Origin of the sequence: Chitinophaga flava (assembly GCF_003308995.1) — a bacterium.
Lineage (GTDB): Bacteria > Bacteroidota > Bacteroidia > Chitinophagales > Chitinophagaceae > Chitinophaga > Chitinophaga flava.
Genome location: NZ_QFFJ01000001.1, coordinates 3863990 through 3979332, shown reverse-complemented (window position 1 = coordinate 3979332; position 115343 = coordinate 3863990). Strand labels below are relative to the sequence as shown.

Genomic DNA, 115343 nt, shown 5'->3' with positions numbered 1-115343 from the left:
GTGTCGCTACCCAGGCTAACCTGACAGAGGCCTGCCTGTACAGCTACTGCTGAGCCTCCTGAAGAACCACCCGGAACCCGGGTATTATCCAGTGCGTTCAGCGTGGGACCATAAGCTGAGTTCTCATTGGTAGATCCCATTGCAAACTCGTCGCAGTTAAGATTACCAATGATAATCGCATCCGCTGCCAGCAGTCTTTCCACAGCTGTGGCGGAAAAAAGCGATGTAAACCCCTCCAGTATTCTGGAAGCGGCACTCACATTATGGCCTTTATAACAGATTACATCTTTAATACCTATCACTACTCCGGCTAAAACGCCAACCGGCTGACCGTTTTTAATACGTTCATCCAGTTCCTGCGCTTTCACCAGCGCCTCCTCCTCATATACTTCCAGGAAGGCATTCAGGTGTTTTAACTGTGCTATACGGTTGAGGTAAAAACGTACTCTCTCTGTACAGCTTGTACTGCCGGCGTATAATGCTTTATGAAATGAAGCTATACTGCTGTATTCAGTCAATGCTAAACCAGTTAAAATTATAGTTCAGGATAATTCCCTCTACAGGGATACCGCCAGGTTAGGCGTTGTGCTGCGTATCAGTTGGCTTTGTTGTATCAGTAGTGGACGGTTGCACAGGTTTCTCTCTCATACCTTCCTCTATTTCCTGGCGCACATTGTTTTTGGCGTCATTGAACTCACGGATGCCTTTACCCAGTCCCCGCATTAATTCGGGTATTTTTTTACCGCCAAACAGCAGTAAAACGACGATGGCTATCAGCAGCAGTTCAGACATACCAATATCCTGGAGAATCAAAAATGATGATTTTACAAAAACAGCAGTCATCTTCTCAAAAGTTGTTTTTTAAGTTTTCTACGATGTTAACAAAGGTAACTCATAAAATCCGCTTTTTCACCCGTCGGGTTTGTTAAAGGCGGAGATTTAATTCCATTTTAAGACCGGTTGAGGCTGGCAGGAACGAAAAAAGGCGGAACCATCACGGTCCCGCCTGTAACTAATTTCCCTGTATTTTATACTAAACCCTTTTTTCTTTGATACGGGCTTTCTTACCAGCGCGCTCACGCAGGTAGAAAAGTTTCGCTCTTCTTACTTTACCTACTTTGTTCAGCACAATGCCGTCGATATGAGGAGAGTAAAGCGGAAACAGCCTTTCCACACCAATGCCGTCAGAAATTTTTCTAACAGTGAAAGACGCAGTAAACCCTGTACCCTGGATTTTCACTACATCACCTTTAAAGGACTGAATCCTTTCTTTATTACCTTCCACGATTTTATAATTGACAGTGACGTTGTCGCCTGCTTTAAACTTAGGGTACTGTTTTTTAGCTGTCAGTTGTTCGTGAACAAACGAAATTGCGTTCATCTTTCAAATATTTATGGGAGTGCAAAAGTAAAACAAGAAATGGCATTTACCAAATTAAGTCAGGAAAATATCTAGAAAATATTGTGCATTTTTTAAGATATCTATGTGGATAACCTGGTATAACCATTAATTACATCTCTAAACTATTAAATTACAACAAGTCCGGCCGGCGCGTCTGGGTTCTTTCTACCGATTGCTGATGCCGCCATTCTTCAATTTTTTTATGATTGCCGCTCAATAAAATGTCCGGCACCTTCCATCCCCGGAAATCTACAGGCCTGGTATATACCGGAGGCGCCAGCAGGTTGTCCTGAAAGGAATCGGTCAGTGCGCTGGTTTCATCGTTGAGTACACCTGGCAACAGCCGTCCTATGGCATCTACCAGCACTGCTGCCCCCAGCTCACCGCCAGAAAGCACGTAATCACCGATAGAAATCTCTTTGGTAATGAAGTGGTCCCGGATACGCTGGTCTATCCCTTTGTAGTGGCCGCACAGCATCAGCAGGTTACCCTTCATCGATAATTTGTTGGCCATCTGCTGGTTCAGCGTTTCGCCATCAGGAGTCAGGTAAATGATTTCGTCGTACTGTACTTTAGCTTGTAAAGACTCGATGGCATTCACAATCGGTTCCAGCATCATCACCATGCCGGCGCCACCGCCAAACTGGTAATCATCCACCTGGTTGTGCTTCAGGGTGGAATAGGCCCGCAAGGGATGTACATGTACTTCCAGCAGCCCTTTTGTCTGTGCCCGCTTCATAATGGAATGGGAAAGCGGACTCTCCAGCAGCTCAGGTAATACGGTGATGATATCTATTCGCATAAATTTCTTGCTACATGTTTGTGTATAATTCAACGAGCCCTTCCGGGAGGTCCAGATGTACCACCTGGTTTTTCCGGTCCACTTTCACGAGTGACTGCTCATTGACGGGCAACAGGGCCTCTTTGCCCTGGATATGCACCTTTATAAGCACCTGCATAGGCATTTCAATCACTTCCTCTACAGTGCCGAGCGTACCGTGATGCGCGTCTTCAACTGTGAAGCCGAGCAAAGCCAGCGGGGCGGAAGAAGCTGTTTGCGCCTTAAAGTCATCCTCCTGGAGGTATACCTGGCCGGGCATCAGTTTCTGAGCCGCTTCCTTGGTATCTATGCCTTCCAGGTGGATATACACATGTTCTCCGTCTTTAACGGTCACTTGCTGCAGGAAATACGGGATAAAGCTGTTTTTCCGTTCTTCGAGGAAGATGGCGGTCACACCCTTCAGGGCAGATCTTTTACCAAGGCTATGCCTTAACAGCAGCTCTCCCTGTAGTCCGTGCGTTGACACCAGTTTTCCTATACTGAAATAATTATTCATCGTAATGCGAGGGCCCTGTCATGAAATTAAAAAAGGAAATATTTGCAACCGCAAATATTTCCTTTTTCAGGTATTGTTAAAACGTTACCGTTTTATGCTTCGTTACCTTCTCCTTCTGCGGATGGAGCAGCAGGAGTATCTTCTACCTTTCTAACGATCGGAGCAGCAATTCTTGCTTTTCTGTGACCGTCACGACGGGCAGATACTTTCTGTTCGTGCTCAGCTTGCCATTGTGCAAACTTCTGGTAAGCAGTAGGCTCGTCGAACAGGTTCAGCGTAACACCTCTTAACAGGTGTTTCAAATACAATACACCTTTGAAAGAGAGGATTCTTCTTACAGTGTCGGTAGGTTGTGCACCTTTCTGCAACCAACGCAATGCTTTTTCAGTATCGATGTTGATGGAAGCAGGTACAGTCAAAGGATTGTAAGTACCGATTTTCTGGATGAATTTACCATCTCTGGGAGCGCGTGCGTCGGCTACTACGATAAAATAGAAAGGCCTTTTCTTCGCGCCATGTCTCTGCAGTCTGATTTTTACTGGCATAAATAAGTCGAGTTATTTTTTGCGAGTTAGGAAATATTGTTTATTTAGGGATGCAAATGTAACCTCTTAATTGAAATTTCCAAAAAAAATTTCCGCGGGCCTGTTAACGAACCATTCCTTTCAGGCCACGGCCGCCAGCACCAAACTTATTCATCATTTTCATCATCTGACGCATCTGGTCAAACTGTTTCATGAACTGGTTTACGTCCTGGATATTTTTTCCGGCGCCTTTGGCGATGCGTTTGCGGCGGCTACCGTCGATGAGGTCGGGGTTACCGCGCTCATCCGGTGTCATGGAGTTGATCATCGCTTCGATGCCTTTAAAGGCGTCGTCACTGATATCAATATCCTTGATGGCTTTACCTACGCCAGGGATCATGCCCATCAGATCTTTCAGGTTACCCATTTTTTTGATCTGCTGCAGCTGTTCGCGGAAGTCATCAAAATCGAACTGGTTCTGACGGATCTTCTTTTCGAGCTTCTTGGCCTGCTCCTCGTCGAACTGTGCCTGTGCACGTTCTACCAGGGTAGTGATATCACCCATGCCGAGGATACGCTGAGCCATACGTTCAGGGTAGAACACATCGAGCGTATCCATTTTTTCGCCCATGCTCACAAACTTGATCGGTTTGGTCACGGTGTAACGGATAGTCAGGGCCGCACCACCGCGGGTATCACCGTCCAGTTTGGTGAGTACCACACCGGTGAAGTCCAGGCGGTCGTTAAACGCTTTGGCGGTATTAACCGCATCCTGGCCGGTCATGGAGTCTACTACGAACAGTACTTCCTGTGGCTTAACGGCATTTTTCACGTTGGCCACTTCGGTCATCATCACTTCATCAACAGCCAGACGGCCGGCGGTATCGATGATGATGATGTTATTGCCATTGGCTTTGGCGTGTTTGACCGCGTTTTCGGCGATCTGCACGGCGTTTTTATTCTCTGGCTCATTATACACTTCCACGCCTATCTGTTCGCCCAGCACTTTCAGCTGATCGATCGCAGCAGGACGGTAGATATCGGCAGCTACCAGCAAAGGTTTTTTACCTTTTTTGGTTTTGAGGAAGTTGGCCAGTTTACCGGAGAAGGTAGTTTTACCAGAACCTTGTAAACCAGCGATGAGTATAATGGAAGGGTTTGTTTTGATATCAATTTCTGCCTCAGTGCCACCCATCAGCTCGGCCAGTTCGTCTTTCACGATCTTTACCATGAGCTGTCCGGGAGAGATGGCGGTCAGTACCTTCTCACCGAGGGCTTTGTCTTTTACTTTATCAGTAAATTCCTTGGCTATTTTATAGTTCACGTCCGCATCCACCAGTGCACGGCGGATTTCCTTAACGGTAGAGGCAATATTGATCTCACTGATACGTCCTTCCCCTTTAAGCTGCTTAAACGCGGAATCTAATCTCTCTGATAATGATTCAAACATTGTTGATATTTTAAACGGACTGCAAAAGTATTGTTTTTGGGTGAGAATAAGTTACGAATGTTGCGAATGTTGAGCTAAGTTATCGACGAATGTTGCGAATTGTTGAGAATGTTGACAATGTTGTTAAAAGTTACCGATTCCGGGCATGCGCCCCCTGCAAACAAAAAAAGCGGAGACCGGGAGCTGTTGCTCCTGTCTCCGCCAAAGCGTTTATATCCAACAAAACCTAATTCGTAATAATACTTATCCCAGGTAGTTCCGGAGCAGTTTGCTTCTGGAGGTGGTCCTGAGTTTGGTGATAGCTTTATCCTTGATCTGGCGTACTCTTTCACGGGTGAGGCCAAATTTTTCGCCGATGTCTTCGAGTGACATGGGGTGTTCTACGGCGATGCCGAAGTACAGCATGATCACATCTTTCTGACGGTCGGTGAGGGTGGACAGGGAGCGTTCGATTTCACGGCGAAGTGAATCGTGGTGGTCCAGTTCTTCATCGGCGCTGACAGCGTTCGGATTTTCGAGCACGTCGAGCAGGGAGTTGTCTTCTCCGTCGATGAAAGGAGCGTCCATAGACACGTGACGGGCGGCTACACCGAGGGTAGCTTCTACTTCGTCTGTGTTGATTTCGAGAATGGTAGCCAGTTCATCAGGAGATGGTTCTCTTTCAAATTCCTGTTCCAGCTGGGAATAGGCCTTGCTGATCTTGTTGCTGAGCCCTACTTTGTTGAGCGGCAGGCGTACGATCCTGGACTGTTCTGCCAGTGCCTGGAGGATGGATTGACGGATCCACCAAACGGCGTAGGAAATGAATTTAAAACCGCGTGTTTCATCAAAACGTTGGGCAGCTTTAATTAACCCGAGGTTACCCTCGTTGATCAGGTCGCTGAGAGACAGACCCTGGTTCTGATACTGTTTCGCAACGGACACCACAAAGCGGAGGTTAGCTTTTGTCAGCTTTTCCAACGCTCTCTGATCGCCTTGCTTGATACGGATAGCGAGATTTACCTCTTCTTCCGGCGTAATTAAATCCACTTTCCCAATCTCCTGCAGGTACTTCTCCAGGGACTGAGACTCCCTGTTGGTAATGGACTTAGTGATTTTAAGTTGGCGCATTGACATAGAGTCGGAACAGTTACAGGTTAAGAAAAAGTTAAGATTTGATGAATGCCTGACAAAAATAACTTTTTTTAGATGCCGGCCAAAAAAAATCTGTCGTTTTTAAATCATTTCCAAATAAAATCGATTGATCTTTAAGACTTAATATTTTTTCATGAAACCCGCTGCCCATACGGCAAAACGCAGTTATTTCCCATATATGCATTTTTTATATTATAAAAAAATATAATATTTGTAAAATAATTCAAGTGATCATATAATCTTCAGATTAATTAAAAAAAAACAGTAAATTATTTTGACAGAATAAAATATTTTCTATAATTGCAACTAGATGATATTGATTTACTAATTATTTGAGAGATGTCTAAGAAAGTGCTTTATGAGTTGGAATTCCCGGTTAGGTGCTCCCCTGGTATCCTTTACGAATTCCTGTCAACCCCTGCAGGCTTGCAGGAATGGTTTGCAGACAAGGTAGATTACAGGGACAATGTATTTTCCTTTTCCTGGAATGGCAGTTCTGAAGAAGCAGAAATACTGGAACAGGAGGAAGATGAATTTATCAGGTTCCACTGGCTCCATGCTCCGAGAGAAGAGTTTTTTGAATTCCGGATACAGATTTCAGAAGTGACAAATATGACCATTTTGGTTGTAAAAGACTTCGCCGATAAGAGAGAAATCAAAGACCAGAGTCAGCTTTGGGAATCTCAGGTGAAAGATTTGTTCCATCGCATCGGAAACTAACTTCCTTCTTTAACGTTCAGAACATTAAGCAGGGTAGCATAAGCTTCCACTATATCCGTGATAACTTCTCCCCAACGCTCCAGTCCAAACGGTTTTGCCAGTTTAATAAAACTTTGCCGGCTGACCAGCCTTTTCCAGTCTTCAAAACACATATCGCCTATGGCTTGGTAATTTCCTTCTTCAAAATCATGTTCCCAGGGATCATCTTCCGGCAGGTATACGCAAAAACCGGCAACAGCCAATTGCGCATATGCCTCCGCCAGTGGTCCTTCAAACCTCTTTTTGACCGTACCCGCCAGGTGCAGGGTACAACTAAAATAATGCCCCCACCAGAACATGCTCCGGAAGGCAAAGACATCTGTTTTGCTGAAATACCGCGGATAATCCAACATCACCCAGGGTAGCGACTTATACTGCTCCCCCTTCGAGATTTTGGGTCCCTGCCGCAGCCACACTTCCTCAAAAGGGAAATCAGTTGCCGCATCCCAGGCCGCCAGCGCCTGCTGTAACCGGCCCATCAATAACATCACCTTCTCTATCGCCTTGTTTTTCAATTCTATCACCCTCGGCGAAAAAACAATCTCCGCTTCCTCTGCAGTCAAATACAAATTTTCCATATAATTTAACGGTATTTTCAGGTCTGCTTTAACACTCCTTTGTGAAATCATACTAACTTTACCTTCGCAAAAAAGCAAGGCAAGCAAAGAAATAAAGTGCTCCGGCACAGAAGCAAAGTAAGCAAAGAAGCGGAAAGATTATCTTTGCCCCTGCTCCATCTGCTCCTTTGCGGGAACTTGAGGAGAGGAAATCAAAATAAAATCAGGCATTATCAGTGAAGAAACTCGATAAATTAATTATTAAAACATTCCTGGGGCCCTTTGTGGCAACCTTCTTTGTGACCCTTTTTGTACTGGTAATGCAGTTCCTCTGGAAATATGTAGACGACCTGGTAGGAAAAGGACTGGACACGGTGGTGATCATTCAGCTCATCGCCTATACCAGCGCCACGCTCGTGACACTGGCCCTCCCGCTGGCCGTGCTACTCTCTTCCATCATGACTTTCGGTAACCTCGGAGAAAGTTTTGAGCTGGTAGCCCTCAAATCATCCGGCATATCCCTGCTCCGCTTTATCCGGCCACTGATGGTGGTATGTAGTATCATCGGCTTTCTGGCATTCCTGTTTGCCAACTATGTGATCCCGGTGGCCAACCTGCAGGCCAAATCCCTGCTGTACGATATCACCAACTCCAAGCCAGCCTTCAATATCAAGGCCGGCGTTTTCTACCGCGATATTCCAGGCTATACCATCAAGGTGGCCCAGAAAGATAAAGACAACCAGACCATTCACCAGGTGATGATCTTCGATAACCAGTCTGGTGGCGGAGATAAGGTTATCCTCGCTGAAAAGGGGCAAATGGTGCTCACTGCCAACAAACGTTTCCTGTATTTTATCCTGGAAAACGGCTGGCGTTATGAAGAGAGAGGCAACCGCGGTTATACCGTTCCCGGCGACATGATCCGCCTGGGCTTCAAAAAATACAGTAAAGCCTTTGACCTGAGTTCATTTGCCTTCAACCGTCTCAATATGGATCTGTTTGCCTCCAACCAGCAGATGCTCAACGTCAGACAGCTGGATGTGGCCATCGACTCATTGGAAAAAGCCCAAACGATTTTCGGTAAAACCGTCAACGCCTACGTGACGGTACGTTTCCCTTTCTTCCGCTGGAAAGACAGCGCCTGGGCGGCTACTGCCCCCCCGCTGAAAGTAAAGGAGTTTGAAAACATCATTCCTGAAAAAAACCGCCGTGCCGTGCTGGACAGGGCTGAGCAGAGTGTCCGGGAAACTTTGGGGTCATTGGATGCCCCTACCAAAGAATATTCTGAGAAACACAGCGTTATATTAATGCATAAAGTGGAATGGCAGCGTAAGTTCACCCTCGCGGCAGCCTGTGTGGTGATGTTCCTCATCGGAGCTCCGTTGGGTTCCATTATCCGTAAGGGTGGTCTGGGAACACCGCTGGTATTTGCCGTGATCTTTTTTGTGATCTTTAACATCTTTTTTATGATCGGGGAAAAGATGGCCCGCAGCGGTGTGATGTTCACGTGGTCAGGGATGTGGCTCTCGAACATCGTGCTGTTGCCTATTGCCGGCTTTTTAATTTATAAAGCCATGAATGATTCCAACTTATTCAATAAAGAATTTTATTTTCGCATATACCAGAAGGTAAAAAAGTTCTTGCAAAAAATTAAGTCTAAAAAGCAACCTACAATTTAAAACCTACAGAATTGAAAACGCTGTTTACACTGTTCAGAAAGAATGCATATTTCTTTCTGCCCTTCCTACTGTGGATCATAGTAGGAGGAGTAATGCTGGCCACCTACAGTCAACGTGAGTTATTTCTTGGTATCAACGGGGAACACTCAGCGTTTGGTGATGTTGTTGTTACCGGGATCACGTATCTCGGTGATGGAATTATGTTCGGTTTAATCCTGTTGCTGATGCTGATCATGCAGAAGTTCAGGGTATTTTTTATCGGACTGGGAGTATTCCTTTTGGCAGCTGCAGTAGTGCAGGTAGCCAAACATTATTTTAATGCACCAAGGCCTATCAGCTATTTTGGAGATGAAGCTGCCACATTGGTACACACCGTTAAATGGGTGACAGTACACAGCAGCTGCAGTTTTCCTTCCGGGCACTCTGCCGTGGCCTTTGCCATGTTTAGTTTTCTCTCAGTATTCCTGCGTAATAAAAAGCTGGGCTTACTGTTTATTATACTGGCACTGACGGCTGCATATTCCCGCATCTACCTGGCACAACATTTCTTTGCAGATGTTTATGTTGGTAGTATTGTGGGTACCCTGAGCACCATTATTGTATTTGGTTTCTTCAGGTTCCGTGATTCCGCCACTTCTCCAGAAGTTTGTGCAGAAGCGATGGTCAACGCCAACGCCGCGTAAATCCCGAAAAGTTTTTCAAAGGAGCAAAGTTCGCAAAGATCAGCACCTTTGCGGACTTTGCTCTTTTTTATTGCTACCGAACCAATGCTTACTTTATATAAACTGTTATAATGAAATACCTGTTGATTGCCCTTGTAGCGGGCCTGCTATTCATTCCTTTTCTGGGCGCTGTTCACCTTTTTGACTGGGATGAGATAAACTTTGCCGAGGCAGCCCGGGAGATGATTGTCAGCCATAACTATAGTCAGGTACAAATTGATTTCCGACCATTCTGGGAGAAACCACCACTGTTTATATGGATGCAGGCCGGTAGCATGTTACTCTTTGGGGTTAACGATTTCGCTGCCCGTTTACCGAATGCCATCATTGGCATTGCCACACTGATCAGCTTATTTGCCATCGGCAAAAAACTGGTAGACGAAAAAATGGGAATGTGGTGGGCACTGGTGTATGCCGGCTCCTGGCTTCCTCATTTTTATTTCAAATCAGGTATTATCGACCCTACTTTTAACTTCTTCATATTCCTGGCGATCTATTTCGCCTATCGTATCGCCTATAGCGCCAAGTCATACCGGATGGCCATGCTTAGTGGTTTTTTCCTGGGACTGGCCGTACTCACCAAAGGGCCGGTAGCCATACTGGTATCTATGCTGGCTCTGCTGGTATATTTCCTTTGGAACAAATTCAGGATCGGTATCAAACTGGCGCATCTCGGACTGATTGCGCTGTTTGCTTCCATCACCACACTGCTTTGGTTTGGTTATGAAATACTGGCCCATGGCTGGTGGTTTGTCAACGAGTTTGTGGCTTACCAGATCCGCCTGCTCACCACCGAAGATGCGGGTCATGGCGGCCCTTTCCTCTATCACTGGATTGTGTTGATCATTGGCTGTTTCCCTGCCAGCATCTTCCTCTTTACTTATATCAGCGGTAGGAAAAAATCGATTTACAGCAAACCTGCTGCTACCGAACAAAAAGACTTTAAGGTGTGGATGTGGGTACTTTTCTGGGTAGTGCTGATCCTGTTTTCCATCGTAAAAACCAAGATCGTCCACTATTCTTCCCTTTGTTATTTTCCGTTGTCTTTCCTGGCGGCTTACCAGGTGTACAAACTGGCGGAAGGCAGGATACGGATGCGTGGCTGGAATATTGCCCTGCTGCTGTTTATCGGTATTGTACTGGGCATCGCTATTGCCGCGTTGCCGCTGGTAGGTGTATATAAAGACATGCTCATCCCCTACATCGGCGATAAATTTGCGGTGGCTAATCTGCAGGCGCAGGTTCCCTGGTCAGCGGCTGAAGCCGGCTACGGCCTTGCCTATGTACTGCTGGTGATCATCAGCGCCATCCTGCTGATCAAACGTAAAACCAGCAAAGGCCTCATTTGCCTTTTCGTGAGCACCATTCTGGTGATACAGGTTACCGTCGTACATTTTGTACCTAAAGTAGAACGTTACTCACAGGGCGCCGCCATCGATTTCTTTATCTCCCTGCAAGGCAAAGACGTATATGTAAAAGCGTTGGGGTATCACAGTTATGCCCAGCATTATTACACGCGGGAACAGCCCCATACCAATAAAAACTATTATAATACCGACTGGTTGCTCAACGGACAGATAGACAAACCTGCGTATTTCATCTGCCGTATCACAGATAGTGAGGAGTACATACATCACCCCAACCTGGAAGTGATCGGGGAAAAGAATGGGTTTGTGTTTATGAAACGAAAACAACTGTGATGAATGCTGATAAATACTGATGCTCCTGATGGAGCGAAGATTGTATAATTCTACATTGATAAAAGCGAAGAAACCATTGATATGATCAATGGTTTCTTCGCTTTTATCAATGCTCCATCAGGAGCATCAGTATTTATCAGCATTTATCGCTGTTACAGTTTTTTATTCACTTCATCCCAGTTTACCACGTTCCAGAATGCGTTGATATAATCAGGGCGTCTGTTCTGGTATTTAAGGTAGTAGGCATGTTCCCATACGTCGAGGGCGAGAATGGGTGTACCTCTTTCCTTAACAATATTGTGCATGAGTGGGTTATCCTGGTTGGGAGTGTTGATGATGGAGAGTTTTTTGTCAGGGCTGATGATGAGCCATGCCCATCCGGATCCGAACTGGGTTTTGGCGGCGTCGTTGAATTTTTCCTGGAATTTTTCCCAGGAGCCGAAGCTGCTGTTGATGGCAGCTTTCAGTTTATCGGAGGGAGTTGTTTTTTTAGGTGACAGTAATGTCCAGAACAGGGAGTGGTTGTAGTGACCGCCACCGTTGTTGCGGATTGCTTTGTCTTTATCTGTTACCTTATGGAGAATTTCTTCCAGGGTAAGGGAAGCGAAGGGTGTTCCGTTCACCGCATCGTTCAGATTTTTAACGTATGCGCCATGGTGTTTATCATGGTGCAGTTCCATAGTCGTTTTGTCGATGTATGGTTCCAGTGCATCATAAGCGTAAGTCAGCGGAGGTACAACGAAGGGCGCCTTAGGGTCGTTGAGACTGGTTTTCGCGGTAGTAACGGGAACGGCCAGACTACTGAGGGGGCCGCTGAGGGCAGCTACACCAGCAAGGCTGGTCAGCTTTATGAATTCTCTTTTGTTCATATGGCAAGAATTGAAGTTTGGTTTATATAAAGGATGAGTACAAATCTACTTTTTAAGGGAATAACCAGCAGCAAAATTTACACCAATGCAATGCAGGAAATAATCCACGCTTTATTTGCAGATATCTATACCGTTGAGTACCAGGATAACATCCGCTGCCAAGTTGACATTTATTCAAAAAACGGGACATTCTTTATGGGAAATTCTGGAAATAATACTATTTTACCATTACCTTCATGTGAAGAAGTAGAGCTTTTTAATCTTTTTCAAAAAATGGAACTATTTATCCCTGGCGATGCTAACCGCGGAGAGAGATGCAATCCCCTGTCATATTGGCCAACAATATTATGCTGATTTTACCTGACGTAATAGCATTGTTAATGGATAAATCGGTAGCCTTTTTGCTGACAGTGCTTACATAAAACCATTTATTGGAAGGGCCATCTGACCCAGCTACCTTTTAACGAATTAAATTTTAAAAGCATTCCCGTACATGCTTAAGGTAAGAGTATTCAAGGCTATAGAATATCCGGAAGAATGTTTGCAGTACATTGCAGGGCATCGTAAAGTGCTGGAAGCCTACGGTGTAACAAAAGTTACGTCTGCCAATGTTGACTGGATGTATGAGCCTTATACTTATATCATTACCGTAAGTAATGATGATTATACCAAGATGTACGGTGGTTGCCGGATACAGCTGGCCGGGGGGAGTGTTCCCCTGCCGATAGAATCTGCGATCAACAATATGGACCCACGGATTTATGGTATTGTGAAGGACCTGGCAGCGGCCGGTGGTACAGGTGAATTTTGTGGTTTATGGAATTCTCGGGAAGTAGCCGGTTGGGGAATTGGTAGTATTGTGCTTTTCAGGGTTGTCAATGCCGTATTGGATCAATTGCCTGTTACCACGTTCCTGGGCTTCTGTGCACAAACCACTTTCCGGAACAGTATACGGACCGGATACCAGATTATGACGAATATCGGCAACCAGGGCACTTTTTATTATCCAAAGGAAGACCTGATTGCTACGGCCCTGATACTGAATGATCCGTTGGAACTGAAGAGTGCACATCCTGAGGATAAGGAAAGAATGATGAGTTTACGCAACAATCCGGTGCAAACGATTGTAGAAAAAGGCCCCAAGGGTGAAATGCAGGTTGATTATGATCTGCGGATCATGTCGGCAGCTATGAGTGACCTGCCGTTATTCAGGTAGCCATAAACAATATTAACAATGAACAACGTACTAGTAGATGCTATTACAACGAGCAAACAACGAGCAACAGAAAGAGAAGTAGAATTTTTCAGGATACAGGACCCCACACAGCTGGAATCCCTCACTCAGCTGCTCCGGCAAAACCCCGCTATCCGGGTGTTTGATGAAATACAATCCCAACTGGCAGAACTGATCCGTCTGCATCATCCAACAGAAAGATTATCAGAAACAGCCATCGCTGAACATATAGCCGCCCACCTGGGAGGTATAACGCCTGCTGCTTATGGTGTATGGGTTTATTATCCCTGGTCCTGCCGTGTGGTACATATTCTGGATGAAGCAGAATTTATATACCTGCGGACCAGTCGCAACCAACATAAGATCACCGAAGCAGAAAGAGAAACCCTGCAAACCAGGAAGATCGGTGTTATCGGCCTCTCTGTAGGCCAGTCGGTAGCACTGGCACTGGCTATTGAAAGACTGTGCGGAGAACTTCGTATAGCCGACTTCGATCAGCTTGATCTAAGTAATATGAACCGTATCCGTACCGGCATACACAATGTAGGCATCCTTAAAACCGTACTGGTGGCGCGGGAAATTGCCGAAATTGATCCTTTTCTGACGGTACACTGTTATGATAATGGCATCGACGACAATAATATCGACACTTTCCTTACCGAAGGGGGCAAACTCGACATTCTGGTAGAAGAATGTGACAGCCTGGACATTAAGATCCTTAGTCGTCAGAAAGCCAGAGAACTGCAAATACCAGTAGTCATGGACACCAGTGACAGAGGAATGATTGATATAGAACGATTTGATCTGCACGCTGATTTACCTATATTGCATGGACGTATTCCGGAGCAGCTTACAATAGAAGAAATCCGGAATATGCAGGGCCCTGAAAGAATGCAGCTGGTTGATAATATCGTCAACATCAGCGCCATGTCAACCAAAATGCAGGAATCCCTGAAAGAAATAGGCAAAAGTATTACTACCTGGCCCCAACTGGCCTCGGCAGTTATGCTGGGCGGTGCCGCCATCGCCCATGTGTGCCGGGAAATAGCCCTCAACGGGGATATTTCCTCAGGCCGCTATTATGTAGACCTTGAACTGATTTTTAACCAAGAAAAATGATCCGATAATAACGACATGCGACTTCTGATCAGACCGGCATTTTGCAAATTCGTATGCCTGTTACTGTTAGTAACGGTCCACTGGGTACCTGTTTGGGCAGATACCATCGATATCACTCCCAAACATCCCATCCAACTGGCAGAATACGGCCAATTGGAATATCTGCTGGACCCCGCCGGGGAAATGGCTTTCCAGGAAGTTAAGAATTCGGCAGCCTTTCAGAAGCTGCAAAAACAGATACCCAACTTCGGGCTCACCAAAGATGCCATCTGGCTGCGGTTAACTGTCAGAAACAATACCAGCCGGCCGGAGCTGATGTTTAATGTCACCTATCCCATACTGGACCTGATCGACCTCTACTACCCTGATCAGCATAACCAATACCATGTGATCCCCGGTGGAGAACTACGGCCTTTTAAAAACAGACCGGTCAACCACCAGAACTTTGTGTATAATATCAACATCCCTTCCGGCGGGTCTCAGACATTTTATGTGCGCATCCAAAGCCGCGAAGCCATTCTGATCCCCATATACATCGGCACTGCGCGGGAAACCTACAATAAACTGTACAACGATGACCTGTTGCTCTCTATCTATATCGGCATCATCCTCGTTATGATATTCTACAATATCTTCATTTTCTTTTCTGTAAAAGACTGGAGTTATTTTTACTACATCCTCTATATCGCCTCTGTAGGGCTGGCTCAGATCTGCCTTCACGGATTCGGCTACCGCTTCTTCTGGCATGAAAATCTATATATCACCGAACAAAGTGTACTGTGGGCAGGAGCACTTTCAGGTATCTCAGTGCTGATATTTGTGCGGAGCTTCCTTCATGTAAAGGAAAAAGCACCCTGGGCCAATCGCATACTGACACTGTTTATAATCGTATATTCCAGCACCATCGTGTTATCATTGCTAGGATTTTTCTCTATTGCCTACGCTCTGATTGATTTTCTGGCTATCACCGGCGTAAGTTTTATCCTGTTGTTTGCCATCATGCAGGCGGTCAAACGTTCAAGGACCGCGAAAATATTTGTACTGGCATGGACCGTGTTTATTCTGGCCATCATCTGTTTTGTGCTTAAAGATGTGGGCATCATCCCCTATAATATCTTTACCAGCCATATCATTGTGATCGGGTCCGCAATTGAAGTCATCCTCCTGTCTTTCGCCCTGGCAGACAAAATCAATACCTTCAAGGCAGAAAAAGAAGCCTCACAGGCCATTGCCTTGGAGATCTCCAAAGAAAACGAACAACTGGTAAAAGAACAGAATATTATCCTGGAAGCCAAAGTGCAGGAAAGGACGGAAGAACTGCAAAACAGTAACCGCGACCTCAACATCGCGCTCACCAACCTGAAAGACACGCAGACAAGGCTGGTGGAAAAGGAGAAAATGGCATCTCTCGGTCAGCTGACTGCCGGTATTGCCCACGAAATCAACAACCCTATCAACTTCGTCACCTCCAACATCAAACCACTGAAGCTGGACATTGCTGACCTAAAAGACCTGCTGACCCGCTACGACCAGCTGGCCAGCAGTACAGACATCAGCCAGGATCTGAAATCCATCGAACAGTTCAAGAAAGAAATAGATATCGACTATATACACGAAGAAATATCTTCCCTTATCAAAGGCATTGAAGACGGCGCTGCACGGACTGCCGAAATTGTGAAAGGACTCCGTACTTTCAGCCGACTCGATGAAAGTGAAGTAAAATCCATTGATATCCACGAAGGGATCGATTCCACGCTGGTATTGCTCAGAAACGGTATTCCTCCCCATGTCAGCATCATTAAAAATTATACGGAGCTGCCTAAAATAGAATGTTATGCAGGGAAAGTCAACCAGGTGTTTATGAATGTTTTTACCAATTCTCTCAATGCCATCAAAAGCAAAAAAGAGCAGCATAATGAATCTATCTCCATTACCACCGGGCAGGAAAATGGTTTTATCACCATCTGTATCAAAGACACTGGTATTGGCATGTCTGAAGCAGTACAAAAGAAAATCTTCGACCCGTTCTTTACAACCAAGGATGTAGGGGAAGGCACAGGACTTGGACTGTCCATCGTTTTCAGCATTATAGAGAAACACAGGGGTAAGATCATTGTAAATTCCACCCCGGGAGAAGGAGCAGAATTTATTATATATTTACCTCTTAACATAGTTAATCATCAATCTTAACCATAACGCCCTTTGATGAAAGAAAACCGCATTAGAATACTGTATATCGATGATGAGGTCCATAATCTGAATGCATTTAAGGCCAGCTTTCGCAGAAGTTATGAGATATATACGGCCAATTCTGCGCAGGAAGGCAAACAGTTGCTGAAAGAGATCATGGTACATGTCATCATAGCGGACCAGAAAATGCCAGTATCTACCGGGGTGGAGTTCTTCAATGAAATAAAAGACACCCTTCCGGATCCCATGCGTATTCTGCTGACTGGCTATACTGATGTGGATGATATCATTGATGCCATTAACAAGGGGCATATTTTCTCCTATATCAAAAAACCCTGGGATGAAAATGAGCTGCATAAAACCATCAACAACGCATATGAAATCTATCATACCCGCAGGCAGCTGAAAGAAAAAATTACGGAACTGGAGAAAACCAATGATGAACTGAACCGGTTTATCTATTCCACCTCCCACGACCTGCGTTCCCCGCTGATGTCTGTATTGGGCATTATCAATCTCTCAAGGCTCGATAATTCAGTTGTAGACCCTAATGGCTACGTCAACATGGTAGAGTCCTGTGTACTGAAACTCGACGGCTTTATCCAGAAAATCATTGAGTACTACCGTAATTCCAGGCTGGAAATAGAATACGAAAGAATCGATTTCACCACCCTGCTCAATGACTGTATTACCGCCTTCCAACCACAGAATACCGCTATCCGGTTCCATACCCAGGTAGATCAGGTGGCCGAATTCAGGGGCGACACCTTCCGGATCAGCGTTATTTTAAACAATCTTATTTCCAACGCTGTTAAATACCAGAAGCCGGACGAAGCCGAGCCGATGGTCAATCTCTCTGTGAAAGTAGAGCCACACAAAGCCACCATCTCTATCCGGGACAATGGTATTGGTATCCTCACTGAGCATCTGAACAATATCTTTAAAATGTTTTTCCGCTCCAAAAACAACAACAAGCCTGGCAGCGGAATTGGTTTATACATTGTGAAAGAAGCCTTAAGTAAAATTGGCGGTACTATTAATGTAGAGTCCAAATACGGCGAAGGCACTCAATTTGAAATTACCATCCCCAACAGAAATGAATTCGATACCTGACCTGCGTGTCATATTGATAGATGACAATGAGATTGATTTATTGCTGCATGAGAAGTTGATCACCTTTCAACAAATCAGCAGAACGGTACTTTCATTTGTAAATGCCAACAAAGCACTGGAATTCTTATCTTCCAACATTGCCCTTCCCAGAATACCACCCACTATCATACTGCTGGATATTCAGATGCCCGAAATGGACGGCTTCGAATTTTTACAGGCATTCGATACCTATCCGCAGAAAATCAAATCGCAATGCCATATCGTAATGGTATCTTCTTCCCTGGATTATGGTGATATTACCCGTACCAACGCCAATCCACTGGTCATTAAATTATTACGAAAACCCTTGTTGCTAAAGGAATTAAAGGAGACTGTGGAAGGAATTTTTAAAGATTTTGTGTAAAAAATTTGCAATTCACGAAAATAATATATCTTTGCAATCCCGAAAGGGAAAATGACATGGGGGATTAGCTCATCTGGTAGAGCGCAAGCATGGCATGTTTGAGGTGAGCGGTTCGAGCCCGCTATCCTCCACCCAAATAAAAAAAAACCGCGCAATGCGCGGTTTTTTTTTATTTGGGTGCCCCAGGACTGAAGTCCGGGGCTATTTTGGTCACTTTTGAAGCGCTGAACGGATCGCTTTTACTTCGGCTTTTAATTCCTTATTCTCCTTGTCCAGCTGAATAAGATACAACGTCAGTTCCTCTACTTTTTGCAACAACTTACTGTTCATCTCTTCCAGATCAATACCTTTTTCCTTTACAGCAGCTGCAGATGGAATACCCGGCAAATGCTGATGTGTATTGACATATGCTTCGACTTCCTGTAAAGAAGGGAGCTGGTAGTTTTTCGCAAACACAAAATCCGGCCAGTTCTGGTAATTCTTCACCACTACCCTTTCAGCAATCATACTGCCGGCAACAGCCAACCGGTAACCTTTGGTATCATGTACGCCAATACCCACACCGCCACCGTTGGGATTGAGGAACAAACTCCCGTTTTCGGTGGTATTGGAAAAAGCCTGTATAAAGCCGCTGTTATGCTGTCCGATGGAAATACCCATGCCACCCTGAAAATTGGGAGAGAAAAAGGTCATATGATGGCCCGCAAATATAGACTCCTGCGTGGTAGGGGCAGCAACAGTAATTGCTCCCGATTTGGAAGTATTGACAATAACGGCATTCATGGACAAATCATCGCCGGTGGGGATTTTACTGCCATTATCATCTACCACCAGATTACCTGCTATCGTAACAGGATCTCCACTTCTGAAAAGTGCGACCTCTGATACCTGTGATTCCTTCACGATTTCAAACGCTGGATATTGTATGTATCCAGTAAATGAAAACTCTGTCAGAGTAGAACTATTTTGAATAGAAACAGCCAGATATTTAACGCCATTATACCTCAACGTCACCAACTGGGCAGGTTCGTTATAACAGATCAGGCTTCCCCGGTCGGACTTGTGGGCAGAAGCAGTGTTTACTTCGATCGTCCATTTACGGTTCCACGCTCCTATGTGCCCTCTAATGGCGGAAATTTTTCCCATCACAAAATAACCATCCATCGGCACATTGTCGTAAGATCTATGCAAAATAAGATAATTGACACCCGTAGCATCATCTGTATAACCGGGAATCTGAATATTGGTCCAATAGGTTCTTGTTGGGGAAGTAGTCTGAGCCTGGACAGCAGTAGTAAAGGCTGCCAATAGCAGCAGCATGCATACAATTCTTTTCATGAAAGTATAGGTTTAAAATGAAATAGAGTTATGGGTTATGAGATTATGTTGGGCGTTTTCGTTTGTTTTACCGGTAACACCATGATAAAGGATGTCCCCTCTCCTTCCACACTGGTGGCTGTGATGATTCCCTGATGTTTATCAATTACTTTTTTGGCGATAGCCAGGCCGATGCCGGTGCCTTCGTACAGATCAGCGTTATGCAGACGCTGAAAGATAGTAAATATCTTGGACAGGTATTTTTCGTTGAAGCCGATGCCATTGTCGCGGACGGTGATGCGGCAATAGTTTCCATTTTCATCCACAGCACTGTCTGCCGCACTGGTAGCTACCCTATCCGCTGAAATATGGATTTCTGGTGTACGGTCGTTATGGGAAAATTTCAGGGCATTACTGATGATATTCTGGAACACCTGCCGGATCTGCCCAGGAACAGCTTCAATATGGGGTAATTTTTCCACATGTACCACAGCATTCTTTTCTGTGATAGCCAGTTCCAGATCACTGATAATCTCTTGCACCACCACATTAAGGTCTGTCATTTCGTATATGCTTGCAGCAGACAGGCGGGAATAATTCAGCAGATCATTGATCAGTCTTGCCATTCGTTCGGAAGAGCCTACGATCCTTTCCATATAGGACATGGCATTGGGATCTGTTTGCAGAAACCGGTCACGCACAATAGCACCAAACAGCTGGATTTTGCGGAGCGGCTCCTTCAGGTCATGAGAGGCAACGGAGGCAAATTGTTGCAGATCATGGTTACTGGCTTCCAGTGATTTGTTGATCTCTATCAGTTCTTCCGTTCTTTCTTTTACTTTCAGTTCGAGTATTTCATTGGCCTGCTTCTGCAGGGCAATATCGGTGAAGGTACCAATCCACTTTACGATTTCGGGACCTTCCTTTACGGGTGTGATGCGCAGGAGATGACAGCGGTAGGAGTTGTCTGTTCTGTCTTTCAGATATACTTCCTTTTCAAGCGGCAGGCCAGCGCGAAGCGTTTGTTCCAGGCATTGCCGCATGGAATCGCCACCAGACAGCGTTTCCGGCAGCTGCTGCATATTATCTGCATACTTGTACCAATTGCGGTTGACATATTCTATCTGTCCGTCTGTGGTAACGGTGAAGGCTATCTGTGGCAATGCTTCCAGTGTGGTATGCAGCTCGTTCACTTTTTCACTCAGGGCTGCCTGAGCCAGTTTGCGCACTTCCACTTCTTCCTGTAATGACTGGTGTATTTGTTTCAGTTCCTGTGACTGTTGATACAGCCGGGAAAAAGTTTTCACCTTCATCAACAATACATCAGGATCTACAGGTTTGGTGAGATAATCAATTCCGCCGGAGTCGTAACCTTTTACGATAAAACGTTTTTCTTTGTTGACAGCGCTGAGGAAAATGATAGGGATGTCTTTTGCTTTGCTGTAGCCGGAAATAGCTTCTGCCACCTCAAAGCCATCCATACTGGGCATTTGCACGTCCAGGATAATCAGCGTGTAGCTGTTTTTAAGTATTTTTCTCAACGCCTCTTCACCCGACAAAGCGGTATCCACTTCAAACTTATACAGCTCCAACGTTTTCCTAATGGATAAAATATTCTCTGGCTTATCGTCAACAATCAGAATCATACACTAAAGATATTACGCAAGGTATATTTTTCAATAACCATACCTCAACTGGCCATCATACCGGCAAAGCTGTTAATAAAAGCAGCCATGGCGGTGGCAGGCAGGATATGGTCTACAGGGGCAGTAAGAATGGCCTGCCTGGGCATTACATCTACCGCAGCCGTATCGGGATCTTGTACGATGGTAATACCACCGGCGTCATGTACATCCATCAGTCCTTCTGCACCGTCTGTATTAGCCCCGGAAAGCAGGATGGCGGCCACCTGCCGCCCATAAGCCAGGGCTGCCGATGAGAATGTAACATCAATGCTGGGACGGCTGAAATTCACTTTCTCCGAATAATCCAGTGAAAAGGTATGGTCTGTTTCCAGCAACAGGTGGTAGTCTGCCGGCGCGATATAGATGGTGCCCGGCAGCAGTGTTTCTTTTTCTTCAGCTTCCTTAACAGTCAGCTGCGTTTTAGCCGATAACAGCTCTGTCAGCATAGAATCATAATGATTTTGCCGGTGCAATACAATCACTACTGCAGCGGCAAGCTGTGGCATCAGGCCGGGCAACAACGTAAGGATGGCCTGCAGCCCTCCTGCAGAACCTCCTATTAATACAAGGCGGGAAGCCGTAGACATAAGGGTACTACTTTATTACAGGTGATGTTTGCGCCAGATTTTTTCCTTGCTGTCCAATTGTCTGAACTGGCTGGCCACACTTGTGAAGCTAAGCGTTTCCTTACTCCCCAGTGCCAGGAAACCCAATGGCTCCAGGCTGTCACAAAACAGGCGCAAGACTTTATCCTGTAGGGTTTTACTGAAATAAATCAACACATTTCTACAGATGATCAGCTGAAACTCATTAAAAGAACCATCTGTGACAAGATTATGAGGAGAGAAGATGATCTTCTCGCCCAGGTCTTTTCTGAATTTAGCATATTCATAATTAGCTGTATAATAGGAAGAGAAATCATGCAATCCGCCGGCCTCCATGTAGTTGCGGGAGTATTGCTGCATTTGCGAAATGGGAAAGATGCCGGTTCTTCCCTTCTCCAATACGCTGGTATTTAGGTCTGTGGCATAGATGACTGATTTGTGCAGCAGGTTGGCTTCCTTCAGCAAAATCGCAAATGAATACACTTCTTCTCCGGTAGAGCAGCCCGCATGCCATACCCGGATCAACGGATAAGTGGCCAGCACCGGCAATACTTCCCGCCGGAGAGTATAGTAGAACTGCGGATCACGGAACATCTCCGTAACATTTACAGTAATCTCTTCCACAAAACGAAGCGCATAGTCCGGATCAGACATAATGCGGTAGCGGAATTCCGCGAAACTGGGAAAACGGTCGGCTTGAAAAAGATGATTCACCCGCCTGTTGATGGAGGCAGGAGCATACCCGGTAAAATCGTATCCGTAGCGCTCCAACACATCATTCAGCAACATACTTACTTCTCTTTCACTTATGTGATTTCTGGTCACTTGTTAATCAGCTAAATATTGTTGTATCTGCGACAACAGCACATCTACATCAACAGGTTTTGAAATATAATTATCGGCGCCCGCCTGCAGACATTTTTCCCGGTCGCCCACCATGGCCTGGGCAGTCACCGCTATAATAGGCAGCCTGCTATTAGGAGCCTGGGCGCGCAAGGCGGCTATCGTTTCGTAACCATCCATATCAGGCATCATAATATCCATCAGTACTACCCCTACCTGGTGCTCTCCTGCCAGCAGCTCCAGGCCTTCAGCCCCGGAGGAAGCGGATATACAGGAAATACCTCTGGAACGTAACACTGCTTTGAGCGCGAAAATATTCCGCGCATCGTCATCAATGATTAATACTTTTTTCTGCTCCATATTATTTCATGCCTTTATCGTATAACCATACCCGTAGTAACGAAATCAGCTGATCTACATCTACTGGTTTGGAGATATAGTCAGAAGCTCCTGCCTTCAGGCATTTTTCCCGGTCCCCCATCATGGCTTTGGCCGTTACTGCTATTACTGGCAGTTGCGCCAGCGACGGCTCTCTGCGGATAGCAGCAATCGCATCGTAACCATCCATCTCAGGCATCATCATGTCCATCAGCACAATATCTACCGGATGTTCACTCAATTGCTGCAGGGCTTCTTTTCCATCAACAGCAGAAAGCACCTTCATCTGGTGTTTCTCCAACGCCTTTGTCAGCGAGAAGATATTACGTACATCATCATCTGCAATCAATACGGTTTTATCTTTCAGCACTTCATTAAGCAACGACATTTTTCCATTTACCATAGGCATCACCTGCTGGCTGTTTTCAGATACCAGATGCAAAAACAGTGATACTTCATCGAGCATACGCTGATAGGAATGGGCCGTTTTCACCACAATAGAATCTGCGTACTGCCGTATCCGTTGTTCTTCTGCACGCGAAAGACTTTTACCGGTAAAGATGATGATAGGCAGATTTTCCAGTCCTTTGATCTCCTTCACTGTTTCCAGCGCTTCATAAGCCTGCTGGTCAGGTATGCCCATATCCAGAATTACACAATCCACATCCTGGTGCTGCAGCAATTCCACTCCTTCCTGAACGGTATTGCTGATTTCAGAATTCACCTGATAGTTGCTGAGAAAGTAAGCCAGTGCTTTGGCATGTTTGGCATTCTCTTCCAGTATCAGCACTTTTTTAGTGGAACGTTGCAACACAAACTCCATCTTTTCAAAAATCAGCTGCATACTTTCCATCGTAACTGGTTTGCTGATAAAGTCCACTGCACCTTTCAGGAGGCTTTCCTTTTTAGCTTCCATGGAAGACATGATATGTACCGGTATCGGACGGGTGACGGGATCATTTTTCAATTCTTCCATGACCTGCCAACCATCCTTCACTGGTAGTTCTATATCCAGCAGAATCCCTATAGGCTTATATTTACGAGCCAGCTCCCCGGCCATATCACCCCGTACAGTCACTACACCTTTATAGCCACGCTGACGCGTAAATTCGAGCAGGGCTTTAGCGAAGTAGGTATCATCTTCCACGATGAGAATAACCGCATCACCGGGTTTTACCATATCACGGTCATCTTGTATATCAGCAGGGATGCGGGTAGAGAGGTAGGGCCCATGAGCCGGTTCTTCTTCAACCACAGCCGGTTCCTGTGGCGTTACCGGTGCAGGCAAAGGGACAACAGATATCACTTTTCGTGTAGCCGGTATCGTTATCACAAACTCACTGCCTTCCTGTTCACTACTATGCAGGGAGATATGTCCGCCCAGTAGTTTGGCCAGCTCGCGGCTGATAGACAGCCCCAGGCCTGTACCGCCATACTTGCGGCGGGTAGAGCCATCTGCCTGTTGGAAGGCTTCGAAGATCACCTGTTGTTTTTCGCGTGGGATACCGATGCCTGTATCTTTCACAATAAAACGCACGGTACCGGGCACTTCTCCTGCCTGTACAGACAGAGTTACCGAGCCTTTGGCCGTAAATTTAAGCGCGTTGGAAAGCAGGTTTTTCAGTATCTGTTCCAGCCTTATCTGATCTGTTTCAATAGCCTGCTGCAGTCCCGGTGCAACGACCAGGTTCAGCACCAGCCCCTTATCACGGGCGATAGGCTCAAACAGCGCCTGCATGTTGGATAGAATATCCCCCACATATACTTCGTGATACTCCAGCTCCATTTTACCGGATTCTATCTTCGACAGGTCCAGTATCTCATCGATCAGCGTCAGCAGACCTTTGCCGGATGAATTGATTACTTGCGCATATTCTATCTGGTCGTTGCTCAGGTTATGGTCATGGTTTTCTGAGAGCAGCCTTGACAACAACAAAATAGAATTTAGTGGTGTACGCAACTCATGCGACATATTAGCCAGGAACTCGGATTTGTATTTGGTACTGAGTGCCAGCTCTTCTGCTTTTCTATGAATTTCAAGATTACGTTCTACAATGATCTGGTTTTTCTCTTCCAGCATGCGGGTCCTCTCCTCCAGTTCAGCATTGGATTGCATCAGTTCTTCCTGCTGTACTTTCAGTTCTTCTTCAGACACCTGCAGTTTCTGCGTCTGTGCTTCCAGTTCTACGTTGAGCCCTTCCAGTTCGCTGTGCTGTACCTGGAGCTCTTCAGCCTGTGACTGGGTTTCTTCCAGCAACTCCTGCAGCCTTGTGCGGCTGCGTGTACTTTGTATAGCTACCGCAATGCTGACAGATGCCTGTTTCAGATAACTGAGTCCACTTTCAGTGAAAGGAAACAGCGAGCCTATTTCCACCACTCCTTCTGCAATACCGGCATGGATCAGTGGTATGATCATGACATATCCGGGTTGTGCAGCAGCGGTGCCACCAGCAATATGCAGGAATTTATCCGGTGCGTCTTTAAGGTAAATCGGTTCTCTTTGTTTCAATGCCTGTCCAATCAGCGTTTTACCTATGGCAATCACAGATGGCGCCGGATATTGGTCAGACAAGGCATGGCCTGCAGAAAAATGCAGATCTCCATTTTGACGGATATACAACACGCCTGTTTGTGCGCCGGTATATTTTACCAGTTCTGCCAACGCGTCGTGGGTAAGCGATTCCAGGTCCCGTTCTGCGAGCAGTGTCTCGTTGATACTGTTAAGGCCGGCTTGTATCCATATTGTTTTTTCATTCTCCTGACGGAATATTTTCAGGTCTGCTGCCATCTTCACCACGGCGTTGCCCAGCAGGTCTTCAGCACTACGGGGCTGAACATCGATATTAAAATTGCCTTTACCGATATTATCTGCTGCCGTGGCCAGTTCCTGTCCTGTTTTATCTATTTCTGTAAATGACTGAGCCAGGCTGCCGATAGCGTCTTTGGTATGGATGCCGGGATCTACGCCGCTGATGCCCCGGGCTATTTTTCCAGCAGCATTCCTAAGCTTGTCCAGGCTTCCGGTGATAGTTTTGATGGTAAAGCCAACAAATGCCACCACCAACGCCACAACGAGTACGAGGAATATGAGGTATTTTGTTTTGAGGTCATTTTCATTTTTTGAAATGCTCCTTGCATCTTTGCCCACCTTTTCTACAATAGAGCGCTGCAGCTGTTTCAGCAAATCTACCGACATGCTGGAATTATCCCACCAGGAGTCTGCATTAAAGAGGGTATCAATTTTTTTGCTATGGATAGTATTCGCGATAAAGTCGGTGGTAATGATAAACTCACTTCTCTTTTCCATCTGCCGAAGGATATCGGCGGTAGCGGGTGAAGCTTTATCGAGGAATTCGGCCCGTAGCGAGGAATACATATCGCTGTTGTTTTCGATACGTGAAAAATCATCGGGCCATACTTCCTTTTTGAGAATAAAATAATAGATGTCCATGCGGATCAGGCCCTGATAAGCGGCCATCTGTGCCAGCAGGTATTGGGCGTTAAGGTCCTGCTGCAGGGATTTCAGAATGGCAATATCGGGGGTATTGATACGGGCCAGGTTGTTCAGGCGGAAGATCAGGTTGGAATAATAATCCAGTACTTCCCGCTGAGGCATGCTTTTTTGATCAATATCTTTTCTCTTTTTAGGCAGGGTATTGAGCAGTGAATAGGTAAAAAACTGGCTATCAGCAGCCAGCAGTTTACTTTTTACAGCATCAATCGCAAGGTCGGTTTTGGCCCTTTGCATCAACAGGTCGTTGAGGACATTATTACCCAAAGCGTAGTTCACACTATAGCGACGTTCCAGATGTATCTCATCTGAAATCTTCATCATGGCAGTTGCGGTGTTAACATCCTGCAGCAGGTTGTCGATACTACGGATATCAGCGTTTTGTTTATCGAATATCTGAACTCCGAAATAAATAAGGCATACCAGCGGAACAATCGCAATCAGGAACAATTTCCTGGGTAAGGGCAGTTGCATAAAAAATTTCTTCATGCGCCTGAGCTCGTTTATTTTTTTTTTATAGGAATAAGATTACGGGTAAATAGCCCTGCAAACCGCGTACCTGGAGCAAGATCATTACAGGATAATGCTAAGAAAATAACAACAAAATCCTAAATTTGTCTTTATTCTAAATATCATATGGTGAGCAGTTGTAAATATACCTCCGTACTTTTAGTTGATGATGATATAGATGACAGGATGATATTTGGCGATGTACTAAAAGAACTGGTGCCGGATATTATTTACAATGAAGCCATCAACGGTGAAGATGCCCTGGAGAGGCTGGGAAACGGCCTTGTTCCGGATCTCATCTTCCTGGATCTGAATATGCCCCGCATAAACGGGAAACAATTCCTCGCCGAAATACGCCAGATTGAGCATCTCAAACATATCCCGGTTATTATCTACACCACTTCCTCCCACGAATCTGATAAAAGAGAGACCCGCGAACTGGGGGCGGCTTATTTTATCACCAAGCCCAATAGCCTGCATGAGCTCAACCAGCTCCTCAAAGGCATTCTGGAGCATACCATCCAATACACGCTGAAGTCATAACACAAAAAAGGCCTTGCAAAGAATTGCATGGCCGGATGATAATTATTGTTAAGATATAATTTAGCTGTTGTCAGTCAACAGCGATGATTATTGTTGAAATTCCTTGTAACCAGTCTTTTTATAGATTTAATATCAGGTACAATACGCATCCATCAGTGAAGGCATAGGGCCAGCATAAAATTTCATATAACAAAAACGGGGGCATAGTGCTGTCAGGCATTCCCGTATTACCTGTCAACAGCGGGTTACACACTACCTTCGCTACATTCAGAACCCAATAAATATATATAAACGTTTTTAATATCCAGAAATTATTTACCGGTGCTGAATAACCTGCTTCAATATTAATAAATTGCACGTTCTAATCATTTGGTGTTATGAATCTGGAAGAACTGGAAAGGCTATATAATGAACAGGCATATACGGTAGCAATCATTCAGCTTGAAGCATACCTGGAGGAGCATCCGGCTGAAGCAGCCGCATGGCATCTGATGGGTTTATGTAAACTGGAAATAGCCAAGGCTGAGGATGAAAGGGATGAGATGATAGCAGAATATCACACCGCTTACGAAGCATTCAGCAAAGCGCTGGAATATAATCCTCAGCATATACAAGCCCGTGTACATCGTGCTTATATGGGCGCCAATGTGATGGGTGATAAAACAGCTGAAACACTTAGTGACTGTCAGATCATCATGGATAGTGGCGATGAAGAACTGATCACCAGGGCGCTGCTGTACCGTTTTCAGATATGGGTATTGGAAAATGAAACCGATAAAGCACTGGAAGATATCCACAGAAGCCTGGAAATTTATCACTCCCTTTATCAGGACGACCTGCCTCAGTTAAACGTGGCCAAATTCCAGTGTTATACCCGCATCGGCGACGTATACTATCACAACGATAACAAACCCGTAGCGCTGGACTACTACCGGCAGGCATTCCAATGTACTGTTTACAACAACAGGACACTTTCCACGTTGCATTTTGCCCTCGAAATGGCAGATTACGACTTCGCTGCAGATATGCTGCATATCATGAGTACGGCCGGCGAACATCGGGATGATGATATGTTGAAGATCCTGCAGAAAGTAAAAGCATTGCTGGACCAGGGAGTACGTCATTCTGCCCTGGCCAGGGAATATTGCTGGGGCACTATCGACTTCTGGAATCAGTTTTATGGAGATGATGATGCAGAAGGCACACTGGAACAGATATCCACCGGTAAACGGTTTATTGCCCTTTACCCTGAAGAGAGTTATTTCTATCACTTCACCGGCACTGCCCTCTTTAATATCGGCAGTTTCAGCGAAGCATTACCCTACTACGAAAAAGCCATCGCCATCAGGGCTTATCCGTCCAGCATCATCCGGTGGTATTATGCCTATTACAAAACACAGGGCAAACTCCCCGAAGGCTGGCCCGACACGGATTACAGCATTGCCTATGACTGGTATTCCGCCGGTGTTATCTGTAGTGAACTGATACAACAGGAACAAAATGCAGATGCCCGTAAGGCATTAACACAACTGAAAAAATTTCTCTACCAGAAAGCATTTTCTCTATATTACCCTTACTGGTATGAAAATACCGGTTCTTCCTATGCCGGCCACCCGCACCATTTTGCGATGTGCTGCAACAACTACGGCATCACCCTGTTTGAGCTGGGCTCCTACGAAGAAGCCATCCATGTGCACAGTGTTGGTTACAACATGTCACCTTTCTGGGAACAGCTGGAGTCCAGAGCCGATGCTTTTCATCAGCTGGGAAAATATGCGGAAGCCGTAGCAGACCGTCAACTGATCCTGAGCAATTTTATCTCTACCCTTCCGCTGGTATATTACGTGTCTATTCACGAACGCGTCATCGAAGACCTCACTACCCTGGAACGTTTCGATGAGGCCCTCACGCTGTACAATAAGATACTGGCTGAATATGAGGAATGGATTGCCGTAGATATGGAAGAACTGGAGAAAGAAGAAAAAGATATCATCATCTACAACATAGACCGTATCAAAACCGGCAGGGCTTTCATCAAAACCAACAGCCAGGACGATCTCAGCGAACGCATACAGGCGCTGGAAAAACACCTGGAAGAAAAGCCGGATGACAGCGATGCCTACTTTAACCTGATGTACCTGTACTTTGATAATGCCCAATACGAACACTGTATCGGCGCTGTCAATAATCGTATATCCATAGGCGGTATCCAGCGTTTACCACTGGTTTCGCAGATGAAGATCTATTATTTCCGAGGCAAGGCCGCACTGAAGCTGGAGAGATACACCGCCGCTATCCAGGATATGTTGCAAACGCTGGAGATCATGGCTAAAGGCGACGAGTCTGATAATTCACCCAACAACCGTTGCGGCGTATATGCGTACCTGGCAGAAGCATATCTGGGTCTGCATGATCATGACAACAGCCTGTTGTATTGCAACCAATGCACAGAGATCTATAAAAGCATGAACTGGAGCTGGGATGCCGAGTCCTCTACATTTCATTTCACGATGGCACTGGCCCAGGAAGGAAAAGGAGACGTGAGCGCCTGCAAAAAAATCATCGACCGTATTCTGGAAAATGATCCTGGTTTTCAGCCAGCCCTGAGTAAAAAAGCAGCGCTTAAAAACAACAGTGGTTTGTTTTCATTTCTAAGAAAAAAGAAAGACTAGTTTCATACAATCGCATAAAATAATAAGGCGCAAAGGATTTGAAACCTTTGCGCCTTATTATTTTATATTATCTGTGGACTAATTAATCAACACTTTATTGCGCACCAGCAGGCAGGCACCAATAATACCGGCCCGTTCACCCAGACTGGATATCCTCAGTTTGGTATCGTTATTCACGAGGCTGAGTGAGTATTTGTTGACAGCGCTTTTGATAGGCAAGCGGATATAATCCTGTGTGGCTGCCAGGCTTCCGCCTAATATCACCAGTTCAGGATTGAAGATATTGATCAGCAGGGCAATACCACGGCCCAGGTTCTCTCCTATTTTGGCGATCAGTTCGATGGCCAGCACGTCGTCGTGGATGGCGGCATCGATAATATCTTCCAGTTGTATACTCCCGGGGGCACCGTGTTTGCGGGAGAGCATGGAAGAGGAACCTTCCTTCAGTCTGTCCTGGAACATGCGGGTGAGGGCCCATCCGGAAGCTTCGGTTTCGAGGCAGCCTTTTTTCCCACAGTGGCAGATGATTTCATTATCAAATAGCGGAATATGTCCCACTTCACCGCTATAGCCTGATTTACCGTAATACAGCTGGCCGTCTATCAATACACCCATACCAATACCATAGTCGAGGTTCAGGAAAAGTACATTACGTTCGCCATGAACGGTATCTGAACAAAATTCGCCGTAGGCCATCGCACGGGAGTCGTTTTCCAGAAACACCCGGATGCCCAGTTTCGTTTCGATGATTTTGCTGAGTGGTTCTTCATCGAAGTAGAAAAAGCTGTAACTGTAGCCGGTAGCATAGTTGATGCGGCCGGACAGGTTAATGCCGATGCCCAGGATTTTTTCGCGGGGTACAGTCAGGCCATTGATAAAGTTGCTGATGAGTACACAGAGTTCTTCCAGCGAAGCTTTGTTGTTGTCCAGTTTATAAGGTATGCCTTCTTCTGTACAGACCAGATTTTTCTGCAGGTCAGACAGTCCGAGATTCAGGTGATGTTGTTTCACATCTACGCCGATAAAAAAAGCGGAGTCGGGCACCAGGCCGTACAGATTGGGTTTCCGGCCGCCGGTAGATTCTACTTTGCCGTAATCTTTTACCAGTCCGTCCTGTATGAGATCGTTGAGCAGGGTGGTTACTTTGGGAGCGCTGAGGTTAAGTTCTTTGCACATGTCGGCGATGGTGGCATTGCCGATGTTGGCGAAGTAGGCCAGAGCGGCCTTCTTCAGGTTAATATTTTTATAGGCTACCCCGGTAACATTGTCATTGTTCAGTTCTTCGAAAAAGGTCTTACCCATATGTGGTGTGTGCTTTACATGAATGAAGGGCTCAATTTAATAACGATATTCTTAATAATTATTAAAAGAGGGGCTGCAAAAATCGATTATTTAAATAAACATTTCATATTTCAAAAAATATTTTATTATTTAACAAGAATAAATAAATTTTATTAATTAGTATTATTGGTTACTAAAATAATTTTTTATTTTGGTTACCTATCTGTTCTTTATGATCTTATTAAGAAAACTTTTTATCAGCCAACTACTCTGTTTCCTTACCTGGAGCCTGAGTGCACAACAACTGCAGACAGATCTGCTTATCATCGGCGGCGGCGCCAGCGGCACCACCGCCGGCATACAGGCCGCCCGCATGGGCATCAACACCACCATCCTGGAAGAAACAACCTGGCTCGGCGGCATGCTCACCTCCGCAGGTGTTTCCGCCATCGACGGCAACAATGCCCTCCCCTCCGGCCTCTGGGGCGAATTCAGGGAACAGCTTCACCAGCACTATGGCGGCCCTAAAGCAGTGGCTACCGGCTGGGTCAGCAACACCCTCTTCGAACCATCTGTAGGCAACAACATCCTGCAGCAAATGGCCGCTAAAGAAAATAATCTGCATATCCACTTCAATACCCGGTGGACCGGTGTCAGCAAACAAAACGGTAAATGGCGTGTCAGTTTTATCCACAATAACCAACCCGGCACCATAGAAGCCAAAATCCTGATAGACGCCACTGAACTTGGCGACATCATGGCCGCTACCCGCACTCCCTATAGCACCGGCATGGACAGCCGCCTGCAAACCGGAGAAGCTGTGGCCCCGCTTAAAGCCAACAATTACATCCAGGTGCTTACTTATGTAGTCACCCTCAAAGACTACGGCAAAAATGCGGATAAAACCATCCCACGCCCTGCCGGATATCAGCCCGATATCTTCCGCTGCTGCTGCGCCGGCTCAGACCCTTACGGCAGCAACAACGGCAAAATGAACTGCGACTTCATGATGCAGTATGGCAAACTGCCCAATAACAAATACATGATCAACTGGCCCGGCTGCGGCAACGACTACCCGCTCAACGTCATCGAAATGAACAGGGAAGCACGCACCGAAGCCCTTAAAAAAGCTAAGCTTCATACCCTCCGTTATCTCTACTACCTGCAAACCGAACTGGGATACAAAAACCTGGGCATCGCCGATGATGAATATCCTACCGATGATAAACTGCCCATGATCCCCTACTACAGGGAAGCACGGCGCCTCAAAGGTATCACCACCCTCACTTTTAATCATGTAGCCAAACCGTTCGACCAACCGGAAGCCTATTATCGTACAGGCATTGCCGTAGGAGATTATCCGATTGATCATCACCAGGAAAAAGATCCCGCCGTACCTAAAATAGACTTCTCCAAAGCCAAAGTGCCTTCCTATAATATTCCGCTCGGTTCTCTGATACCAGCACAAACAGAAGATCTGATCGTAGCAGAAAAAAGCATCAGTGTCACCAACATCGTCAATGGCGCCACCCGCCTGCAACCAGTGGTGTTACAGCTGGGTCAGGCTGCCGGCGCACTCGCGGCCATCGCCTTACAACAACAGCTGCCACCCCGCAAAGTGGCTGTGCGGAGTGTGCAGCAGGCACTCCTCAAAGCCGGCGTATATCTGATGCCTTATATAGATGTCACCAAAGAAAATCCGCATTTTAATGCCATACAACGTATAGGCGCCACCGGTATACTCAGAGGATTTGGTGTGCCATACACCTGGGCCAACCAAACCTGGTTTTATCCGCAACGGCCTATCAGCGAATATGAGTTCACCCAGGGCCTGCTCACCTATTACCCGGCAGCACGGCAGTTGACGCCCACTGGACAGGATCTCACACCGGCTTTTATCGTCAAAGCATTTCAGGCAGCCGGCGCCACCGGCATCACCTACGAAAAAATTGCCGATGCCTGGCAACAGCTGCAGTTCAGCACTGCCATCAGCGACACCCTGTCACTCAACCGGGAAATGGCCGCTGTACTCACCGACCACTTCCTGCATCCCTTTGATATTCCCGTGACCTTTACCGGCACCCTTCAACCATAAATCAACAACAACATGAAAATAACAGGTACCTTCCTCGACGAAATCAGCCACGACATCCCCCACCAGAACTGGGGCCGCGCAGAATGGGATGCCGACTTCTCCCATATGAAAGCTATCGGCATAGACACTGTATTCCTTATCAGAAGCGGCTTCCAACGCTGGCTCACCTATCCTTCCCAGGTAGTCATGAAAGAAGAAGGCGGCTACGAACCTCCGGTAGACCTCGTAAAAATGTTCCTGGAACTGGCCGACAAACATCATATGAAATTTTACTTCGGCCTCTACGACTCCGGTAAATACTGGTGGAAAGGCGATTTCCAGAAAGAAGTAGACATCAACCTGAAAGTAATTGATGAAGTATGGAAAAAATATGGCCACTACAAATCCTTCCAGGGCTGGTACCTTACCCAGGAAGTGAGCAGACGCACCGGCAAAGTGATTGACCTGTATGCCAAACTGGGCAAACATTGCAAAGACATTTCCAACAACCTCCCTACACTGATATCTCCCTGGATAGACGGTAAAAAGGCTGTCATGGCCGCTTCTTCCACCATCACCAGAGAAGATGCTGTTTCCCTGAAACAACACGAATCAGAATGGAGTGAAATATTCGACGGCATCAAAGGCGTAGTAGATGCAGTAGCCTTCCAGGACGGCCACATCGAATTCCACGAACTACCCGACTTCTTCGCTGTCAATAAAAAAATGGCAGATAAATACGGCATCCAGTGCTGGACCAACGCAGAATCCTTCGACCGCGACATGCCTATCAAATTTATGCCCATCAAATTCGAAAAATTACGCATGAAGCTGGAAGCCGCGCGTAAAGCCGGCTACGACAAGGCCATCACCTTCGAGTTCTCCCACTTCATGAGTCCACAGTCTGCCTACCTGCAGGCCGGTCATCTGTACAACCGCTATAAAGAATACCTCAAAACCCTTTAAACAGAGAACAATGACATTTCATGAGTATGCCACGTTATATCAGCATAACCTTCTAAACGACGTAGTACCGTTCTGGTTACAACATTCGCCGGACAAAGAATACGGCGGCTATTTCACCTGCCTCGACCGGGAAGGAAAAGTATTCGACACCGATAAGTTCATCTGGCTGCAATGCCGCGAAGTATGGTGTTTCAGTATGCTCTACAACAAAGTGGAGAAAAAACAGGAATGGCTGGACATGGCCATCCAGGGTGCCGAATTCCTGAAAAAACATGGGCGCGACAAAGATGGTAACTGGTACTTCTCCCTTACCCGTACCGGAGCCCCGCTGATAGCGCCCTATAATATCTTTTCAGACTGTTTCGCTGCCATGGCTTTCGGCCAGCTGTACCAGGCCACCGGTAATGCCGACTACAGCCAAATCGCTATCACCACCTTTCACAACATCCTCAAAAGACAGGACAATCCCAAAGGGCACTATTCCAAAGCCATGCCCGGCACCCGGCCCCTGCAGAACTTTGCACTGCCCATGATACTCTGCAACCTCGTGCTGGAAATGGAGACACTGCTGGACAAACAGCTGGTCGAAAACACCATCCAACAGGGTATCCACACCGTAATGGATGTTTTTTACCAGAAAGACTCCGGCCTGATCATGGAAAACATTACTCCCGAAGGACAGCTGTCAGACTCTTTCGAAGGACGCCTCCTCAACCCTGGTCACGGCCTGGAAGCCATGTGGTTTGTCATGGATCTGGCCACCCGCAACAACGATCAGGCGCTGATCACCAAAGCCAAAGACATCACCCTCAGCCTGCTGGAATACGGATGGGACCAGCAATACGGCGGTATCTTCTACTTCCTCGATGTAAAGGGGTATCCTCCGCAACAACTGGAATGGGACCAGAAGCTGTGGTGGGTACATATAGAAACCATTATCAGCCTCCTGAAAGGATACCTCCATACCGGCGACGAAAAATGCTGGCAATGGTTCGAAATAGTACATGATTATACCTGGAAACATTTCCCTGATCCTGAAAATGGTGAATGGTTTGGTTATCTTAACAGGCAGGGCCAGCCGCTCCTTCCGCTCAAAGGCGGGAAATGGAAAGGCTGTTTCCATGTGCCGAGAGGCCTTTATCAAAGCTGGACTACGCTGCAGCAGATCGCAGCCAAACATGCATTATCCACTCAACCAAAATAATTTATGGCGGTAATATCCACTACAAACCAGGTACAGACCACGGTCTCCGGCAGCAAACAGTCGTATATGCCTGCCCTTATTTCGCTGGCAGTACTTTATTTTATGATGGGCTTCATCACCTGCCTCAACGACACCCTGGTACCCTTTTTCAAGAAAGGCTTCACCCTGAGTTATTCACAATCTTCGCTGGTGCAGTTTTACTTTTTTCTTACCTATGGCATCATGTCTGTTCCGGCCGGAAAAATCGTAAGCCGTACCGGTTACAAGAAAGGAATGGTGCTGGGCTTTGCCATCGCGGCTGTGGGAGGATTACTGTTTTACCCCGCTTCGGTGTTTCATCAGTATATGCTGTTTCTGGCTGCCTTGTTTGTAATCGCGATTGGTATTGTATTGCTGCAGGTAGCTGCCAATCCGTATATCACGGCACTGGGACCGGCCCATACCGCTTCGGCCCGGCTTACGCTGATACAGGGTGTGGGCTCTGTAGGCACTACTGTGGCCCCTCTTTTCGGTGCTCATTTTATCCTCACCAGACTGGAGGAATCCCATGCTTCCAGCGAGGCCGTACGTTATCCTTACCTGGGTATTGCAGCATTGTTATTGTTGATTGCTTTTGCCGTTTCCCGTTTAGCCCTTCCCGTTATCAGCACTGCCGGTAGTAATCAGGGCTCCGGAGAGAGCAGGGGCATTTTTTCTTACCGCAACCTGCGCTTCGGTATCATCGGCATTTTTGTGTATGTGGGAGCAGAAGTATCCATCGGCACCTTCCTTACCAATTATATCGTGGACCTGTTGGGCATCCCCGAAAATGTGGCCAATAACTATGTGGCCTTTTACTGGGGTGGTATGCTGGTAGGGCGTTTGCTGGGTGCCGGCCTTCTGCGCGTTTTACCGCCGCCGAGGGTACTGGCTGTATGTGCAGTGGGTGCAGTATTGCTGGTATTGCTGTCAGTAAGCACTACAGGCTATATAGCGGTATGGAGTATGATTGCCGTTGGATTGTGTAATGCGATCATGTTTGCCACTATCTTTTCCCTTTCTGTGGAAGGTGTGGGCAAACACACTACTACGGCTTCCGGCCTGCTGTCTACCGCCATCTGCGGAGGGGCTGTCATCTCCTTTGCACAAGGTTTTCTGAAGGACCATGCCAGCTGGCAGGTGGCTTTCCTCATTCCGGTAGTATGTTATCTCTATATTCTGTTTTATGGTCTCAATGGCTATAAGGCGCAAAAAACAATGGCATGAAGCGCAGAGACTTTTTAAAACAATCCGGTATGGCTTCAGGCATGATGCTGTTGCCGGCCTTTGTACATGCCGCCATGGCAAAGACCTCGCAGCCTGCTACCCGGCGGGTGGTATTTATTCAGCTGATGGGAGGCAATGATGGACTGAACACCGTTATTCCCTACCGGCAGGAAATGTACTACCAGCAACGGCCTCAGCTGGCCATCCCGGCGGAGGAAGTATTACCCGTCACCGCCGAATGGGGATTTAACCCTGCTTTGCGGGCGCTGCTGCCATTTTATGAAAAGCAGCAGTTGTTGGTATTACAACAGGTAGGTTATCCCGATACCGACACTTCTCATTATCACTCCAGCCAAATATGGCGTACCGGCTGTTTGCAGGGCCTGGAGGCCAACCACTGGCTACCTGCTACAATCCCGGCAACTGATCTCGGCACCGCCGATTTCGGCCCTACGCTGGAACATATCGCCAGCCAGATCGGCAAAGGAGATCCTACACAAGTGTATCACCTCGCCCTGGATGGTTTTGATACCCACCAGTTTCAGCGGGTACAGCAAGACCAGCTGCTGGCCACCTATGCACAGGGTGTCAGTACTTTTCTGCATGCCCTCCGGCGCAATGGCCAGCTGGACAACACCCTGGTGGTGACCTGGTCTGAATTCGGCCGTAGTGTATCACAGAATATCCGCCAGGGCACCGATCATGGGCATGGCAACCAGGTATATATCTTTGGCAGCCGGCTGCGCCAATGGGGTATCCAGCCCTGCACGCTTACGGGCGGAGAACTGCCTGTACGTACGGATTTCAGGAGCCTCTATGCAACTATTGGCAACAAGTGGCTGGGAGTTACCAACACCACTGATGTACACAATGAACTACTGATTGTATGATGATTTACGGACCGCTGAGCAGTTGAATGATGAATGATTGAGAGATGATGATGGAACATTTCCCGATCTTGATTAGTTGAATGCGAACGGGGAATTTTTTTGATGTATGATTATTTTTGATTTTTGATATTGGATGAAGATGAGTACTGGTATGATGATCATCCAACAGATCAGCGGTTCCTCCTTAATAATCACATAAATAAATGAATATCAATACATTCAGTGATTATAAACTCTACACAACCATCACACAAATCAGTGAGTATCAAACTAATCACAGTTATTTTTTTTAATTCGGGGAAAATAATACCTTTGCAATCCTTTTTGAGTAAAAAGCAATGCTTTTTTCTTATTTTCGCGCGGCCCTGACGGGGAAGTCGAATAGCAAAAGTTCTTATATTTATCAGTTCCGGGTGTGGTGAAATTGGTAGACATGCCAGACTTAGGATCTGGTGCCGCGAGGCATGGGGGTTCGAGTCCCTCCACCCGGACATATTTTTTAAGTGGCAATGTGTCAATATGGCAATGTGATAATGCTATGCTTTCCTTCACTTTCATTGTCACTGCAGTCATACCTGACGCGCTCTCACCTAATTAATTGTCTTTTATTTTTATTTTATTTCCTGCCATTCCTGCTTGCCGTTTGTGACTTCATGGCAGAAATACAAACAAGGAATCATTATTGCTTCTTAAAGAACATTTTTATACAATTCAATTATGGCAACCGTTACCAGAGAAAACATTGGTTTATTGAACGATAAGATCACTGTGAAAGTGAGCCAGGAAGATTACCTTCCTAATTTTGACAAAGCAGTAAAACAATTCAGCAAGAATGCAAATATCCCAGGCTTCCGTAAAGGTATGGTGCCTGCCGGTATGATTAAGAAAATGCATGGTCCAGCCATCTTTGGCGACGAAGTGCTGAAAACTGTGGAAAAAGAGCTGATGGGTTATGTACAGGCAGAGAAACTGGATATCTTCGGTCAACCACTCTCTCTGGAAAAAACTGCAAAAGATCTCGATTTCAACCAACCTGCTGAATATACTTTTGAATTTGAAGTGGGTCTGAAACCAGCTTTTGAAGTTACCCCGCTCGACAACAATAAAACCACCCTCACCAAATACAAGGTGGCTGTTACCGAAGAAATGGTAAATGACGAAGTTCAGCGTTTACAGCTGAAAGGTGGTAAACCATCTGAAGGCGAAGCGGTTAGCACTGAAGACGACATCATCAACGTTACTTTCGAAGAAGCTGATGCTAAAGGCAATGTAGTTGAAGGTGGTATCAAAAAAGAAACCAGCCTGCTGGTTAAATACTTCACTGAGGCTGTACAGGCTGAGCTGAAAGGCAAAAAAGTTAACGAAAGCATCGTAATCGAACTGGGCAAATCCTTCGACGAACAACGTCTGGCCTGGGTTTCAAAAGATCTGGGTATTGAAGCTGGCGACAAAGAAGCTGCTAAAAAGCACTTCAACCTGACTATCACCAAGATCACCCTGATCGAAAAAAGAGAATTAAACGAAGAATTCTTCAAAGAAGTTTACCCTGCGGATAACATCACCACAGAAGAAGCTTTCCGCACTAAACTGAGAGAAGAAATCGCGAAATACTGGGATTCAGAAAGCCGCAACCACATGCACAACGACCTGTTCGAAGTGCTGGTACATGAAACGCCGATCGAATTACCAAAGGATTTCCTGAAACGCTGGCTGCAGGTAGGTGGTGAAAAACCAAAAACTGCCGAAGAAGCCGAAAAAGAATTCCCGGGTTTCGACCACCAACTCCGTTGGACACTGATTAGCGATAAACTGGTTCGTGATAATAAACTGGAAGTTTCTTTCGAAGATCTGAAAGAAAACGCCAAACAAAAAGTACTGGGCTACTACGGTGGCGCTGCTGCTGATGGTGCTGAATGGCTGGATAGCTACCTGGACCGCCTGCTGCAGGACGAAAAATTTGTTGACCAGACTTATCGTGAAATGATCACTGCCAAGTTGTTTGACTGGGCTGAAACCAAGGTGAACGTGAAAGAAGAGGAAATCAAAGCAGAAGAATTTGTTAATTTACCTCATAAACATCACCATCATGAACATTAATAACGATGAATTCAGAAAATATGCCATCAAGCATCGCGGAATCAGCAGCCTGGTTGTAGATAGCTATGCCAAAAGCCACCAGATCAATAGCCTGACTCCATATATCCTCGAAGAGCGCCAGATGAATATGACCCAGATGGACGTTTTCTCCAGGTTGATGGCTGATCGTATTATTTTCCTGGGAGATCCCGTTAACGACTACGTGGCCAACGTTATTACCGCGCAGTTGCTGTTCCTGGAATCTTCCGACCGCAACCGTGATATTCAGATGTACATCAATAGCCCTGGTGGTAGCGTTTACGCTGGCCTGGGTATTTATGACACCATGCAGATCATTTCTCCTGATGTAGCTACTATCTGCACCGGTATGGCCGCCTCTTTCGGCGCTGTATTGCTGGTAGCTGGTACCAAAGGAAAACGTACTGCGCTGAAACACGCCCGCGTCATGATTCACCAGCCTCACGGCGGCGCTGAAGGTCAGACTTCTGACATCGAAATCACTGCCCGTGAGTTCGTGAAACTGAAAAAAGAACTCAACGAGATCATTGCCGGCCACTGCGGTCAACCCGTGAAAAAAGTGGAAAAAGACTCTGATCGCGACTACTGGATGACCGCTGATGAAGCTAAAGAATACGGAATCATCGACGACGTACTTCAGAAGAATCCGAAAAAACAACTGGACACTCCACAGTAATCCAGGTAGCGGGAATTAAAGACACACAGATATAGCATAAACGTAAAATGTTAAGTCTTGATAATCTTAATCTATCCTGCAAAATCTACTAAATCCGGACTGATCAGGAACCACCTGGCCGGTTAAGATAACTTTAACAGTCCCGCCACAGGCGGGGCTGTTTTATTTTACCACCTACCCGGATTTTTAGTGTAAATTTGTAACCCTGTAATAAGATTGCAGGCATTGTAGATTCGTCGAAAAATAATTAACGCTGAAATGAAAGAATCGAAAATTCGTTGTTCCTTCTGCAGCCGCTCTAAGGATGATGTGCAGATACTGATTGCGGGAGCGGAAGGACATATCTGTGAAAACTGCGTGGCCAATGCACAGGAAATCATTGACGCAGAGTTGTTCACTCCCGGCAAAAAAGCTGCCTCCACCGCTACCAACGTAATGCCCAAAGTAGCAAAGCCCATGGACATGAAAAAGTTCCTGGACGAATACGTTATCGGGCAGGACGATGCTAAAAAAATCCTGGCTGTAGCAGTATACAACCACTATAAAAGATTAAACCAGCAAATAGGAGATGATGAAGTGGAAATCGAAAAATCCAACATCATCATGGTAGGTGAAACCGGTACCGGTAAAACCCTGCTGGCCAAATCCATCGCCAAACAGCTGAACGTTCCGTTCACCATCGTAGATGCTACCGTATTTACAGAAGCTGGTTATGTAGGTGAAGACGTGGAAAGTATCCTCAGCCGCCTCCTCCAGGTATGCAACTATGACGTAGAAGCCGCCGAACGCGGTATCGTATACATCGATGAAATCGATAAAATCGCCCGCAAAAATGATAACCCTTCCATCACCCGTGATGTAAGCGGCGAAGGCGTACAACAAGGGCTGCTCAAGCTCCTCGAAGGTGCTGAAGTACTGGTACCTCCACAGGGTGGCCGCAAACACCCTGAACAGAAACTGATCAAGCTGAACACCAGCAACATCCTGTTCATCTGCGGCGGTGCCTTCGATGGTATCGACCGTATCATCAGCAGAAGAATCCAAACCCACTCTATCGGCTTCACCGTTAACAAGGAAAAAGAAGAAGAGAGCAGGAAACAGATCCTTCGCTATGTCAACTCCCAGGACCTGAAATCATTCGGCCTTATCCCCGAATTACTGGGACGTCTGCCAGTGGTGACTTACCTCAACTCACTCGACAGAGATACCCTCAAGGCTATCCTGACAGAGCCTAAGAACGCCCTGATCAAACAATACAAAAAACTGTTCGCCATCGAAAATATCGACCTTCAGGTTGAAGACGAAGCGATCGAATATATTGTAGACAAAGCAATGGAATATAAGCTGGGCGCCCGTGGCCTGCGGTCCATATGCGAAGTAGTATTGAGCGATGCCATGTACGAACTGCCATCTGCTAACGAAACCTCCTTTGCTCTGACCAAAGAATACGCGCAAAACAAACTGGAACGGTCTACGTTATCCAAGCTTAAAGTTGCGTAATCAATTACGGATTACGAATTACAGAACAATAATTCGTAATCCGTAACTTGTAATTCACCTTAAAACCCACTATCATGCAGGAACTCATTCAGCAATTACAGGCCAAAGCCGGCCTTACTCCTGAACAGGCAGCCCAGTCCATCGAAGTGATCAAAGAATATGTGAAAGGCAAGCTTCCCCCCTTTATCGCCGGCACCGTAGACACCTGGTTCGCTAATATGTCCGATAAACCCGGAGAAAAGAAAGAAAGCCTCGCAGATCAGGCCAGCGATTTCATGGATAATGTGAAAGACAAAGCTGAAGACTGGAAAGATAAAGCGGAAGGATGGGCAGAAGAAGCTAAAGATAAAATCACTGACTTCTTCAAAGACAAAAAACAACCCTGATTGATGTGATGATAATGATGCTCCTGATGATCAAAGCAAAACAGCAGATATGAGCAGTTATCATTTATGAAGATAAAAGCAAAGCCCCCATTGACTAAATATCAATGGGGGCTTTGCTTTTATCTTCGTTCCATCAGTAAATATCATACGTATCACAGTTCATTTTTGAGGGAGTGCTTTTTACGTCTGAAAGCATAACGTGGAAATTACAGGTCCTAATGATTTGTACTGATACGAGTGAATTTCGGTATAAGAAAGCACCCGTTTAAAGGGTGCTTTCCATTGCGTAAAAGTGTTTCAAATCTTTCTCTGATTTTGTGTTAAGGTTGATAAACGGTAAAGAGTGATGAATTAACCCAAATTTAACGTTCCTTTTGCAATATCTAAATAACACTAAAGGGGTAATATTTCATTTTTTTGTAAAAAAAGATGAAAGGTTTGCAGCTTTTCATTTTTTAAATTAAAAAAAATCACCTATCTCAATACCATCAAAATCAATAACAAAAATCCATATAGTTATCTTAGTGCCTCTCTGGCAATTACGATCTTTTGTATCTCTGAAGTGCCCTCTCCGATAGTGCATAATTTTGCATCTCGATAATATTTTTCCACCGGGAAGTCTTTGGTATAGCCATATCCGCCGAAAATCTGTACGGCGTCGTTGGCTACCCTCACCGCTACTTCCGAGGCGTAATATTTAGCCATGGCAGCTTCTTTGGTCATTTTCACATGCCTGTTCTTCATATCGGCAGCCTGGAGGGTCAGCAGGGTGGCGGCCTCTATTTCCGTAGCCATATCTGCCAGTTTAAAGGATACTCCCTGGAAGGCAGCGATAGGTTTATCAAATTGATGGCGTTCCTGGGCGTATTTTACGGCAGCATCGCGTGCGCCCATGGCAATACCCAGTGAAAGCGCCGCAATCGAAATACGGCCTCCGTCCAGCACTTTCATGGACTGTATAAAACCGTCTCCTTCAGCCCCCAGCATATTGGCTGCCGGTATGCGGCAATTATCAAATATCATTTCAGCTGTTTCGGATGCCCGCATACCCAGCTTATTCTCTTTTTTACCGCCACTGAAACCCGGTGTACCTTTCTCTACCACGAAGGCGGTCATACCATGACTATCTCTCACATTGCCGGTGCGGGCAATCACCACGGCCACATCACAGCTTTTTCCATGAGTGATCCAACATTTGGTACCGTTCAGTACCCAGTGATCACCATCCTTTTTGGCTACACATTTCATGTTCATTGCATCAGAACCGGTATTGGGCTCTGTAAGGCCCCATGCTCCAATCCATTCGGCAGAAGCCAGCTTGGGCAGATAACGTTTTTTCTGCTCTTCGTTGCCGAATTGCAGGATATGGCCGGTACATAAAGAGTTATGTGCCGCCACACTCAGTCCGATAGCACCACAGAAACGGGCTATCTCGCTGACAACTGTTACATATTCCAGGTAACCCATACCACTACCACCATACTCCTGTGGCACCAGCACCCCCATTAATCCCAGTCCACCCAGTTGTTTGAAAAGCTCCACAGGAAACTCCTGTTTTTCATCCCACTCCAACACGTGTGGTGCAATATGTGTTTTTCCGAAATCCCGGATCATCTGGGCAATCTGTTGCTGCATATCCGTAGGCTCAAAATTCATAACGTGCGGGTTTAAAAAGTGATTACAATGTAATGTTCAATTTTACGATAAATAATCTCATCTACCAACGGTAGCTGCCTGAGCTCTTCAACATGCCTGAAACCCCCATGGGCACTGCGATACTGTACTATCAAACGGGCCAGTTTATAACGTATATATGGATGTGCTGCCAAAGATTTTTCATCTGTGAGGTTGAGGTCTAATTTTTTTAGAGAACTATTACCGTTCTGCAAAAAAGGTTGAATTTTTTTAAAGGTACTGTCCGGTAAACCATAACATTCGCTCACCTGCATGATATCATAAAACCCTCCCAGCTTATCCCGGAAAGCCACGATACGCCTGGCAAATCCAGGCCCTATACCTGGCAACGACTGCCAGGCGGAGGTATCAGCGGCATTAATATCAATGATATGGGGTGATGGCTTGGGATGGTAAGCACTGCTATCTTTTCTGTAAGTATAACTATTATACCTGCGTTCGAAATGCCGCGCACTGTCCGGCGCTCTCATTCCCCTCTCCTCCCGAACAATACGGACATAGGGTTGCAGTTGCCGGCATAATACAGGCGTAAGCCCGTATATCCGTTGCAGGTCCGTTGCCTGCCGGAACCGCCCTCCTTTCTCCAGATAACGGGCAATGGTGGCTGCCGTACGGGCACTGATACCCAGCTGCTGCCATCCGGCTGCAGACAAGGTATTAGGATCAAAATAAAAGAGCGTGGGCTGTGATGTATGGGCATATGTGGTTGCAACCTCCACACTGTCTGCCTGCAGGGCTTCCAGCGCTTGCAAGGCATTATAAAAACCTATAGTATCGGCAACGGCTGTACGATGAAAATGTGCCCACCAATGAGGCAGCCGGCTGGTAAGGACTATCAGCGCCAGCAACAACAAAATACCGGCACGTTCCTTCCGGGAGAAATGAAATAAAGCTTTCAGATAAGGCTTACGCATGGGGTAACATTCAGCCCCAAGATAAAAAACAGGAAAATGAAAACTGTTAACAGGAAGTAAATGCGCTTATATTTCCAGGGTAAGCCCGTCATAGGCCAGTGCCATACCATCAGGCAACTCTTTCATCACCTCATCATGCAATCCCAGCTGGTGGCTGATATGGGTAAAATACACCTGTGGCACTTCCAGCTCTTTTCCCAGTGCAATGGCTTCTTCCAGCGTAAAGTGAGAGATATGTTTTTCCTTCCTCAGTGCGTTCAGCACCAGCACTTTGGAACCGCGGATTTTTTCTTTCTCTTCCGGGGCGATAAAATTGGCGTCGGTGATATAGGTGAAGTCGTGGATACGGAATCCCATCACCGGCATCTTATAGTGCATCACCTGTATCGGCGTAATAGTAAGGCCATTCACCGCAAAAGGCTCATCATCAATGGATTTCAGCGTGATCTCCGGAATACCGGGATATTTAAAATCAGCAAAGGCATAGGCAAACTCCCGCATGATAACATTCTGCGAGAATTCAGTTGCATAGATATCGATGGCGCCCTGCTGGAAATAATTGAATGCCCGGATGTCGTCCATCCCGGCGATATGATCTTTATGTGAATGGGTGATCAATACTGCTTCCAGGTGTTTTACCTGTGCCCGCAGCATCTGATAGCGAAAATCGGGGGTGGTGTCCACCACGATATTACCTGCTCCTGAGGAGATAAAAATGCTACTCCTTAAACGCTTGTCTTTGGGATTGGAAGATGTACATACTTCACAACCACAAGCTATAACCGGTACTCCCTGCGATGTGCCTGTTCCAAGAAATGTGACTTTCATCCGATGGTTAGTTTTCTGGTGCCTCTTCCCCGACGGTAGCTGCTGCTTCATCAGCATCCGGCACGGGTTTACTGTTCAGGATCTGTTTATAGAGCTTGTGCGATTCTGCAGTCAGCAGCTCCTCATCCAGCGGAAGCGTGGTTAAGATATCCAGCAGCGTGTTAATACGTCCTTCCAGGTTCAGAAACTTGTTGATCACTACAACCTTTTTGGCTTCAAGGATACAATAACCGGAAGTAAAAGAACCTTTCTCAAAACGCAGTATATACTTGGCATCTTCGAAAATCTTCTCCAGCTTGGTCAGGTTACCAGGTGTGATCTTAATGTTCATACTACAAATGTAACTAAAAGAATCACTTCGATACCATCCTTACCACGGGCACAATCATTTCTTCCAGCGAAATACCGCCATGCTGGAAGGTATTGCGGTAGTAGTTCACGAAGTAGTTGTAGTTGTTGGGATAACACAGGTAACCATCTCCCCGGGCGAAAATATAGGACGAATTGACGTTGGGTTTGGGCAGGCCGGCATCGCGCGGATCGCGGAAAGCCAGTACTTCCTTGGCGTCGTAGTTGAGGTTACGGCCGTGTTTATAGCGAAGATTGGTAGTGGTTTGTTTGTCACCGATCACTTTTACCGGTGTTTTTACCCTTACGCTGCCATGATCGGTAGCGATGATCAGATTAATTTTTTTATCGCTGATCCGTTTGAGGGCCTGATGCAGCGGGCTGTGTTCAAACCAGCTGGCTGTCAGCGAACGATAAGATGCCTCATCACTGGCCAGTTCTTTCAGCACTTCCATTTCTGTGCGGGCATGACTGAGCATGTCCACAAAGTTGTATACGATGATACTCAGCGGATAGTCCATCAGGTTATGGATATTGTTCAGCATATGCTGAGCGTCGGTATGGTTGGTGACCTTGGTGTAGGAAAACCGTGGGTCCATTTTCAGGCGCTGCAGCTGGCCTGCGAAAAACTTCTCTTCATAGAGGTTTTTTCCGCCTTCTTCATCATCATTTTTCCATTCCTGCGGGAACTTATGTTCGATATCTATCGGCAGCATGCCGGCAAAAATGGCATTGCGGCTGTATTGTGTACTGGTAGGGAGTATGCTGTAAAATGTGTCTTCTTCCACCACCCGGAAAGATTCCTGGAAAATGGGTAGTATTGCTTTAAACTGGTCAAGGCGCAGGTTATCGATCAGCAGAAACACATTGGGCACTTCAGGGTCAAGGAAAGGCACAATCTTTTTACTGAAGAGCGTATGTGACATGATGGGTGCATCGGTAGTTTTAGGATGCAGCCAATCGGAGTAATTACGGCTGATGAATTTGGCGAATTCCGTATTCGCTTCGGCTTTCTGGGTATGAAATACTTCCAGCATTTCGGGGCTGTTGGCCTTGGTCATTTCCATTTCCCAGTAAACGAGCTTTTTGTATATCTCCATCCATTCGTTGTAGTCGGGATTGGAGTTGAGCGCCATAAACAGGGACCGGAATTCCTGCTGGTAGGCGGTGGTGGTTTTTTCGGCCACCAGCCTTTTGTTGTCGATGATTTTTTTGAGCGATAATAATACCTGGTTGGGATTGACTGGTTTGATGAGATAATCGGTGATCTGGGAGCCGATGGCATCGTCCATCACATTTTCTGCCTCGTTTTTGGTGATCATCACTACCGGGATTTGCTGGTCTATCTCCTTGATTTTGCCCAGTGTTTCCAGGCCGGTGATGCCGGGCATGGATTCATCGAGGAGTACCACATCTACCACCTGTTCTTTCAGGAATTCGAGCGCATCATATCCGTTGGTGAGCGCAGATACCTTGTACCCCTTGCTTTCCAGAAAGATGATTTGTGATTTTAAAGATTCGATTTCATCATCTACCCAAAGTATATTTATCTGGCTCATAGTTCGGTTTAAGGTTGCAGAAAACAGAAAATTACCGCTATTTTCTGTCAAAAATCATTCCCCGCAATATAGAAGGCGGTAATTATATGTTAAAAATGGGAGGCGGTTATAAAATCCCAGTCTAAAAAGTGGGGGCGGTTCCCAAAGTTACTTACCTTCGCGTATAACAATTTTCTACCTGTAACCTACCAATTGTTTTTACTGTAATAGGGGTTTTCCCCTGGCAAAAGCGTCATTATAAGTAAAAAAAATACATATAATTAATTCATAGTGTAGTTTTGTGTAATGTCACTATGAATTTTCAGGTGCGCATAGGCATTTGAAATTGAATAATCTGATGCAATGACCGAACGCAAGCGAAAAATTGTTAATGATCCGGTGTATGGCTTTATTACCATAGATCACCCGTTGATTTTTAACCTCCTTTCACATCCCTGTTATCAGCGTTTACGCCGGATCCACCAGATGGCCCTGGCACACCTGGTATATCCCGGGGCAATGCATACGCGTTTTCATCACAGCCTGGGCGCCTACCACCTCATGACGATGGCCCTTCAGGAGCTGAAGAGCAAAGGCGTGGAAATCACTACAGAAGAAGAAGTTGCTGCCAAACTCGCCATCCTGCTGCACGATGTGGGTCATGGCCCCTATTCCCATGCTTTGGAGAATGGTATTATCGAAGGCGTGTCTCATGAAGCCATTTCCCAATGGCTGATGGAAGACCTGAACAACCAGATGGATGGAGCTTTGTCACTCACCCTCGATATTTTTAATGGCCGTTATCATAAAAAATTCCTGCATCAGCTGGTTTCCAGCCAGTTGGATGTAGACCGGATGGACTATCTCAACCGTGACAGTTTCTTTACCGGGGTGGCTGAAGGTACCATTGGTTATGACCGTATCATCAAGATGCTGACTGTTCACCAGGGAGAACTGATGGTGGAGGAGAAAGGTATCTATTCCATTGAAAAATTTATTGTGGCCCGCCGCCTGATGTACTGGCAGGTATATCTGCACAAAACGGTACTCAGCGCGGAAAACATGCTGGTCAAAATACTCGTCCGGGCAAAGGCACTGGCTCAGGACGGTCAACAGCTGTTTTGTTCGCCGGCGCTGGCCTATTTCCTGTATAATACCGTTACGAAGGACAATTTTGAAAGAGAGCCGGATTGTTTGAAATTATTCTGCGCCTTGGACGATTATGATATCATGGGCGCGATTAAAGTCTGGTCGGAGCATCCTGACAAAGTCTTGTCACTTTTGTGTAACTGGCTCATTAACAGGGAATTGTTTAAGGTCGTACTAAGTAATGAACCATTCGACAATAGTGCGGTAGACCTGTTGCGGCAACAGGTGGCACAAAAATGGCAGATAGCAGACAGCGACCTGGATTATTTTGTTTTTACGGACGTGGCCACTTTAAGAGCATATAATGTAAATGATGAGAAGATCAATATCCTGTTTAAAGACGGAACTGTAAAAGACATTTCCTCGATAGATAATGCATTGATTAGTCACACACTGGCTATACCGGTAAAAAAATTCTACATTTGTCATCCAAAAATCTAGGCTAACAACGTTTTACGAGTATTAAAATGTTAAAAAATAAATTAATAAATCCGGAGTAGGCCTGGAAAACATTACAAATATTATTTATGCAATTTAGCGCATTACAGTTAGCGACCATGTTAGATGGTAAGCTGGAGGGAAATCCGGACGCGAAGGTGAGCAACATCGCCAAAATCGAAGAAGCAGGTGAAGGGATGCTCAGTTTTATTGCCAACCCTAAGTACGAAGAGTTTATATATACTACCAAAGCATCCATTCTGATTGTGAATGAAAGCCTGGTAACCGAAAGACCGGTACATTCCACCCTGATCCGGGTAAAGGATGCCTATAGCAGCTTTGCGCTGTTGCTGGAAAAATACCGGTACCTGACCGGCAACAAATCTGGTATACAACAGCCTTCCTATATCCCTTCGTCTGTAAAAATGGGAGAAAACGTGTTTGTCGGCGCTTTTGCCTATCTGGGTGAAAATGTAGTGCTGGGCAACAACGTAAAAATATATCCGGGCGTATACCTGGGCGAAAATGTGGTGGTGAACAATGATGCGGTACTGTACCCCGGCGTAAAAGTATACGACAATTGTATTGTAGGCAGCCGTGTGATCCTGCACGCTGGTTGCGTAATCGGCGGCGACGGCTTTGGTTTTGCGCCTCAGCCCGATGGCTCCTATAAAAAAGTGCCTCAGATCGGTAACGTTATCATCCATGACGACGTGGAAATTGGTGCCAACACGACCATCGACAGAGCTACTATGGGCTCTACCATTATCCGTCAGGGTGTGAAACTGGACAACCTGATCCAGGTAGCGCACAATGTGGATATCGGTACTAATACCGTGATCGCTGCACAGACCGGCGTTTCCGGCAGCACCAAAATAGGCCAGAACTGTGTAATCGGTGGCCAGGTGGGCATGGTAGGTCATATCCACATTGCCGACGGCACCAAAATCAACGCCCAGAGCGGACTTTCCAAATCTATCACTGTGCCCAACTCATCTCTGACCGGCTCTCCAGCATATGATTATAAAAGTTCGCTGAAAAGTCAGGCAATTTTTAGAAATTTGCCGGACCTTGAAAAACGCGTGAAAGAATTAGAAGAGATGGTAAAACAACTGTTACAGGAAAAAGCAGGGGTTTAAAATAATCTGAAGATCAAATAGTTATACATTAGTTAATATGATTGAAAATCAACAGTTGCAGAACCAGCATACCCTGAAAGGCGAGATCAGCATTTCGGGCGTAGGTTTGCATACAGGAGCCAGTGTAAACATGACACTGAAGCCGGCATCACCAGGCTTTGGTATCAAATTCCAACGAGTAGACCTTCCTAACCAGCCCGTTGTGAAAGCAGACGTGGACTACGTGGTAGACACAGCCCGCGGTACCACGCTGGAACATAATGGCGCCCGTGTAAGCACGGTAGAGCACCTGCTGGCGGCCCTGGTAGGCACCGGTGTAGACAATATACTGATCGAACTGGACGGTCCGGAAATTCCTATCATGGACGGCAGCTCCCTCCCTTTTATCGAAGAAATCGAAAGAGTAGGGATACTGGACCAGGACGCCAAAAAGATCTATTATACTATAGATACCAATATCACTTATTACGACGAGCAGAAAAAAGTAGAGATGGTAGCCCTCCCGGCACTGGACTACCGCATTACCTGCCTGATCGACTTTAACTCTCCGGTACTGGGCACCCAGCATGCGAAGATGAAAGGCATTGAACAGTTCAAAACTGAAATTGCCTCCTCCCGCACCTTCTGCTTCCTGCACGAACTGGAGTACCTGCTGAACAACAACCTGATCAAAGGTGGTGATATCAACAACGCCATCGTGGTGGTAGACCGCGCGGTAAATGAGGACGATATGTCCCGCCTCGCCAAAGCCTTCAACCGCGATACGATCTCAGTACAGCGGGAAGGTATCCTCAACAACATCGAGCTGCGTTTCCCGAATGAACCGGCACGCCATAAACTGCTCGACGTAGTGGGCGATCTGGCCCTGATTGGTTATCCTATCAAGGCGCATATCATTGCCAACCGTCCCGGTCACGCTTCCAACGTGGAGTTTGCCCGTAAGATCAAAGCATATATCAAAAAGAACAAACACAACAAAGACGTACCGGTATACGATCCAAACCAGCCACCAATCTTTGATACGCCCCGTATCGAAAGAACGCTGCCGCATCGCTATCCCATGCTGCTGGTAGATAAAATCATCGAACTGGACGAAGAACGCGTAGTAGGTATCAAAAACGTAACCTTCAACGAACACTTCTTCCAGGGCCATTTCCCGAGCAACCCGGTTATGCCCGGCGTTTTACAGCTCGAAGCACTGGCACAGGTGGGTGGTATCCTGGCGCTCAACCGCGTACCAGACCCGGAAAACTATGACACTTACTTCCTGAAAATTGACAACTGCAAATTCAAACAGAAAGTTGTTCCGGGAGATACTATGATCCTCAAAATGGAGCTGTTAAGCCCAATCAGAAGAGGTCTTGTCGAGATGCGGGGGACGGTTTTCATCGGCAATAAAGTTGCTACTGAAGCCGACATGATAGCACAAATTATAAAAACAAGAGAAGGCAAATAAAAGCAATGATCCACCCGCTTACATACATACATCCGGACGCTAAAGTGGCGCCTAATGTTAAAATTGATCCGTTTACCGTCATCCACAAAAATGTAGAAATCGGTGACGGCACCTGGATAGGCTCCAACGTGACCATCATGGAAGGAGCCCGCATCGGTAAAAACTGCCGCATATTCCCGGGAGCCGTTATTTCTGCTATCCCTCAGGATTTAAAATATGCGGGTGAAGAAACTACTGTGGAAATCGGTGACAATACCACTATCCGTGAATTTGTGACCATCAACCGCGGTACACGCGATAAATGGAAGACCAAGATCGGCAATAACTGCCTGATCATGGCCTATGGCCACATCGCACACGACTGCGAAGTGGGCAATCACTGCATCTTTTCCAACAACACCACCCTGGCCGGCCATATTACCGTAGGCGACCACGTTGTACTGGCAGGTATGGTGGCCATCCAGCAGTTCTGTAAAGTAGGCGACCACGCCTTCGTTACCGGCGGCTCCCTCGTTAGAAAAGATGTACCTCCTTATGTAAAAGCAGCACGCGAACCACTCTCCTATGTAGGTATCAACTCCGTAGGTCTCAAAAGAAGAGGTTTCTCCCTGGAAAAAATCAATCATATCCTGGATATTTACCGTGTGATCTTTGTGAAGGGCTATAAATTATCCAAGGCCATCAGCATCATTGAAGCAGAATTCCCTGCTACTGATGAAAGAGACGAAATACTCTCCTTCATCCGTGAATCCGGCCGTGGTATTATGAGAGGTTATACTTCCCACTCCAATGATGATATCTCTTGAACAGACCGGAAAACGGTTTAACTACGACTGGATATTTCGTGGTGTAACCCTCTCCTTCCAGGCAGGTGAACGCTACGCGATTCTGGGACCCAATGGTTCAGGAAAATCCACTTTACTACAGGTTATCAGCGGCGCCATTCAACACAACGAAGGCACCATACAATACAGCACACCGGAAAAGCCCATCGCTCACGATGCGTTTTTCCGGTACTGTGCTATTGCTGCCCCCTACCTTGAACTCATCGAAGAATTCACCCTCACGGAAATCATCGAATTCCATCTTCAGTTCAAACAATTCCTCCCGGGCATCACGCCTGTCATGGCCATGCAACTGGTAGGACTGGAAAAGGCCGCCGGAAAACAGCTCCGCAACTTCTCCTCGGGGATGAAACAACGTATCAAACTGGCCCTCGCCATTCTCAGCGATGTGCCCGTACTACTGCTCGACGAACCCTGCACCAACCTCGACGCCGCCGGTGTAGCCCTGTACCAGCAGCTGATCAATCAATATGGCGGCAACCGCCTTATCATTGTCAGCTCCAACGACGAACAGGAGTATTTTATGTGCAGACACTACATCCATATCACCGACTACAAACAATAATTATCTCGTATCGCTATTTTGTTATCTTCGTTGTCGAACTAACAGTTATCACTATTTATGAATACTGCCGGCAAAAAGGTAATCAATGGCTGGGCCATGTATGACTGGGCCAACTCCGTATACAATCTTGTTATCACCACTACTTTCTTCCCTATTTACTTCCTGGCAGTCACAGATGAACATGTGAACTTCCTGGGTATGCGCTTTGTCAACTCAGCGTTGTACAACTATACCATGGCGGCAGCTTTCCTGCTGGTAGCAATCGCTTCCCCTATCCTGTCGTCTATCTCCGACACCAGGGGTAACAAAAAGAGCTTCCTGAAATTCTTTACCATCATGGGTTCGATATCCTGCGCAGCCCTTTTCTTTTTTGACAAAAGCTCCCTGTGGCTGGGCGTGCTGGCCTTTATGCTCGCTACCATGGGCTATTGCGGCGGTCTGGTGTTTTACAACTCCTACCTCCCCGAGATAGCAGCCCCCGAAGACCGCGACCGTATCAGTGCCCGCGGCTTCAGCATGGGATATATCGGCAGCGTGATATTACAGCTGATAGGGTTTGCGCTGATCCTTAAAAAACCTTTCGGGCTGGGAGACGATAAACTGGTACAGATCACTTTCCTGCTGGTAGGCGTATGGTGGCTGGGATTTGCCCAGATCACCTTTGCCACCCTCCCCGATACCAAAGGCACCATCAGCAAACACACCGGCAGTGCCATTATGGAAGGATTTACCGAATTACGGAAAGTGTACGCACAGGTAAAAACCATGCCTGTACTCAAACGTTTTCTCCGTGGCTTTTTCTTCTACAGTATGGGCGTGCAGACCGTTATGATGGCCGCTACTATTTTCGGCAGTAAAGTATTACACCTCCCTTCCGACAAGCTGATAGCCACCGTAGTGATCATTCAGGTGGTAGCCATTGCCGGCGCATGGGGCATGGCCCGCCTTTCTGGTATTTTCGGCAACCTTCGTGTATTGATAGGCGTTGTATTACTGTGGATAGGCATCTGTATCGCCGGTTACAAAATGCAAACCGCCATGCATTTTTATCTCCTGGCCACGGCAGTAGGACTGGTAATGGGCGGCATACAGTCACTGAGCCGTTCTACGTACGCCAAACTGATGCCTGAAACAAAAGATACCGCCAGCTTCTTCAGTTATTATGATGTGACTGAAAAGCTGTCTATCGTGATCGGTATGTTTTCTTTTGCCTATATTGATGATCTCACCAACGATATGCGCAACTCTGTGCTCGCACTGGTGGTATTTTTCGTGATTGGCCTGGTATGGATCATCTCTGCCTTACTGAAGCAACAACAGACACCCACACCACAGCCCCGGAGAAAAGAAGAGGCAGTAATTTGATCTTTCAGCAAGGGATAACATCGTTATCCCTGTCAAAATATCCAATGATATGAAGTTATATACCATTGAAACAGGTTTCTTTAAACTGGACGGCGGTGCTATGTTTGGCGTAGTGCCTAAAACCATGTGGAATAAACTCAATCCGGCAGATGAAAACAATCTCTGCTCCTGGGCCATGCGTTGTCTGCTCATAGAAGACGGCAACCGGCTGATCCTGGTAGACAACGGCATCGGCGACAAACAGGACCCTAAATTCTTCAGCCACTACTACCTGCATGGTGATGCCACACTCGACAAATCCTTGGCCGCACACGGCTTCCACCGGGATGATATCACCGATGTGTTTTTAACACACCTGCATTTTGACCATTGCGGAGGCAGCATTGCGAGAGAAGGGGACAAACTGGTACCAGCCTTCAAAAATGCGACCTTCTGGAGCAATGAAGACCACTGGAAATGGGCCACTGTACCCAACGATCGTGAAAAAGCTTCTTTCCTGAAAGAAAATATTCTGCCTATCCAGGAAAGCGGGCAACTGAAATTTGTATCACATCAGGAAGGTGTTGCCTTTACTGACAATTTCAATATCCGTTTTGTCAATGGGCATACAGACTCCATGATGTTGCCACAGATCCGTTACAAGGACCAGACTATTGTGTACATGGCCGACCTCCTGCCTTCTGCGGCGCATATCCCCATTCCTTATGTGATGGCCTATGATATGTTTCCGCTGACCACACTTAACGAAAAGAAACAATTCCTGCAGGAAGCGCTGGACAAACAGTATGTACTCTTCTTTGAGCACGATCCGGCCATTGAATGCTGTGTGTTGCAGTCTACCGACAAAGGTATCCGCGCAGGTGAATCTTTCGCCCTCAGCGCATTGTAGGTACTGTCGTTATGTCACTAAAAACAGACCTGCATCATTTTTGATCCGATTAAAACATGGCTATACATATTACACCGGATAACAAATTGAAAAAACTGATCGTTGTCGGCGACCGTGTGCTGATTAAGCCAACTACGCCACATGATCGGACCAAAAGCGGATTGTACCTCCCTCCTGGCGTACAGTCCAAAGAAAAGGTACAGCGCGGATATGTAATCAAAACCGGACCAGGTTATGCCATCCCTGTTCCCATTGAGGAAGAGGATGCATGGAAACCGGAAGAAGACAAAGTGAAATACATTCCGTTGCAGGCAAAAGAAGGCGATCTGGCCATCTTTCTGCTCAGCGGTTCTACAGAGGTGGTTTATGGAGATGAAACCTATTTTATTGTACCTCAGGGAGCCATATTGATGCTGGAGAGAGAAGAAGACCTGTAAACGCTGATCATTTTTTTTGCAGATATTGAAAGGGCTGTTTCTATTGAGACAGCCCTTTTTGATGCGCAGCAGTTTTTGATTATATTATCAGTAGATTAAATTCAACGACTGCCGCCAAATGGCAGGGATTGCACCTGGTTTTTGTTATCTTCATAAAAAACATATTACACCATGGCCAATAAAGAAGCATTTCTGGAATCAATCAAGAACGGCTATACATTTAAAGGCGAGCATTTCAAGTTGGGATGCGCAATGCTGGATGGTGAAGTGATCAGTGGCGCAGATGTATACCTGCCATTAAAAATGATGAACAGACATGGTCTGATTGCCGGCGCTACCGGCACAGGGAAAACCAAAACCCTGCAGGTTATTGCCGAAGGCCTTAGCGACGCCAGCATCCCGGTATTGCTGATGGATATCAAAGGTGACCTTAGCGGTATCGCAGCCGCAGGTACCGACAACCCCAAAATACAGGAACGGTATCAGAAAATAGGCGGCACCTGGTCGCCCGCCGCCTACCCGGCAGAACTGTTGTCGCTCAGCCAGGAAAAAGGAGTACGCCTGCGCGCTACCACCAGCGAGTTTGGCCCCATTCTGCTGTCTAAAATACTGGAACTCAACGATACGCAGGCCGGCCTGGTATCCATGCTGTTTAAATACTGCGACGATAATAAACTGCCTCTGCTCGACCTCAAAGACTTTAAAAAAGTGCTGCAATACGCCAGCGACGAAGGAAAAGCAGATCTGGAAAAAGATTACGGTAAAATATCCACCACTTCTACCGGCACCATCCTCCGTAAAGTGATAGAACTCGAACAACAAGGTGCAGACCTCTTCTTCGGTGAAAAATCCTTTGAAGTGGACGACCTGATGCGCATCAGCGATGACGGCCGCGGTATCGTATCTATCCTCAGAGTCAGTGATATACAGGACAGACCCAAACTCTTCTCCACCTTCATGCTCAGCCTCCTGGCAGAGCTGTATGCCACCCTGCCCGAAGAAGGAGATCTGGACAAACCCAAACTGGTCATGTTCATCGATGAAGCACACCTCATCTTCAACGAAGCCAGCGACGCCTTACTCAAACAAATTGATACCATTATCAAACTGATACGATCCAAAGGTGTAGGCATCTTCTTCTGTACACAAAATCCCATGGATGTCCCCGCCTCCGTGCTCGGGCAACTAGGCCTCAAAGTACAACATGCCCTGCGTGCCTTCACCGCCAACGACCGTAAAACCATCAAACAAACTGCAGAAAACTACCCGCTTTCCGATTTCTACAAAACAGATGAACTACTCACTCAGATCGGTATCGGTGAAGCACTTATCACCTGCCTCAACGAAAAAGGCGTGCCTACACCACTCGCAGCTACCATGCTGGTCACTCCACGCTCCCGCATGGATGTGCTCACAGACGCTGAAGTAGACACCCTCGTTAATAATTCCAAACTCGTAAAAAAGTACGCCGAAACCATCGATAACGAAAGCGCCTACGAAATACTCAACGCCAAACTACAGGAAGCTGCCGACAAAACGGCCGCCGCTACCACAGCCAGTAGCCAGTCCGGTAAAGGCAAACCGGAAAAAAGCGTCTTTGAACAGGTGATGGAAAGCTCCGCCATGAAACAGGCCGGCCGTACAGCCGCCAACGTTATCACCCGCAGCCTGCTGGGTGCGCTGGGACTGGGTGGCAGAAGCAAGAAAAGCAGTTGGTTCTAAACGGTGATTGTCCTGATGTGGATGATTCTCCTGATAGCGAAGAGTTTTGCACAGATGATCTTTGAGAAGAATAGAAGGAAGATGCAGAAAAACTGATTGTTTTTTTATATTTTAATCCTGAGAATCAATCTAATTAGCCTAATCCTGAGGAAAATAATTATGAGTAAAGTTATCAAAACGGGCATCTGTTCTTTTGGCATGTCCGGACAAGTTTTCCATGCACCTTTTATACATGTGAATCCCGGGTTTGAATTCACGGCAGTGGTGGAACGCAGCAAAAACCTGGCAAAACAACGGTATCCTAACGTCAAAGTATATACGACTGTTGATGATATGCTGGCAGACAAAGAGCTGGAACTGATTGTAGTCAACACTCCCAACTATACCCACTTCGATTACGTAAAAGCCGCTCTGGAAGCAGGTAAAAACGTAATAGTGGAAAAACCGTTTACTGTCAATACCGAAGAGGCTAAGACCCTCATAGAACTGGCTGCCTCAAAAAAATTACTGCTCAGCGTCTATCACAACCGCCGCTATGACAGCGATTTCAAAATCGTACGGAAAGTCATCAACGACGGTCTGCTGGGCGATATCCTGGAAGCAGAAATACACTACGACCGCTTTAAGGAAGAACTGAGCTATAAAAAACATAAGGAACAAGCACTGCCCGGCACCGGTAGCCTCTACGATCTGGGTTCTCACCTGATCGATCAGGCATTGCAACTGTTTGGCTTTCCACAGGCAGTATGGGCTGATATACGCATCATCCGTCAGGAGTCTGTTGTAGATGATTATTTTGAGCTGGTGCTTTATTACAATAACCTGCGGGTACGCCTCAAATGCAGTTACCTCATAAGGGAAGCCCTCCCCTCCTATCAGTTACATGGCCGCAAAGGGTCTTTCATCAAAACAAAATCTGATATACAGGAAGCTCAGCTACAAAGAGGACTGTTTCCTAACAGCCCTGACTGGGGCGCAGAAGCACCACACGAATGGGGCCTGTTGCACACAGAGATTGATGGCAAAGTAGTAAAACAGTTTCTACCCAGCACCAACGGTAACTACATGGAATATTACCAGGGTATATACGAAGCGTTGGCCAACAATGCGCCTAATCCGGTTAATCCACGGGATGCAGAAAATGTGATCAGGATTATTGAAACAGCCTTCCAGAGCAGTAAAGAAGGCAAAGTGATTCATTTCTGATATAGCGTTTTTTTGATTTAGGGATTTATTGGATTTCCAATAAATCCCTAAATCCTTAAATACAGAGTTTTCCTTCTTCATCACGACGTAACAAGCCTTCTTCATTCATAAACTGCAACACCGCCATCAGATCGTTCCTCCGAACATCCGCCAGCTGCTGGTGAAGATCCGCAAATAACAGCGGCTGCTTTTTTAAGATCGTGATAACGTCATCGGATATACGCTTAAACATAGCAGCATCCATTGGTACCGATTTCTTCTTCAGACATACATCACAGACTCCACAAGGTTTAGCTTCTTTTTCTCCGAAATAAGCCACCAGCTGCTGCGTACGGCATATCTCACCGTGACGGGCATACGCAAACATGGCCGCAAGCCTGTCTGTATAGGCTTTTTTCCTCACCTCTACCCGCGCCATATTGATCCGTAGCTGGGAAGAAGACACTCTTTCCTGTAAGAAACAAAGCTGTGGCTCGTCGCGACGGGCCTGGTAGTGAATAATGCCATACTGATGAAGCTGTTGCAGCTGTGCAGCAATATCATCATCTTCCATATACATGATCCTACCGATCTGCCGTTCGTAAACAGGTACCGAATGATCAAAAATACCTTCATAGGTACGCAGCAATACCTTGATGATTTCTTCCAATACAGGATAAGCGCTTTCAAAAGCGTACAGGGATTCCTTGTTGGTCACAAACTCCACCCGGGAAGGGAGGAACACACTTTCACTCAGTTGTAATACTTCTTCCTGCTCCAGCAGTTTTACAGCACTGTACACCATGGTGAGGTTCAACTGAAAAGTGCGGGCAAATTCGTTGATATCAAAGTCAAAATACACACCTTCCGCACTACCAACAGGTACTTGCAGATAGTTGACAATACACTGGTATACTTCGCGTACCTGCTCCTGTGTAGGGAACTGCAACGCAATACGTTCCTGCATTTCCGCCAGTTCCCCTTCATTGTAGAGCAGTACGGCGTAGGCCTTCTGTTCATCACGGCCGGCACGACCTGCTTCCTGATAATAAGCTTCCAGACCATCAGGGATATCGTAATGCACCACCACCCGCACATCCGGCTTGTCGATGCCCATGCCAAAAGCGTTAGTACACACCATGATACGGGTTTCGTTATTGATCCAGGCTTCCTGCCTGGCGGCGCGTTCGGCCTGTGGCAGGCCGGCATGATAGTAGCTGGCGGGTATTCCCTGCAACTGCAGCAGCGTAGCGATTTCCTTGGTCCGTTTGCGGTTACGGCAGTATACGATACCGCATCCGGGCACACGGTCCAGGATATGTTTTACTTTATCAATTTTGGTGGCTTCTTCCAACACGCTGTAGGAAAGGTTGGCACGGGTAAAACTTTTGGTAAACACCTTTGCCTCATTCATCAGCAGTTTATCACAGATATCTGTCTGTACCCTGGGGGTGGCAGATGCTGTAAGTGCCAGTACAGGCGTGTCAGGGAAAAAACTGCGGATATCCGCTATTTTCAGATAGGCAGGCCGGAAATCATATCCCCACTGGGAGATACAGTGGGCTTCATCTACCGCAATCAGGTTTACCGGCAGTCCATCACAATAAGTCTGAAAAAGTTTGCTTTGCAGGCGTTCCGGCGATACATACAGAAATTTACATCCTCCTCTGCGAGCTGCTTCCAGCACACGTTCCACATCTTTATACAACATACCGGAGTAGATGGAATAAGCAGAGATGCCTTTCCGTTTGAGGTTGGCCACCTGGTCTTTCATCAAAGCGATCAGCGGTGTGATCACGAGACAGAGCCCCGGTTTCATCATGGCAGGTACCTGAAAACAGATAGACTTACCGCCGCCTGTGGGTAACAAAGCAAGGGTATCCTGGCCTGCCAGGATACTGTTGATAATATCTTCCTGTAATGCGCGGAACTGGCTGTAACCCCAGTATTGCTGTAGTATGGCTACGGGTGTGCTCAAAGCTTTGTACAAATAGTGCGCCCGCAATTTACTATTTACGACGCACTATTCGTGTGTCAATGCAACACGTTCTTATATCGCAGGCGTACTGAATTGACCGCCAGCACCACATCGGAAAGGCCCATCACACCGGCTCCCACGATAGGATTTAAAAAGCCCAGCGCGGCCACCGGAATGGCTACCACATTGTAAATAAAGGCCCAGAAAAGATTCTGTTTGATGGTGAGATAGGTATGTTTGCCAAGACCTAATGCCAGCGGCAGTGAGCCCAGATGATTATTCAACAGCACCACATTGGCGCTCTGCATGGCCACCTGGGTAGCATCACTCAGAGAGATACCAATGGTAGCTTTGGAGAGGGCCGGGGCATCGTTGATACCATCGCCCACCATGGCGGTGGGAGCCGTTTGCATTAAACGGTCAATCTGTTGCAGCTTCTGCTGGGGTGACTGTTCAGCATACACTTCAGTGATACCCAGTGCTGCAGCCAGCTCCTGGCATTTGCGGCTGGTATCACCACTCAGCAATATCGGTTTGATACCCGCTTCTTTCAGCTGACGGATGACTGTATCTGCTTCCGGCCGTATTTCATCGGTGAAGTCGAGCCATCCCATGAGTACACCATTGCGAAGGAGGTAGAGGTTATGGCTGTCATCCTGTGTTACACCGGCAGCCATGCGAAAGGATCCCAGCTGCCATTCGTTGCCTTCCTGGTCTTTGGCACGCATGCCGAGGCCTTTGTGTTCCCTTACCTGCTGCAGGGGCACTTCTCCGGCTGATTTCCACATAGCGGCCACAGAGCGGGCTATCGGGTGAGACGAATATTTTTCCAGGCTGTATACGATCTTCCGGAAAGCCATATCCTCCAGGGAGCTGTGGTAATTATGCAGTACCAGTTTTCCGGTGGTGAGTGTACCGGTTTTATCGAATACTACCTGTTTGATATTTTTGAACAGTTCCAGTGTATGCCCGCCTTTGATCAGGATACCATGCCTGGCGGCACGTCCCAGTCCTACCATAACGGCAGCAGGCGTAGCCAGCCCCATTGCACAGGGACAGGCGATCACCAGTACGGCCACGCTCCGCATCATAGCCGTAGCCAGCGAAGTATGTCCTATAAAGTACCAGCCCAGGAAGGTGATGATAGCGATACTCAGCACCAGCGGCACAAAAATGGCGCTGATACGGTCTGCCAGCCGCTGCATGGGCGGTTTGTCCTGCTGGGCCTGTTTTACCAGTTCTATGATGTAAGACAACACGGTGTCTTTGCCTGTGGCGGTGATATAAACCTTGATGCTGCCTTCTTCCAGGATGGTACCGCCTATCACCTTGTCTTTTTCCTTTTTGCTGACAGGTTCGCTTTCACCGGTGATCATGGATTCGTTGATATGTGCGCTACCCCAGTAGATAGTGCCGTCCATAGGGATTTTATCCCCGGTATTGACCAGTACACAGTCGCCAGGACGGAGGATACGATTGTCTACTTCGTTGATATGTTCATGCCCATGGTCCGTATTGATGAGCCGGGCGGTGGTCACCTGCATGCCAGCCAGTTCTGCAATGGCAGAAGTGGTTTGTTTCACCGATTTTTCTTCCAGGAGATTGCCCAGGAATACCAGGGTGATGATAGCCGCTGTGGTCTCATAAAACATGTATTCGGGGTTGCCCATTACGATGGTGCCGATGAGGCTGTACACAAAGGCAGCGCTGGCACCGAGGGTCACCAGTACGTCCATATTGGCCATACGGTTCATAATAGAACGGATGGCGCTTTTACCGAAGTGCCATAATCCCATCAGGAATACCGGCAGTGTCAGCCAGAACTGAGTCCATGGCTGATGCAGCCAATGCCAGTCGACCCACATATGCAGTAATAAGGGCAGGGTAAATATTAAGCAAAAGAAGAATTTGAAGGTCAGGGTATTAAAAACAGATACCTGAGTGGGCGCCTGGTCTGGCAGCACTACGCGGAAACCGAGGTGGTTGATGCCTTCCAGCACTACTGCGGAGTCGGCGCCGGCGGGAGCGGTGAAACTCACCTCTTCCGTAGCGAAGCTGACATTGACATTTTCCATACCTTTTTTCTCGAGGTAGCGGGATACGCTGAGTGCACAATTGGTACAATGCATCCCCTCCACTTTGCAGCTGATTGATGTCATGGTGTTTCCTTTTTTCCTTTTGCAAAGGTACCGGAAGGTACCTTAAAGGGGTGTAAATATTAATGCAACAGCGACTCATTTTAATTAAGGAATTTCATGATTCCGGGATTTTTTGGGCCGACCATTCAAATTCATAAATTTGCTGATGCAATGGACATTTACGCTGGAACAACTGCCGGAGATAGCAGGGGCTTTCTGGGAATACTTTGGCGATAAACAGGTATTTACGCTTAACGGCCCTATGGGTGCCGGGAAAACAACCATGATCAAGGCCCTTTGCGCGGCCAAAGGCGTAGCCGACGCTACGGCAAGTCCCACTTTCTCCATCATCAACGAATATGGCTACCTCGATCCGCAGGGACGCCCCCGCCGTATTTATCATCTCGACCTCTACCGGTTAAAGGATGAGAACGATGCTATCAGCGCCGGCGTGGAAGACACACTCTACCAGGACGCCATCAGCTTCGTGGAATGGCCCGACGTGATAGCCCCGCTCCTGCCTCCTGATACGGTCCATCTTCAGCTGGAAGTACTCCCCGATCAAAAAAGGGTACTTCGCGAAATCGCTGCATCTGACAAATAGCGTATCTTTACTTAATCACAGAAAATAATATTGAAGCGTATATGGAGCAAAGGCAAAAACCTGTAGTGAGTGCTGGCTTTACTTATTCACCACTGGAAGAAACGCTGGATATCCCACAAAAAAATTCCCGTTTGTACATCGGTATCCCAAAGGAAAACTCCTTCCAGGAAAACCGTATTGCCCTGACGCCCGACGCAGTAAGCATCCTGGCCGCACACGGACATCATATAGTGGTAGAACATAAAGCTGGCGACGGATCACATTACTATGATACCGACTACTCAGAAGCCGGTGCCGAGATCGTGTATGATAAAAAAGAAGTGTTCAAAGCGGAGATCATCGTCAAGTCAGCCCCACTGAATGACGAAGAAATTGAACTACTCCACCCGCACCAGATCATCATATCGCCCATCCACCTGGCAGCCCTGAAAGCGCCCCAGGTACAGAAAATGATGGACAAACGCATCACCCTGCTCTCTTTTGAAAACCTGAAAGACGATGCAGGCACCTACCCTATTGTAAGGGCCATGAGTGAAATTGCCGGCGGCGCTGTCATGCTCATCGCCGGTCAGTACCTGAGCAATGGCAATAAAGGTAAGGGTATTCTCCTGGGCGGCATCACCGGTATCCCACCTACCAAAGTGGTGATCATCGGGGCCGGTATCGTAGGGGAGTTTGCAGCCCGCACCGCGATGGCACTGGGTGCTTCTGTGAAAGTATTCGACAACAATATCTACAAACTTAAAAGGCTGCAGAACAATATCGGTGTCCGGGTCTTCACATCTGTGATCCAGCCCAAAGTGCTGGCCGAACAACTGCGCAACGCCGATGTAGCCGTGGGAGCCTTATCTTCCCAGAGCGGCCGTACCCCCATCGTTGTCACCGAATCCATGGTGAGCAATATGAAAGCAGGATCTGTGATCGTAGATGTCAGCATAGACCGCGGCGGTTGCTTCGAAACCTCCGAGATCACCAGCCACGAAAATCCGGTATTCAAAAAGTATGACGTAGTACACTACTGCGTACCCAATATCCCTTCCGGCTTCGCCCGCACTGCCTCAGAAGCTATCAGCAATGTACTGATGCCCCTGCTCATTGAAGCAGCTGATGATGGCGGATTCGAAAATCTCGTATGGATCAAACGGGGTATCAGAAATGGTATTTACCTCTATAAAGGTGCCCTCACCAACTACCATCTCAGTGAAAAATTCAAACTGAAGTATACAGATCTGGAATTACTGTTGGCCGTCAAAGGGTAACTGTGATGGATGTGATAAATACTGATGCTCCTGATGGAGTGAAGATAAAAACAAAGAACCCATTGATGTAAAATCAATGGGTTCTTTGTTTTTATCAATAAGATATCGCGTTCATCTTCGCTCATATCTCCGCTCTATCAGGAGCATCAGTATTTATCACATCCATCACAGTTACAGTTCCAGGGAATAACCCATCAGAATAGCACCGATAATAATAGCGCCTACAATAATGCGGTAGTAACCCCACATTTTGAAACCATATTTTTTTAAGGCACCGATAAAGAACTTGATAGCGCCCATGGCCACTACAAAAGCTACGATGTTACCCACCAGCAGCAGTTTCAGATTTTCCGGGTGAGCCATCAGCAGCTCTTTCCCTTTCAGCAGTTTGTAACCAGTGGCTGCAGCCATGGTAGGTACCGCCAGGAAGAAAGAGAATTCGGCTGCTTCACTGCGGGTAAGCTTCTGTTGCATACCGCCAATGATGGAAGCGGCACTACGGCTAACACCGGGCACCAGCGCCAGGCACTGGAAAAAGCCGATACGCAGGGCTGCAAAGATGCCTACTTTCTCATCTGTGTCGATTGTTGGTTGCTGGAACCAATTGTCCACAAACAACAATACGATACCGCCGAGCAGCAGGGTAATGCCCACTGTAAGCGGGCTTTCCAGCAGCTGGTCTATTTTATCACTGAAGAGATAACCGGCGATGAGGGCAGGTATCACGGCTACAATCAACTTCACATAAAAACTGATCCTGTTTTTATCAAAAACCAGAAATTTCCTCCAGTACAATACCACCACGGCCAGAATAGCGCCCAGCTGGATCACTACTTCAAACAGTTTGGTAAATTCATCCTTGCTAATACCCAGCAACGAGCTTACAATAATCATATGACCAGTAGAGGAGATCGGCAGAAATTCAGTCAGCCCTTCTACGATGGCAATAATGATGGCATGGAAAAAGTTCATTAAATCAAGTATGGTTAAAAGTGATAAAAAAAAGCGATGAGGGCATCATCGCTGTAAAATATATTCGTTGGCTGCAAAACTACTCTTTGGTTTTAGGACGAGCCATGATGGCATACACCTCTATCAGCAGGCCCAGCACAATTACGATAGGTGCCAGCGTGATACGACGAAAGCTGTATACTTCTTCCGGTTTGAAAGCATTGGGATCATTACTGTTGCCTCCCATCATGAGAAAAAAGCCCAATACAATCACTACGATGCCAGCCAGCATGTATTTGTAGTTCTCTTTCGGGAAAATAGGGCGGCTGTCGGTCACTGGATGGGATGCCTGGGGGGCGTCCTTGGTCACAGTAGATCTGAGTGTTTCTTTAGCCATAGCCATAGTGTTTATTTGTTATGATGATGATGCATTAATAAAGATCGTCCAGTTTGAGCCGCAGGTATTTCATTACGGAGCGGTGAGTACTGAACAGGGAGATGGCGATACCTACGACGATCATGCCCAGGAAAAGCAGGGCTATCATCACGTTGTCCCGCAATCCGTTGAGCTCCGGCAGGGCTTTATCTGCAAACGACAGAATGGCCACCAGACCGGCAATAGCAATCAGTGCGCTGATAGCACCATTGGCAACGCTGCGGAGATCAAACGGTTTGGCGATAAACCAGCGGGTAGCACCCACCATCTGCATGGTTTTGATCAGGAAACGGTTGCTGAACATAGCCAGGCGGATCGTATTATCGATCAGGAAGATGACCACCAGTGCCAGCAGACAGCTGATAATCAGGATCACCATTCCTATTTTGTTGACGTTTTCATTCAGTTTGCTCACCAGTGTACGCTGATAGGATATCTCCCGCACAATGCTCTGCTGCGTGAGGTTGTTTTCAATCACTTTCAGACTGTCATTATTAACATAGTTAGCGTTAGCTTTTATATTAATACTGGCATACAATGGGTTATACTGCAACAGCTGTATAAAATCTTCTCCAAAATCCTTTTTGAAGCGCTGGGCCGCCATATCCTTGGACACATATTCAATTGTTTTTATATATGGCTTATGGGCGATAGAATCGCGCAGCGCCAGGGCCTGGGTTTCTTTTACATTATCTCTCAGGATAACCTGTACTTCAATACTTTCCTTAAAGTACTTGCTAAGCTTGCTGGCATGGATTACCACAAGACCCAGGGTACCCAATGAAAACAATACCAGTGCTACTCCAATAATGGAGTAGAGGTAGGACGGTTTAGACTTCTTTGCTGATGATTTCCCGGATTGCGCCATTAATCTGCAGTTTATCGGCGAAAATAATAAAAATTAGCAGTTATGTGTAATTTTGCCAGTCCCTTAGGTTACTGGCAACGTAATATGTTAAGAAAACGGCAATATATAAAGATGTTGGGGGATGACATTGCTGTATTAATATTTTTAACATTATTTTGCTGAAACGGCATAATCCGATTTTTAAATTATAACTGATAACGCGGTAAAGCCCGGATGTATTGTCTATATCCGTTGCTTACTGCTCATCTACACTCATATATGGAATACAATTTCAGGGCAATCGAAAAAAAGTGGCAACAGCAATGGCAGGAGTCCCACGCTTACAAAGTCAGCAATGACAGCCCCAAACCCAAATGTTATGTGCTGGACATGTTCCCCTACCCTTCCGGAGCAGGGCTACACGTAGGGCATCCTTTGGGCTACATCGCTACAGACATCTATGCAAGGTATAAAAGGCTAAAAGGTTATAACGTACTACATACCATGGGGTACGACGCCTTCGGCCTGCCGGCAGAACAATACGCCCTGGAAACAGGCCAGCATCCGGCCGTTACCACCGCCCAGAACATCAAAGCCTTCCGGGAACAGCTGGATAATATCGGATTTTGCTATGACTGGGACCGCCAGGTAAATACCAGCGATCCTTCTTACTATAAATGGACCCAGTGGATCTTTTTACAGCTGTTTGAAAGCTGGTTTAACCGTATCAACCAGAAAGCTGAGCCCATCAGCACACTGACCGCCATCTTCGAAAAAGAAGGCAACAGCAACCACGGCTGCCCCGGCGACCGTCAGCGCTCCTTTACCGCTGCAACATGGAAAAGCTATTCCGAAAAGGAACAGCGGGAAATCCTTATGCAGTATCGCCTCGCTTTCCTGGACTACGCCGAAGTAAACTGGTGCGCTGCCCTCGGCACTGTACTGGCCAATGACGAAGTAATCAACGGTGTGAGTGAACGTGGTGGCCACCCTGTGATTAAAAAGAAAATGCGCCAGTGGTTCCTCCGCATCACCGAGTACGCCAACCGCCTCCTCGAAGGACTGGAAACCGTAGACTTCAGCGATGCCATGAAGGAAATGCAGCGCAACTGGATCGGTAAAAGCCAGGGCGCCGAAATAAAATTCGCGCTGAAAGGCTCCGACCAGCACCTGGAAGTATATACCACCCGGCCCGACACCATCTTCGGTGTAGACTTCATGGTGATTGCCCCGGAACATGAGCTGGTACAACAGATCACTACCCCGGAACAAAAAGAAGCCATCGAAAAATACCTGGAGTACGTACAAAGCCGCTCCGAAAGGGAACGTATGGCCGATGTAAAACAAATCACCGGCTGCTTTACCGGCGCCTACGCTGTCAACCCATTCGACGGCCGCGAGATACCGGTATGGACTGCAGAATACGTACTGGCCGGCTACGGCACCGGCGCCATCATGGCTGTGCCCTGCGGCGACCAGCGCGACTTCGGCTTCGCCCGTCATTTTAATATCCCCATCACCAACATCATCGGGGATGCCTTCAATGGCGAAGAAGCCAATCCTACTAAAGATGCCCAGCTGCAAAACAGCGGCTTCCTCAATGGTATGGATATGAAAGCCGCCATGGACGCGGTGATCTCCAAACTGGAAGAAATGAAGATCGGCAAACGCCAGATCAACTATAAAATGCGTGACGCAGGCTTCAGCCGTCAGCGTTACTGGGGCGAGCCATTCCCTATTCTGTTTAAGGACGGTGTTCCCTACGCGATGGACGAAAAAGACCTGCCACTGGAACTGCCCTACGTAGAACAGTACAAACCCGGAGAAGAAGGTGAAGGCCCGCTGGCCAACATCACCGACTGGGTAAACGTAGCCCCCGATGTAAAAAGGGAAACCAACACCATGCCCGGATATGCCGGCAGCAGCTGGTATTTCCTCCGCTACATGGATCCGCACAACAACACAACCTTCGCCGACCGCAAAGCTACCGACTACTGGAACCAGGTAGATGTATACGTGGGCGGTACCGAACATGCCGTAGGACACCTGCTCTACTCCCGCATGTGGACCAAAGCACTCTTTGACCTCGGTCATATCGGATTTGATGAACCTTTCAAATCACTGATCAACCAGGGGATGATTGGCGGCAGCTCCAGACTGGTATACCGTATCCGTGGTACCCAGCAGTTTGTTTCCTATGGCCTGAAAGACCAGTATGAAACCGATGCGCTGCATGTGGACGTAAACATTGTAGACGGCGTGGAATTAGACCTGGAAGCCTTTAAAAAGTGGAAAGCTGACTACGCTGACGCTACTTTTATCCTCGAAGATGGTAAATATATCTGCGGTACCCTGCTGGAAAAAATGAGCAAACGCCTGTTCAATACTGTCAACCCGAACGACCTCGTAAATAAATTCGGCGCCGACACCTTCCGTATGTACGAAATGTTCCTGGGCCCTGTAGAACAGTCCAAACCCTGGGATACCAAAGGCATAGAAGGCGTACACCGCTTCCTCAAAAAAATGTGGCGCCTGTTTGCCGATGAAAATAAAGGACTCATCGTTACCAACGACGCCCCTACACCGGAAGAGCTGAAAATACTGCATAAAACCATCAACAAAATTGATGGCGATACAAACAGCTTCTCCTACAATACGGCTGTCAGCCAGTTTATGATCTGTGTAAACGAACTGGCTACACTGAAATGCAGCAAACGGGATATCCTGGAACCATTGCTGGTACTGCTCACACCATTTGCACCTCACTTCTGCGAAGAACTGTGGCATTTACTGGGAAATACTACCAGCATCCTGAACGCAGCATATCCGGTATACAATGAAGCCTATACGAAAGAAAGCGCCTTCAACTACCCAATTGCTGTAAACGGTAAAACCCGTACTGAAATGGGCCTCCCATTAGACGCTGACAACAGCACCATCGAAAAGGAAGTACTGGCCAGCGAAGTAGTACAGAAATGGCTCGACGGCAAACAGCCTAAAAAAGTGATCATCGTAAAAGGAAGAATGATCAACATAGTAGTCTAACGATCGCTTTAACAAATAACAAAGGGAGCAAACACACCTGTGTTTTGCTCCCTTTATTTTTCTATGATAGCCTGGGCCATCAGCCACAACTAATGCATACCACCCAAACGCAGATTACTTACAATAAGGCCACAGGTCGACAACCCTACCAACAGGATAATGCCCGACGACAACAGCAGCGCTTTGCCCGTTTCAACACCGGAGTCCGAGAACATAACCAGTACAAGCCCCACCAATAGATACATTGGTGTAACGAACAATAACAACAACCCAGCCCCCATAATACCATCGCTACCGGAAATAGCCATCAGCAGTGCAATACCCAGTGGTGTCAGTAAAGTCCATAATAATTTTCTGGTAAAAGGTTTCATATGCAACAATTATAACTGAATAGATTCACGCTCCTGTTGCAGCGTTTTCAGATAAGCTTCTTTGTCATCCCTGTAAAACAGGTTCATCGTTTCGAAAGGAATGATCCTTCCGTCTTTATGTACAATATGTACGCAGGACTTTTTGATTGCCCTTACATCAAAATCATATGCATCAATAAACCGCATGATCACAATCCTGAACAGATTGTTGTAATCCAGCCCCGGCGCCTGTACCTGCGGCAGACAACATAATAAAGACTGCATATCACACACGGCAGCATCAGTGGAAATACCCGTACTGAAAATTTTAAGCACATGCTGATGCAGCTTTTCATCTTGTTCGTATACAATAGTATTTTTACTGTTATTCAGCAGAACAGCCGGATCTACAAAACGGGTCAGCGGAAACACCTTATCCTCTATTTTCAGCGCATAAGCCATGGCCAGCGCATCCGGATTACAAGGTACCGGTATAATATCATGTGCATTAAATACCGGTGACTGTTCGAGGATACGCTGCCGTACTTCCGTGAGTGTGATACGATCAGTAGCCGGATCAAAGTCATCAGCACGGCCTGCCACCTGTACCGGCTGGAAAGTAACTCCTCTTACACATCGCTGTTGCAGGGCATAGTCAATGATTTTGCCCATCTCGTCGTCATTGACGCCGCGCTGTAAGGTGACCACCAGCGTGGTGCTAAGATTTACTTCATTCAGGTTTTCCAGTGCCTGTTTTCTTACATCGGTTAGGTCTTTCCCACGCATCCGTTCCAGAGCTTCCGGCTTGAAGGAATCGAACTGAAGATACACTTCAAAATCGGGCATATAGGTAGCCAGTCTGGCGGTAAATTCTTTGTCCTTTGCAATCCGGACACCATTGGTATTGATCATCAGATGCCTGATGGGCTTACGTTTGGCGATGTCCAGTATTTCAAAAAACTGTGGATGTATGGTGGGCTCCCCGCCACTGAGCTGTATTACGTCAGGCTGTCCTTCGTTGGCCACAATGATGTCCAGCATCTGTTCTATCTCTTCCAGCGTACGATGACGGCCATAATGTGGTGAAGACATCGCGTAACAGGTAGGGCAGGTAAGATTACAACGATCTGTCACCTCTATCACTGAAAGACAGGAATGTTGTTCATGATCCTGACATAGCCCACAATCATATGGACAGCCGTAATGTGTGCGGGTATTGGTTTTCAGCGGTGCTTCCGAAGGCTTGTTATAGTTACGGGTATTTTTATAATAATCAATATCCGTAGCGATGAGCACTTTTTCCCGCCCATGTTCAGGGCAGTTTTTTAACATAAACACCTTGTTATCTTCAAATATAACTTTAGCGTCTACACGCCGTAAACAGGTACTACAGATGCTCACTGTAAAGTCGTAGTAGGTATAATTTTTTTCAGGCATACTGTTTCTGAATTAATCGTGAAGGAGAAAAGATAACCGGTGAATAGTAGATCAGTCCAGCCAGGCAGGCCAGTTGTATAGACCCGAGTCCAAAAGCAAAACGGTAACCGGGCTTGATAAAATCCAGCAGGAAGCGGAACAACAGATAACCGATCATCAGGAGTTTAAAACGACCACCGCTGACGAGCACATAACGCCGGCTCAGGTAGCGAAACAGCTGCCACCACAACAACAGAAAAACGATCTCGTATAGCGCCACCGGATGCCGGTGAAGACCATCACCCAGGTTCATCCCCCAGGGTAAAGAAGTAGGCACACCATACGTTTCTTCATAAATCCCCATGCTGAAACAACCTATCCGCCCGATAATCATAGCCAATATCAGCGGGTAGGTAAAGAGATCACCGGTAGACTGGCGTTCACCAATAATTTTTTTGATTATTTCCACTCCTGCCAACCCACCAAGTAGCCCACCCACGATCGTTTTGTTCTGGTAGATGTAATAAAGCGGATGATCGGCCTGCCATAAGCCCGGAGGGTTCTCCAGGGATCCCAGCAAACGACTGCCCAGCAAGGCTCCGAAAGTAGCGCCTATTAAAGACCAGATACGGTTATCACCCGACACCTGGTCCCCCTGCCGTTTGCGCAAATACAAAAAATACCGGAAACCGATAAACATACCCAGTGTTTCCATAACAGCATGTAATGGAAGATGTAAAGAAGCGATGGAAACATATACAGGATATACCACAGTCCAGCAGATTATTTTATACACAAATTAATATTTATATTTAGATGTACAGTTTAAGCCAGCGAAATATGCTACAGGAGGTATTAAAGAAATATCAATCCACCTTTAAGCCGGTCATAGCTCTGATTCATCCGGATGAGCAGTTATTGGTCATGGACTTTACTGCCAGCAACACTATCCTGACTAAAGCCACTTTGAACAATATCAAAAAGTTCTGCAATTATATTACGCGAACATTGAAGGCCAACAGTTGCCGGCTGGGCATTGGCGGATACAGCGAACACCGGACCATCTACGCCGTTAGTCCTCACTTTGACGCCGGAGAAGAGCCACGCAGACTGCACCTGGGCATAGATGTCTGGGGCGCAGCAGGCACCCCTGTTTTTGCGCCACTGAATGGCCATATTCACAGCTTCCGCTTTAATGATCACTTCGGTGACTACGGCGCTACCATCATCCTACAACATAAGCTGGAGGGATATACTTTCCATACGCTCTATGGACATCTCAGCATCTCCAACCTGCAAGGGCTATACGAAAATATGCCAGTCGTGGCTGGCCAGCAGCTGGGCTACTTCGGCACTCCTGCCGAAAACGGAGGATGGCCACCGCATCTGCATTTCCAGCTTATAGAAGACATGATGAAATTCAGAGGTGATTACCCGGGCGTATGCCGCTTCAGCGAACGGGATAAATATCTTCAAAACTCTCCTGATCCTGATCTTATCTTGCAACTGAACGGCAACACCCACGGATAAAAAAAGGCCGCCGGCAATTACCGGCGACCTGTGGTTCTAATTATGGTGGTTGGTTTTATTTCCTACTTGGAATTTTGCTGCAATGTTTTATTGTAAGCCAGTGCCTTTACAGAAAAAGGCATGATCCACATCAGTGATTCCGGCTTGATGGAATAGGTTCTGGTGCCTTCCACCTTTGTGATGGTAGCCTTGTACTGCGGGTCGTTGTTGAAGCGGCGATAATCCAGATATATCATACCTGTTCCTCTGTATTCACAACGCAGCTCTCTCCGTATCAGGCTGATGGCCTCTTCCGGCGTGTTGGCGGCAACATCTGTATAAGAAGCCGCCAGTATACGTTTGCGACGTACGGTATTCAGCGCGGCCATAGCCTCTCCCATCTTACCCGCACGGGCCAGACACTCCGCTTTAATGTAGTACATCTCCGGTGTGCGGATACCACCCACGTTCACGTTATCATTCCTTCTGTAAGACCAGATCGTTTCTGATGTAGGGCCCAGACTTCTCGGTGCAAAATTGACCAGCAAACGGGCATCTCCCTTATCATACTGCGCAGAATCAGCATAACGCATGGAAGAGGCATAAAAACCCTGCAGCTGCGCAATACTGCCGCCATAATGGAAAATATAATTCTCCGGGTTGGTGAACTCAAACTTCGGCGTATTCACAGACAACGTGGGCTTCTCCAGTACTGCCTTGTTATCATTGTAATAACCAGGATAATCAAACAGAACACTATTTTCAGCCAGTGCTTTATCGGCAAAGCCGGCTGCTTCATCATAATGTTTCATGAACAGGTGTACCCTCGACAGAAAAGCATATCCTGCTCCTTTATTGGCGTAGTAAGCATTTTCAGCAGTCTTTGGCAAGTCCGGCAGCGCTGCATTCACATCCTGCAGGATGAAGTCGTAGATCTTCTGAACAGATACCTGCTCTGGTTTGTCTTCGGCATCGCCGGTAATATTGAAAGGTACAGCCGGATCGCTGGCTGCTGTAGCCGCATCATACATTCTGGCGTAGGAAGTCACCAGATAAAAGTAAAGCATACTTCTTGCCACACGGGCCTGCGCCACCAGCTGGGCCTTTCCGGCAGCAGATCCTTCTATAGCATCCGGGACATTATTCACCAGCGTGTTATAAATGAAAATACCGGCATAAGCTCCATTATAAGCCGCATCATCAATGATCAGCTCAGCCCTGCTTTTGTCTTCCTGCCAGTTAAAATTAATGGTACTCAGGTTTATAGCTACCTGTTGCTGCTGGGGTGTATAAAATTCATTGGCTACCACAGCCTGGTTGGTATAATCAAAAGTATGAGCGCTTTTGCTCTCTACCAGTGGTTTATAGTCTGCCAGCGTTTGCGGGATTTTCTCTCCCTTGGGTACTATCTCCAGGTATTTCTTACAGCTGGCAGCTCCTATCATCAGGCTTCCACCTAAAACAAGTTGCATGATCTTTTTCATATACAAATCTTTTCTGCTGATGATTAAAGTGTGATGTTGAATCCTACGTTATACGTGGGCATGATTGGTAAACTGCGGGATCCGCTTTTGAAGTCCAAAGCTTCGGGATCTATGCCTTCTCCGTTAAAACCAATGTAGAACAGGTTATCTGCCTGAAAACGTATACACGCATCCGTTATCTTTGCTTTCTTAATCCATTGTTTGGGCAGAGAATAACTCAGGGCCAGGTTTCTGGCTTTAATGTAAGCAGCGCTTACTACGTTCTGATCACCATAACGATAATAGGCATCTCTGAAGCTGGATTTCCGCGGATCATACTCCCATGAAATACGGGGCACATTGGTATACAACTCATCTCCGGGCTGTTTCCATACATTATCTGCACCTCCTTTGACAAAACTGGCGGAGTTAGGTAAACCGGTGATGGCACGGGCATCTGTACGCATCACGTTACCAGCATGATACACAAACATGAAGGACAGCTGGAAGTTGCGCCAATTGACATTATTGATCAGGGCGCCGCTGAAAAGAGGTGTCAGCGAACCACTGTACACCGCGATGTCAGGGTTTGTTATCGCTGCATTTACCGCTACACCATCCAGGTTGTACACCATCGGTTCACCATAGTTGTTCAAGCCTGCATAGGGATAACTGTACAGCGCTTTGTAAGGCCTGCCCTGTAAAAAATAATCACCATCTGAGATAAGTGAAGAAGCGGTACCTGGCTTGAGGTCTACACGTGTTACTTTATTTTTGTTGTAAGAGCCATTCAGGGTAATGTCCCAACCGAAATTACGCTGACGAATCACCTGCCCTTTCAGCATCAGCTCAATACCTTTGTTTTCCATCGCACCATTATTCAGGATAGCAGAAGCAAAACCCATGGCCGGATCGATGGTCACGGTAGTCAGCAGGTCATCGCTCTTCTTCTGATAGATATCAACAGAACCTGATATCCTGTCTTTCAGCAAAGCGAAGTCAATACCGAAGTTGGTAGTAGTGGTTCTTTCCCAACGCAGATTAGGATTGGGTGGCGATTTGATGGAGCCAGTCGTGTTATTGGTCAGGGAATTAAGACTATAACTTACGGTCATAAAAGGTCCGGATTCTTTGGCCACATTACCATTGATACCGTAGGAAGCCCGCAGTTTCAGCATATTGAGCCATGCAATGTCTTCCATAAATTTCTCTTTGCTGATAATCCAGCTGGCGCCGGTAGACCATAAAGGTCTGTACTGATAAGCAGGATTGGTACCAAACAGGTTAGACAGGTCGTAACGTGCACTTCCGCTGATCATGTACTTACCATCATAGATATAACTGGCATTACCATAGAAAGAAAAATAACGGTTGATTACTTCTCCCATTGACTGCAGGTCTTTGTAACTATAGAGCCTGCCCTGATGTCTGTTAAGCCCCACCATGCCATTGAGCATTTCAGTGGTATTGTTGAGCGGCACATACTGAAGGGTGAGCGGATCATAGCCGAACATGCCCATGAAGTCACGGTTGTTTTTCACCTCTCTGGTTTCAGAACCAACGATGGCAGCTATTTCATGTTGCGGAGAGATAGTTTTATTAAAATTCAGCTGATTACGGAGCGTATAGGCGCGAAGGTAGTTGCCATAATTACGGAAAGCATTTCCCTGCGGCAGTTTGTATACCACATTCCCTTTTGCATCGAGAGACGTAAAGCTGTTCATTTTATCCCGCATGTAGTAGGAAGCGGCATCCATGAGCTGCTCTGTTTTGCCGGTATTTTTTTCATACTGGAACATGCCTTCATAGGTAAGCCAGGGCCGGATTTTAGCGTTTAATTTACCGTAGGCACGCGTTTTCAGATTACGTGTCCAGGCCAGGTTATAGTTCTGTTCATCAGATACGATTTTATTAGGGGAATACAGGTTGTATTTCGTATAGTCGGCCAGTTCATCCGGCTGCAGTCTGTTACGGAGTGGTAATGGATTACCATTCTGATCGAAGATAGGTTCAAAAGGCTGCTGGTCGTTGATCAGATCTACCAGGCTTATACCATCCGGGCCTGACGCTTTTGAATCGCTGTAGTTCAGGTATACGCCAGCTTCTGCTGTCAGCCATTTATTGACAGAGATGGTATTGCGGAAGTTGAGACCCAGGTTTTTATTGTTATCAGAACGCTGGTATCCCTGTTCGTTCCGGAAAGTGGCAGAGAAGTTAAAAGCATTACCGGCCGTGGCTTTGGAAAGAGACAGGTTGTACTGTTGATTAGCAGAAGGACGCATCAGTTGCAGCAGTTGTTTATTGTATAAGTTCATACTGCGCAGCTCATTCATTTTTTCATCTGCCTGGGCGCGGGTGATTTTTCCTTCCGCCACCTGCAACATGATGTCTACTGCCGGAGTGACAGCACCAGCGTAATTACGCAGACGATTGGCTTCCTGTTGTGGATTGGTTTTATAAGCAGGATCGTTGTCGAAATAGTTATAGGTAAGATCTATCAGTTCACTGGCATTGGCCTTATTCAGGTAAGAGAGATCATATTTCGGTTTTACCGCGAAATCACCGGAGAAGCTGATCCTCGTAGTGCCGGCTTTTGCTTTTTTGGTGGTGATCACAATAACGCCGTTGGCTGCACGCGCACCATAGATAGAAGCTGCTGCAGCATCCTTCAGCACGGTGATATTTTCAATATCTTCCGGGTTGATATTGGGTACATTATCTTTCAGTTTAAAATTAAAGTCGTAGGAAGTATTTTCCACGGGAAAACCATCAATCACATACAAAGGTGCACTGGTGGCCATAAAGGTGCTGTTACCACGAATACTGATATCGCCTTTGTAGCTCACTACACCTGGCAGCGTACCTTCCAGCACCTGCGACAGGCTGGAGATACGACGCTTTTCCAGATCAGCGGATTTAACAGTAGCAAAAGCCCCGGTAGCCCTTTCTTTCGACAGTGTCTGATAACCTGTTATCACTACTTCATCCAGTACTTTGCTGTCCATGATCACGTTCAGGTTAACAGCCGGCCCAAGTACCATCTTCTTACGTTCCATGCCGGCATAGGTAAAAATTAAGGCGGTAGCCTTTACTGGTACTGCGATGATGAAGTAACCATTGTTGTCGGATATAGCCCATTTTTTTCCACCTTCCAGCTGTATGGTTACGCCGGGAAGCGGTGTACCACTCTGTTCTCTCACAGTACCACTGATGGTACGCGTTTCCTCTTCCTCCACACTTCCCTGTACCACGCCAGGAGCAAGGTTCTCCGCCTTATGGTCTTTTTTCTGACGGGAAACAATGGTATAATGGTTTTTATCTACATACAGAAACAACAGGTCAGTAGGATATAATATGCTTTTCAGCACTTCCTCCACCGGCCTGCCTTTCATGGCATCTACATTGACATTGGTAGTCTTGTTTTTCAGTAAAACACCTTCGTACATAAAAGTGGTGCCATAAAGAACAGTTACCCTGTCCAATGCATATTTCACTGGCGTAGGTGCCGGGTATCGGCCGGCGACTGGTTGTTGTGCAAAAACACAGGCACTGGTGAGCAACAGTACACACAGGTACAGGAAGCCATACAGGCTTTGTCTGGTACAAATCCTCATTGATCTTGGTTTTTTATTTACGCTGTTTAATATCCGCGCTGACCGTTATTTTTCAGGAACAGCGTGTCATTGTTCTTCTCAATTTTTACGTTTAGTATGGCTGATAATTCAAACAGTACATTGTTGATATTATTCAGTGATAAAGTACCTTCTATGGTACGGTGGGCAATGGATGTATCTTGCAGCATGATAATGAAACCATAGGTATCCTGCAGGTTATGTATAATCTCGCTGACAGAGGTTTGTTTCAGTTTCATTTTGTTTTCACGCCATGCCAGCGTAGTTCCGGCATCGGCTGTATTTTTCTTTAGCTGGCCATTCGTTTTGTTATACGATGCTTTTTCATCTGGTTGCAGCAACAGCACCTGATGGTGATCTTGTGCAGATACTTTTACTTTTCCCTGCTGAAGAAATACTTCTGTTTTTTCCCTTCGATGTTTTACATTGAAGATGGTGCCTAACACCTCTACACGAACAGCGCCGGCATGAACCGTAAAATGCTGAGCAGTGGCCGTTGTTACAGGTCGCACATCAAATAAAGCTTCTCCTTCAATCCATACCTCCCGCTTTCCGTCTTTCCATGGATGATAACTGAGCGCTGAATGAGCATTCAGGATAACGACAGAAGAATCCGGTAATGTAACACGTACTTGTTGAGCATATCCGCTCTCCACTCTGTTCATTTTAGGAGGCAGCAACTGATACCAGACAGTAACCGCAATTAGCAATGGCAGCAACACAGCAGCTACCATCCAGCGTTTGCGGGTATTGCCTTTCAGCGGCACTACCGGTGTTTCTCCTAACCTGGATTGTATCTGTGCCCACACCGCTGCTTTATCGTCAGCAGCAGGCCTGATCCTTTTCAGACAATAGATGGCTTGTAATGCTTCCACAGCCTGTTCCAGCTCATGCAGGTTGTCTGGCTTGCTGTCACGGTAGGCCATCCAGAATGCTGTCGCTTCCGGTGTGGCATATCTCACCCACTCCCTGAAAAAAATATCTTCCAGGAAATCATCTTTCTTAAATAAATAATAGCGTTGCTTCAATATCAGTTCTTCGTTAGCATCACATAATCATCACAGGAGAGTAAGAAATGACTACCCCATGTTTCATACAGAACACAAGGATTTCACAAAACACCCCACTTTTTTCCAATTTTTTTATAATTTTTTAATTAGAAACTATAGAAGTGCTGATTTCATTGATTTTATATCGATGTATATTTTTCATATTTATTCTTAGTCATATGTAGATAGGACAATCGGGCAAGGCTATACATTTTTTTGTACATTTAGCCACTCAAGTGGGGAGATGGACGTTTTAACAACAGCTGATACAATACTCTGGACAGCATTACAACAAGGCGATGAACAGGCTTTTGCCAATCTCTACGACCGTTACTTTGAACGGCTGTACGAATATGGCATGCGCCTTCATCCCAGCGATGATCAGGTAAAAGATGCTATACAGGAGCTTTTCATCAAACTGTGGACAAACAGGCAAAACCTCAGCACCACCGTAGATCCGCGTCCCTACCTGTTTGTAGCACTCCGCGGCACCATATACAACCGGCTGCGTCCCCGCAAAAACGCTGTGCTGGTGGCTTTCAACCAACAGGAACACGACTTTCTGGCCCACTTCTCTACCGAGCACGCCTATATTAAAAAAGAGCAGCTTCAGGAACAACAACAGCAACTACTACAAGCCCTCAATCAACTCAATGCCCGGCAGAAGGAGATCCTGTACCTTCGTTACTTCGAAGAACTCGACTACGAACAGATCGCCAACATCATGGGCATCTCCGTAAAAGGCGCCTATAAACTCTCTGCCCGCGCACTCAAAAACATGCGCGACATATTGGGCATCTCCACCGCTATCCTGCTTACACTGCTGGCAGAACTGAAAACAACCATCTATCCATAACGGCATAAAAAAGTAAGCTGATTGATTATTTTTACCGGATAAACAGTTACAATATGAGAAACATATGGCTGACAGGCGTATTATGCCTGATCATGGGCGCAGCGGTTGCACAGACACCACTGCAGGTAATGACTTTCAACATCCGGATGAATACTCCGAACGATAGCCTGAATGCGTGGCCTTACCGGAAAGACAAAGTAGCATCGGAAGTATTATTTCATCATGCGGCCATCCTGGGAGTACAGGAAGCACTGTTTGATCAGATGGAAGACCTGCGGCAGTTGCTGCCCGGTTATAAATCTATCGGCACCGGCCGTGAAGATGGTAAAAACAAAGGAGAGTTCTCAGCTATCTTTTACGATACCACCCGCTTACAGTTACTCAAAACACAAACATTCTGGTTATCGGAAACGCCTGCAGTGGCGGGTAGCAAAGGATGGGATGCTGCTATCACCCGTATCGTAACATGGGGTCAGTTCAGAGATAAACAAACGAAAAAAATATTCTATCATTTCAATACCCACTTCGATCATATGGGTAAAGTGGCACGCCGTGAAAGCGCTCGTTTCCTGCTGCAACAGGTACATAACATCGCCGGCACCACAGCTGCCATCATCACCGGCGACTTCAACGCTACGCCTGATGACGAACCAATTCAGGTAGTAATGGACAACAAAAATCCCTTACACTTCACCGACAGCAAAAGCATCAGCCTTACGCCACACTACGGTCCTACCGGCACTTTCAACGGATGGCATTCTGCTGAAGTGGATGATCAGCCCATCGATTATATCTTCCTGAAAGGTAAATTCAAAGTACTGCAACACGCTTCTATCTCCCAGACATGGGGAGGACGTTTTGCTTCCGACCACTTTGCAGTGCTGTCCAGTATTGTACAGCAGTAATAAAACAGGATTAAATAGAAAAAAGAAGGTCAGGACGTTTTCAGGATTTGAATGATGAACGCCAACGGGTGATACCAGCGAAGTAGTTTTTCCGCATCATCTTCGTAGCATCACTTATTCATCATACAGTTTTCCTGAAAGCATCCTGCCTTCACATCAATCATTTAATCACAGAAACGGATTAATCGTGTGTATGCTCTACGCTCATACTATTCTCGAATGAGTTCACCACTTTATTATGCAGATCGTTGTTAACATCTACATTGATCTTAAGTTTTCCACTGGTGAAGGAGCCAGTAAAGTCTCCGATCTGGAGTTTGGTAAGAATCAGGTCCATAGAGATTTTGATCTGACCTTTCCAATCGATGTTTTTGTCGGTAACGACTACATCTTTTGCATCAGCCTTTAATTCGATAACGCCGGAGAGCAGGATTTCCATCGGGATCTTTTTATCACCCCAGGTCAGGAATCCGATCAATCTTACTGCCGGATCCTTTTTATCACCTTCTACTCTGGCATATACTTTCACCTTTTGATAAGTGCCCAACGGAATTCTGAGACCGCCCAGCAAAGCTGGTGTCTGCTTCAGATCTATCTGCCTGTCTGTTTTTAATTTAAATTCTACTTCATCTTTACCACGTTTGGCATCGAAGCGGATTTCACGCAGGCGGGCAGTTGCAGTATCCCAGGTGATGTCAAATCCTCCGGAAGACTTGGCCATGGCGGCATCCCCGGTGATTGCAGATAAACGGCCGGCGGCATCCGGTGTCAACGTATAAGTTGGATTAACCGCAGCGATTTCATAATTGATAGATGTTGAATCCTTCACTTCAGTCTTGGGCGACTGATCAGGACCCGCCATCTCTTTAGAGCATGACGCGAGCATCATTGTTGCAATGCTTACAGCACCGCAGAGTTTTACAATTCCGGTTTTCATATTGATATGGTTTTTAAATGACTACTTGGGGTGTATAGTGGCATAAAAGTAATGAAGAAATCCGAAAAAAGTATAGATACACAATTATTTTAAAAAGAAAATCCGGTTGAGAATTATCTCAACCGGATGAATATATGATTTGCTTTTTTTATTTAGTAAGTGGAGCAATTCGTGTAGGCGTTGACGTTCCATTCACAATAGTTCCGGAACTTACCGCAATCGCCTGAATGATATCGGTGATGTTTTTGATATCCAGTGTTGACACTTCATCTTTTACTGTATGATAAAACTGGTCTTTATCAATTTGTGTGGTGGAGATGGTATGCGCTGGCACACCCAGTTTGGCCAGGTTGGCGTTATCGGAACGATAAAACAGATTCTGCTCCGGATAGGGGTCCGGATAAAAATGGAATGCAGAACCTTCCAGATTACGTTGCAGAATGGTACCGAAGTCTGATTTTTCAAAGCCGGTTATAAAGGCGCTGTTTTTTCCAAATTTGGATTCCTTACCGATCATTTCTATGTTGAACATAGCCACTACTTTTGCAGGATCCATTTTTTTGGAGAAGTAACCGGAACCATAGCCGCCGATTTCTTCTGCGGTGAAAGCCACAAAGATCAGTGTACGGGCAGGATGTTTTTTCTTGAAATAATTAGCCAGCATAATAACAGCGGTAGTACCGGAAGCATCATCATCCGCGCCGTTGGCGATGCTATCGCCGGCTACAGCTGGCAATATGCCCAGGTGATCATAATGCCCGGAATAAATTACATATTCTTCGGGCTTGGTAGCACCTTTGATGATACCTGCTACGTTATTGAATTCACGGGCTTTGATGCTGCGTACCTGTTCTACAGACCAGTTAGCCTGCTCTCCTATCGGTTCTTTTTCCAGTATCATTACCATGTGTTTCGCTGTATGATTGCTGTCTGTCGGCACATCTTTCAGGCTGTTATACAAACGGCCGGCAAAAGAAGCTTCCAGACCGCCCAGGTATCCGGTCAATGAAGGATCAAGCCATACCAGCACATTTTTCTGCAGGGCCTTACGCTGTTCCAACACGGCTCCCAGCTCTTCTGCATTGGCTACATGTACTTCCGTACAGGTGGCAGTATCCTTACTCAGCTGCACATGCAGCGAACTACCAACTGCAATAACAGGCCAGTCTTTCACGGCTCCGTTGATTGTCAGCGTAGTGTTGTTGGTACTGATACCATACTTACTAAAATGTTGCAGGAAAGAAGTCTCTCCAGGCAAAGGCTGCAGCCCAGCCTTTTTAAATTCTTCACTAATAAACGCTGCAGCCCTGTCCGCTGCCGGTGTTCCGGACATACGTCCTTCCATGTTATCAGCGGCAAGCGTGCCAATAATGCGGGCTACTTCCTTTTGTTGTATCTGTTGACTATGAGCGGCAGTCATCATACAGCCGGCAGCCAGTGATAAGATCAGTTTTTTCATGAGCAGTTATAATCGTTTTTTCTGTTGTTCTACATTTGACCGTGGTTGCTTTTGCGGGGCTGTGTAGCGTAGGCAGCCGTAAAGTCTTGTAAGATTACATCAATTTTTTTCAGATTACAATGCTAACATTTTTCCTTCAGGAGATATTAACACCTTTGTAGGATTACAGATTGTTTTATGGATTCTGGTGATGCTTTATTTTTTCGGAACGGCAGACGGTGTAATCTGTTGCCAGGCCCCTCTCCATACCTGCGCATTGAACCGGGCAGTGTCTGTAACGGGCACCTGAGTATCAACAGGCAACAATTGGATATTAGTTGTGCTGGTGCTGACAAAAGGTTGTTTGGTCTGGGGATCTTCTACTTCAAGAATAAGTGTATCCACGAGTTTATCCACCACTCCCTTGTTGCGTAACAGCGTGTATACGCTGGACTCCCTATAAGAGGATCCATCAGGATTGGGGAAGCCGGGAAAGCGGTAGATGCTGACTGTCTCCGGTGTCACCACCTCCACTCTACAGGAATCAAATCCCTGATACCATTGGTAGCCGGCCTCCATTTTAGCGGGGAGGCAGCGGAACAGTTTTTCCATGTCAGCGGTCAATTGTACAGGTATCCGCCATCTCAGGTCTGCAGCCACTTCGGGAGGCAGACTCCATCGTAGCCGTGCCGCCTCCACGATGGCTGTAATACCTTGTGTATTTACAATAGAATCATTATTCCGGACAGTGAGTATGACAGGATGATACAATAATGCCATCTGCGAGGCTGTTTCCGTACTCCACGCATGCCAGGTGGAAGGATCACTGCTGACGAAATGATACTGCCCTGTCTTCAAGCGTGTACTGTCATTGGCATGCAACAGGGTGCAGGCAATGGTGGCTTCATGCTTACTGGTTTGCAGCACTGTCAGCTGATAGATCTTTTCTGTCACCAAATAAGCAGGAGGATTGAATGTGATGGTAATACGATAGAGTAGACGATCACCTCTCCGGAGCTGGGCCTCCAGGGATACCGGTAGCAGGCAACAGTTTAACAAAAAGCCTATACAGGCGATAATAACCATGAATGGGGTACGTTGGCACATGAGGGGGCGTTTTGATAGTTGACAAGGGAAGAAGTAACTTTATTAAGTTACGTAAATCCCCCTGAATTTAATTTGGTATTTTTGACGGGTATTATGTCTAATGAGCCTTTAAGACCAGAAGAAAACAGACTCAGTGCAGCTGAGAAAGAGTTTGAGAACAGCATTCGTCCCCGGGAGATCATTGATTTTTCGGGCCAGGATCAGATCATCGAAAATCTGAAGATATTCATCAAAGCCGCCAAAATGCGCGGGGAAGCACTGGACCACGTGTTGTTCCATGGCCCGCCGGGACTGGGAAAGACCACCCTGTCGCGTATTGTGGCCAATGAGCTGGGCGTGAATATCCGCGAAACCTCCGGGCCGGTGATAGAGAAACCGGGCGACCTGGCAGGCTTGCTGACCAACCTGGAAGAAAAAGATGTACTGTTTATCGATGAAATACACCGGTTAAGTACCGTCGTGGAAGAATACCTGTATTCTGCCATGGAAGACTACCGTATCGATATCATGATAGATTCCGGACCCAGTGCCCGTTCCATTCAGATCAATCTGCATCCGTTTACACTGATCGGCGCTACCACGCGTTCGGGATTGTTGACGGCGCCACTGCTTTCCCGCTTTGGTATCAAGTCGAGGATGGAATACTACAATGCCACCACTTTACAGAAGATCATCTGGCGTGCGGCTGGACTCCTGGGTACTAAAATCACCTCAGATGCTGCCGGAGAAATTGCGCGACGTTCCCGTGGCACTCCCCGTATTGCCAATGGTTTGCTGCGTCGTGTACGTGACTTCGCTATGGTAATTGGCAATGGCGTCATTGATCTTGAAATAGCCCAGCTTAGCCTTAAAGCACTCAACGTAGACGAATACGGTCTCGATGAAATGGACAACCGTATCCTGCAGGTAATCATCGAAAACTTTAAAGGCGGCCCTGTAGGCATCACCACTATTGCCACCGCAGTAGGAGAAGAAGCCGGTACGCTTGAAGAAGTATACGAACCGTTTCTGATACAGGAAGGTTTTATCAAACGTACACCCCGTGGCCGTGAAGTCACAGAAAAAGCCTATCTGCACCTGGGTAAAACACCATTCCGGGGAGGTAGCCAGCTACTATTCTAACTGTGATGGATGTGATAAATACTGATGCTCCTGATGAAGCAGAGATATAAGCGAAAATGAATTCAATATCTTATTGATAAAAACAAAGAACCCATTGATGTAAAATCAATGGGTTCTTTGTTTTTATCTTCACTCCATCAGGAGCATCAGTATTTATCACATCCATCACAGTTACTCCTTTACCACCAAACGGAAACCATTACCGTGTATATTCACGATTTCGATGTTGGAATCCTCTTTCAGGTATTTACGGAGTTTGGCGATATAAACGTCCATGCTACGTCCGTTGAAGTAGGTATCGCTGCCCCATATCTTTTTGAGGGCGAGCTCTCTGGGCAGCAGATCGTTTTTATGTTCACAAAGCATATGCAGCAGCTCGTTCTCTTTGGGAGAGAGGGTATGTGTTTCGCCGTTGTGGGCCAGGGTACGCAGACGGGAGTTGAAGGCATAGGAACCTATCTGGAATTCATGCTGTTCCTCTTCCTTGCTGTTGAGCTCCTGGTTACGTTTCAGGATTGCTTTGATCTTGAGCAGCAACAGCTCACTATCAAATGGTTTGGAGATATAATCATCAGCACCCAGTTTATACCCCTGGATAATGTCTTCCTTCATGGTTTTAGCGGAGAGGAAAAACAGGGGGATATCGGGGTCTACGTCCCGGATTTCTTCCGCCAGTTTAAAGCCGTCCATATTGGGCATCATAATGTCCAGCAGGCAGATATCGAATTTTTCGCGGCGGAAAGCGGCCAGCGCCAGAATGCCATCACGACATAATTCCACATCATAGTCATTGAGTTCCAGGTAGTTTTTAAGTACCATGCCCAGGTTGGTATCATCTTCCGCCAGTAATATCTTCGGTTTACGTTCTTCCATAATCATAAAGGGTTGATTATAACAAATATAAAGTTTTTCTACGGCACGTAAGGTCGTCAAAATTTGCACCGGACTGAACAAAAGAATTGTTAAATCTACTCATTTTCAGCCCGGTAAATATATTTTACCGTTGTTTTAACAGAGAAGTGAAGGAATGCCGAAGATTAGTGTAGTTGACCATGTCTACGATGATATTCCCCACAGAAATAGGGCTTTCTATCCGCAGTGGTACTTTATTGGCATCATCGCTTACCCATACGGTCATTTTTTCTCCGCCTTCGAAGATGGTGCCTTTGATCAGCAGCGGCTTGAATTTGATAGCTCTGAATTTACCGAAGCGGGTATTTACTTCTTCCTTGCCCAGGTAGCGGATGTATATGTTATATACCTGGTCATCGAGGAACATGGCGAAGGGTATTTTATCGCCTTCCTGGGCTTTGCTGAAGTCGATATTGCGGGCGTAGTAGATGGAACTGATCACATCCTGTACACATGGTGGTACAGGAAAGGTCCCATTGGTACTAACGGCCTGGTGAGCAGCCTGATTAAATACTACATTGTTATAAATTTTATATCCTCCTTCGTTGACATTGCGCAGAAATTTCAGGGGCTGCATGGTGGCTGTATCGAGGAAGGTTTCATATTTATCACGCACCTTGAAGATCCAGTCGTAGGCACGGAAGGTACGGCCATCACCGACAATATGGTAAACATCACGGTTGGCGAAACGTTCGAGGTTAACAGTGAATATGGCCTCACCTGCACCAACATACATTTTACCCAGGTTGTACATCACTTTGAAGGTGATACTTTCTCCGGCATTAAAACTGGCATTGCGGATAGAACAGAAGTCATTTTGCGCGTGAGCGGGGGTTATACAGGCGATAGATAACAAGATGAGCAGAAGGTATCTCATTGCTGGAAGCTATTTTTCCTTAAAAATTTTTATTCCTAAGAGCAGCACACTTCCCATCACTGCCGGCAAACACAGGTTGATCAACCAGATGCCCCCCGTGGCTGCTATGATAACGGCTGTATTGGTACTGAGCAGTCCGAGGAAATAGATACTTACTTTTCCACGGATCCCTAATTCTGCGATAGCGATGGTAGGCACCATGGCCATAACCAGATAAATAACGCTATTGAGAAAAAAGGCCTGCCACCACAAAAACTCCAGCCCCAGGGCGTCCAACAAAATCAAATACTGTGCCGAGAAGACCAGATATCGTATGGCTGAAAGCAGCAACAGGTAACGTAAATCAGCGGCAGAATAACGAACGATGATCTGAACAAAAACCTTTGCCTTTCGCAAAAACCGGACTTTTTCAAATACAGCCAGAATAATTTGTAACCGAAAATATAACAATATCGTCAGCACACAAATTACTACGAGGATGCCAAACACGATTTTCTCCCAGAAGTTGGGAGGGAAATATCCGTTTTCCTTTACTACACTGAAGTTGTTCAAATAGTAAAGCATACCTATTAACCCAAAAATAACAGTCACAATGAGCTGACTGAAGCTACCCACAATAGTGGCAGCAATAGCTTTCAGTTTATTGCCGTTTTTGAGATACAGAATGCGTCCACCGTATTCGCCTATACGATTAGGAGTATTGATAGACAGGGAAACACCGGACAGAATGGCACTGAAGGCTCTGCGGAAAGAAATGGGTTCCAATGGTTTGACCAGTTTCTGCCACTTTTTCGCTTCCAGTCCCCAGTTAAAAAACATTAGCAGCAGCACCAGCAATAATCCTATCCATCCCTTTTCCTGTATGGTTTTGGTCATGTGCGTCAACGACTGCTCCAGGTTTTCACGGTGCGTCAGCTGATGATAGATCGAATAAGCCAACCAGGTAAAAAGCCCTGCCCCTAATAAGTAATTGAGAATTATTTTGGTACTTTTGTTCAGATATCAAGATTTGTGCAAAAATATACTGTGGTTGGCAAACAAGGCAAAAATAATTCTCGGCATTGACCCCGGTACCCTGGTGATGGGATATGGACTGATTCGGGTGGAAGGTAAAAAAGCCAGTCTGATAGATATGGACGTTCTGAAATTATCCCGGTTGAAGGACCACTATGAACGCTTACAACTGATTCATTCCCGCGTTAATGAACTAATCCAGGAATACAAACCGACCTGCTTTGCGATTGAAGCACCCTTTTTCGGGAAAAACGTACAGAGTATGCTCAAGCTGGGCAGAGCGCAGGGTGTGGCTATTGCCACCGCCATGCAGGCTGGCCTGACGGTAGCAGAATACTCGCCCAAAAAGGTAAAACAATCCGTTACCGGCAATGGTAATTCCGATAAGGAACAAGTATGGCTGATGCTGCAGCGTATTCTCAGTATCAAAGAACGGCCTGATTACTTCGATGCTACCGATGCCTTGGCTGTAGCGGTTTGTCACTTCTATCAGGAAAGCAATCCGCTCGCAGCCATAAGTAAATCAAAAGGATGGGAACAATTTTTACAAAAACACCCTGAAAGGATTTCACGGTAACGAAAAGCTTATTTCATAAATTCGTAAAATGTAGTTACTTTGTTTGAAAATGTTCATCCTGAATAATGGCTAACCCGGTGATAACCGGAAATTTAGCATCACTATGAAAAATGACCATCATTTGTTAAGCATGAATAGTGCAACAAGCTTTTTTATATTAATCAGCATCAGGCAGATATGAAAGCAAGAATCCTATTGGTGGAAGATGATGAATATATTGGTGCAGTTACAAAGAAGCGGTTGGAAGAAGCGGGCTACGATGTTGTGCACAGTATAGACGGCCAGGCCGCGTGGGAACAGTTTCAGTTACGCACTTTCGATATTTGTTTGCTGGATGTGGTAATGCCCAAAAAAGACGGCCTTACACTGGCGCAACAGATCCGCACTGTCAATGATCATATTCCCATCCTGTTCCTGACTTCCAAAAATGAAAAGGAAGACCGGATCGCCGGACTGCGCACCGGTGCAGATGATTATATCAGTAAACCATTCAGCATGCAGGAACTGATCCTGCGTATTGAAGTATTCCTGAAAAGAACCAGAAGCCAGATTGCCAAAAGAAGTACCACCTTTGCCATCGGGAAACTGATGTTTGACTATGAAGATCTCCGCCTCTACAACGAGTCAGGAGAAATTTCCATTTCACTCACCCAGAAAGAAGCCGAATTACTCAGATACCTGTGCGAAAACCCCAATAAAACACTCAAAAGAGAAGATATTCTTTCGCATGTATGGGGTAAAGACGACTACTTCCTGGGCCGGAGCATGGACGTTTTTGTGACCAAACTCAGAAAACATTTTAAGTCTGATCCGCATGTTAAACTGGAAACACTCCACGGTGTAGGTTTCCGGTTCAATATCCCTGTGAAGTCATAAACTACAGCTGCGCCACTATCTGTTCCTGGATTGCTTTAAACTCCTCCTCTGACAGTTTCAGCTTGCCGCGCGAAAAATTCATGTCATCTACAGAATTGATCGGAATAAGGTGCATATGTGCATGAGGTACTTCAAGGCCTACCACACTCACACCTACCCGGTTACAAGGTACCACCTGCTCTATTGCCTTCGCAATAGGTTTGGCAAATAACAACCACTCCCTCATCAAATCATCAGATACGTCAAAAAACTTGTCCGTTTCCACTTTGGGGATTACCAGCGTATGTCCCTTCATCAAAGGGAAAATATCCAGAAAAGCATAAAAGTGCTCGTTCTCTGCAATCTTGTAGCTGGGTATTTCTCCCCGGATAATTTTTGTGAAGATCGTCATATGTAAAGGTTTAAATAAAAAAGGGGTAGCATCACTGCAACCCCTACAAATATCGTTAAAACCAGCATAAAAGGTTATGCGGTGATACTGTCTATTTTAAACTTGATCACACCATTGGGTGCCTGTACATCTGCCACGTCACCCACCTGTTTACCCAACAACCCTTTTCCGATAGGGGAAGTAACGGAAATCTTACCTGCCTTCAGGTCGGCTTCGGTTTCAGAAACCAGCTGGTAGGTAACCGTTTTCTTGTTGGCCATGTTTGTTATTGTCACTTTGCATAATATGGACACTTTGGATGTATCGATCGCATCTGCACTCACAATACGGGAAGTGGCAATAGCCGATTCCAGCGTTGCTATCTTGGCCTCGTGTAAACCTTGCGCTTCTTTGGCGGCATCATATTCGGCATTTTCCTTCAAGTCCCCCTTCTCACGTGCCTCCGAAATGGCACGTGCTATTTCTGCACGACCCTTGGTTTTGAGAATATTAAGCTCACTCATCATTTGATCCAGGGTTTCTTTCGTAACGTAGTTTATGCCAGACATAACCTGCTTGTTTTTTTATGGTTATAAGAAAAAAAAATCAACGCCTCCATTTGCACAGAAGCGTTGTTTACTGGTTATTGCAAATATAATAAATTTTGGATAAAGAAAAAACCATCACCTTTCCGAATTAAAACAATTGAAAATCAATGATTTAATTCGGAATCGCAAATCCAGGGACGGGATTTACAGGATATTTAGTTTTTCCAGCACGATACGTGCCATCTTAATGCTTGCCTCATGGGAATAACCCGCTATATGCGGTGTTACCACTACATTTTTTGCCTTCAGCAACCAGGCCAGCTGGTCCTTCTCCTCCGGTGAATAACTGCCTAGCTTTTCATTTTCCAATACATCCAGACAGGCCCCGCCAATAATACCCTGCTCCAGGGCGGAGATCAGGTCAGGTGTATTCACCAGCTTACCCCTGGCGGTGTTCATAAACCAAACCGGTTTATCGAAAGACCGGAAAAAGTCCGCATTGGCAATATGCCGGGTTTCTTCCGTCAACGGCAGATGCAGACTCACCACATCAGCGTTGTGAAAAATATCAGCCATGGTGGCCTCTTTCACATCAGCGGTTCCAAAACCTTTCCGATACTTATCGTAAGCCAGGATATTTACATCAAAACCTTTCAGTTTGCGTGCAAAGGCACTACCGGTATTACCGTAGCCGATAATACCTACTGTACGGCCATTGAGCTCATAACCCCGGTTACCATCGCGTTCCCAGATGCCTTCCCGCAGTTCCAGGCTGCTTTTCAGCAGGTTATTGAGCAGGCAGAGCAACATTCCCACGGCCTGTTCGCCTACCGCGTCACGGTTGCCTTCCGGACTGCTGACACAACGAATACCCTTGCTTTCGGCATAGGGCACGTCAATCAGCTCCATACCGGAACCCAGGCGGCCTATCCATTCCAGCTGCCGTGCATGATCTAAAATATGCTTATCCACCTTGATACGGGTGGTGACAATCAGCCCCGTACAATCCTTAATAGCACTGTACACTTCGTCATAGGAAATGGAAGGCTCATATACAACCTCAAAGCCCTTGTTCTTCAACTGGTCTGTTAAATATGGGTGTACTTTGGCGGTAATTAATACTTTTCTGCTCATATCATCTTGTGGGATAATGCTGCAAAATCAGCAACAGTCAACTCTTCGGCCCTCTTAGTAAAAATAGGGTCCTGCAAGGTTTCCTTATCGAATAATGGTTTCAGCGGATTACGAAGCTGCTTGCGGCGTTGGTTGAAAGCTGTTTTCACCAGCACCTTGAACTTTCGTTCAGAGACGATGTCTGCCGGCTGCTCCAGCCGGGTAAGCCGGATCACAGCCGACTTTACCTTGGGAGGCGGATTGAAACAGTTTTCATGCACCTCGAACAGATATTCTACCTTGTAAAAGGCCTGTATCAGCACACTCAGGATACCATACTCCTTGCTGCCGTGTGCCGAGGCGATACGGACGGCCACTTCCTTCTGGAACATCCCTACTGCCACATCCACATGATCCCGCCATTCGAGCAGCTTAAACATGATTTGTGTAGAGATGTTGTAAGGGAAATTACCGATCAAACGGAACTGCCCTTCAAAAGGGAGCTCGGCATCCAGAATGCTTTCATTCACCAGCTTGCCACGGATGGCAGGAAAGGTTTTCTCAAGATATACCACCTTCTCCCTGTCCAGCTCTACCGCCTTAAAATGAATGTCAGGCAGCTGTAACAGATACTTGGTAATAGCCCCGCCACCAGGGCCCACTTCCAGCACTTGCTGGCCTTCAACTACAGGTAAGGACTCCACAATTCTCCTGCACATATTCTCATCTGTGAGGAAATGCTGTCCCAGCGATTTTTTTAATGTATACATGCGTAGGAGCAAAGATAACCCGTTTATGCCAAAAGTGCTGGAAACTGGCTATATTTGCCTTTCATTGGAGGCAATCAGTATGAGCAATTTACAGATCAACAAACCGGTTATCGGCATCACCATTGGTGATATCAACAGCATTGGCGCAGAAATCATCATCAAAACATTTCTGGACAACAGAATGATGGAATTCTGCACTCCGGTCATTTTCGCATCTAACAAAACCATCAACTTCTACCGGAAGCTGATGAATGAAAATAGCTTCAACTATCAGTCTATCAAGGATTTCACCCGCCTGAACCATAAACAGGTGAATGTGTACAACTGCTGGGAAGAAGAGGTGCAGATCACGCCCGGTATACTGAACGAAGCCGGAGGCAAATATGCCGCCCGTGCCCTCGAAGTAGCCATCCAATGCCTGAAAGACGGTCACATACAAGGTCTGGTGACTGCCCCCATCCATAAAAACAACATACAAAGCCAGCAATTTAACTATACCGGTCATACTCCCTACCTCAAAGCTGCCTTCGATGCTAAAGACGTACTGATGTTTATGACTGCGGATAACATGCGCGTTGGCCTCCTCACCGAGCATGTACCACTGGCGGACGTATCCAAATATGTGACCAAAGAAAACATCCTGGCCAAGTTACAACTGATGAAAGAAAGCCTGGTAAAGGATTTCGGGATAGATAAACCTCGTATTGCCATCCTGGGGCTCAACCCTCATGCAGGTGATGAAGGACTGATTGGAAAAGAAGAAATAGAACAGATCATTCCAGCTATCCGCCAGGCCAAAAGCAATGGTACGCTCTGCTTTGGTCCTTACAGTGCGGATGCTTTTTTTGCCCGGGAAATGTATGTCAAATTTGACGGCGTACTGGCCATGTATCACGATCAGGGCCTGATACCCTTTAAATCCCTCGCCAGTGGAGAAGGTATCAACTATACTGCCGGCCTGGGTATTGTACGTACTTCGCCCGACCACGGCACCGCCTTCGATATCGCAGGAAAAAATGTGGCAGATCCCAGCTCCTTCAGACAGGCTATCTTTACCTGCCTCGACATACTGGAACAACGGGAACGTTATGCAGAGAACACCAGAAATCCGTTAAAGAAAACGGAACTGGCCTCCGAATAAACGATCAGCGTCCCGACTTATTAATCTTCAGATAAGACTGTATCGAACTGACATAGTTCTCAAACGCCTTTCTGCCGGCGGCCGTTATCTTACAAACGGTCTGCGGATAATTGTCCCTGAACTGCTTGATCACTTCTATATAGGAAGCATCCCGCAATTTATTGATCTGTACACTCAGATTACCGGCTGTTGCATTCGTTTTCTCTTTCAGCAAAGTAAACTCCGCTTCCTTTTCACTCAACAAAACGTTCATAATTGCCAGTCGCAACTGTGAGTGTAACACCGGGTCCAGATCCTTAAAATCCATGGTCTCAGATATTAGTTAGCATTCAAATAGTGAAAACACAAAGGAGCAAAGATAACAAAGTGCCCGTAGTGAAAGGCTTTGGGCCCTTCACTACTTTGCATGCTTCGCTCCTTTGTGTAAAAATCTTACTGGGCTTTACTCAACAGCTCTTTTGCATAAGGCTCACCCCAATGAGGAGCGATGGCGCTGTCTGATTTAAATGCAGCATATTTCTGCATGGCAGTTTCCAACATGGTTTTAGCCTTGGTTTTGCTGCCACCAAACTGCTCAGGAGTAAACAGCAGCGATTGTCCCATTAGCAGGTATACCCTCGGATTTTCAGGATTATAGGTTTTGGCCAGCTGAATCTGCTGTCCGGCTTCCATGCCATATTTCATCCCTCTGGAGGCTGGGTCTACCATCAGCCGTGCAGAAGCTACCAGCGAACGAACACAGGCTATTTCAGAATTTTTGGAACTCAGCGCCTCAGCCTTGTCCAGGTTGACAGAAGCTTTGTCGGCCAGCTCATCTGTCTTGCTCTTGTCCTGGCTCACAAAACACATCATTACCTGACAGTAGGCAGCATAGTAATAAGGCAACCATTGTGTTTTTTCTACTTCAGCAATACGCTCAAAGGTATTGGCTTTGGCCAGCAGTACCGTCGGATCAACAGCACTGTTGCTATCGAGATCGCTGGTCTGTTTTAACATGGCATCCTGGTATTGGGCAGATTGTGCGACAGCAGCCGTTGCCAGCCCACTGATCAGAAAAAGGGAAAGAAATAAGCGTTTCATATGTGTTTGGAATTAAAAGTTATTAAGGACATCTTGTCTTCTGTCTGTTCCGATGCTCATGAACATGCCAATATAAACAAACCGCGGCAGGTTGGGCGTGATTTCTCCGCGACGCAGTCCATCACTGGAATAATGATAGCCGTATACCTGTTTATTGCCCGGCGCATTGCTGACAGACAATACAAAAACGGTAAACGCCTTGCGGATAGTAGTAAGGTAACTGGCGCTCACCCCTAATGCATGATAATCAATGGTCTTCTCGGACATAAACTTGTCTGCCGGCAGGTTGGGATTAAAGTAGGGCCGGCCGGTGGCGAAAGTGTAGGTAAATCCAAGATTCGTGGCCAGTTTCGGGAAAAAATGCTTGTATACCAGACTGGCCGTATGTGTAGCCGCAAAATCAGGCTGTACCTCTTTAGGAAAATTCAGGTAATCCCTTTTTGTATCGAGATAGGAATAAGATATCCAGTAATCTACGTTCTTAAACGTTTTCCGGTCACGCCAGAAAATCTCCACGCCCTGCGCATAGCCTTTACCGTTATTATTATAATTCGGTATTGTTTTTACCAGGTCGGTGTATTTTTTATAAAAGATCTCCGTACGGAAAGTGTAGTCAGAGGCTACCCGCTGGAAACTGGCAATATAGTGTGTGGCTTTCATATAGCCGAGCCCGTGGTCAAAGCGGATATACTGCGGCTCCGGCTTCTGATAATAATCGCCATAGGCAATGGAAAACTGACTGAGGGTATTCAGCTTGTAAGCAAGGGACAAACGGGGAGCTATGTTCATCCTTTCCAGTACAGAAGAGTATTCTGCCCGCCCACCAACACGGCCAACAAAAGAGGGCGTGAAATAAATATCTGCCTCCGTAAAACCAGCGACATAGTTGTCGGCATAATTAAACGGTGTACGGTTAAAGGAAAATTTCTCTGTAGCATATTGATATTCACCACCCAGCCGCAGCGAAGAAAACTGTCCTAAGTTGCGGGTAAACATCACACGTGACTGGCTGAGCGTGGACTGTATCCTTATTTCTGTTGGCACCGGCGCTTTGATCAGTGTATCTGTATTGATATTGTCTGAATTGGTACTGAAAGAGGCGCCGATATACAGTCGCCAGTCACGGCCCAGGTTTTCCTTATAGGTCATATTCGTATAGATGTTACCGTTACGAACTTTATAAGATTCCGTATCACCGGGATATTCAATACTGGGCGAACTAAAACCTAATTTTCCCCAGTTGCCGTAGCCATAAAACTTCAGCAGACCAGTGGAAGAAGTTTTCCTTCTGAAATTCATCGAAGCAGTAACAAACTCCGGTCCCAGATTAGGCGTCTGCCGGGGGTTTGTTACACTATAATAGGGTGACAGATTAGTATAGTCTCCTTCCACGCCCCAGGAAGTTTTTTTGTCTTTGGAAAGATTCTCCAAGCCTCCGCTGACACCAATAACGGAAAGGCCTATACTCGCGGAAGAACGCTGTGGCAGATCGTTGGATTCCAGTACCAACGCAGAAGACAGCGCCTGACCGTACTGGGCGGAATAACCACCACTGCTGAAAGTAGTTCCTTTAAAGAGAAACGGAGAGAAACGCCCGCGTCCTGGTATATCCGGTGTAGTGGAAGCATAAGGATTCCGTACCAGCATACCATCTATCAGTGTCTGGGTTTCGTATCCTGTACCACCTCTGACAAAAAGCCCTTCGCGGTCGTTAGCCTGTTGCGCTCCGGGCAGTGTTTTGATCGCATTGGTAATATCAGCGCCAGCACCGGCCGTGGTGACAATATCCAGTGGTTTCAGCACGGTTCCTTTTTTACTATCGCTGGCTTCAAAACTGCCGGCCGAAATAGTTACCAGCCGCAGTGCATTCACATCATTCCTCAATATCACAGATAACTGCTCAGCGTTATCGGTACTGATTTTTATTTCCAGCAACTGATAACCTGTCAACACTGCTGTCAATACCTGATCACCAGTGGCATCGGTAGTAAAGGAAAAACCGCCGTCAGCCTTGCTGGTAGCGCCATCGTAAGTACCTTTGATGGATATGTTTACACCCGGCAACGGATGTTTTTTACTGTCTGTTACTTTACCGCTGATCTTATGCTGCGCCAGCAATGCAAATGGTAAAAAGATAAATAGGAATAGATAGAGGTTGACCTTCAACATACTTTTGGAGTTAGGCAGGATCGAAGATAAACTAGTTTATATTATAAACAAAATAAGGAAAGAAAAAGTTTATATAAAATTGATTATCAATATCATATAAACCAATCGAGTTATTTTCTATGTCTCCTGCTCTTGGGTACAGGCTGACCCTTTTTATGTTTGGAAGAATGTTTAGGAGCATGTTTGGATGGATGTTTACGCACTTTTTCCCGGATAACAGGCTTGCTGCTGGTTTCAGGACAGATTGTTTTATATACCGGCTCAGATCCGGTCATATTATGGGTATCAAAAGCCAGGCTCTCCACATGGTCAGGGTAGTGTACCCGTATGATATATTCTGCATTGGGTTCCAGCTTGGCCGTTATCTTTTCTGACGGAGCGGCAATCATATAACACCAACCCATGTCACGGGTTTTATTATACAGATATACACAGGTGTTGGTATAGGTACAGATGTCTACGGTAAGGGGTATACGCAGTAGCGGAACAGGCAGTGGTTGTAGTTCAGGCAGGGCCGGTGGCAGGCTAAAGCTATAGATATCATCGCCACCCATACCACCTGGCCTGTTGGATGAAATAAAGCCTTCATGCACAGTTTGTGGTACATAACAAAAGTCATCACTACTGGAATTAAAGGGTAGCATCAGGTTAACAGGCACCGTCCAATCGCTTCTGTTACCGGTGGTGGCAAACACATCATAGCCACCAAGACCGGGCAGGCCTTTACTGGCATAATACAGCATTTCATGGGAGCCTGCTACGGGAAACGCTTCATCATCTGTTGTATTGATTACGCGTCCGCAATTCCGGGGTTGGCCCCAGGTGTTGTCGGTTTGTTTTTCACAATACCATATGTCCGTTCCGCCGGTGCCACCGGGCATATCGGAGGTGAAATACAGGATATTGCCGGATTCGTTCAATGCTGCATGTCCCAGCGAGTAGTCGTTACTGTTATAGGGGAAGGTCATGGGAGCCTGCCACTGGTTGTTTTTACGGACAAAAACGAGCAGTCTAAGCTGACGCGTACCATAAACCGGTTTTTCCTTTTTATCGTATGGCACCCTCCTGGCCGGGTCCGTCACGGTAACATAGGCGGTGTCGCCTGCCGGTGTAAAACATACTGGTCCTACATGGAAGGGATAGTTGTTGATAAATGCAGAAAAGTCTTTTACATAACCAATACCGCTCCGGTTATCTTCTGCTTCATACAGTTTTCCATAACCTGCATTGTTGCGCCCATAGCGGCGCCGGGTTCCTTTGATATACCAGATATTCCTACGGACACTGTCAGACACAAATACAACACGATTCCCATACCAGGTGCTTCCCCAGTCATTTTTCCCGGTATTGATGCCCGTTTCATTTTTTAATGGAATGGGTGCAGGGCTGGCAGCCCATTTTATAGCAGAATCGCATCCTGCGATACGGGACGCCACCCGCTGTTGGTCAGGGTATTGCTGATATTGCCGCCTGGCGTCTTCATATTGTCCCAGACATTTCAGCATATCGGCATAATGCAGGCGGGCTTCCGCATCATTGGGGTTTTCCTGCAACAATTGTCCATACCAGTAGGTAGCTTTATCGTACTGGTTAAATAGTCGGTAAGAGTCCGCCAGTCTTTCCTTGATCTCATGTGCATGTCTGCGTCCTTCGCGGGTACGTAGTAGTTTTTCATAGAGGCCTGCGGCCTGCGCATATTCTTCTCTTCTGAAATGTACGTCTGCCGTTTTGCTGATGGCTGGCTGTTCCTGGGCTGCAGCTATGTGTGCTATGCATAACAGTACACCAACTTTTAAACAATTGATCAATGATTTTCTCATGCCTGCATATTTTAAAAGTACCGGGGACTCATAGTACGGGATTGATATTTTTTACTGTTGAAGAGAAAGCCTACTGAGATTTCGTGTGACCCTTGCTGATAGCTGGCCATTTTGTTGATAGTGATATCGTATGAATAACCAATACGGAGCTGCGGTGTGGCGTAAAACTCTACCAGTGCGCTGGCGGCATCCAGTTGTTCCAGATCATTGGCCAGTGCGGGTTTACTCCATAACTTCACGCCGGTACGATAGGAACCACCTATCCATAGCTTTTCGGCTATCAGTAAAAATGCGTTGATATCCAGGTTCGTGGGGCCTTTAAAATCTTCTTTCACCATCAACGATGGTTTCAGTTTGAGGTTTTCCGAAAGATTCAGCAGATAACCGGCAGTCAGATACAGATGCTGGGTCTTTCGCAAGGTGCTGTAATTATATCCACCCCAGTAGTAGTTGACTTTGGAGGTATATAGAGAAAACAGGTCCATAACGGAAGCGCCGATATAAAACTTAGGCGTATAGTAATACACTCCAAAGCGGGCGTCAGGAACTATTTTAGAGGTTTTGCCCTGTGGGATGGCCTGGTCCAGGTCGTCTACAAACTTCAGTGCGTTACCATCTACACTGTACTGGGTAATACCTCCGCCCAGGCCTATACACAGGCGCCGGGTATCATCAGGGTCGAGCGGGATGCGGTAGGAGTAAAAACCGTATGCCGACAGGTTTTCCTGAGGCCCCAGTTTATCATACATCACCTGTGCTCCTACTCCCACTCTTTCGTCTTTGGCATTTGTAAGACCGTCGATGGAGACACCTGCCGTTTGTGGTGCTCCGGGGAAGTTAACCCACTGATGGCGGTAAATGGCATTCAGATACCAGTCCTGCTTGTATCCTGCATATGCCGGGTTTACACTCAGGCCATTGAATATATACTGGCTGAACTGAACATTTTGTTGTCCGGCGGCTGTCAGTAGCCCTAAGCAGCCTAATACAAATAATAGGAGTCGCTTTGTCATATATGTGGACCATTTTATATGATTACCTGCCTCATTTTATCCAGCCTTATATGTCTTCTGTCTGTTCCTGATGGTACTAACGGTGAAGTATAAACAACAAAAAGGAAACCGGTGTTCACGAACTTGTAAATCTGGTCGTTGGGTTCTGCTACTATCCTTTTTCTATAGTACCAGGAAAAGCAGGGCTGCACCACTCCTGGTGGTGTTGCTGATGGAGTTTCCCTGAAATTTTTCTATGCTGATAAGTTGTCTGTCTGTTGTCAGTAACAGGCAGGCATATACGGGGAACGGGGCATCTGCCCTTCTGCATAACCATATTTTTACTGCGTATACAAACAATCGTAAACATACATCCATAGACAAACTGTTTAAGACATAGTATCTCAGGCCGGGACACAAACAGTCATAGCTTCACATGCAAACCAGGGACACGATAAAATGAGAAAAAAAGATTGTAAAAAGGTTGTCTAAAGGGGCGGTGAGGTCATGAACGGGGGCAAAACATCAATGTGAATTTTGGTTTATCACGTTCTCATTGTCAATCAAATATAACGTGGTCGTCCCAATAAATAAAAAAAATTTATGATCGGACAACATCTAAAAACCTGAAAACAAATAATATGGAAATATTTTTATATTTCATGTTTTCTACAATCGAAATATTTATACCATAAATAAAGAAGCCTCTGCCATGAACCGGCAGAGGCTTCTATTATAAAAAATAGCTAATTACGATCTTAAACGAACCTTGGTTTCAGTTCATTAGCCAGGGTAACCATTTTCTTGGTGCCTTCTTCAGACAGTTTACCGCTTTTGAATTCGGCCAGTACTTCTGGTAAGCGAACCTGCATTTCATTCAGGAAAGCTTCTTCGAAAGCGCGAACTTGTTTAACCGGAACATCACGCAGGAGACCTTTGGTACCCAGGTAGATGATGGCAACTTGTTTTTCTACAGGCAGCGGGCTGAACTGTGCTTGTTTCAGGATTTCCACGTTACGGGCACCTTTGTCGATAACTGCTTTGGTAGCAGCATCCAGGTCACCACCGAATTTGGAGAAGGCCTCCATTTCGCGGTATTGAGCCTGGTCGAGTTTCAGGGTACCGGATACAGATTTCATGGATTTGATCTGAGCGTTACCACCCACGCGGCTTACGGAGATACCTACGTTGATCGCAGGACGTACACCGGCGTTGAACAGGTTACCTTCCAGGAAGATCTGACCATCGGTGATGGAGATTACGTTGGTAGGGATGTACGCAGATACGTCAGATGCCTGTGTTTCGATGATCGGCAATGCAGTGAGGGAACCACCACCTTTTACCAGATGTTTGATAGACTCAGGCAGATCGTTCATTTGTTTTGCGATCTCATCGTTGTTGATGATTTTCGCAGCACGCTCGAGCAGACGGCTATGCAGGTAGAATACGTCACCAGGATAAGCTTCACGACCAGGAGGACGTTTCAGCAGCAGGGACACCTCACGGTAAGCAACGGCCTGTTTAGACAGATCATCGTATACGATCAGGGCTGGACGGCCGCTGTCACGGAAGAACTCACCGATAGCAGCACCGGCAAATGGAGCGTAGAACTGCAGCGGAGCTGGTTCAGATGCAGAAGCAGCAACGATTACAGTGTAAGCCATTGCACCAGCTTCCTGTAAAGTTTTCATTACACCCGCAACGGTAGATGCTTTCTGACCTACAGCTACGTATATGCAGAACACAGGTTTACCTGCTTCATAAAATTCTTTCTGGTTGATGATGGTATCGATACAGATAGCAGTTTTACCTGTCTGACGGTCACCGATTACCAGCTCACGCTGACCACGGCCGATAGGAATCATCGCATCGATCGCTTTGATACCAGTCTGCAGTGGTTCTTTAACTGGTTCGCGGTACAGTACACCTGGTGCTTTACGCTCCAGTGGCATTTCATACAGCTGACCAGTGATAGGGCCTTTACCATCGATTGGTTCGCCCAGTGTATTTACCACACGTCCTACCATGCCTTCGCCCACGTTGATGGAAGCGATTTTACCGGTACGACGTACTTTATCTCCTTCTTTAATGTCCTGAGATCCACCCATCAAAACCACACCTACGTTATCTTCTTCCAGGTTCAATGCAATTGCTTTTACGCCATTGCCGAATTCAACCAGTTCACCATAACGCACATTACCCAAACCGTAGATGCGGGCGATACCATCACCCACCGACAATACTGTGCCTACCTCTTCGAGATCGGCAGTAGCATTGAAGTTGCTTAACTGCTGGCGTAATATCGCCGAAATTTCATCAGGTTTAATATCAACCATAATTATGATTTTAAAAAAAGTCGTTAGAAAAGTTTATATAACGACAACAGCTTTGCGTGTACGCAGCGGCTGCTGTTTTTAATTAACGTATTGCGGATACGTAAATATTCTTGCTGAATTGTTTTTTGATATCGTGCAGATCGCGGGCAACGGAAGCATCAAACAGCTTGTCGTTTGCTTCGAGTACAAAACCACCAATCAGCTCTTCGTTTACAGCTGTTTCCAGTTGCACCTGCTGCGGAACCTCGCTGGCCACTTTCTGACGGATTGTTTCCAGAGTAGCGTTGTCCAGTGTTACAGCTGTAGTAATTTTTACAATACTGATGTTTTTGATGACATTGTACTGACGGGTGAATTCTACCGCCATTTCGGGCAGGCAGCTTTCACGTGTTTTATTGATCAGCAGGTTGATGAAAGCCAGGGTGGTAGCATTTACTCTACCTTCCAGGATGGCCGCCATGATTTTCTGCTTTTTATCAGCCTTGATAATCGGGCTTTTGAGCAAATTCACCACATCGCGGTTGGATTTCACCAGTTGCTGCAGGAACAGCATGTCGTTATGCACCGCTTCCAGCTGGCCCTTTTCCTGAACCAGGTCTATCAATGATTTTGCATACCTAGATGCTAAACGGGGATTCTGCATATAGCTTATAGCTTTTAGCCGTCGGCCTCCGGCAGATACCGAAGGCCAACAGTTAATATCTTAATTCAGTTTAATTTCTCCAGCCAGTTGTTTCACGTAAGATTCCTGAGCTGTTTTATCAGCCAGTTCTCTTCTCAACACTTTCTCAGCCACTTCAATTACAAGCGCACCTACCTGGTTTTTCACATCAGTCAGCGCTGCCAGTTTTTGATTTTCAATCGCTGTATAAGCTTCGCTGATGATTTTTTTGGCTTCTGCCTGCGCCTGTGCTTTCGCCTCGCTGATGATAACATCTTTCGCGTCTTTCGCCTCTTTCAGGATTTTGCTTCTTTCAGCTTTAGCTTCAGCCAGTACATGCTCGTGCTCAGCTTTCATCTGCGCCATCTCTTCCTTCACTCTTTCAGCGGAGGCAATGGAATCTGCGATAGAGCCTTCCCTTTCTTTCAAAACTGCCAGGATCGGAGTCCATGCAAATTTTTTCAGGATCAGAAATACGATGATGAAAATGACGAATGAGATAAGAAACAAGCCCAACGCGGGTATCAACAGATCCATGTTATATGAATTTTATTTATTTTGATTTGATATTTATCGGTTTCAGGAAGTGACGGAAATCAACCCATCTCTTAATAATCCAATGGCCAAATGAAAGATTACTGCATCCATTGCCCTGTGCTCCGGATGCAGTAAAAAGTTTGGCTTACAGAACTACCGCCAGCAGACCAGCGATTACACCGAAGAGGGCAACACCCTCAACCAGCGCAGCAGCCAGGATCATGTTTGCACGGATGTCGTTAGCAGCTTCTGGTTGACGAGCGATAGACTCCAGAGCGCTTTTACCAATGTTGCCCACACCGATACCAGCAGCGATAGCAGCGATACCAGCGCCTACAGCGCCACCAGCTTTAGCTAAACCAGATACTGCAGCAGCCTGCAATAATACAGTCAAAAGTGCCATAATGAATATGTATTTGTATTTAAGAAATTACGATTGATTAGTGGTGATCATCATGTCCGCCTTCCATTGCCTGGCCGATAAAAACTGCTGTCAGGTTGGCAAAGATAAAGGCCTGGATAAAGGCAACCAGCAGCTCCAGCATCATCATCACGATGTTGAAAGCGATAGTTATCGGCAGGAAGCCATAACCAGCCACCTTGCTTAAAGATCCAAAGATGAACACCAGGGAAATAATACTCAGGATGATGATGTGACCCGCCAGAATGTTGGCAAACAACCTGATTGCCAGTGATACCGGCTTGGTAATCACACCGATCAGCTCTACCGGAGCCAGGATAACCTTCACGCCTCCAGGTACAGGAGGATTAAAGATATGCCCCCAGAAATGTTTGTTGGTAGAGAACATAGTAGCTATAAAGCTGATGATAGCCAGCGCAGTAGTCACAGCGATGTTACCGGTTACGTTGGCAGAACCAGGTAACAGACCTAACAGGTTGTTAATCAGGATGAAGAAGAAAATAGTCAGTATAAACGGAGTATATCTCTCAGCTTTACCAGGAATATTTGGTTTTACCACCTCATCACGGATGAAGATGATTACCGGCTCTATCAGGCTCTGGAAGCCTTTAGGCGCTTTTTTGGAACCACGCAGGCGGTAAGCCTTCGCTACATTCAGCATCAGAACGATCAGCAGCACAGCCGCAATGATCATAGAAGTGATGTTTTTGGTAATAGAGAAATCGTAGATCTCCTCGCCGGTTGGCATGTCGTTCGCATCTACTGCGATCACCTTGCCGTCTGTATATTTAGCCGGGTCCAGTCCTTTCTCATGAACATAGTGAGCGTTTACCAGACGGTAACCGTCATGTGCTTCATGACCATGATGAAACTGGGAAGAAGAAAATACAGAAAGTCCACGTGTAGGATTATAAATAATCACTGGCAGCGGAATGGTCGCATGCGTTTCGCCTATGCTGAACAGATGCCAGTCATGTGCGTCCTTAACGTGTCCGAGAATTACTTCCTTAGCATCAAATTTTTTTGGTTCTTCAGCTGCTGCTTCCTGATGAGTTGCTGGCTCGGTACCGCCCTCATTGTGTGCTGCATAGGAAAAATTACCAAAACTGTGAAGGCCTAAAACCATCACAAGTGCTACCATTCTATGTTTGAACTTACTGAAAGAAATCACCGTTTTCTGAAATTTTGCGCAAAGATAAACGTTTTTATCTCAAAAATTCAGCGACTATGCAAAAAACTATGGAGATATTGTATATACATTGATAACCAGCAGCTTATATCCCTAATAAAACATCGCTGCTGCCCAGGAAAAGCACATAAAAATTGATCCTTCTCCCAGCAATCTACCATATATATTTTTTTATCATTTGTGGTACTGAAACATTACAGCAGTCTCCCCTGCTCTACTATACTTTGTTGGCATTAAACTGCATACTATGCAACTTGAAATAAAACCCTTCCAGCTTCAACAGCTCCTCATGGGTTCCCATCTCCTTGATTTCTCCCTTGTCCAGCACAATGATCTTATCCGCCTTACTGATGGTAGACAACCTGTGCGCAATAATCACCGCCGTCCGGTCGGCAATCAGCTTGTCGATGGCATTTTGTATCATCATCTCTGACTCAGTATCAACAGAAGAGGTCGCTTCATCCAGTATCAGAATAGCCGGATTGTACAACAACGCCCTCACAAAGGAAATCAGCTGCCGCTGCCCCAACGATAAGGTACTTCCCCTTTCCATCACCTGATAATCATAGCCTCCGGGCAACTGCATGATAAAATCATGTATCCCGATCAGCTTTGAAGCCTCTTCCACCTGCTCCCGTGTAATGGCACTGTTGTGCAGCGTGATGTTATCGTAGATGGAACCGGAAAACAGGAACACATCCTGCAATACCACCCCGATCTTGCTGCGCAGCGCCTCCAGGGAATAGGCCGGTAGTTCTATATCATCAATCTTAATGCTTCCCTTCTGGATTTCATACAACCTGTTCAGGATGCTGATAATAGTCGTCTTACCAGATCCGGTGTGCCCTACAATGGCTATCGTATCACCTGGTTTGGCCTGAAAAGTAATATCCTTCAGCACATAGCGGTCTTCTACATAAGCAAAAGACACATGATCAAATGTAATGGCGCCCTGCATCTTGTCTGCCGCCTGATGGCCCCTGTCGGGGATATAGTCCTGGTTGTCCAGTACCTTAAACACACGCTCGCTGGCTACCATGCCCATCTGCAGGGTGTTAAACTTATCCGCCAGCATCCGCAGCGGACGGAACAACATATTCAGGTACATGATAAAGGCAATCATTACCCCCTGGGTCACTTCATAGTTCAGCACCTTGTTGGAACCCCACCATACCATCAGCCCCAGGGAAATAGCCAGGATGATTTCTACCACCGGGAAAAACACAGAGTAAGCGAAAATGGCGTCAATATTGGCTCTCCGGTGCTCTTTGTTGATATGCTTAAAACGGGCAAACTCCCGCTTCTCTGCTGTAAAAGCCTGTACTACCACCATACCGGTGAGATGTTCCTGTACAAAGGCATTCAGCGCAGACACCGCATTTCTGACACGGTAAAAGGATTTGTTGACACTCTCCTTAAACACATAAGTCGCGAAAATCAATATTGGAAACGGAGAAAGGCTGACCAGCGTCAAACGCCAGTCTTCCAAAAACATCACCACCAGGATGGCCACGATCGTCAGCAAGTCAGATACGATGGAAATAATACCTTCCGAAAACACATCATTGATGGCTTCGATATCATTCACGGTACGGGTGGTGAGCGTACCGATCGGTGTTTTATCAAAAAACGCCAGGTTGAGGCGGATAATCTTTTTGTAGACGGTCACCCGCAGATCCTTTACCACAGACTGTCCCAGCCAGTTGGTGAGATAAGAGAAATAAAACCTTACAACACTTTCGAGCAGCAGTAAAACAATCTGCACGATGGTAACGGTTACGAGCATACGAGTCAGCTGATTCGCAATGTATTTATCTACGGTAACCTGGATCAGATAGGGCCTTAGCGGGGAGATAACCGCAAAAATCACCGTCATCACCATGGACAGATATAAAGCCCGTTTATAAGGCGCCGCGAACGTGAAGATGCGTCGTAACAAACTAAAATCAAATACTTTCTTTACGGCCAGATTTTCCAAGGGATCGATGTTTAAAACTATATAACAAACCTAGTACAAAAATGCGAAAAGCTTCTGCGACTTTTACCAGCGGCGCCTGCAGTACATAAAAGAAGCCCGCCAGGCAAGAGCAGGCGGGCTTCGTTATCTTTAGCAGACATTACAGGAATTATTTCTTCCCGCTGTCTTTCATAATTTGTCTGTATGCTTTGATGAAGATGGCGCCCAGGTTTTTGTGCGGTGGCACATAGTCACTGAACAGCTCTTTATTACGGGCATCTGGTGCAAACTTCTTGGCCAGCTGAGCCCACATTACTACCCAGTCTACATTTTTACCGGAACGAACTACATCTTCCAGGCTGTGGATGATCGGTTCGTTTACAAAGCGGGTACCTACCTGTTTGGAGGAGATGATATGCGCTTCCGGTGATTTCTCCAGTACTACAGCCAGGTTGTGGTAACCACCGCAGGAACCCAGTACTACTATCTTGGCAGAACTTTGCAGGTTTTCCAGTGTAGTGTTGATATGATAACTGTGTCCACGGTGAATGAAGATGGTAGGATGAATATCGTTTTCGTCCAGGTATTCAGACAGTCGCTGGATGGCTTCCTTATCACCAGGTTCATCTATTGGCAGATTGGCGTAGATGGTGGTGGGCTTGCCTTTCAGCGAAGTGATGGTTGCATAATACTTGTTCTTCACCACTTTCCATTCTGATGACGGGAAGTTGGTCATGAAGCTGGCGAAAGATTCCTGTCCGTCTTTATCTCCATAGAAAAATACCTGCTGGAATACACGGCCACTATCGCTTTGCAGGGCGCTGTGATCGACGTAATTGATCGGAGGCAGTGAAAATTCAGCAGCGATGTCAGTCGCTTTGGTAGAATCGTTTTCACCTTTGGCAGATTCTGTTTCGAAGAGGCTGCTGAGCAATTGATAGATCACGGTACCTCTTCTGTCGTTATGTTTTCTTACATAAGCCAGGTTTTTCTTTACTTCTGCTCTCAGGAAGTTGAGCAGTTTTTCATCCCGGATGCTACCGAAGGAGTTAGCCACGTCCACCGCATCTTCCAGGTCTTCTGTTTTTTCCAGGTTCTGCACGTACTTCTGCATCAGGTAGTTGGCGTTTTCAGGCGCCATAGATTTCAGGAAGTTGTCCAGGGTATTGAAACCCGCTGCCATCGCGATAAATTTCTTGAAGCGGTCGAAGTTGACCATCATCAGTAAACTATCGCCACGAGGAGGTTTCATACGTACCATCATCTGGTCATACAAACCGGCATTGTTATGATTGGTATAGCTGGAAGTAAACAGTTCTTCCTGACCGTTGATGATCAGGTAGTATAGCTCTTCAGGAGTGAATTCCTTCACGATACGGAAGCGCACGTTGGCGGGTTCTTCGTGCAGATCGTTCACCTCGCGGATATACAGCAGTGATTTGGCCTGCATGTTTTCCATCATGGCTTTCATACCGTAGGTAGACAGTCCTTCATTTTTGCGTTTCTGCAGCGCGATGGTGGCCTTCACCATTTGTTTGTAATACTGGTAATCGTTTGATACTATTTTCTCCAGTTTCTCCACCGTGGTGTTACCAGCCATCAGCTCATCGATGAAAGGCAGGATTTTGGTACTCTGGGAAGATTGACCGATACGGACGATCTGTTGTACGATCGGGTCCGGATTTCTTTTGATGACATTGGCCATCGGCGTATAGGAAGTAGCATAGGTCAATACCTGATTGGGGTATTTACGTGCTACGGCCGCCACGATTGAGTCAACGCCCGGGTAGTGCAGATAGTCCTGCAGCTTGGGCATTACGGTATCCAGATTATTGAAGGCATATTTGGTGAATACGTCGCCTTTAGCTTCGGTATAGCCCGGATTGTCGTGAAATACTTCGATAATACGCTCTGATCCTTCGAAAGAGAGATTTTTGATGTAGGGAGCGATGCTTTTACCACCGATATCGGCATGCATCATGTCGCGGTAGGCGGTAATGATGGCCGGAGCTTCTTCCGGTTCAATACGGCCTCTGGCTCTTTTAACATTATAGTCTCTCAGCACCGAATAAAGACCGGTGAGATATTTTACTTTCAGACGATGATCAAGCGCTCCGTCGGCTTCTATAGATGATTGCATATCATCTACCTGCTTCATGAGGGCATTGGTCACTTGCAGGTTAATTGTCTGATCTTCAGACACTTTTACAAAATCATCCGCTTTACCATCGAATTTTGCGGCAGCTGCTTGTTCCTTGTCGATGTTGTCATGTATCCCTTGTCTCGTTATAGGTATCTGTGAATGAACACTTTGTGCGTGTACCCAACTGCCTTGAGAAGCTGCGAGTAAAAGGATGAATAGAAATTTTCTCATTGTAGATGTACTTTTCACTCCGACCAAATAGCAAATTTACAACCAATTTATCATAGCTGCGAAGGATCAGCTGCTATTGTATCAGAATCAGAAATATACGGATAGAAAAATATATAGATATCATATACTGCTAAAATTCTATGTAACTTGCTGGCATTCAACAGAAAAAAGAGTGGTATTGAATTAACAATTTCATAATGTTAATTTTCCATTAATCACGGAACCGGCTGTTTAATTTTGTGCCGTCTTTATTAAAGCAAATTTTTTATGGTAGACCAAGCGGTTGCAGGTAAAATACTGGTAGTAGATGATGAGTTGGACATCCTGGAAATTATCAGCTACAATCTCAAATCGGCAGGTTACGACACCGTAACGGCAAAAGACGGCAGCGAGGCTATACAGAAAGCAAAAATATTCCGGCCCGACCTGATCATGCTGGATATAATGATGCCGAACAAGAATGGCATCGACACCTGTCGAGAACTCAGGAAGCTCCCAGATTTCAAAGATACCATGGTGCTGTTTCTGACAGCGCTCAACGATGAAAAATCTGAAATTGACGGTTTAAACATGGGCGCCGATGACTATATCGCCAAGCCTATTAAACCCAAATTACTGGTAAGCCGTATCAACGCTCTTTTCCGCCGCCTGCATAAAGCAGAAGAAACACAGGTGCAGCTGGGCGATCTGATCATAGACCGGGAAAAATTCACCGTTACCTACAAAGGTCAGGAAATCATACTTGCCAAAAAGGAATTCGAGCTGTTACAGCTACTCGCCTCCAAACCAGGTCGTGTATTCCTGCGCAACGAGATCCTTAACCAGGTATGGGGTACAGAAGTGATCGTTGGTGACCGAACCATCGATGTACATATTCGTAAAATACGGCAGAAAATAGGGATCGACCTAATCACCACCGTAAAAGGAGTAGGTTATAAATTTGAAATGTAAGCGGATAGCGCAGACTCCTGAAAAAATAAAATTCCTCTGACGGAAACCCGGTATTTCCTCCACCAGAACTATTGTTAACCGTAAGCGACCCATTCCCGGCGCTGACGGTGAATGGCTTTTTTATGGCAAGAAAGAAATTTAAAGTAATTTCCCACTATTATACTAATTACTCACTCTGGAGTATGTTTAAAGCAAAAAACCTGTCCCCGCAAAAACTGGCGGGATTTACAGCCTTGGTGCTATCAGCCATAATAGCACTCGGCAGCTACCTGGTGGATGGTAACTGGAAAATAGTATTGGGAGCTTTCCTCCTCACTTTCCTGGTATCTTACTACCTCTATCTGTATACGCTACAGAACTTCATCTACAGAAAGATAAAACTCATCTACAAGTTTATCTATCAAACCAAAGCGTCCAAAAGAGAAGAGTTTTTCCATAAAAACATCCTTCCCCTGAAGACCATTGAAGAGGTAAGCGAAGATGTGGAAAAGTGGGCCAGCCAGAAAAAGGAAGAACTGGAAAACCTGCGTCGTAATGAAGCTTTCCGGAAAGAGTTCCTGCTCAACCTGTCACATGAGCTTAAAACGCCCATTTTCGCAGTACAGGGCTACATCCACACCCTGCTGGACGGCGCCCTTGAAGATCCGGCAGTGAATAAACTGTTCCTGAAAAACGCTACCAAAAATATCGACCGTCTTTGCCGTCTGATAGACGACCTGGATGAAATCTCCAAGCTGGAAAGCGGCGAGATGACCATCAACAGTGAGACTTTCGTTATCCAGGACCTGTTGAAAGACGTGTTCGACACACTCTCTCTGAAAGCCAATACCAAAGGCATTAAATTCAGCATCAAAAAAGGTTGCGAAGCGCCTGTCCCTGTACTGGCCGACAAGGAAAAAATCCGTCAGGTACTCATTAACCTGGTAGACAACTCCATCAAATACGGCAAACCAGACGGCCACACCGTAGCCAGCATCTACAACATGGATGACAAAAGGGTGCTGGTGGAAATCTCTGACGACGGTATCGGTATGGCGGAAGAACATCTCCCCCGCGTATTTGAACGTTTTTACCGGACAGACCGGGCACGCAGCCGCGATATCGGCGGTACAGGCCTGGGGCTGGCCATCGTAAAACATATCGTGGAAGCACACGACCAGTCCATCACCGTACGTAGTAAACCGGAGATAGGCAGCACATTCGGCTTTACGATGGAAGCCGGCAAAGAATCAATGTTGTAATATCAGAAGCGGAACTGCATCCGGCAGGTCAGCACATTATCCTTCACATCGGAGGTAAAGCCTGCCAGACTTGTATTTTCATTCTCCACCCAATCGTAGTACACCATAAACTTCAGGTGTTCGTTGGCGTAGTATATATATCCCAGACCCAGGGTATTGTAGCGGATATCTGCTGCAGTCAGGTTGGAGTCGGGAGCGCCGATTTCTTTTCCTTTTACATCCTTATTGGGGTCGTACCAGTCGTATTTGACTACCAGCTGATGCCGGTCACTGGCCAGATTTTGTATAAAATACAGATAAGCACCATCAAAGCGCCGGATATATAACGGCAGGCGGTTACCCTGCGCATCTGTTGGGATCACACCAGGTGTTTCTGTTGTATTCACCGTAGCTGTCTGAGTTCCGCGGATATATTCTGCCCTGAACTGGGTATATCCTCTCCCAGGCCCGTTAGGTATCTTCAGTTGTACATCGGCTCCGTAGTAATGACGGGGCGCGATCCTGCCCACATTATGCCCGCTGGAATCCAGTACAAACGCCTTTTGTCCGTTTACGGTGCCCATGCGGTAAATAGATGGAGTAAACTGCTCCATACCTCCGTACAATACAGAAACACCGGCAGACAGCACCCATTTGTTACCCTTAAAGCGATAAGGCTTCATGGCTATACGCCCGATAAAATCCTTATGACTATCGAAATCGGTAGGCCCGGTAAGTCCCTGCCCGTTGAATAGCCCCGCATCTATTTTGAGATAACGCAGGGGATGATTTTTCCGGCGAGGTTCAAAGGAGACCATTGCACCGAGGTCCCGCTCCGTTTTCATCAGTATCTGTGACATGCGGCCACGCTCCGGCGTTTCACGATCAGCAGAGGAAAGGTTTACCTCATAACCAAAAGGCCGGGCAAACATACCACCTGCCAACGAAAACATATTAAAGCGGGATTCAAACACACGACCATAGAAGTCGCGGATAAACACGCCCCGCTCTGTTCCATCAAACTGAAAGGCAAACTGCACTACCGGCATATCATTGTGGTCGTAGCGTTCATAATCCACGCGTATACGCCCACGACGCAGCGAAAAACGATTGTTGACAGCCGGAAGAAAATCGCCACCGGCATAACTGCTGATTCCTTTCGCCTCCGCCAGCTGGAACTGAGGCTGAATATAACCACTGAAACGCAGCGCGTCATATTTCTGGTACATGGCGATCATCCCTTTCCCCAGCTCTGTGGTTGTATCAATCATATCCATCAGGAATTGTGCCCTGGCAACAGAAAAAGCGCCTGATAGAAGGGCTGTCAGGAGAAGAGATCTGAACATTCGCATCAGTTCATAAAAATTTGCGCAAAAGTAGGATTTTCAGGGAGATGTTGTTCGGTTAATCCCTCGTTAATCCGACATCGTCCAGGTCAATAAACCAGTTGAATGGCTTAAATTGATAGGATTATTACCTCTTATGAAAACGTCAACTCTGGAACACTGGGAATGGAAAGCACAGCAAGCCATTGCCTATGCCCGAAATCACCCTTTGATGGATATCAGCCTGCAAAAAGTTGCAGATATGCTGTCAGTCTCAAAAGATAATTTCTCGCACAAGTTTGCCAAACTAATGGGAGAACCTTACCTGCACTTTGTTAAACGCAGCAGACTGGAAGCCGGCATTGGATATCTCCGGCACAGCAATTTCAGTATCAGCGATATCAGTGAAAAGTGTGGTTATACCAATGAATCATTTTCCAAAGCAATCCGCGGCTGGTTCAACGCCAGCCCGACTAGTATCAGGGAGGTGGATTATATGCCGGCAGAACTACATACGCTCGAACAAACCAGGATCGTTACAGACTCCCGCCAGGACTACGAAGAATACTTTAACATAGAACGGACAACAGATGAAAAACTGCCCGACTTCACCCTTTATTACAACATACTCCCCGGCATCAGCGATCCCGTTAGAGGCATGATGGTATACATGGATAAATATACAGAACAGCTCCGGTCCCTGATAGCAGCCGTTAAAATGGACAATCCCAGGATCATCACCGGCACACTGGATGTTGTTCCTGTTACCACCTACGACCGCATGATGATGTACGTAGGACTGCTATTACCCAACATTGCGTCCAACGATCAGGCACACTACCAGATTATGGTAGAATACCACGAACGCTTTAAGCTGGTGGCCATGCAAATACCTGAGGGATATTATAAAAAGCTGGAAGTGCCACTTAGCTTTGCTGAAGCAGGACTTCCCATGTACAAATTCATTAACAGCAACTGCAGGGAAGGGAATTTCAAAATGCGCACCAATAACTTCTTTATCTCACTACCAGAGCCTCACCGCTCCGAAATCTTTATTCCCTGGCAGAAATAAATACATACGATGCACTTACTGACATAAAACAAAAAAGACGCAAAGGATCTCCTTGCGTCTTTTTGTTTTATTAATCTTTTATCATCAGAACTGGAAATAGATCGGGATCATAGGCTGGGTACTTTTTACCTGCACCAGCAGCCAGATGAAGATCACCATCACAGCAACGCTGCCAGCCAGCGGCAGCCGGCCCAGCACATTCGCCATCCGCATCTCTGCTTTGGCAGGCAGGAAATGCAGCACAAAACCCAGTATCATTACCCAGAATACGGCGGCATAACCATCGTATAGCTGCAGGAAGATACCCGGCTGGAAGTCGTATACTATCTGATGAATGAGCGCCCATGCATCATGGAAAGTAGCTGCCTTAAAGAAGATCCAGCAGAAACATACAAAATGGAATGTCAGCAGGATACCACCAATTTTCTGCCAACCGGCGATAGTAACCTTACGTTTTTTCTGGCTGTCTATCCTCACTTTATCTATTGCCAGTGCCGCACCATGCAAGCCTCCCCAGAAAATAAAGTTCCAGCTGGCACCATGCCAGAAACCACCGATCAGCATAGTCAGTGCCAGATTGATATACTGCCGCACCTTGCCTTTACGGTTACCGCCCAGCGGGATATACAGATAGTCGCGCAACCAGCTGGACAAAGAGATATGCCAGCGGCGCCAGAATTCTGTGATAGAAGCACTCTGGTAAGGAGAATCGAAGTTGGCCGGAATCTTGAAGCCTGTCCAACGGGCAATACCGATGGCCATATCAGAGTAACCGGAGAAGTCGCAATAGATCACTAACGCGTACCCATAAACGCCCAACAGGCATTCCAGGCCGGTATGTTTGCTGGGGTCATCAAAAATATACTGTACGAAGTTCTGATAGATAAAGTCGG

General features: G+C 46.4%; 102 protein-coding genes and 2 tRNA genes (2 of these 104 running past the window's edge). 46 read left to right on the top strand and 58 right to left on the bottom strand.

Features of this window, described 5'->3' with window-relative positions; genetic code table 11:
* The 8 genes from gatA to DF182_RS16165 form a co-directional block, all read right to left on the bottom strand.
* Positions 1-518, bottom strand: partial view of an Asp-tRNA(Asn)/Glu-tRNA(Gln) amidotransferase subunit GatA gene (gatA, locus tag DF182_RS16200; protein ID WP_113616692.1) — the beginning only. 928 nt of this gene lie to the left of the window's left edge; only the first 518 of its 1446 coding nucleotides appear in the window; its start codon is at positions 516-518; the stop codon falls past the left edge of the window.
* A gap of 58 nt (positions 519-576) precedes the next feature.
* The gene (locus DF182_RS16195) at positions 577-813 is read right to left on the bottom strand and encodes a Sec-independent protein translocase subunit TatA/TatB (protein ID WP_245957459.1); all 237 of its coding nucleotides are present in this window, start codon (positions 811-813) and stop codon (positions 577-579) included.
* Between the two features lie 220 nt (positions 814-1033).
* Complete coding sequence (gene rplS / locus DF182_RS16190; protein ID WP_113616690.1) at positions 1034-1381, bottom strand: 50S ribosomal protein L19; 348 nt, start codon at positions 1379-1381, stop codon at positions 1034-1036.
* A 151-nt stretch (positions 1382-1532) separates the two neighbouring features.
* The gene (trmD, locus tag DF182_RS16185) at positions 1533-2204 is read right to left on the bottom strand and encodes a tRNA (guanosine(37)-N1)-methyltransferase TrmD (protein ID WP_113616689.1); all 672 of its coding nucleotides are present in this window, start codon (positions 2202-2204) and stop codon (positions 1533-1535) included.
* Positions 2205-2214: 10 nt separating this feature from the next.
* A complete protein-coding gene (gene rimM / locus DF182_RS16180) occupies positions 2215-2739 on the bottom strand; it encodes a ribosome maturation factor RimM (RefSeq protein ID WP_113616688.1) in 525 nt (174 codons plus the stop codon).
* 92 nt (positions 2740-2831) lie between these two features.
* On the bottom strand, positions 2832-3284 hold the full coding sequence (gene rpsP / locus DF182_RS32880; protein WP_113616687.1) for a 30S ribosomal protein S16: 453 nt from the start codon (positions 3282-3284) through the stop codon (positions 2832-2834).
* 103 nt (positions 3285-3387) lie between these two features.
* Positions 3388-4713 carry a signal recognition particle protein gene (ffh, locus tag DF182_RS16170; RefSeq protein WP_113616686.1) on the bottom strand — a complete coding sequence of 442 codons (1326 nt, stop codon included), beginning with the start codon at positions 4711-4713 and terminating at the stop codon, positions 3388-3390.
* Between the two features lie 243 nt (positions 4714-4956).
* On the bottom strand, positions 4957-5823 hold the full coding sequence (locus DF182_RS16165) for a sigma-70 family RNA polymerase sigma factor (protein ID WP_078670220.1): 867 nt from the start codon (positions 5821-5823) through the stop codon (positions 4957-4959).
* A 363-nt stretch (positions 5824-6186) separates the two neighbouring features.
* On the opposite strand from DF182_RS16165, the gene DF182_RS16160 reads away from it, so the two are divergent.
* Positions 6187-6567, top strand: a complete 381-nt coding sequence (locus DF182_RS16160; protein WP_113616685.1) for an START-like domain-containing protein — start codon at positions 6187-6189, stop codon at positions 6565-6567.
* Here the strand turns inward: DF182_RS16160 and DF182_RS16155 are convergent.
* On the bottom strand, positions 6564-7184 hold the full coding sequence (locus DF182_RS16155; RefSeq protein ID WP_113616684.1) for a hypothetical protein: 621 nt from the start codon (positions 7182-7184) through the stop codon (positions 6564-6566). The two genes, DF182_RS16160 and DF182_RS16155, sit on opposite strands and share 4 nt — an antisense overlap.
* A 215-nt stretch (positions 7185-7399) precedes the next feature.
* Here DF182_RS16155 and DF182_RS16150 point away from each other — a divergent pair, with 215 nt between their 5' ends.
* From DF182_RS16150 to DF182_RS16140, 3 genes are all read left to right on the top strand, one after another.
* The gene (locus tag DF182_RS16150) at positions 7400-8842 is read left to right on the top strand and encodes an LptF/LptG family permease (protein WP_113616682.1); all 1443 of its coding nucleotides are present in this window, start codon (positions 7400-7402) and stop codon (positions 8840-8842) included.
* 11 nt (positions 8843-8853) lie between these two features.
* A complete protein-coding gene (locus tag DF182_RS16145; RefSeq protein WP_113616680.1) occupies positions 8854-9525 on the top strand; it encodes a phosphatase PAP2 family protein in 672 nt (223 codons plus the stop codon).
* A 110-nt stretch (positions 9526-9635) separates the two neighbouring features.
* On the top strand, positions 9636-11264 hold the full coding sequence (locus DF182_RS16140) for an ArnT family glycosyltransferase (RefSeq protein WP_113616678.1): 1629 nt from the start codon (positions 9636-9638) through the stop codon (positions 11262-11264).
* A gap of 152 nt (positions 11265-11416) precedes the next feature.
* Here the strand turns inward: DF182_RS16140 and DF182_RS16135 are convergent, their stop codons facing one another.
* Positions 11417-12133, bottom strand: coding sequence for a superoxide dismutase (locus tag DF182_RS16135; protein ID WP_113616676.1), 717 nt, complete (start codon positions 12131-12133; stop codon positions 11417-11419).
* 33 nt (positions 12134-12166) lie between these two features.
* Between DF182_RS16135 and DF182_RS16130 the strand changes: the two genes are divergently transcribed.
* The 7 genes from DF182_RS16130 to DF182_RS16100 all read left to right on the top strand — a co-directional run bounded on the left by DF182_RS16130 (position 12167) and on the right by DF182_RS16100 (position 18323).
* On the top strand, positions 12167-12487 hold the full coding sequence (locus tag DF182_RS16130; RefSeq protein ID WP_113616674.1) for a hypothetical protein: 321 nt from the start codon (positions 12167-12169) through the stop codon (positions 12485-12487).
* A 139-nt stretch (positions 12488-12626) separates the two neighbouring features.
* The gene (locus DF182_RS16125) at positions 12627-13349 is read left to right on the top strand and encodes a hypothetical protein (RefSeq protein WP_113616672.1); all 723 of its coding nucleotides are present in this window, start codon (positions 12627-12629) and stop codon (positions 13347-13349) included.
* A gap of 18 nt (positions 13350-13367) precedes the next feature.
* Positions 13368-14486: a ThiF family adenylyltransferase gene (locus DF182_RS16120; protein WP_113616670.1), complete on the top strand. Its 1119-nt coding sequence runs from the start codon at positions 13368-13370 to the stop codon at positions 14484-14486.
* A 15-nt stretch (positions 14487-14501) separates the two neighbouring features.
* A complete protein-coding gene (locus DF182_RS32770; protein ID WP_113616668.1) occupies positions 14502-16676 on the top strand; it encodes a sensor histidine kinase in 2175 nt (724 codons plus the stop codon).
* Positions 16677-16691: 15 nt separating this feature from the next.
* Positions 16692-17789: a sensor histidine kinase gene (locus DF182_RS16110; RefSeq protein WP_113616666.1), complete on the top strand. Its 1098-nt coding sequence runs from the start codon at positions 16692-16694 to the stop codon at positions 17787-17789.
* On the top strand, positions 17773-18192 hold the full coding sequence (locus DF182_RS16105; protein WP_113616664.1) for a response regulator: 420 nt from the start codon (positions 17773-17775) through the stop codon (positions 18190-18192). Before DF182_RS16110 ends, DF182_RS16105 begins: the two co-directional genes overlap by 17 nt.
* Positions 18193-18250: 58 nt before the next feature.
* Positions 18251-18323 (top strand) — tRNA-Ala (locus DF182_RS16100).
* A 79-nt stretch (positions 18324-18402) separates the two neighbouring features.
* On the opposite strand, the gene DF182_RS16095 is transcribed toward DF182_RS16100, so the two are convergent.
* The 6 genes from DF182_RS16095 to DF182_RS16070 are packed head-to-tail and all read right to left on the bottom strand — an operon-like array spanning position 18403 to position 27020.
* Entirely contained in the window at positions 18403-19530 is a 1128-nt protein-coding gene (locus DF182_RS16095) for a hypothetical protein (RefSeq protein WP_147243448.1), read from the bottom strand.
* 35 nt (positions 19531-19565) lie between these two features.
* Positions 19566-21155 carry a hybrid sensor histidine kinase/response regulator gene (locus DF182_RS16090; RefSeq protein WP_113616661.1) on the bottom strand — a complete coding sequence of 530 codons (1590 nt, stop codon included), beginning with the start codon at positions 21153-21155 and terminating at the stop codon, positions 19566-19568.
* 44 nt (positions 21156-21199) lie between these two features.
* Complete coding sequence (locus DF182_RS16085; RefSeq protein WP_113616659.1) at positions 21200-21781, bottom strand: chemotaxis protein CheB; 582 nt, start codon at positions 21779-21781, stop codon at positions 21200-21202.
* 15 nt (positions 21782-21796) lie between these two features.
* Positions 21797-22624 (bottom strand): CheR family methyltransferase, encoded by an 828-nt coding sequence (locus DF182_RS16080; protein WP_245957458.1) that lies wholly within the window; start codon positions 22622-22624, stop codon positions 21797-21799.
* 3 nt (positions 22625-22627) lie between these two features.
* Entirely contained in the window at positions 22628-23002 is a 375-nt protein-coding gene (locus DF182_RS16075) for a response regulator (RefSeq protein ID WP_113616656.1), read from the bottom strand.
* Position 23003: 1 nt separating this feature from the next.
* Positions 23004-27020, bottom strand: coding sequence for a response regulator (locus DF182_RS16070; protein ID WP_113616653.1), 4017 nt, complete (start codon positions 27018-27020; stop codon positions 23004-23006).
* A gap of 147 nt (positions 27021-27167) precedes the next feature.
* Here DF182_RS16070 and DF182_RS16065 point away from each other — a divergent pair, with 147 nt between their 5' ends.
* Positions 27168-27584 (top strand): response regulator, encoded by a 417-nt coding sequence (locus DF182_RS16065; protein WP_113616651.1) that lies wholly within the window; start codon positions 27168-27170, stop codon positions 27582-27584.
* A 377-nt stretch (positions 27585-27961) separates the two neighbouring features.
* Positions 27962-30256 carry a tetratricopeptide repeat protein gene (locus DF182_RS16060; protein WP_113616649.1) on the top strand — a complete coding sequence of 765 codons (2295 nt, stop codon included), beginning with the start codon at positions 27962-27964 and terminating at the stop codon, positions 30254-30256.
* Between the two features lie 78 nt (positions 30257-30334).
* Here DF182_RS16060 and DF182_RS16055 read toward each other — a convergent pair whose 3' ends face one another.
* The gene (locus DF182_RS16055) at positions 30335-31558 is read right to left on the bottom strand and encodes an ROK family protein (RefSeq protein ID WP_113616647.1); all 1224 of its coding nucleotides are present in this window, start codon (positions 31556-31558) and stop codon (positions 30335-30337) included.
* 211 nt (positions 31559-31769) lie between these two features.
* Here DF182_RS16055 and DF182_RS16050 point away from each other — a divergent pair, with 211 nt between their 5' ends.
* From DF182_RS16050 to DF182_RS16005, 10 genes are all read left to right on the top strand, one after another.
* Positions 31770-33632 carry an FAD-dependent oxidoreductase gene (locus DF182_RS16050; protein WP_113616924.1) on the top strand — a complete coding sequence of 621 codons (1863 nt, stop codon included), beginning with the start codon at positions 31770-31772 and terminating at the stop codon, positions 33630-33632.
* A gap of 12 nt (positions 33633-33644) precedes the next feature.
* The gene (locus DF182_RS16045) at positions 33645-34577 is read left to right on the top strand and encodes a DUF4434 domain-containing protein (protein ID WP_113616645.1); all 933 of its coding nucleotides are present in this window, start codon (positions 33645-33647) and stop codon (positions 34575-34577) included.
* 10 nt (positions 34578-34587) lie between these two features.
* Positions 34588-35781, top strand: a complete 1194-nt coding sequence (locus DF182_RS16040) for an AGE family epimerase/isomerase (protein WP_113616643.1) — start codon at positions 34588-34590, stop codon at positions 35779-35781.
* A 3-nt stretch (positions 35782-35784) separates the two neighbouring features.
* The gene (locus DF182_RS16035) at positions 35785-37026 is read left to right on the top strand and encodes a sugar MFS transporter (RefSeq protein ID WP_113616641.1); all 1242 of its coding nucleotides are present in this window, start codon (positions 35785-35787) and stop codon (positions 37024-37026) included.
* Complete coding sequence (locus DF182_RS16030) at positions 37023-37916, top strand: DUF1501 domain-containing protein (RefSeq protein WP_113616639.1); 894 nt, start codon at positions 37023-37025, stop codon at positions 37914-37916. Before DF182_RS16035 ends, DF182_RS16030 begins: the two co-directional genes overlap by 4 nt.
* Positions 37917-38325: 409 nt before the next feature.
* Positions 38326-38407: transfer RNA gene (locus DF182_RS16025), tRNA-Leu, on the top strand.
* 226 nt (positions 38408-38633) lie between these two features.
* Positions 38634-40013, top strand: coding sequence for a trigger factor (tig, locus tag DF182_RS16020; RefSeq protein WP_113616637.1), 1380 nt, complete (start codon positions 38634-38636; stop codon positions 40011-40013).
* Complete coding sequence (gene clpP, locus DF182_RS16015; protein WP_113616636.1) at positions 40003-40707, top strand: ATP-dependent Clp endopeptidase proteolytic subunit ClpP; 705 nt, start codon at positions 40003-40005, stop codon at positions 40705-40707. Before tig ends, clpP begins: the two co-directional genes overlap by 11 nt.
* A gap of 258 nt (positions 40708-40965) precedes the next feature.
* Positions 40966-42207, top strand: coding sequence for an ATP-dependent Clp protease ATP-binding subunit ClpX (gene clpX, locus DF182_RS16010; RefSeq protein WP_113616634.1), 1242 nt, complete (start codon positions 40966-40968; stop codon positions 42205-42207).
* Between the two features lie 74 nt (positions 42208-42281).
* Positions 42282-42593: a YtxH domain-containing protein gene (locus DF182_RS16005; protein ID WP_113616632.1), complete on the top strand. Its 312-nt coding sequence runs from the start codon at positions 42282-42284 to the stop codon at positions 42591-42593.
* Between the two features lie 516 nt (positions 42594-43109).
* On the opposite strand, the gene DF182_RS16000 is transcribed toward DF182_RS16005, so the two are convergent.
* The 5 genes from DF182_RS16000 to porX all read right to left on the bottom strand — a co-directional run bounded on the left by DF182_RS16000 (position 43110) and on the right by porX (position 47937).
* Positions 43110-44249, bottom strand: coding sequence for an acyl-CoA dehydrogenase family protein (locus DF182_RS16000; RefSeq protein ID WP_113616630.1), 1140 nt, complete (start codon positions 44247-44249; stop codon positions 43110-43112).
* Positions 44250-44260: 11 nt separating this feature from the next.
* Positions 44261-45202, bottom strand: a complete 942-nt coding sequence (locus tag DF182_RS15995) for a ComEA family DNA-binding protein (protein WP_113616629.1) — start codon at positions 45200-45202, stop codon at positions 44261-44263.
* A gap of 66 nt (positions 45203-45268) precedes the next feature.
* A complete protein-coding gene (locus tag DF182_RS15990; RefSeq protein ID WP_113616627.1) occupies positions 45269-46030 on the bottom strand; it encodes an MBL fold metallo-hydrolase in 762 nt (253 codons plus the stop codon).
* 7 nt (positions 46031-46037) lie between these two features.
* Positions 46038-46361: a hypothetical protein gene (locus tag DF182_RS15985; RefSeq protein WP_113616625.1), complete on the bottom strand. Its 324-nt coding sequence runs from the start codon at positions 46359-46361 to the stop codon at positions 46038-46040.
* Between the two features lie 22 nt (positions 46362-46383).
* Positions 46384-47937: a T9SS response regulator signal transducer PorX gene (porX, locus tag DF182_RS15980; RefSeq protein ID WP_113616623.1), complete on the bottom strand. Its 1554-nt coding sequence runs from the start codon at positions 47935-47937 to the stop codon at positions 46384-46386.
* A 342-nt stretch (positions 47938-48279) separates the two neighbouring features.
* On the opposite strand from porX, the gene DF182_RS15975 reads away from it, so the two are divergent.
* From DF182_RS15975 to DF182_RS15930, 10 genes are all read left to right on the top strand, one after another.
* Entirely contained in the window at positions 48280-49506 is a 1227-nt protein-coding gene (locus tag DF182_RS15975; RefSeq protein WP_113616622.1) for an HD domain-containing protein, read from the top strand.
* Between the two features lie 86 nt (positions 49507-49592).
* The gene (lpxD, locus tag DF182_RS15970) at positions 49593-50642 is read left to right on the top strand and encodes a UDP-3-O-(3-hydroxymyristoyl)glucosamine N-acyltransferase (RefSeq protein WP_113616620.1); all 1050 of its coding nucleotides are present in this window, start codon (positions 49593-49595) and stop codon (positions 50640-50642) included.
* A gap of 37 nt (positions 50643-50679) precedes the next feature.
* Positions 50680-52098, top strand: coding sequence for a bifunctional UDP-3-O-[3-hydroxymyristoyl] N-acetylglucosamine deacetylase/3-hydroxyacyl-ACP dehydratase (locus DF182_RS15965; protein ID WP_113616618.1), 1419 nt, complete (start codon positions 50680-50682; stop codon positions 52096-52098).
* A gap of 5 nt (positions 52099-52103) precedes the next feature.
* Complete coding sequence (gene lpxA / locus DF182_RS15960) at positions 52104-52904, top strand: acyl-ACP--UDP-N-acetylglucosamine O-acyltransferase (protein WP_113616617.1); 801 nt, start codon at positions 52104-52106, stop codon at positions 52902-52904.
* On the top strand, positions 52888-53508 hold the full coding sequence (locus tag DF182_RS15955) for an ABC transporter ATP-binding protein (RefSeq protein ID WP_113616615.1): 621 nt from the start codon (positions 52888-52890) through the stop codon (positions 53506-53508). The genes lpxA and DF182_RS15955 overlap by 17 nt, the downstream gene beginning before the upstream one ends.
* Positions 53509-53565: 57 nt before the next feature.
* Positions 53566-54873 carry an MFS transporter gene (locus DF182_RS15950; protein ID WP_113616613.1) on the top strand — a complete coding sequence of 436 codons (1308 nt, stop codon included), beginning with the start codon at positions 53566-53568 and terminating at the stop codon, positions 54871-54873.
* Positions 54874-54922: 49 nt separating this feature from the next.
* Complete coding sequence (locus DF182_RS15945; protein WP_113616611.1) at positions 54923-55762, top strand: MBL fold metallo-hydrolase; 840 nt, start codon at positions 54923-54925, stop codon at positions 55760-55762.
* A 56-nt stretch (positions 55763-55818) separates the two neighbouring features.
* Positions 55819-56199, top strand: coding sequence for a co-chaperone GroES (locus tag DF182_RS15940; RefSeq protein WP_245957457.1), 381 nt, complete (start codon positions 55819-55821; stop codon positions 56197-56199).
* A 171-nt stretch (positions 56200-56370) separates the two neighbouring features.
* Complete coding sequence (locus DF182_RS15935) at positions 56371-57921, top strand: helicase HerA-like domain-containing protein (RefSeq protein ID WP_113616609.1); 1551 nt, start codon at positions 56371-56373, stop codon at positions 57919-57921.
* A gap of 159 nt (positions 57922-58080) precedes the next feature.
* Entirely contained in the window at positions 58081-59127 is a 1047-nt protein-coding gene (locus DF182_RS15930; protein ID WP_113616607.1) for a Gfo/Idh/MocA family oxidoreductase, read from the top strand.
* Between the two features lie 55 nt (positions 59128-59182).
* Here DF182_RS15930 and DF182_RS15925 read toward each other — a convergent pair whose 3' ends face one another.
* On the bottom strand, positions 59183-61096 hold the full coding sequence (locus tag DF182_RS15925) for a RecQ family ATP-dependent DNA helicase (protein WP_245957456.1): 1914 nt from the start codon (positions 61094-61096) through the stop codon (positions 59183-59185).
* A gap of 44 nt (positions 61097-61140) precedes the next feature.
* A complete protein-coding gene (locus DF182_RS15920) occupies positions 61141-63243 on the bottom strand; it encodes a heavy metal translocating P-type ATPase (protein ID WP_113616605.1) in 2103 nt (700 codons plus the stop codon).
* 145 nt (positions 63244-63388) lie between these two features.
* Between DF182_RS15920 and tsaE the strand changes: the two genes are divergently transcribed.
* Positions 63389-63826 (top strand): tRNA (adenosine(37)-N6)-threonylcarbamoyltransferase complex ATPase subunit type 1 TsaE, encoded by a 438-nt coding sequence (gene tsaE, locus DF182_RS15915; protein WP_113616603.1) that lies wholly within the window; start codon positions 63389-63391, stop codon positions 63824-63826.
* Between the two features lie 41 nt (positions 63827-63867).
* Positions 63868-65085, top strand: a complete 1218-nt coding sequence (locus DF182_RS15910) for an alanine dehydrogenase (protein ID WP_113616601.1) — start codon at positions 63868-63870, stop codon at positions 65083-65085.
* Positions 65086-65256: 171 nt separating this feature from the next.
* On the opposite strand, the gene DF182_RS15905 is transcribed toward DF182_RS15910, so the two are convergent.
* From DF182_RS15905 to DF182_RS15895, 3 genes are all read right to left on the bottom strand, one after another.
* A complete protein-coding gene (locus DF182_RS15905) occupies positions 65257-66057 on the bottom strand; it encodes an undecaprenyl-diphosphate phosphatase (RefSeq protein ID WP_113616600.1) in 801 nt (266 codons plus the stop codon).
* A 79-nt stretch (positions 66058-66136) separates the two neighbouring features.
* Positions 66137-66433, bottom strand: coding sequence for a DUF3098 domain-containing protein (locus DF182_RS15900; protein WP_113616921.1), 297 nt, complete (start codon positions 66431-66433; stop codon positions 66137-66139).
* A gap of 34 nt (positions 66434-66467) precedes the next feature.
* Complete coding sequence (locus DF182_RS15895; RefSeq protein WP_113616598.1) at positions 66468-67340, bottom strand: cell division protein FtsX; 873 nt, start codon at positions 67338-67340, stop codon at positions 66468-66470.
* A 258-nt stretch (positions 67341-67598) separates the two neighbouring features.
* On the opposite strand from DF182_RS15895, the gene leuS reads away from it, so the two are divergent.
* Entirely contained in the window at positions 67599-70364 is a 2766-nt protein-coding gene (leuS, locus tag DF182_RS15890; protein ID WP_113616596.1) for a leucine--tRNA ligase, read from the top strand.
* 89 nt (positions 70365-70453) lie between these two features.
* On the opposite strand, the gene DF182_RS15885 is transcribed toward leuS, so the two are convergent.
* From DF182_RS15885 to DF182_RS15875, 3 genes are read right to left on the bottom strand one after another with little or no spacing between them, the layout of a single operon-like run.
* Complete coding sequence (locus DF182_RS15885; RefSeq protein ID WP_113616594.1) at positions 70454-70735, bottom strand: hypothetical protein; 282 nt, start codon at positions 70733-70735, stop codon at positions 70454-70456.
* A gap of 9 nt (positions 70736-70744) precedes the next feature.
* Positions 70745-72151, bottom strand: coding sequence for a radical SAM protein (locus DF182_RS15880; protein ID WP_113616592.1), 1407 nt, complete (start codon positions 72149-72151; stop codon positions 70745-70747).
* Positions 72144-72926, bottom strand: a complete 783-nt coding sequence (locus DF182_RS15875; protein WP_245957455.1) for a prolipoprotein diacylglyceryl transferase family protein — start codon at positions 72924-72926, stop codon at positions 72144-72146. The genes DF182_RS15880 and DF182_RS15875 overlap by 8 nt, the downstream gene beginning before the upstream one ends.
* Before the next feature lie 44 nt (positions 72927-72970).
* Here DF182_RS15875 and DF182_RS15870 point away from each other — a divergent pair, with 44 nt between their 5' ends.
* On the top strand, positions 72971-73660 hold the full coding sequence (locus DF182_RS15870) for a peptidoglycan DD-metalloendopeptidase family protein (protein WP_113616590.1): 690 nt from the start codon (positions 72971-72973) through the stop codon (positions 73658-73660).
* A 62-nt stretch (positions 73661-73722) separates the two neighbouring features.
* Here the strand turns inward: DF182_RS15870 and DF182_RS15865 are convergent, their stop codons facing one another.
* Genes DF182_RS15865 through DF182_RS15855 form a run of 3 tightly spaced genes read right to left on the bottom strand, consistent with a single transcriptional unit; the run spans position 73723 to position 79762 of the window.
* Positions 73723-75123: a RagB/SusD family nutrient uptake outer membrane protein gene (locus DF182_RS15865; RefSeq protein WP_113616588.1), complete on the bottom strand. Its 1401-nt coding sequence runs from the start codon at positions 75121-75123 to the stop codon at positions 73723-73725.
* 23 nt (positions 75124-75146) lie between these two features.
* A complete protein-coding gene (locus DF182_RS15860; protein WP_113616587.1) occupies positions 75147-78716 on the bottom strand; it encodes a SusC/RagA family TonB-linked outer membrane protein in 3570 nt (1189 codons plus the stop codon).
* A 26-nt stretch (positions 78717-78742) separates the two neighbouring features.
* Entirely contained in the window at positions 78743-79762 is a 1020-nt protein-coding gene (locus DF182_RS15855; RefSeq protein WP_113616585.1) for a FecR family protein, read from the bottom strand.
* Between the two features lie 265 nt (positions 79763-80027).
* Here DF182_RS15855 and DF182_RS15850 point away from each other — a divergent pair, with 265 nt between their 5' ends.
* Together DF182_RS15850 and DF182_RS15845 are read left to right on the top strand one after the other, a co-directional pair.
* The gene (locus tag DF182_RS15850; RefSeq protein ID WP_113616584.1) at positions 80028-80639 is read left to right on the top strand and encodes an RNA polymerase sigma factor; all 612 of its coding nucleotides are present in this window, start codon (positions 80028-80030) and stop codon (positions 80637-80639) included.
* Positions 80640-80692: 53 nt separating this feature from the next.
* Complete coding sequence (locus DF182_RS15845) at positions 80693-81544, top strand: endonuclease/exonuclease/phosphatase family protein (RefSeq protein ID WP_113616582.1); 852 nt, start codon at positions 80693-80695, stop codon at positions 81542-81544.
* A 181-nt stretch (positions 81545-81725) separates the two neighbouring features.
* Here the strand turns inward: DF182_RS15845 and DF182_RS15840 are convergent, their stop codons facing one another.
* The 3 genes from DF182_RS15840 to DF182_RS15830 form a co-directional block, all read right to left on the bottom strand.
* The gene (locus DF182_RS15840) at positions 81726-82481 is read right to left on the bottom strand and encodes a hypothetical protein (RefSeq protein WP_113616580.1); all 756 of its coding nucleotides are present in this window, start codon (positions 82479-82481) and stop codon (positions 81726-81728) included.
* A gap of 148 nt (positions 82482-82629) precedes the next feature.
* Positions 82630-83940, bottom strand: a complete 1311-nt coding sequence (locus DF182_RS15835; protein ID WP_113616579.1) for a M20/M25/M40 family metallo-hydrolase — start codon at positions 83938-83940, stop codon at positions 82630-82632.
* A 195-nt stretch (positions 83941-84135) separates the two neighbouring features.
* Entirely contained in the window at positions 84136-85026 is an 891-nt protein-coding gene (locus DF182_RS15830; RefSeq protein WP_147243447.1) for a hypothetical protein, read from the bottom strand.
* 93 nt (positions 85027-85119) lie between these two features.
* On the opposite strand from DF182_RS15830, the gene ruvB reads away from it, so the two are divergent.
* Positions 85120-86148 carry a Holliday junction branch migration DNA helicase RuvB gene (ruvB, locus tag DF182_RS15825; RefSeq protein ID WP_113616576.1) on the top strand — a complete coding sequence of 343 codons (1029 nt, stop codon included), beginning with the start codon at positions 85120-85122 and terminating at the stop codon, positions 86146-86148.
* A gap of 171 nt (positions 86149-86319) precedes the next feature.
* On the opposite strand, the gene DF182_RS15820 is transcribed toward ruvB, so the two are convergent.
* The 3 genes from DF182_RS15820 to DF182_RS15810 form a co-directional block, all read right to left on the bottom strand.
* A complete protein-coding gene (locus DF182_RS15820; RefSeq protein ID WP_113616919.1) occupies positions 86320-87021 on the bottom strand; it encodes a response regulator transcription factor in 702 nt (233 codons plus the stop codon).
* Between the two features lie 124 nt (positions 87022-87145).
* Positions 87146-87937, bottom strand: a complete 792-nt coding sequence (locus DF182_RS15815) for a DUF3108 domain-containing protein (protein WP_113616574.1) — start codon at positions 87935-87937, stop codon at positions 87146-87148.
* 9 nt (positions 87938-87946) lie between these two features.
* The gene (locus DF182_RS15810) at positions 87947-88915 is read right to left on the bottom strand and encodes a flippase-like domain-containing protein (RefSeq protein WP_262511097.1); all 969 of its coding nucleotides are present in this window, start codon (positions 88913-88915) and stop codon (positions 87947-87949) included.
* A gap of 52 nt (positions 88916-88967) precedes the next feature.
* Between DF182_RS15810 and ruvC the strand changes: the two genes are divergently transcribed.
* Together ruvC and DF182_RS15800 are read left to right on the top strand one after the other, a co-directional pair.
* Positions 88968-89528: a crossover junction endodeoxyribonuclease RuvC gene (gene ruvC, locus DF182_RS15805; RefSeq protein ID WP_170148834.1), complete on the top strand. Its 561-nt coding sequence runs from the start codon at positions 88968-88970 to the stop codon at positions 89526-89528.
* Between the two features lie 177 nt (positions 89529-89705).
* The gene (locus DF182_RS15800) at positions 89706-90404 is read left to right on the top strand and encodes a response regulator transcription factor (protein ID WP_113616568.1); all 699 of its coding nucleotides are present in this window, start codon (positions 89706-89708) and stop codon (positions 90402-90404) included.
* 1 nt (position 90405) lies between these two features.
* Here DF182_RS15800 and DF182_RS15795 read toward each other — a convergent pair whose 3' ends face one another.
* From DF182_RS15795 to rsmA, 4 genes are all read right to left on the bottom strand, one after another.
* Positions 90406-90795: an HIT family protein gene (locus tag DF182_RS15795; protein WP_113616566.1), complete on the bottom strand. Its 390-nt coding sequence runs from the start codon at positions 90793-90795 to the stop codon at positions 90406-90408.
* Positions 90796-90869: 74 nt separating this feature from the next.
* A complete protein-coding gene (greA, locus tag DF182_RS15790; RefSeq protein WP_113616564.1) occupies positions 90870-91343 on the bottom strand; it encodes a transcription elongation factor GreA in 474 nt (157 codons plus the stop codon).
* Positions 91344-91526: 183 nt separating this feature from the next.
* Positions 91527-92456: an NAD(P)-dependent oxidoreductase gene (locus DF182_RS15785; protein ID WP_113616562.1), complete on the bottom strand. Its 930-nt coding sequence runs from the start codon at positions 92454-92456 to the stop codon at positions 91527-91529.
* The gene (gene rsmA / locus DF182_RS15780) at positions 92453-93205 is read right to left on the bottom strand and encodes a 16S rRNA (adenine(1518)-N(6)/adenine(1519)-N(6))-dimethyltransferase RsmA (RefSeq protein WP_113616561.1); all 753 of its coding nucleotides are present in this window, start codon (positions 93203-93205) and stop codon (positions 92453-92455) included. The genes DF182_RS15785 and rsmA overlap by 4 nt, the downstream gene beginning before the upstream one ends.
* 79 nt (positions 93206-93284) lie before the next feature.
* Between rsmA and pdxA the strand changes: the two genes are divergently transcribed.
* Positions 93285-94346 (top strand): 4-hydroxythreonine-4-phosphate dehydrogenase PdxA, encoded by a 1062-nt coding sequence (gene pdxA, locus DF182_RS15775; RefSeq protein WP_113616918.1) that lies wholly within the window; start codon positions 93285-93287, stop codon positions 94344-94346.
* A 4-nt stretch (positions 94347-94350) separates the two neighbouring features.
* Here the strand turns inward: pdxA and DF182_RS15770 are convergent, their stop codons facing one another.
* The 13 genes from DF182_RS15770 to DF182_RS15710 form a co-directional block, all read right to left on the bottom strand.
* Positions 94351-94653: a winged helix-turn-helix domain-containing protein gene (locus DF182_RS15770; RefSeq protein WP_113616559.1), complete on the bottom strand. Its 303-nt coding sequence runs from the start codon at positions 94651-94653 to the stop codon at positions 94351-94353.
* Between the two features lie 125 nt (positions 94654-94778).
* Positions 94779-95426, bottom strand: coding sequence for a hypothetical protein (locus DF182_RS15765; RefSeq protein WP_113616558.1), 648 nt, complete (start codon positions 95424-95426; stop codon positions 94779-94781).
* Between the two features lie 12 nt (positions 95427-95438).
* The gene (locus DF182_RS15760; RefSeq protein WP_113616556.1) at positions 95439-97595 is read right to left on the bottom strand and encodes a TonB-dependent receptor; all 2157 of its coding nucleotides are present in this window, start codon (positions 97593-97595) and stop codon (positions 95439-95441) included.
* Positions 97596-97705: 110 nt separating this feature from the next.
* Entirely contained in the window at positions 97706-99415 is a 1710-nt protein-coding gene (locus tag DF182_RS15755) for a tetratricopeptide repeat protein (RefSeq protein WP_113616554.1), read from the bottom strand.
* An 11-nt stretch (positions 99416-99426) separates the two neighbouring features.
* The gene (locus DF182_RS15750) at positions 99427-100428 is read right to left on the bottom strand and encodes a PorP/SprF family type IX secretion system membrane protein (protein ID WP_113616552.1); all 1002 of its coding nucleotides are present in this window, start codon (positions 100426-100428) and stop codon (positions 99427-99429) included.
* A 162-nt stretch (positions 100429-100590) separates the two neighbouring features.
* The gene (locus DF182_RS15745; RefSeq protein ID WP_113616550.1) at positions 100591-100785 is read right to left on the bottom strand and encodes a hypothetical protein; all 195 of its coding nucleotides are present in this window, start codon (positions 100783-100785) and stop codon (positions 100591-100593) included.
* Positions 100786-101165: 380 nt separating this feature from the next.
* Positions 101166-102743, bottom strand: a complete 1578-nt coding sequence (gene atpA, locus DF182_RS15740) for a F0F1 ATP synthase subunit alpha (protein WP_113616548.1) — start codon at positions 102741-102743, stop codon at positions 101166-101168.
* An 82-nt stretch (positions 102744-102825) separates the two neighbouring features.
* Positions 102826-103386 carry an ATP synthase F1 subunit delta gene (atpH, locus tag DF182_RS15735; protein ID WP_113616546.1) on the bottom strand — a complete coding sequence of 187 codons (561 nt, stop codon included), beginning with the start codon at positions 103384-103386 and terminating at the stop codon, positions 102826-102828.
* A gap of 60 nt (positions 103387-103446) precedes the next feature.
* Positions 103447-103941: a F0F1 ATP synthase subunit B gene (gene atpF / locus DF182_RS15730; protein WP_113616545.1), complete on the bottom strand. Its 495-nt coding sequence runs from the start codon at positions 103939-103941 to the stop codon at positions 103447-103449.
* 145 nt (positions 103942-104086) lie between these two features.
* Complete coding sequence (gene atpE, locus DF182_RS15725) at positions 104087-104344, bottom strand: ATP synthase F0 subunit C (protein ID WP_113616543.1); 258 nt, start codon at positions 104342-104344, stop codon at positions 104087-104089.
* A 37-nt stretch (positions 104345-104381) separates the two neighbouring features.
* A complete protein-coding gene (atpB, locus tag DF182_RS15720) occupies positions 104382-105503 on the bottom strand; it encodes a F0F1 ATP synthase subunit A (RefSeq protein WP_245957453.1) in 1122 nt (373 codons plus the stop codon).
* Positions 105504-105768: 265 nt separating this feature from the next.
* A complete protein-coding gene (locus DF182_RS15715) occupies positions 105769-107529 on the bottom strand; it encodes an ABC transporter ATP-binding protein (RefSeq protein WP_113616539.1) in 1761 nt (586 codons plus the stop codon).
* Positions 107530-107677: 148 nt separating this feature from the next.
* Positions 107678-109882, bottom strand: coding sequence for a hypothetical protein (locus DF182_RS15710; RefSeq protein ID WP_113616538.1), 2205 nt, complete (start codon positions 109880-109882; stop codon positions 107678-107680).
* Between the two features lie 267 nt (positions 109883-110149).
* Between DF182_RS15710 and DF182_RS15705 the strand changes: the two genes are divergently transcribed.
* Together DF182_RS15705 and DF182_RS15700 are read left to right on the top strand one after the other, a co-directional pair.
* Complete coding sequence (locus DF182_RS15705; RefSeq protein ID WP_113616537.1) at positions 110150-110833, top strand: response regulator transcription factor; 684 nt, start codon at positions 110150-110152, stop codon at positions 110831-110833.
* 182 nt (positions 110834-111015) lie between these two features.
* Positions 111016-112074, top strand: coding sequence for a sensor histidine kinase (locus DF182_RS15700; protein ID WP_170148833.1), 1059 nt, complete (start codon positions 111016-111018; stop codon positions 112072-112074).
* Between the two features lie 2 nt (positions 112075-112076).
* Here the strand turns inward: DF182_RS15700 and DF182_RS15695 are convergent, their stop codons facing one another.
* Complete coding sequence (locus DF182_RS15695; RefSeq protein ID WP_245957452.1) at positions 112077-113405, bottom strand: porin; 1329 nt, start codon at positions 113403-113405, stop codon at positions 112077-112079.
* A gap of 130 nt (positions 113406-113535) precedes the next feature.
* Between DF182_RS15695 and DF182_RS15690 the strand changes: the two genes are divergently transcribed.
* Positions 113536-114450, top strand: coding sequence for a helix-turn-helix transcriptional regulator (locus DF182_RS15690; RefSeq protein ID WP_113616536.1), 915 nt, complete (start codon positions 113536-113538; stop codon positions 114448-114450).
* A gap of 84 nt (positions 114451-114534) precedes the next feature.
* Here the strand turns inward: DF182_RS15690 and DF182_RS15685 are convergent, their stop codons facing one another.
* Positions 114535-115343, bottom strand: partial view of an MBOAT family O-acyltransferase gene (locus tag DF182_RS15685; protein WP_113616534.1) — the 3' portion only. It continues 664 nt past the right edge of the window; only the last 809 of its 1473 coding nucleotides appear in the window; its start codon lies beyond the right edge, outside the window; its stop codon occupies positions 114535-114537.

What these genes read in the sequence shown, in the direction of transcription:
- DF182_RS16140 (WP_113616678.1), top strand. Translation starts at nt 9,636, where the DNA reads ATGAAATACCTGTTGATTGCCCTTGTAGCGGGCCTGCTATTCATTCCT.
- lpxD (WP_113616620.1), top strand. Translation starts at nt 49,593, where the DNA reads ATGCAATTTAGCGCATTACAGTTAGCGACCATGTTAGATGGTAAGCTG.
- DF182_RS15695 (WP_245957452.1), bottom strand. Translation starts at nt 113,405, where the DNA reads ATGCGAATGTTCAGATCTCTTCTCCTGACAGCCCTTCTATCAGGCGCT.
- DF182_RS15940 (WP_245957457.1), top strand. Translation starts at nt 55,819, where the DNA reads ATGGCTATACATATTACACCGGATAACAAATTGAAAAAACTGATCGTT.
- DF182_RS15965 (WP_113616618.1), top strand. Translation starts at nt 50,680, where the DNA reads ATGATTGAAAATCAACAGTTGCAGAACCAGCATACCCTGAAAGGCGAG.
- DF182_RS16005 (WP_113616632.1), top strand. Translation starts at nt 42,282, where the DNA reads ATGCAGGAACTCATTCAGCAATTACAGGCCAAAGCCGGCCTTACTCCT.
- DF182_RS15705 (WP_113616537.1), top strand. Translation starts at nt 110,150, where the DNA reads ATGGTAGACCAAGCGGTTGCAGGTAAAATACTGGTAGTAGATGATGAG.
- DF182_RS16030 (WP_113616639.1), top strand. Translation starts at nt 37,023, where the DNA reads ATGAAGCGCAGAGACTTTTTAAAACAATCCGGTATGGCTTCAGGCATG.
- DF182_RS15840 (WP_113616580.1), bottom strand. Translation starts at nt 82,481, where the DNA reads ATGAAAACCGGAATTGTAAAACTCTGCGGTGCTGTAAGCATTGCAACA.
- DF182_RS15985 (WP_113616625.1), bottom strand. Translation starts at nt 46,361, where the DNA reads ATGAACATTAAGATCACACCTGGTAACCTGACCAAGCTGGAGAAGATT.
- rplS (WP_113616690.1), bottom strand. Translation starts at nt 1,381, where the DNA reads ATGAACGCAATTTCGTTTGTTCACGAACAACTGACAGCTAAAAAACAG.
- ffh (WP_113616686.1), bottom strand. Translation starts at nt 4,713, where the DNA reads ATGTTTGAATCATTATCAGAGAGATTAGATTCCGCGTTTAAGCAGCTT.
- DF182_RS15755 (WP_113616554.1), bottom strand. Translation starts at nt 99,415, where the DNA reads ATGAGAAAATCATTGATCAATTGTTTAAAAGTTGGTGTACTGTTATGC.
- DF182_RS15845 (WP_113616582.1), top strand. Translation starts at nt 80,693, where the DNA reads ATGAGAAACATATGGCTGACAGGCGTATTATGCCTGATCATGGGCGCA.
- DF182_RS16160 (WP_113616685.1), top strand. Translation starts at nt 6,187, where the DNA reads ATGTCTAAGAAAGTGCTTTATGAGTTGGAATTCCCGGTTAGGTGCTCC.
- pdxA (WP_113616918.1), top strand. Translation starts at nt 93,285, where the DNA reads ATGAGCAATTTACAGATCAACAAACCGGTTATCGGCATCACCATTGGT.
- DF182_RS32770 (WP_113616668.1), top strand. Translation starts at nt 14,502, where the DNA reads ATGCGACTTCTGATCAGACCGGCATTTTGCAAATTCGTATGCCTGTTA.
- atpB (WP_245957453.1), bottom strand. Translation starts at nt 105,503, where the DNA reads ATGGTAGCACTTGTGATGGTTTTAGGCCTTCACAGTTTTGGTAATTTT.
- rsmA (WP_113616561.1), bottom strand. Translation starts at nt 93,205, where the DNA reads ATGTATACATTAAAAAAATCGCTGGGACAGCATTTCCTCACAGATGAG.
- DF182_RS16040 (WP_113616643.1), top strand. Translation starts at nt 34,588, where the DNA reads ATGACATTTCATGAGTATGCCACGTTATATCAGCATAACCTTCTAAAC.
- tig (WP_113616637.1), top strand. Translation starts at nt 38,634, where the DNA reads ATGGCAACCGTTACCAGAGAAAACATTGGTTTATTGAACGATAAGATC.
- DF182_RS15765 (WP_113616558.1), bottom strand. Translation starts at nt 95,426, where the DNA reads ATGAAACGCTTATTTCTTTCCCTTTTTCTGATCAGTGGGCTGGCAACG.
- DF182_RS15770 (WP_113616559.1), bottom strand. Translation starts at nt 94,653, where the DNA reads ATGGATTTTAAGGATCTGGACCCGGTGTTACACTCACAGTTGCGACTG.
- DF182_RS15850 (WP_113616584.1), top strand. Translation starts at nt 80,028, where the DNA reads ATGGACGTTTTAACAACAGCTGATACAATACTCTGGACAGCATTACAA.
- atpA (WP_113616548.1), bottom strand. Translation starts at nt 102,743, where the DNA reads ATGGTTGATATTAAACCTGATGAAATTTCGGCGATATTACGCCAGCAG.
- DF182_RS16000 (WP_113616630.1), bottom strand. Translation starts at nt 44,249, where the DNA reads ATGAATTTTGAGCCTACGGATATGCAGCAACAGATTGCCCAGATGATC.
- DF182_RS15975 (WP_113616622.1), top strand. Translation starts at nt 48,280, where the DNA reads ATGACCGAACGCAAGCGAAAAATTGTTAATGATCCGGTGTATGGCTTT.
- tsaE (WP_113616603.1), top strand. Translation starts at nt 63,389, where the DNA reads ATGCAATGGACATTTACGCTGGAACAACTGCCGGAGATAGCAGGGGCT.
- DF182_RS16125 (WP_113616672.1), top strand. Translation starts at nt 12,627, where the DNA reads ATGCTTAAGGTAAGAGTATTCAAGGCTATAGAATATCCGGAAGAATGT.
- DF182_RS16135 (WP_113616676.1), bottom strand. Translation starts at nt 12,133, where the DNA reads ATGAACAAAAGAGAATTCATAAAGCTGACCAGCCTTGCTGGTGTAGCT.
- DF182_RS16060 (WP_113616649.1), top strand. Translation starts at nt 27,962, where the DNA reads ATGAATCTGGAAGAACTGGAAAGGCTATATAATGAACAGGCATATACG.
- DF182_RS16155 (WP_113616684.1), bottom strand. Translation starts at nt 7,184, where the DNA reads ATGGAAAATTTGTATTTGACTGCAGAGGAAGCGGAGATTGTTTTTTCG.
- DF182_RS15885 (WP_113616594.1), bottom strand. Translation starts at nt 70,735, where the DNA reads ATGAAACCTTTTACCAGAAAATTATTATGGACTTTACTGACACCACTG.
- DF182_RS16055 (WP_113616647.1), bottom strand. Translation starts at nt 31,558, where the DNA reads ATGGGTAAGACCTTTTTCGAAGAACTGAACAATGACAATGTTACCGGG.
- DF182_RS16050 (WP_113616924.1), top strand. Translation starts at nt 31,770, where the DNA reads ATGATCTTATTAAGAAAACTTTTTATCAGCCAACTACTCTGTTTCCTT.
- atpH (WP_113616546.1), bottom strand. Translation starts at nt 103,386, where the DNA reads ATGCAGAATCCCCGTTTAGCATCTAGGTATGCAAAATCATTGATAGAC.
- DF182_RS16090 (WP_113616661.1), bottom strand. Translation starts at nt 21,155, where the DNA reads ATGATTCTGATTGTTGACGATAAGCCAGAGAATATTTTATCCATTAGG.
- DF182_RS15800 (WP_113616568.1), top strand. Translation starts at nt 89,706, where the DNA reads ATGAAAGCAAGAATCCTATTGGTGGAAGATGATGAATATATTGGTGCA.
- clpP (WP_113616636.1), top strand. Translation starts at nt 40,003, where the DNA reads ATGAACATTAATAACGATGAATTCAGAAAATATGCCATCAAGCATCGC.
- DF182_RS16095 (WP_147243448.1), bottom strand. Translation starts at nt 19,530, where the DNA reads ATGAAAAGAATTGTATGCATGCTGCTGCTATTGGCAGCCTTTACTACT.
- DF182_RS16045 (WP_113616645.1), top strand. Translation starts at nt 33,645, where the DNA reads ATGAAAATAACAGGTACCTTCCTCGACGAAATCAGCCACGACATCCCC.
- DF182_RS15835 (WP_113616579.1), bottom strand. Translation starts at nt 83,940, where the DNA reads ATGAAAAAACTGATCTTATCACTGGCTGCCGGCTGTATGATGACTGCC.
- DF182_RS15900 (WP_113616921.1), bottom strand. Translation starts at nt 66,433, where the DNA reads ATGGCTAAAGAAACACTCAGATCTACTGTGACCAAGGACGCCCCCCAG.
- DF182_RS15745 (WP_113616550.1), bottom strand. Translation starts at nt 100,785, where the DNA reads ATGGATGTATGTTTACGATTGTTTGTATACGCAGTAAAAATATGGTTA.
- DF182_RS15860 (WP_113616587.1), bottom strand. Translation starts at nt 78,716, where the DNA reads ATGAGGATTTGTACCAGACAAAGCCTGTATGGCTTCCTGTACCTGTGT.
- DF182_RS16105 (WP_113616664.1), top strand. Translation starts at nt 17,773, where the DNA reads ATGAATTCGATACCTGACCTGCGTGTCATATTGATAGATGACAATGAG.
- DF182_RS15830 (WP_147243447.1), bottom strand. Translation starts at nt 85,026, where the DNA reads ATGTGCCAACGTACCCCATTCATGGTTATTATCGCCTGTATAGGCTTT.
- DF182_RS15945 (WP_113616611.1), top strand. Translation starts at nt 54,923, where the DNA reads ATGAAGTTATATACCATTGAAACAGGTTTCTTTAAACTGGACGGCGGT.
- DF182_RS16130 (WP_113616674.1), top strand. Translation starts at nt 12,167, where the DNA reads ATGAGTACAAATCTACTTTTTAAGGGAATAACCAGCAGCAAAATTTAC.
- DF182_RS15930 (WP_113616607.1), top strand. Translation starts at nt 58,081, where the DNA reads ATGAGTAAAGTTATCAAAACGGGCATCTGTTCTTTTGGCATGTCCGGA.
- DF182_RS16070 (WP_113616653.1), bottom strand. Translation starts at nt 27,020, where the DNA reads ATGAAGAAATTTTTTATGCAACTGCCCTTACCCAGGAAATTGTTCCTG.
- DF182_RS15895 (WP_113616598.1), bottom strand. Translation starts at nt 67,340, where the DNA reads ATGGCGCAATCCGGGAAATCATCAGCAAAGAAGTCTAAACCGTCCTAC.
- DF182_RS15820 (WP_113616919.1), bottom strand. Translation starts at nt 87,021, where the DNA reads ATGGAAGAACGTAAACCGAAGATATTACTGGCGGAAGATGATACCAAC.
- DF182_RS15750 (WP_113616552.1), bottom strand. Translation starts at nt 100,428, where the DNA reads ATGACAAAGCGACTCCTATTATTTGTATTAGGCTGCTTAGGGCTACTG.
- trmD (WP_113616689.1), bottom strand. Translation starts at nt 2,204, where the DNA reads ATGCGAATAGATATCATCACCGTATTACCTGAGCTGCTGGAGAGTCCG.
- lpxA (WP_113616617.1), top strand. Translation starts at nt 52,104, where the DNA reads ATGATCCACCCGCTTACATACATACATCCGGACGCTAAAGTGGCGCCT.
- DF182_RS15950 (WP_113616613.1), top strand. Translation starts at nt 53,566, where the DNA reads ATGAATACTGCCGGCAAAAAGGTAATCAATGGCTGGGCCATGTATGAC.
- DF182_RS15995 (WP_113616629.1), bottom strand. Translation starts at nt 45,202, where the DNA reads ATGCGTAAGCCTTATCTGAAAGCTTTATTTCATTTCTCCCGGAAGGAA.
- DF182_RS15865 (WP_113616588.1), bottom strand. Translation starts at nt 75,123, where the DNA reads ATGAAAAAGATCATGCAACTTGTTTTAGGTGGAAGCCTGATGATAGGA.
- atpF (WP_113616545.1), bottom strand. Translation starts at nt 103,941, where the DNA reads ATGGATCTGTTGATACCCGCGTTGGGCTTGTTTCTTATCTCATTCGTC.
- DF182_RS15935 (WP_113616609.1), top strand. Translation starts at nt 56,371, where the DNA reads ATGGCCAATAAAGAAGCATTTCTGGAATCAATCAAGAACGGCTATACA.
- DF182_RS15760 (WP_113616556.1), bottom strand. Translation starts at nt 97,595, where the DNA reads ATGTTGAAGGTCAACCTCTATCTATTCCTATTTATCTTTTTACCATTT.
- DF182_RS15905 (WP_113616600.1), bottom strand. Translation starts at nt 66,057, where the DNA reads ATGAACTTTTTCCATGCCATCATTATTGCCATCGTAGAAGGGCTGACT.
- DF182_RS16110 (WP_113616666.1), top strand. Translation starts at nt 16,692, where the DNA reads ATGAAAGAAAACCGCATTAGAATACTGTATATCGATGATGAGGTCCAT.
- DF182_RS16165 (WP_078670220.1), bottom strand. Translation starts at nt 5,823, where the DNA reads ATGCGCCAACTTAAAATCACTAAGTCCATTACCAACAGGGAGTCTCAG.
- DF182_RS16035 (WP_113616641.1), top strand. Translation starts at nt 35,785, where the DNA reads ATGGCGGTAATATCCACTACAAACCAGGTACAGACCACGGTCTCCGGC.
- leuS (WP_113616596.1), top strand. Translation starts at nt 67,599, where the DNA reads ATGGAATACAATTTCAGGGCAATCGAAAAAAAGTGGCAACAGCAATGG.
- DF182_RS15910 (WP_113616601.1), top strand. Translation starts at nt 63,868, where the DNA reads ATGGAGCAAAGGCAAAAACCTGTAGTGAGTGCTGGCTTTACTTATTCA.
- porX (WP_113616623.1), bottom strand. Translation starts at nt 47,937, where the DNA reads ATGAGCCAGATAAATATACTTTGGGTAGATGATGAAATCGAATCTTTA.
- DF182_RS15880 (WP_113616592.1), bottom strand. Translation starts at nt 72,151, where the DNA reads ATGCCTGAAAAAAATTATACCTACTACGACTTTACAGTGAGCATCTGT.
- DF182_RS15955 (WP_113616615.1), top strand. Translation starts at nt 52,888, where the DNA reads ATGATGATATCTCTTGAACAGACCGGAAAACGGTTTAACTACGACTGG.
- DF182_RS16120 (WP_113616670.1), top strand. Translation starts at nt 13,368, where the DNA reads ATGAACAACGTACTAGTAGATGCTATTACAACGAGCAAACAACGAGCA.
- DF182_RS16065 (WP_113616651.1), top strand. Translation starts at nt 27,168, where the DNA reads ATGGTGAGCAGTTGTAAATATACCTCCGTACTTTTAGTTGATGATGAT.
- DF182_RS15710 (WP_113616538.1), bottom strand. Translation starts at nt 109,882, where the DNA reads ATGAGAAAATTTCTATTCATCCTTTTACTCGCAGCTTCTCAAGGCAGT.
- ruvB (WP_113616576.1), top strand. Translation starts at nt 85,120, where the DNA reads ATGTCTAATGAGCCTTTAAGACCAGAAGAAAACAGACTCAGTGCAGCT.
- greA (WP_113616564.1), bottom strand. Translation starts at nt 91,343, where the DNA reads ATGTCTGGCATAAACTACGTTACGAAAGAAACCCTGGATCAAATGATG.
- DF182_RS15815 (WP_113616574.1), bottom strand. Translation starts at nt 87,937, where the DNA reads ATGAGATACCTTCTGCTCATCTTGTTATCTATCGCCTGTATAACCCCC.
- rpsP (WP_113616687.1), bottom strand. Translation starts at nt 3,284, where the DNA reads ATGCCAGTAAAAATCAGACTGCAGAGACATGGCGCGAAGAAAAGGCCT.
- DF182_RS15920 (WP_113616605.1), bottom strand. Translation starts at nt 63,243, where the DNA reads ATGACATCAATCAGCTGCAAAGTGGAGGGGATGCATTGTACCAATTGT.
- DF182_RS15990 (WP_113616627.1), bottom strand. Translation starts at nt 46,030, where the DNA reads ATGAAAGTCACATTTCTTGGAACAGGCACATCGCAGGGAGTACCGGTT.
- DF182_RS16075 (WP_113616656.1), bottom strand. Translation starts at nt 23,002, where the DNA reads ATGGAGCAGAAAAAAGTATTAATCATTGATGACGATGCGCGGAATATT.
- rimM (WP_113616688.1), bottom strand. Translation starts at nt 2,739, where the DNA reads ATGAATAATTATTTCAGTATAGGAAAACTGGTGTCAACGCACGGACTA.
- DF182_RS15870 (WP_113616590.1), top strand. Translation starts at nt 72,971, where the DNA reads ATGCTACAGGAGGTATTAAAGAAATATCAATCCACCTTTAAGCCGGTC.
- DF182_RS15700 (WP_170148833.1), top strand. Translation starts at nt 111,016, where the DNA reads ATGTTTAAAGCAAAAAACCTGTCCCCGCAAAAACTGGCGGGATTTACA.
- DF182_RS16085 (WP_113616659.1), bottom strand. Translation starts at nt 21,781, where the DNA reads ATGTCTACGGCTTCCCGCCTTGTATTAATAGGAGGTTCTGCAGGAGGG.
- clpX (WP_113616634.1), top strand. Translation starts at nt 40,966, where the DNA reads ATGAAAGAATCGAAAATTCGTTGTTCCTTCTGCAGCCGCTCTAAGGAT.
- atpE (WP_113616543.1), bottom strand. Translation starts at nt 104,344, where the DNA reads ATGGCACTTTTGACTGTATTATTGCAGGCTGCTGCAGTATCTGGTTTA.
- DF182_RS15785 (WP_113616562.1), bottom strand. Translation starts at nt 92,456, where the DNA reads ATGAGCAGAAAAGTATTAATTACCGCCAAAGTACACCCATATTTAACA.
- DF182_RS15795 (WP_113616566.1), bottom strand. Translation starts at nt 90,795, where the DNA reads ATGACGATCTTCACAAAAATTATCCGGGGAGAAATACCCAGCTACAAG.
- DF182_RS15690 (WP_113616536.1), top strand. Translation starts at nt 113,536, where the DNA reads ATGAAAACGTCAACTCTGGAACACTGGGAATGGAAAGCACAGCAAGCC.